The organism is Agrococcus sp. UYP33 (assembly GCF_054060915.1).
The window spans coordinates 836548-947106 of record NZ_JBSSDR010000001.1; the positions used below are offsets into that span (position 1 = coordinate 836548).

A 110559-nucleotide genomic window follows, 5' to 3' on the forward strand; every position below is an offset into this window, starting at 1 on the left:
GTCGACCGGCCGACGGCCGAGACCGCCAGCCGGCACCTGCGCTCGCTCGGGTTCGACGTGACGATCGAGGCATCCGCCGCCGACGCCGTGCGCGACGCCGACATCATCACGACGTGTACGGCGGACAAGACCAATGCCACGGTGCTGCACCTCGACGAGGTGCCCGCCGGCGCGCACATCAACGCGATCGGCGGCGACTGCCCCGGCAAGACCGAGCTCGACATCGAGCTCGTGCGCCGAAACCGCGTCTTCGTCGAGCACACGCCACAGACGCGCAACGAGGGCGAGATCCAGCTGCTGCCCGCCGACTTCCCGGTGACCGAGCTGTGGCGCGTCATCACCGGCGCGGACGCGGGACGCATTTCCGCTGAGGAGGTGACGGTCTTCGACTCGGTCGGCTTCGCCATCGAGGACTTCACGGCGCTCCGCTACGTGCAGAAGGCGACCGCGGCCACGCGCTTCTCCGAGCCGATCGACCTCATCACCGAGCCAGAGGACCCGAAGGACCTCTACGGCATGATCGGCGCCCCGGTCCTCGTCTGACCACCCGCTGGTCGAGTAGCAGCCGGCGAAGCCGGCCGCGTCACTTGCTGGTCGAGTAGCAGCCGGCGCAGCCGGCCGCGTCACTTGCTGGTCGAGTAGCAGCCGGCGGAGCCGGCCGCGTATCGAGACCACTCGCGCGCCACACCGACCCAGCCGAGCGCGCTCAGCCCCTCCGGAAGTGCTTCCGAATCCGCTCCGCCTGCGCCACCGTCAGGTGCCACTCAGTCCCGATCTCATGGTCCTCGAACGGCCCTTCGCCGTCCTGCGGGTTGCGCAGGAACCCGCGGATCTGCTTGCCCTTGCGACCCAGTCCCAGCTCGCGCGACAGCTCAACCGGCGTGATCGTCTGCTCGTTCATGCTTCGAGGCTATCCGCGTCCACGCGCGAGGCTGCCATCGTCACGTGGCGTCAGCTTCTCTGACACCGAGCAGCACGCCGACGGGACAGAGACTTAGTCGGTCACTGCAGGCTGGAAGTAGTCGTAGATCCCAGACTCGATCGGGCGCTCGAACCGGAGTTGCATCCGCACCACACTCAGTGCCTGGCCCTCGCTGCCGGGCATCGTCGTCTCCTCCGGCGCGTGTGCGTCCGCCCGGCCGAGGTAATAAAACGCCGAGCCGTCCGCATCATCCTTCTTGGCAAAGACGTGGAGGTCGATCTCGCCCGAGATGATCGCGGATACGTCGGGGCTGCGCAGCGTGCGCTTGCTCTTCGAGTAGTAGAGCATCGTGGACGGGTCCAGCAGTTCGTCTTCGTACGCCGTGCTGGCGGCGATCTCGTCTGACTTGTGCATCGTGTTGAAGATCGGGCACGAGCGAGTGCCCTGGTCGACCTTGTAGCCGTACACGGTCGATGACGAGTTCTTCGTCCAATGCAGCAGGCGGACCGCATCCTTGCGCGAGTACTGCCGGCCAGGCGTGAACGGCATCCCCCGCCGATAGCGGGCCCTCACCAGCTCGAGGCCCGTCTGGATCAGGTCGTCGACGGCCCGCCGAAACGCGATCGAGTCGCGATAGGAATCGACGAAGGCGGCGGTCGGCGCGACGAGGCCACCCGCGTCCCGTTCCACCACACCGGCCACGTACTTCTTCTGTTCCGGTTCCGTAGCAAACTCCAGCGACAGAACTCGAAGGGCGCTCTCAACGTGACTCGCAGCGGAGGCGTAACTGTCGGCAGCGAGCACCTCGGCCAGTCGCTCTCGGCTTACTGGGCCCTCGGCGAGAAGAGTCTGGAGGCTCAGCAGCTCGTCGACCCGTTTCGCTGCGAGCGCCTCGGCCGAGAGGAACGTCAGCATCCGGAGCTCGCCCGGCCGAAGCCCGGTCGGCGTCTTCGTCAGACGCTCAAGCAATGCGGGGTAGTTGCCCGAGTGGGTAGCCAGAACAACCGGATCGGCGCTCTCGAAGCGAAGGAAGTCGTGCAGCGCCGGTAGGCGCCCCAGCCGATTTCGCAGCGTCTCGACCGCTTGCTTCAGGCGTTGCATGCTGTCGAGCTGCGTCTCGGCCAGCGACTTCAGGACTCGCTGCTGCGCGATGCGATCGAACCGGACGCTCGACAGACCAGCGATGACGCCAACTTCCTCCGCCGAGATCAAGTGCTGCCGGATCGACTCGCGGTTGAGCGAGTCGTCACCGAACAGCGCGACCGGGATCAAGAAGTTGTTCGCGTAATTCCCAATGAAGTCGATGACAACGAGATAGTCCTTGCCCGGGGCCTTGCGCAGCCCTCGTCCCAGCTGCTGTACGAACACGATCGCGGACTGCGTCTGCCGCAGCATGATGACCTGGTTGAGCGTCGGGATGTCGACGCCCTCGTTGAAGATGTCGACCGTGAGGATGTAATCGAGCTCACCCGACTCCAGCCACTCGACGACCTGCTCGCGTCGCTCGATCGAGTCCTGGCCGGTCAACGCGACGGTTCGAAGCATCTTGCCCCGGATTGTCACCCGGTTGAGGGCCTCCGACAGCTCGCGGGCTTCCTCGTTCCGGCTGCAGAACATGAGTCCTCGAGCGGGGACGCCCGCTTGCCCGTAGCGTTCGATTGCAAGAGCGATGTGACGCACTCGCTCCGCGGAGGCCAGCTTGCGCAGTTGCGTTGCGTCGTCAGTTGTGGTGCCGTCCTCGAAGTCGACGTCGGCGACACCGTAGTAGTGGAACGGCGCGAGCATGTCGGCTTCGAGCGCCCGATTCAGTCTGATCTCGTACGGGACATTGAAGTCGAACAGCTCGAACAGGTTGAAACCGTCTGTGCGTTCTGGCGTCGCGGTCATTCCGAGGAGAAACTTCGGCCGCAAGTGCTCCAACACGCGGGCGTAAGACTTGGCGCCAGCACGATGCACCTCGTCGATCAAGACGTAGTCGAACGCCGTCGGGTCGAGCCGGTCGAGCGTCTCTGGCCTCGAGAGAGACTGGATCGTCGCGAAGACGTAGGGCCTATCGAGCTGACGCGACGTGCCGACGAGCTTGCCGAATGCCGCGGGCGGTGCTCCCAACACGCGCTGGAACTCGGTGATCGCGCGATCGACGATCTGCTCGCGGTGCACCACGAACAGCATCCGGTCGGGCCGCGCAGCGCGAACGTCCAATGCGGAGAGAATCGTCTTGCCGGTGCCTGTCGCGGAGATCACGACCGCACGCTGTTTCCCCTCTTCGCGCATCGCTGCAATCGCTCGGAGCGCTTCTTGCTGCATGACGTTGGGGACGATTGGCCCGTGGTCGCGATAGCCGCCGCTCGCGACGGGCGCGTGCTCGAAGCGTGTGGATTGCGATCTTGCCGGTTCGAGCGCACCCGGCTCAGCGTCGGCCATTGTCACCGTGCGTCTCGACGGTCGAGCCGGCCGAGCACCGTGGACGAGGTTCGGCTGCGACTCCGGCGCGACGTAGAACTCCGCATAGTCGTCGATCCATGCTTGCGTCAGCGGCTCGGATTGCGCCAGCTGCTGCTCGATGATGGCGCCGAGCTGACCGGTCAAGTCGCTCTCTCGTGCGGACGACACTCGGAGGTTCCACTCGAGATTGCTCAGCAAGGCGGTCGCCGTCAAGTTCGAGCTGCCGACAATCGCAGTCATACGATCGTCGTGCTCGAACAGGTAGCCCTTTGGATGGAATGCCGTCTCGTTGTGCAGTCGAACGTCGATGCCCATCGACCGAAGGTTGTGAAGCTCAGCGAATGCGCGCGGCGAGTTGAACCCCAGGTAGTCAGACGTCACGATCCGCCCGGCGCCTCCGAAATCAACCAGCTCTTGCTTCAGCAGGGCGATCGCGCGCGGTGACACGAAGGCGACTGAGAACGTGAAGGACGTGCACCGCCGCAGCTCTTCTCGGAGCGTTCGAAGCATGGTGCCGTTGGCGTCGTTCACGATGAGCTGCGGGTTGGCGAGCCGCGGGGCGCGGGAGTCCCGTCTCAGGTAACCGTGGGAGATGTCGATCTCGAGCGACGACTGAGGCTGGAAATCAATCGACATGGACGGCGAAGTCGGCCTGGATCTGGTTCACCGCCGGCACGTCAGCGGGCGCCCACTCCAGGGAAGAGAGGTCGGCGGGTGCAAGCCATCGCACTTCGGCATGCTCCGTCAGCACTGGCTCGCCTGAGAGCAGGTCGCAGTAGTAGGTCGTCAACGTCACGACGCCGAAGTCGTACTCATGCGTGGTCGTGGCGACGTGAGCGCCGACGTGAACCTCACACTCGAGCTCCTCGTCGATCTCCCGCTGTAGGGCCGCCTGCGGTGCTTCACCCAGCTCGACCTTGCCCCCGGGAAACTCCCACATTCCCGCCAGCGTGCCAGGACCGCGTTGCGCGCAGAGGATCTCGCCGTCGCGAACAATGACCGCACCGACGACGTTGATCTGCTTCTTCACGAGCGCCTCCAGGATTTCGTTTCCAGCCTAGGTGCGATGGTCTCGATACGCGGCGCTGCGCACAGCTCTTCGACCGGCGGGGTGGGCGTCACACGGCGTCACATGCCTGCGCCGTCCCTCGATCCACGAGACACTAGAAGGCAGCCCGCCGCCGCAGTCGGGTCACCCTTCCCCCAACACAGGGCGCTGACCGCGCCCCCGCTTGGAGTTCCATGATCTCGATCGAGCACGTCAGCCGCCGCTTCGGCGACGGCCCTGACGCCGTCGTCGCGCTCCACGACGTCTCCATCGAGGTCTCCAAGGGGCAGATCTTCGGCGTCGTGGGGCAGTCCGGCGCTGGCAAGTCGACCCTCCTCCGCACCGTCAACGCACTGGAGCGCCCCGACTCCGGCCGCGTCACCGTCGACGGCGTCGATGTCACCGCCCTCAGCGGCCAGGCGCTCCGCAACGAGCGCCACAAGATCGGCATGGTCTTCCAGCACTTCAACCTCGTCGGCAACCGCACGGTCGCGCAGAACGTCGAGTTCGCGCTCGAGGCGACCGGCGCCGCCAAGAAGGACCGCCGCCCGAAGGCGCTCGACATGCTCGACCTCGTCGGCCTCGCACACCGCGCCGACGACCGCCCCGGCCAGCTCTCCGGCGGCCAGCGCCAGCGCGTCGGGATCGCCCGCGCGCTCGCCTCCGGCCCGGACGTGCTGCTCAGCGACGAGGCGACCAGCGCCCTCGACCCCGAGACGACGCGCTCGATCCTCGAGCTCATCCGCCGCCTGAGCCGCGAGCTCGGCCTCACCGTGCTGCTCATCACGCACGAGATGGAGGTCGTCAAGCGCATCTGCGACGCGGCCGCCCTCATGGAGACCGGCCGCGTGATCGAGCAGGGCGGGCTCGACGAGCTCATCCGCACGCCGGGCAGCCAGGTCGCCGCCGAGCTCTTCCCGGTCGGCGAGCCCCACCGCATCCCGGGACACCGCATCGTCGACGTCACCTACACGGGCCTCAGCGCCGACCGCCCGGTGATCGCGCAGCTCGCCCGCGACTTCGGCCTCGACGTCTCGATCCTCGGCGCCGCGCTCGAGACCATCAACGGCCACCAAGCCGGCCGCACTCGCCTCGCGGTTCCCGGCGACGAGCACACCGCCCGCCAGGTCGTCGACAGCCTCACGGCGCAGGGCGTCACCGCCTGGGAGGTGCTCGCATGATCGACGTCAGCTCCCCCACCTTCTGGCCGCAGCTCATCGCGGTGCTCCTCGAGGGCACGTGGGAGACCATCTACATGACGGCGATCGCGATGGCGATCACCTTCGTCGTCGGCCTGCCGCTCGGCATCATCCTGGTGGGCACCGAGCAGGGCCGCTTCCTCGAGGCGCCCTTCGGCTCGCGCGCGCTCGGCCGAGTCATCAACGCCCTGCTCGGCTTCATCGTCAACCTGGGCCGCTCGGTGCCGTTCATCGTGCTGATGATCGCGCTCATCCCGCTCACCCGCTGGCTGCTCGGCTCGTTCATCGGCACGGGACCTGCGATCGTGCCGCTCACCCTCATCGCGATCCCGTTCTTCGTGCGCGTGGTCGAGATCGCCGTGCGCGAGGTCGACCCGGGCCTGTTCGAGGCCGCGGAGTCGCTCGGCGCCTCCCGCTGGCTGCTCGTGCGCCGCGTGCTGCTGCCGCAGGCGACGCCCTCGATCCTGCTCGGCACCGCCACCACCATCACGTCGATCATCAACTTCTCGGCGATGGTCGGCGTCGTGGGCGGCGGCGGCCTGGGCAACGTCGCCCTGACCTACGGCATGCAGCGCTACAGCAGCATCCACATCATCGGCGTCGTCATCATCCTCTTCGCCCTCGTGCAGCTCATCCAGTGGGCGCTGACCGCGCTCGCCCGGAAGCTCGGCGCACCCAGCACTCGTCGCGGCCCCAAGAAGGACGCGACGGCGGATGCGCAGGCCCACCTCGACGTGGACCTCACGATCCCCGACCCCCGCCGCCCGACGCCTCCGTCGAGCACCTCTTAAGGAACCTCCATGACCAACATCTTCCGCCGTCGCGTCGCGACGACCATCGCCGCCGGCGTCGCCGTCGCCGCGCTCGCCGCCTGCTCGTCGAGCACCCCCGACGTCGCCGCCCCCGCAGCATCCGAGGACGGCTCGCTCGGCACGATCCGCGTGGGCGCCCTGCCCGTGCCGGCCGGCGACATCCTCACCTGGGTCGACGAGAACCTCGCCCCCGAGGCCGGCCTCGACATCGAGTGGGTCGAGTTCACCGACTACAACACGCCCAACCCGGCGCTCTCCGACGGCTCGACCGAGGCGAACCTCTTCCAGAACTCCACGTTCATGGAGACGTACAACTCGCAGGCCGGCGGCACGCTCGTCTCGGTCGGCGAGGTCTACCTGCCGGCCGCCGCGTTCTACTCGGAGTCGCTCACCTCGATCGACGAGCTCGGCGAGGGCGCGACCATCGCCATCCCGAACGACCCGACGAACGAGGGCCGCGCGCTCGGCATCCTCGCGGCCGAGGGCCTCATCAGCATCGAGGAGGGCGCGACCAACCTCGACGGCATCACCGAGAACCCGTCGAACTTCCAGTTCACCGAGGTCGAGAACGCTACGCTGCCGCTCGCGATCCCGGACAACGACGCCGTCTTCGTCACCGCGTCGTTCGCGCTGCCTGCCGGCCTCACGCAAGACCAGGCGATCCTCACCGAGGGCGATGACTCCGACTACTTCAACATCCTCGCGACCACGCCCGAGCTGCAGGACGACCCCCGCGTCGCCGCGCTGTACGAGCTGCTCACGAGTGAGGAGACGGACGCCTACATGCTGGAGACGTGGGGCGGCCTGATCGTCCCCGGCACCGAGTGACGGCACCGCTGGCGGGCTGAACCCCAAGCCGGAATGAGAGTGCGCCGCGTGCCCTGAGCACGCGGCGCACTCGTCTTCCGGCACGGCGTGGCGTGTCAGTGGTCGCATCCACTCTGCTCGCGACGAGGGCGGAGTCGATGTGGGTGGTCGCCTCTACTCTCCTCACAAGGAGGCGGCGATGACGAGCACCGAGCAGGCACGAGCAGCGGTCGTCGCCGCCCGCGCCCTGCTCGCTGCAGCCCCGTCGTTCTCGACGACCTCGAACGCCGAGGTCGCCGAGCTGCTCGGCCGAGTCGCAGAGCTGGCGCGAGTCGCCGAGAGCCTGCAGGTGCGGCTCGCGCACGAGGTGGAGGAGCGCTCGCACGGCGCGGTCGATGAGCCACTGTGCATGCTGCTGGGGGCTCGGCGCTCGCGGGAAGCGGTCTCGAGGGCCTTCGGTCTCGGCTCCCGCCGCGCGCTCGACCTGCTGCTCATGGGGCGAGCGACATCGCCGTCGATCGCCATCACCGGCGCCGCCATCGCCGCCCGGTACCCGGCGGTGGCCGGTGCGCTCGCCGAGGCCGAGATCTCGTTCGCGCAGGCGCACGCCATCGTCTCGACCATCGAACCGGCCGCGCCGCGAGCCGACGTGGAGCAGCTCGAGACCGCCGAGCAGCTGCTGGTCGAGGCCGCGACCGATCCGGCCACGCCGCTCCCGCCCGAACAGCTGGTCGTGCTGGCGCGCCGGTGCGCGGCGCTCCTCGACCCCGACGGGGTGCTCCCGAACGACGAGCAGCAGCGGGCGCTTCGCTCGTTCCGCACCCGTCAGCAGCGCGACGGCTCGTGGCTCACCGTCATGCGCTCCCCCGCCGAAGACGGGTCCGCGCTCAAGTCGCTGGTGGATGCGTACACCGGCCCACGCGTCAAGGTCGCCTTCCACGACGAGCACTGCGACCACGGCGGCTGCTCGGGCGCCGACTGCAGCAGCGCGGAGCCTTCGCTCGACGACCGCTCGCCCGAGCAGAAGGCGCACGACGCCCTCATCGCGATGGTGAAGGCGCACGCCGCCTCCGGCGACGCGCCGCTGGCTGGCGGCGAGTCGCCCTCGCTCGTCCTCACCGGCACGATCGAGGCGTACGGCGCCTACGTGCAGGGCATCCGCCAGGCCGAGCGCACGCTCACGATCGAGCACACGAGCAGCCTCGTGCCGATCGAGCACATCGACCAGCTCGTCTGCTTCGCGGACATCCACCACCTCGTCGTCGACGAGCACGGCCACCCGCTCTGGCTCGGTCGCACCCAGCGGCTCTTCACCCGCGCGCAGAAGCGCGCTCTCGCCAAGCGCGACAAGGGCTGCCGGGTCCCCGGCTGCGGCATGCCCGTCGCCTGGTGCGAGACGCACCACATCGTCCCCTGGCAGGCCGGCGGCGCCACCGACGTCGACAACGGCATCCTCGTCTGCAGCTACCACCACCACGAGATCCACGCCGGCCGGCTGCGGGTCGAGAAGGTCGGACCACGGCCCGGCAGCTGGCGTATCGTGTCGCAGCTCCAGCCGGCCCGGTGGGGCCGCGACGACTCCGCCGAGATGCCGAGCGCCACTGCGCTCGCCGCCGCGACCGGCGCCGCTAGATCGCGCGGCGGATCGCTCGGCGCAGCCGCCGCCGCCTCGCTCGCCATGAAGCTGCCGGAGCCCCTCGATGCTGGCATCGAGCTTCGCACCAGCGCGAGCGTCCAACCGGCTGAGCCCGGCTCCTCCGTGTGCGTCCCACGACAGCGACGGCGCCCACGGACTGCGCTCAATGCATCCGGAGGGAGCGCGGTCGGCTCGACCGAGCGACGCATCCGCACCCTGCTCGACGAGCAGGGCCGAGGTCGCAGGCATCGCGGGCGAGCCGACCGGCTGCCGCGACCCGGCATCGTCCTGCGGCGCTGATCCGAGTCGGGCTCGCACGCGGCGCACACCGCGCGCAGACCGCGCATTCGGCTGCACGGCGAACGGGGCGGCATGCTTGAGGGATGCAATCCCCCCGCGACGCCGATCGGCCTTCGTCTGCGCCCGCGTCGTCGACCGCATCGCTCGTGAACCACGAGGGGAAGGCCGCGGGGATGCGCCAGCTCGCCGCGTCCGTGCCGATCCGAACGGCTGCCAGCGGAGCGCAGATCGGGATCCCGATCCTCGTGGTGTCGATCACGGGCGACATCGCGCTCGGAGCGGCGCTCGCGGCGCTCGCGCTCGTGCCGAGCATCATCGCCGCGCCACTCGTCGGCGCGATCCTCGACCGCGTGCACCGGCCGCGGCCGCTCATGATGGGTGCCGCCGCCGGCACCGCCGCCGCCTATGGGCTGACCGCAGTGCTCGACCCGCTGCCGGTGTGGCTCGTCGCGATCGCGCTCGTCCTCAGCGGCCTCCTGAACCCCTTCGGCTTCGGCGGGCTCTCGAGCTTCGTCGCGCCCACCGGCACGGATGCGCGCCGCGCGTACGCGCTCGACGCGCTCAGCTACAACCTCTCCGGTGTCGCGGGTCCGGCGCTCGTCGCGCTGCTGGCGCCGACGCTCGGGCCGCGCTGGGCGCTCGCCTCGATGGCCGCGATCGCGCTCGTGTCGCTCGCCGCCTACCCGCTGCTGCGCATCGAGCGGCGGGAGGCCGAGCGCAAGGGGCTGTGGCGCTCGATCGGCGCGGGGCTCGTCGCCCTGTCGACGCATCGGCCGCTCGCCACGATCACCGTCTCGGGCACGCTCGTCGAGTTCGGCCGAGGCATCATGCCGATCGCGGCGATCGGCATCGCGCTGCTCGCGACGGGCGACGCAGCCGCGAGCGCCTTCATCGTCACCGCCTTCGCGATCGGCGCGCTCGTCGGCGCCATCGTCGAGCCCATCCGACGCACGAGCATGTCGCCGCAGGCGACGATGCTCGTGGGATTCGGGCTGACGGGGCTCGCGACGCTCGCGGCCGCACTCGACCTGGGGTTCTGGTGGACGATCGTGCTCGTCGGCCTCTCGGGCGTGTTCAGTGCTGCACCCACCGCCGCGATGCTGACGCTCCGGCGGCTCGAGAGCCCTGACGACGTCGTCGCGCAGGTGTTCACCGTCGGCTCCGCGCTGCGCACGACCGCGAGCGCGGGCGGCACGGCCGTCGCGGGTCTGCTCGCGGGCCTCGATCCGCTCCTGCTGCTCGCAGCCTCGGGGGCGGTGTGGGTCGTGGGAGCGCTCGCGATGCTCGCGTTCCCACGACGCCACTGAGCGCAACGGTCCGGCGGCATCGCACGTGCACCGGCTTGTGGACGCGCTCCCCGAGGAGCACCCTGAGTCATGACCGTGATCGAGTTCGAGCTGCACGGGGTCGTCGACGCACCGATCGATGCGGTCTTCGCCCGCCTCGCCGACATCGAGGGCTACAACGACTGGATGCCGCGCAAGGGGAGCATCTTCCACACGACGAAGCAGACGTCGCCCGGCGAGCCGCAGCTGGGCACCACCTACGTCGACCGCACCGCAGCAGGCGCGGCCCCGGGCGAGATCGTCGCGTTCGAGCCTCCGATCCGGCTCGTCTTCCACTGGCGGCAGCTGGCACGGAACGGCCGCATCGGCGCCGAGGGCTGGCCCGGCTACGAGCTGGAAGCCGCCTCCGACCGCACCACCCTCGTGCGCCACGGCGCGCGGGTCGAGGTGCACGGCATCCGCCGTGTCATGACGCCCGCCTTCCGGTGGCTCGCGAAGCGGGAGCGCGCGGCGACGCTCGAGGCACTGCAGGCAGCGTTCCGCCGGGCGGAGTAGCCGGTGCTGCAGGCCCGTCGCCCGACCCAGCGCGGTTGAGGGTTTGCGTCCGAGCGCAGAGCAACTCCGACGCAAACCCTCAACGGGGATCAGAGCTCGGTGAGCAGCTGCTCCATCTCGGCGATCTCGGCCGACTGCGCATCGGCCATCTGCTGGGCGAGCGCGACGACGTCAGGGTGCTGGCCGTCGGCGACCTCCGCCTCGGCCATCTCGACGGCGCCCTCGTGGTGCGCGAGCATCTGCTGCAGGAAGAGCGTGCTCGCCTCGACGCCGTCGGCGTCCTCGAGCGCCTGCATGTCGTCTTCCGACATCATGCCGCCGCCGTCGCCGTGACCGCCGTGGCCGCCGTCGGCCGATGCCTCCACGCCCCAGTCGTCGAGCCAGCTCTGCAGCTGCTCGATCTCGGGCGCCTGCGCGTCGCGGATGCGCTCGGCGAGGTCGGCGACGCGCGGGTCGAGGCCGTCCTTGTCGAGCACCATCTCCGACATCTCGACGGCCTGCTGGTGGTGCGGGATCATCATCGTCACGAACATCTCGTCGGCGGCGTTCGCCTCCGAGGATGCGGGTGCCGACGAGGGTGCAGCAGTGATGCCGGGCGATGCGGCGGGCGTGGTGCCCGTCGATCCGCCCGCGGAGCAGCCGGTGACGACGAAGGCGAGGGCGAGCGCGCTGACTCCGAGCGCGCGGTTGATGGTCTTCATGGTGGTGGTCCTGTTCTCGAGTGGGATGGTCGGTCTGTGACGCCGCGGATGCGACGCCGGCGGCCTGGCCGGTGGCCAGGCAGACCGATCAGGTCCGACTGATCGAGAGCAGGATGAGCGAGGGTGTGGGCGGCTCTGCCCGGGCGGCGGATGCGTCGGCCGACATCGGGATGGTCACGACGGATGCCCAGGGGATGCCGAGACGCGCGGGCGGGACGAGCACGAGCAAGCCGGCGAGCAGCGCGAGCACGCACGCCATGAGCTCGGAGTGACCCGGCGCGACGGGCCCGTCCGCCGCGCACGCATCGGTGCAGCCGCTCGCCTTGGCCGCAACCGCCGTGTCCTGCGCGTGGTGCGTCGGGGCTGCGTGCGCGGCGTGGTCATCGGCAGCGACGACCGCGACATCGGACTGGCCGACGCCGCCATGGCCGGCGATCGCATGGCCCGAGCCGTGCCCGCCCGCAGAACCGCCCAGCGCATGCATGCCGAGCAGACCGGTGATGAGCAGCACGACGGTCGCGCCGAGGAGCAGCAGTGCCCGCGCGGACAGCGCTCGACTCGGGGTCTGTGCCCCGCGTCGCATCGCCGCGCCCATCCGCCACTCCGCCATCGCGCGACACGGTAGCAGGGCGACCTCGCAGCGCCCACAGGGACCGGGCGGTGTTCCGCCCGGCCCCCGGATCTGCGACCGCGGCGCTACCAGGGCATCCGCGTGGCGTCGTCGTGGTGCGTCTCGAGCGATGCGACGGCGGTGAGCATCTGCTCCTCGATCGCGCTGCCGAAGAAGTCCTCGGTGCTCTCGAGCCCGTCGTCGAGCCAGCGCACGTCGAGCGGTACGCCGCTGAAGCTGCGGCAGAGGTTTTCGCTGCAGACGTTGTCAGCCGGACGCACCGCGCCTCCCTGGTCCGAGAGGCTCACGCCGACGTAGCCCGCGTGGTTGGGCACCGAGTCGCCGAGCGTCCAGGAGACCGCCTGCCACCCATCCGTCTGCGTCGGCCGGACCTCGCCCAGCGTCCACTCCCACTCCTCGATGAGGTTGGTGATCCACATGTCGCCGTAGTGCAGCACCATGTTGCCGTTCGGCAGGTAGAGCGCGACGGAGTTGTCCCACACGTCCTGGCCGGCTCGGTTGGTGCCGGGGCGGCTGTGATCCCCGATGCTCCAGTGCTGCGGCACCAGGAAGCTCGCGGTGCCGTTCTGCGTCGTGTACGGGAGGTAGGTCGTGCCGTCGTGCTCGACGCCGACGCCGGCCGGCAGCGCGTCGTCCTCGCCGGTGAACGCGGCCGAGGCCATCACGTCGAGCGCCAGCGCGACCTCGGGGCCGCCGATGTACGCCTCCGCCGCATCGCGGCTGTCGAAGCCGTCCTGTGCGTCGGGGTGGAAGAAGCCCATGCCGTGCAGCCGCTTGCCCTCGCCGACGTGGAACATGTGGAACGGCTCCGACACGTCGCCCACGATGGAGACGCTGACGCTGTAGCGGCCGCCCTCGTGCCGATCCCACCACGCTGCCGCGAAGAGTCCGCGATCGATGGCGATCCGCTCGACGATCCGGGTCTCGATCGTCGCGGGGCCTGTGTCCCCCCAGTAGCCATCCGAGTACTGCAGGCTCCCGCCCGTCGGCGGGGAGAAGACCACCTCGTTGTTCCAACCCTGCCGCCCCGAGCCCTGCATGGCGATCGTGCTCGTGTCCTCGACGGTCCAGTTCGACGGGACCTGCAGCTGCAGCGTGCCGTTCTGCGTCTCGAAGTCGACCATCTCTGCAGGCGCTGCCTCCACGGCAGCGGGCTGCGCGCTCTGCGGCGGCGTGGCGGTGCCGGTCGTGGCCGGCTCGCTCTCGCCAGTGGGCGAGGGCGTCGGCGCGGGTGACGCCGTCTCGCTCGGCGCGGTCTCCGGCAGCAGCGGTGCCGATGCCTCCTCGGCCTGCGCGCACGCGCCCAGGGTGAAGGTCGCGACGACGACGACGGCGGTCGCGGCGAGCAGGCGGCTCTGGATGGGGCGCACGGCGGATTCCTCTCTCGCGGGGCATCTCCCCGCTTGTCCTGAGATGTCCGGATGCGGGAACCGGTCACCCGCTGGAGGTCACGGTTCGGTCACGCTTCTGGGCGATGGAGCAGCAGAGGGCCGGGCGGTGCTCCGTCCGGCCCTCGCGCTGCACCTGCGTCAGGGCATGCGGGCGTCGTCGTGGTGCCGCTCGAGCGACGCGATGACGGTGAGCAGCTGCTCCTCGGTCGCTCCACCGAAGAACGCCTCGCCCTCGGTCAGCGGGGTGCTGACGAAGTATCGGCACATGGTGTCGGCGCACACGGTGCCGGTCGGTCGCGAGGCGTCCCCCTGGTCGGTGAGGCTGACCCCGACGAGCCCCGTGTTGTAGTCGCCGGTGTCGCCGAGCATGTACGAGACGGCGTGCAGACCGTCCGTCGTCGGCCGCACCTCACCGGCGGTCCACGGCCACTCCGGCTCCTCGCCGGCGAACAGCACGTAGTCGACGTACGACACGGCGCTGCCGCCGTTCGGCCGGAACAGCTGGACCCAGTTCTCCCAGACGGGCCCGCCGCCGTGGCCGAAGCCCACTCGGCTGTTGTCATCGATGCGCCACTCGAGCGGGACGAGGAACGTCGACGTGCCGTTCTGCGTCGTGTACGGGAGGTACGTGGTGCCCTCGTGCTCGACGCCGACGCCGGCCGGGACCGCGGTGTCGTCGCCCGAGATCTCGACGGTCGCCATGATGTCGAGCGCGAGCGCGACCTCGTCGCTCCCCAGGTAGGCCTCGACCGCGTCGCGGCTCGAGAACTGCTCCTCGGCGTCCGGGTGCTCGAACTTCAGGAAGTGCAGTCTCGTGGACCCATCGACGCGGAACGAGTCGGAGAGCGGCGCCTCGCCGTCGATCACGGCGACGCTGGCGACGTAGATGTCACTCTCGTAGCGCTCCCACCAGGCAGTAGCCGCGAGGCCCGAGCCGATGTCGATGCGCTCGACGACGTGCTCCTCGAGCGCCGCCGCGCCCACGTCATCGGGCATGCCGTCGTCGAACCAGAGGTGGCCGCCATCGGGACCGGCGACCGCCACGATGTTGTCCCACCGCTGCAGGCCGTCGTAGCCGAGGGCGACACGGCTGCTGTCCTCGACGGTCCAGTCCGCCGGGATCTGCATGCGCATCGTGCCGTTCTGCGTCTCGAACGGGACGAGCTCGACGGCATCGCTCTCGGGCGGTGTCGCGGTGCCCGGTGCACCGGTCGCGCCGGCGGAGGTCGTCGGCGTCGGCGTCGGCGTCGATGTCGGCGTCGCGCTGGCGGTCGGTGTCGAGCGGGGTCGAGCCGGCGCCGAGGTCGATCCGGGCTGGGCCTGCGCGCAGGCGCCCAGCATGGCGGTCAGCGTGACGATCGCGGTGGTGACGAGCACTCGGCTCGGGGAAGGGCGCACGGCGGGGTTCCTCTCTCGCGAGGCTCATCCCCGCACGCTCTGACATGTCCAGCGTCAGGCGGCGGTCACGCCGATCCGGTCACGATTCCATCACGAACGGCGGAGGTCCTCAGGCGCCCTGCTGCGGCACGGCTTCGGGGCAGCTGCGCTCGACCGCGGGCGACCACGGCATCGCGCCGGCGTCGCGGTGCATCCGCTCGAACGCATCGGCACTGACGCCCTGCGCCTCGAAGCGACGGGCGAGCTGCTCCCACCGGCGCAGCTCGGGCAGCGCGCCGCGCTCGTGCCAGTCGTGCCACAGCGCGTGCAGCAGCATGTGTTTCGGCTTCGACGTGAAGCGGTGCCGCTCGAAGGCGAGCAGGGCGTCCGCCCACGCGGCAGCGTCAGCGTGGGGCCACCCGGCCCAGACGCTCGACTCCGGCACCACCCTCGGTGGCTCGGTCAAGGACATCGTCGTGATCTCTCCTCGTGGGGCAGTGCCGAAACACAGAGTTGCCGATCAGGCAACTCTGCACGACTTCGGACCACTGTACGACGCGCCTGTGACATCCGCTCAACTTTCTTCCGGATCACGCGGTGGGCCGCGAGGGGATCACGAAGCCCGGAAGAAGAGCTCACGCGAGTAGCCGAATCCGACGCCCACCTGTGTGAGCGCATCGCTCAGGGTGGCGTCCGGGATGACCGCGAAGCCCCAGGGCTCGGTGCAGTAGGCGTAGCGATCGCCCAGCTCGATCAGCTCGCCGTCGCCCCCGGCGCACGCCAGCTCGATGTCGACCAGCTGCGCACCGGTCTGCGCGGCGACCTCGGCGGCGGTGGCCTCGTCGAAGCCCGCTCCGGTGATGACGCGGAAGGCGGTCGGCGCGCCGATGTCCTGCTCGAAGACCGTCAGGAGCGACATCTCGTGGCCCACGCTCACCGAGATGGCAGCGACGAGCCCGTGGTCGCACGGGATCAGCCGGTCCGTCGAGTCGTACGAGTACCGACCGTCGCCCGCGTCGAACCACATGGGGACGCTCGGCACGCACGGGATCAGGTAGTCGTAGCGCTCGCCCTCGACGAGCTCGGCGCCGACGACGGCCACGGGCGTGCCTGCTGGCGACAGGACGGGCAGCGGAGGCGTCGTGGGCGGCGTGCGCGCCGCCTGGGGGGTCGGCGTCGGGGTCGCGGTCGGGGCGGGGGTCGCGGTGGGGGTCGGCGTGGCGTCCGCTGGTGCCGATGTCGTCGCGGGCGTCGTCGTTGTGGTCGCGCTCGTGCTGGAGGGCTCCGGCTCTGGCGCCGGAGCGAGGCCCCCGGCCGGGCCGCACGCCACGAGCCCGAGCAGCACCGCGATCGCGAGCGGTCCCGCGGCCCACCCGGAAGCTCGGCGCATCATCGCTCCATCACCCACCGCATGTCGGCGCGCGCGACTCCCTCGCGGAACTCCATCCGCGGCGCGAACGACCCGCCCGCGATGGGGACTCCCCAGGCCGCGAGGTCGGGGATGATGCCCGGATCGGCGTCGCAGTCGAACGTGACGCCGCCGATCGCCACCGTCGGCCCGCAGTCGTAGTACACGGTCGCCGTCTCGCCCTCGACCGAGCCGGGCGGCACCTCGCCCGTCTCGACGACCTGCAGCTGCCCGTCGAAGTCGTCGGTCGCCGTGAACTGCGGGTCTCCATCGCCGACGACATCGGATCGATCGACGAGCGCCCACCCGGTGCCCGGCTCGTGATCCGCGCAGTCGATCCACTCGGCGCCGCCGAACAGCACCGAGCCGGATCCCTCGCACAGCACGTAGACGTCGTAGAACCGCTCCAGCACCGGGCCGCCTGCGGCGCCGGTGTCACCGCATCCCTCACGGCAGTCCACGAAGTCGGTGACGATCGGCTCCCCGGCCGCCACGCCCTCGAAGCCCGGCGGCGGTACGGGTGCCGTCTCGGTCGGCTCCGGCTCGGGCGTCGCTGTCGGCGCGGGCTCGGCGCTCGGCTCGGCGCTCGGCTCCATCGTGGTCGTCGGCGCCGGTGCGGCCTCGTCGATGCGAGGGTCGAGCGCGCCGGCGAACTGCCAGACGCCCACCCCGACGACCGCGGCGGCGACCGCGGCGACCGCGCCGCCGGCGATCGCGCGATTGCGGCGCCGTTCTCGCACGCGCTCGCGCACCGCCATCGTCGACAGGCCCTGGCGCATCCGCGCCCGGAAGTCGGGGCTCATGCCCTGCTGCTGCCGATCGCTCATGCCGACACCTCCTCGAGGTCGCCGGCGCCAGCCGCCTGCAGGTGGCCGCGCAGCCGCTGCTTCGCGCGGTGGATGCGCGTCTTGGCCGCGCCGTAGCTCACGCCGATCGCCTTGGCGGCGTCGGCGAGCGGGATCTCCTCGAGCAGCACGAGCGACACGAGCCGAGCATCCGTCTCCGACAGCTCGCGCAGGGCCGCGCCGACCGCGCTCGACGCGTCGACCCGCGCGAAGCGGTCCCCCGCGACGTCGGCGGTGTCGGGCGAGTCCGGGCCGAGCGGGATGTGCGCGATCAGCCGCTCGTTGCGGCGGATGCTGCGGCGGGCGTTGCGCGCGCAGTTCGTCGCCGTGGCGAGCAGCCACGGCAGCACCGAGTCATCGACGATGCGCACGCGCGACCGCTTGCGCCACGCCTCCGCGAACACGGCGGCCGTGACGTCCTCGGTGTCCTGTCGGTGCTGCATCAGCCTCCATGCGTGTCGCCACACGCGGTCTCCGTGGCGGTCGAAGATCGCGGCGAAGGCGACCCCGTCCCCGCGCACGACGGCACGCCACAGCTGCTCGTCGGTCTGCGCGAGGTCCACATCCAGGATTGTCCGGGATGCGCGCCCTGGTTACACGCGGGACGCGATCAGTTGCAGGCGCTACGGTTCCACCCCGGCCGGCATCGTCGACGGATTGACGCCGGTGAGCTCGAGCGTCGTCATGACGTCGAGCGCCTCGAGCACCGGCGCGCTGCCGAGCAGCTGCTCGGCCTCGGCCCGAGAGCCGACCGCCGCCTGGTCGTCGCCGAGCAGCAGCATCGTGCAGGTGTGGGTGCGCTCGACATCCGGCAGCCCGAACAGCGGGATCGGCTCCAGCCCCTCCTGCGAGGGCCGCGCGACCGCGGCATGCACGAACCAGCGGTCGGCGGCGTGCACCCACCACGACATCGCCGCGGTGCCCGCGATGTCCATGGCACGCTCCTCGACGATCCCGAAGTCGGCGTTCAGGAAGCCGGCGGAGTCGCCGAAGCCGTCGTAGTACGTGATCTCGGTGCCGGAGGGCGACGTGAAGCCCACGGTGTTCTCCCACCACGGGTCGCCCTCGAAGTCCATCGTCAGGCGGCTGTTGTCGACCACCGTCCAGCCCTCCGGCAGCTGCAGCCGCATCGTGCCGTTCTGCGTCTCGAAGGTCGAGCTCGCCATCTCGGTGGGCACTGGGGCGCTCGTCGGTGCCGGCGTGACGGTCGGCGCCGGCGTGACGGACCCGGTGGGGGTCGGCTCGGCGGGCGTCGGTCTAGCGGTCTCCACCGCAGGCGACGGTGTGCCCGCCGTCTCGGACGGGGCCGTCGGCGCGTCGGGGCCGCAGCCGACGAGCAGCACAGCCGCCGCGAACGCGGCTGCGACGCCGACCGCGCGAGCGGACGGCCGGGTGGCGATCATCATGGCCTGCTCCTTCTGGTCGCGACTCCCCCGTCGGTCCAGATGGGTCCAGGATGCTCCTGCCTGGCCGATCGTGGGAGTCACGGTTCGGTCACGGTGGCGACCCCGGTCCGGGGGCCGGAAGATGTGCGGCTGAGCGGGGCGTCGGCGGGATGGTGCAGCCCGCGTGCCACTCAGCCGCACATCCTTCGGAGGCTCCCCCGCGAGGCGGAGGCGACCACGGCGGCCCGCCCGCCGGGCGGCGGAGGCGGCCGACGCATCCGCGCGCCTACGCTGGACGCCATGTCCGTCCGCCGCGCCCCCGACGCGAGCTCGCTGCGCGCCGACCTGGTGCTGGCCGTGGCGCTCGCGCTCATCGGCTGCGTCATGGTGGCGCTCAGCGCCATGACCGGCCTGCAGTTCGCCGACGTGCCGATCTGGGCGCCGCTGCTGGCCGCCGTGCTGCTGCCGGCGCCGCTCGTGCTGCGCCGCGTGCATCCGCTGCCGGTGTCGATCGCGCAGATCGCCATCTACATCGTGGCCGGCGAGGCGGCGGTGCTCGAGCTGTACGCCTCGCAGGTGAGCCTCTTCATGGGGTTCTACTCGATCGGCGCGTGGGATGCCGACCGCCGCCGGGCCTTCTGGTCGCGGCTCGTCATCGTGATCGCGATGGCGGTCTGGCTCGCCTCGTCGGCCGTCCGCGGCTTCTTCGACCCGGAGACCGGCGAGCGCGGAGTCTCGGCGTTCTTCGCCTTCTTGATCATCCAGATCGTCATCAACGCCGCCTACTTCGGCGCCGGCTGGGTCTTCGGCGACCGGGCGTGGCGCAGCGCGGTCGAGCGGGAGGCGCTCGACGCCGCACACGCCGAGATCCAGGCGCAGCAGGATCGGCTCGCCGAGCAGGCGGTCTCGCTCGAGCGGCTGCGGATCGCGCGCGAGCTGCACGACGTCGTGGCGCATCACGTCTCGGCCATGGGCGTGCAGGCGGGCGCCGCGCGGCGAGTGCTCGACCGCGACCCCGTGAAGGCCGCGGATGCGCTGCGGCACGTCGAGCAGTCGGCGCGCGACGCGATCGGCGAGCTCCGCTCCCTTGTCGTGACGCTGCGCTCGGAGGACGACGGCACGTCGGCGGCGCCCGAGCTGGATGCGCTGCCCGCGCTCGTCGAGTCGGCGCGCGAGAGCGGGCAGCGGATCGAGCTGCAGTCGATCGGCACCCCTCGACCCGTGACGTCGATGGTGGGCCTCACGGTCTACCGCATCGTGCAGGAGGCGCTCACGAACTCTCGCAAGCACGCCGGTCCGGTCGCGCGGGTCGACGTGCGCCTGCGCTACCTCGACGACGAGATCGAGGTCGAGGTCACCGACGACGGTCGCGGCGGCGCCGCCGGGACGCACGGCGCCGGCGCCGGCCTCATGGGCATGCGCGAGCGCATCGCCGCGCTCGGCGGATCGCTCGAGGTGGGGCCGCGGTCCCGCGGTGGATGGCTCGTGCGGGCGCGCGTGCCGAGCCCTGGCCCGGCGCCGGCCGACGACGCGACGTCGGCCGGAACCGAGCAGTCAGCCGCAGCCGCAGCCGCTGGCGACCAGGCAGCCAGCACCGGTGCCCATGCGCCCGCCAGCGCCGCACCCGCCGACGCGCCCACGAGCGCCGACGCATCCGCCCGGTGAGGGTTTGCGTCCGAGTGCAGCGCAACTCGGACGCAAACGCTCAACAGCCGGATGTCAGGGGCAGCGGGTGTACGCAGCGGTCGCCGCGCTGAGCGTGGGCAGGCCACCCAGGATCAGCACCTCGTCGGCGCCCGAGCCGAGGAGCGCGCTGCGGCTCGCGGCCGGCATGCACTCGCGCCGGGCGAGCAGCATCGGCGCGCCCTCTGCCCCCGCCGCGGCCGCGCCGGCCAGCGCGTCGGGGAAGTCCGTGCCGCTCGCGATGTAGACGGTGCTCACCGCGTCGAAGACGTCGGCGAGCTGCGCCGCGGTCGCGAAGCGGTCGGCCCCGGCGTAGCGGACGACGCTCGGCACGGCCGCCGAGAGCCCGTTCGCGACACCGGTCGACACCGAGGTGCCGTCGCCGACGATCCCCGCCCAGTCGACGCCGAGCCCCTGCAGCGTCGCGCGCGTCGCTGCGTCGAGCGAGCCGCTGCCGCCGTCGACCAGCAGCACCGGCCCGCCGCGGAACGCCGCGGCCGGACCTGCGGCGAGCGCATCCGGGAACTTCAGGCCCGTCGCGACGAACGCCGCATCCGCCGACGCGAAGGCGTGCTCGGCGACGAGCCTGCTCGTGTGGAAGCGGTCGGTGCCGCCGAGCCGCAACACCGTTCGGGCGGGCGCGAGCGCGCGCACCGCATCCTCGACCGCCGCCGACACAGACGGCTCGCCGCCGACGATGACGACCTCCGCAGGGTTGAGCCGCTGGATCTCGGCGAGCACGGCCGGCATGGCCGAGCCCCGCGGCGTCAGCAGCACAGGTCCGCCGGCGTGCGCGGCCGCCGGCCCCGCAGCGAGGCCGTCCGGGAAATTCTCGCCGCTCGCGAGGTAGACCACCGGCGCACCCGTCGGGAACGCGCGGCGCGAGATCTCGACCGACGTCGCATACCGGTCGGCGCCCGCGATCCGCTGCGCGCTCGGCAGCGGCTCGGTCGGGTCGCCGAACCAGTCCGTCCAGATGCGCCAGGTGTTGCGGTTGCCGTAGGCGGAGCACGAGTCTCCCGTGCCGTAGAGGTTCGCGAGCGCCGCCGCGTTGGGCTGGTAGGGCGTGTAGTTGTAGAGCCCCGCCGTGGCGAGGTTGCGGATGAGCACCGGGCTCGAACCGCATGCCACCTCGGTGTCGTAGCGGATCTGGTTCACGACGCCGGCGCGGTGGTTGTAGCGCTCGGGGTGTGCCGCGTAGCGCTGGAACTGCCGTGCGCCGTAGTAGACCTGGTAGAAGAACCCGGCGACGCTCGCATCGCACGGCGCGGTGTCGGGGCAGCCGAATCCGGTCGCCTTCTCGTAGCGCGAGGCGCTCGGCGACGGGTGCGTGACGAGCGTCTGCTCCTTCTGCAGCAGCACGAGCAGGAATCGCTGCGAGATGTCGCAGGCCTGCCCGACGCGAGCGATGATGCTCGCGGCCGACTCGTTCGCCCTCCCCGTCATCGCTCCGCAGTAGGCGTCTGCTGCGATCGACGGGGTCTTCTGGCTGTAGGTGTCGAGGCACGTGTATCCGGCCGCGCAACCCGCGTGCTTCGCGTCGATGAACGCCTGCACCTGCGCAGCGGTCATCGCGCCACCGTCGTAGAACTGCTCGTCCGAGACGAGGTAGCCGGCTTCGAAGTCGGCCGCCACGGCGGCAGTGGCGCTGCCACCGGTGCCTGCGGGCGGGGTGACCGTCAGCAGACCGGCGACGAGCGCAGTGAGGGCCGCGGCAGCGACGAGACGGGGGCGAAGGCGCATCGGCGGGCCGTTCGATCGGGCGCAAGGTTCGGGCGTTCACGCAGGAGGAGGTTGCTTTCAGCATATGTGCGCACTCGGCAGGCGTCGAGGGATTGGTCGGCGGATGGGGCGCCCGATCCGTGGCCGCGGCGCCGGTAGCGTGGGACGCGTGACGCGCATCCTGCTGGTGGACGACCAGGCGCTCGTGCGCGCCGGCTTCGAGACGATCCTCTCGAGCGAGCCCGGGTTCGACGTGGTCGGTCAGGCGAAGGACGGTGCCGAGGGTGTGCGCCTCGCTGCCGAGCTGCAGCCCGACGTGATCTGCATGGACGTGCAGATGCCCGTGATGGACGGCCTCGATGCGACGCGGGCGATCTGCGCTGCCGACGGCCACGCCGCGGTGCTCATGCTGACGACCTTCGACCGCGACGACTTCCTGTTCGACGCGCTCTCGGCCGGTGCCTCCGGCTTCCTCCTCAAGACGGCCGAGCCCGAGCAGCTCATCGATGCCGTGCACGCGCTCGCGCGCGGCGACGCGCTGCTCTCGCCGGAGGTGACCCGCCGCGTCATCGAGCGCTTCGCCGGCGCGTCGGGCTCGACGGACGCCGCGGTCACGACCGGCGAGATGCTCGCCGCTCCCCCGAGCCCGGTGCTCGTCGACCTCACCGACCGCGAGCGCGAGACGCTGCTGCTCCTCGCGCGCGGTCGGTCGAACGCCGAGATCGCCCGCGAGCTCTTCGTCGGCGAGGCGACCGTGAAGACGCACGTCTCGAACGTGCTGCTCAAGCTCGGCATCCGCGACCGCATCCACGCCGTCATCTGGGCGTACGAGCACGGAGTGGTCGCGCCCCGTGCCTGAGCCCGTCCGCGCACCTGCGTCGGAACCACGCGCGCGGCGCATCCCCGCGGTGGCGATCGTGTGGTTCGCGCTCGCTGCGGCCGGCCTCGTCGGCACGTGGTGGTACAACATCGCGTTCTTCGCCGACCCCGGCGGGCTCGGCTACCTCGAGGGATGGTTCGCGAACGCCGCGAGCGCATCGGCGTCGATCGACCTGCTCGTCGTCGCGGTCGCCGCCTCGATCTTCATGATCGTCGAGGGCGTCCGGCTCGGATGGGCGCGCTGGGTGTGGGTGCTCGTCGTGCTGGGCGCCGTCATCGCGATCGCCTTCGCCTTCCCGCTCTTCCTCGGGATGCGCGCGGTCGCGCTGCACCGGCGGGCCTCGCCGGAGCGCTGACCGACCCGGGAGATCAGGTCGGCTCGACGCGCTGCGCCAGCGCCATCGCGTCGTGCGGCGCGTGCCCGTGGATGTCGTTGTCGAAGTAGACGTAGACGTCGCGCGGAGCGCCGTCGGGCGTGGCAGAGCCGCTCACCCACCCGCGGATGCGCTCCGCCCACGCGTCGAGCTCGTCGGGCGTGTAGCCGCTCGCGTAGAGCTCGCGCGAGCCGTGCAGGCGCACGTAGGCGAAATCAGCGGTGACCTCGCCGAACGCCGGCCAGCGATCTGCCGTGTCGGCGACGGTGAGCGCGACCCCGTGGTGCCGCAGCAGCTCGGCCGCGGCCGGATCCTCGAACGAGCGCGCCCTCGGCTCGAGCGCGTGACGCAGCGGCACGTCGGGCCCCTCCTCGAGCCACGTGCGTCCCCGCATCCGGTCGTCGTGGCGCCGCGCGAGCTCGAGTGCCTCGCCCGTCGACCGCGGCAGGCCCGCGAGGAACCGGTCGAGCCCCTCGGCGTCGAACTCCTCGCGCTCGGGCAGCTGCCAGAGGAACGGCCCGAGCTTCGCCCCGAGCGCGAGCACGCCCGACGCGAAGAAGTTCGCCATCGCCACCTCGACGCCCCGCAGCCGCAGCATGTGCGTGATGTACCGCGATCCCTTCACCGCGAAGACGAAGTCGTCGGGCACCGCGTCGCGCCAGCGCTCGTAGCTCGCCGGGCGCTGCAGCGAGTAGAACGAGCCGTTGAGCTCGAGCGTCGACATCCGCTCGCCGACGTGCTCGAGCTCCCGGCGTTGCGGCAGCCCACGCGGGTAGAAGTCGCCGCGCCACTCGGCGTAGCGCCAGCCGGAGATGCCGACCCGCGCGCGGGCGGCCGGGCGGTCTCGCGGCGCTCCTCCTCCATGCGCCCACCTTCGCACCGGCCGCCGAGAGGCCGCTCCGCGTCGACTCGGGGTTGACACCGCCGACCGACCGGCGCACCATGTAAGCAGTTGCTTACGCAAGGAGGTGCGCAGTGCCGATCGCGACCGATTCCCTCAGCCGCATCTTCTTCGCGCTCGCCGACCCGACCCGGCGCGCGATGCTCGAGCGGCTGGCAGCCGGCGCCGCGACCGTCGGCGAGCTCGCCGAGCCGTTCGCGATGAGCCGGCCGGCGGTCTCGCAGCACCTCGGCGTGCTCGAGCAGGCCGGCCTCATCGAGCGCACCCGGCAGGGGCAGTGGCGCAGCTGCGCGCTTCGCCCCGAGGGGCTCGACGACGCCGAGCAGTGGGTCACCGAGCACCGCGCCGCATGGCAGTCGCGCTTCGACCGTCTCGACGAGACGCTCGCCGCGCTCGTCGCCGGGGAGCCCAGCGCGGGCAGCGCGAGCGACGCCCACGACGCAGCATCCGACGCCGGAACCGCCAGCACCAGCACGACCGACCAGGCCGACTCATCCGTCGGCGACCCGAAGGAGCAGTGATGACCGCAACGAAGCAGTTCACGATCACGCGCACGTTCGACGCGCCCAGGGCAGCCGTCTGGCGGGCATGGACCGACCCGGCGATCGCCGCGCAGTGGTGGCATCCGCACGAGGTGGCCGTGCCGCCCGAGTCGGTGCGGATCGACCTGCGGGTCGGGGGCCGCTACGAGTACCTGATGATCGCGCCCGACCGCAGCGAGTACCCGACCGGCGGCGAGTACGTGGAGGTGCGGGAGCCCGAGCGGCTGCGCTTCTCGTGGGCGGACCCCGGTGACGCGGTCGCCGACGCCATGCAGATCACGGTCGACCTGACCGAGCTCGAGGGCGGCCGGTGCGAGATGAGCTTCCACCTGTCGGGCGTCGACGAGGACCGCGTGAGCGAGCAGAGCGTCTTCCACGGCTGGACCGAGGCCTTCGAGGAGCTCGACGACGCCCTCGCGACGACGAGCGAGCGCTCGTCGTGAACGGCCTCATCGTCGAGCAGATCGTCTCGGCCGACGGCTTCGCGGCCGAGCCCGACGGCGGCATGCGCTTCGTCGAGGCGACGACGCCGGACGGCGACATCTCGGACGAGGGCCAGCTGACGATGCTCGAGGGCGTCGACGCGATCCTGCTCGGCCGGCGCACGTACGAGATGTTCGCCGCGTACTGGCCGACCGCCGATCCGGCGGTGGAGCGCGTCGCCGAGCCGATCGCGCGACTGGCGAAGCTCGTGCTCTCGGCCACGCTCGAGCGCGCTCCGTGGGGCGACGGCGAGATCGAGGTCGTGCGGCCCGACCCGACGGCAGCGGATGCCGTGCGGGCGCTCAAGGGCCGGTTCGGCTCGATCATCGTCTGGGGATCGCTGTCGCTCGCCGACGCGCTGCTCGACGCGGGCCTCGTCGACCGGCTCCGGCTGCGCACGACGCCCGCGCTCATCGGCGACGGCCTGCGCTTCACGCCGTCGTCGCTCGGGCTGCGGCTGCTGCGGCTCGAGTCGTCGGTCGCGCATCCGGCAGGGCACCTCGTCACGGAGTACGCGGTCGAGGGAGGCGAGCGATGAAGGACACGGAGCCGCAGACCGCCGGCGGCACGGTGCTCTGGCACTTCACGATGTCGCTCGACGGCTTCGTGGCGGGGCCCGAGCACGCGATGGACTGGATGAGCGGCATCACGAACCGCGACGGGCTCATCGACGAGTACGTCGAGACGACCGGCGCCGTGCTCGGCGGTCGCGTCGGCTGGGACATGTTCCCCGACCCGAGCATGACCTACGGCGGCGCGTGGCAGGGGCCGCTGTTCGTGCTGACGCACCACCCCGAGGACGCGCAGCCGGTCGACGGCGTGACCTTCCTCGACTGCGACGTGGCAGAGGCGGTGCGGATCGGGCTCGAGGCGGCGGCCGGCAAGAACCTCGAGGTGCTCTCGCCCTCGATCGGCAGCCAGCTGCTCGAGCGGGGGCTCATCGACGAGATCGACCTGCACGTCGCGCCGATCCTGCTCGGCGACGGCATCCGGCTGCACCACGCGCCCGGCGGCACGCCGATCCGGCTGTCGCTCGTGAACGGCGACGACCCCACCGCGGAGGTGAATCTGCGGTACCGGCCGGTCGCGTCGGGCTAGGAGCTGGCGGCGCCGGTCGCCGGCCGCGGGCGTCGCGTCAGCTCGAGGCGCACGAGCGGGAGCATATGCCTGGGCCACACGACGAGCGCGACTGCGTCGTCGAGCTCGACGCCGAGACCGCGCACGTGCTCGTCCGGGATCTCGACACAGGCGACCTCCTCGCCATCGACGAGGATCACGCCATCGACGGCATCGACAGCGGCGGGCGGATCGATGAACGAGTCGAGCTCGTGCGGTGCGGGATGCCGCTCGCGGAACGTGTTGGCGATCACGCCCCACATGTGCTGCGCGAGGACGTCGGCGACCGACTCGTCGTCGCACGGCACCACCGTCTGCACGGCCTCGTAGGCCGTCGGGAAGCGCATCCACCGCAGCCACTCTGCCTCGGCCGGCGTCAGCTCGACCGGACGATGCGCGATGGCGACCTCGACCTCGTCCGGCAGCACGACGTGATTGACCGGGTCGTCGAGGTCGTCGGGGTTCCACAGGATCACGTAGGTGATCGCGGCGGCGTCGAGCTGGAACGGGCCGCCGTCGCTGCTCGACGCGATCGTGTTCACGCCGATCTCGCGGATGCCGGGCTGCGCCACGAGCGTCGCGAGCCGCACCGGGAACTCCGCGGAGACCTCGTCGAGGCTCGGCGGGTGGAAGGTGTCGTCGTCGGCTTCGGCGAAGTCCATGCCGTCAGCCTCCCCGATGCGCGCCCTCGACGCCAGTCCGGGCGCCGCTCGGCGGAGCCTCTGTCCCCGCTCCCCCGCACGGCGGAGGCCCAAGTCCAGCCGTCAGGGGGAGGCCGCCGTGATGCCGCCGACGTAGCGTCGGAGCATGCTCTCCATCCGATCGATCTCCCGCTCCTTCAACGGGCACCGGGCGCTCAACGACGTCAGCTTCGACGTGCAGAACGGCCTGATGACCGGCTTCGTCGGCGCCAACGGCGCAGGCAAGACCACGACCATGCGCATCATCCTCGGCGTGCTCACGCCGAGCTCCGGCGAGGTGCTCGTCGACGACCGCCCCATCACCGCCGATGACCGCGCGCAGTTCGGCTACATGCCCGAGGAGCGCGGCCTCTACCCGAAGATGAAGGTCCACGAGCAGCTCGTCTACCTGGGCCGCCTGCACGGCCTCAGCTCGGCGCACGCGTCGACCCGCGCGGCAGACCTGCTCGAGCAGCTGGGCCTCGGTGAGCGCCGGGACGACAAGCTCGAGTCGCTCAGCCTCGGCAACCAGCAGCGGGCGCAGATCGCCGCGGCGCTCGTGCACGAGCCCACTGCGCTCGTGCTCGACGAGCCGTTCTCCGGGCTCGACCCGATGGCCGTCGAGACGACCGTCGAGGTGCTCCGCGACGTCGCCCGCAGCGGCGCCCCGGTGCTCTTCTCGAGCCACCAGCTCGACCTCGTCGAGCGCCTGTGCGACTCGCTCGTCATCCTCGCCGGTGGCGAGGTGCGTGCGGCCGGCACGCGCGACCAGATCCGCTCGGCCCACGCCCGGCCCGAGTGGGTGCTCGAGACCGACGACGCGGGCTTCGTGCGCGGCATCCGCGGCATCGAGGTCATCGAGTTCGACGGCGGTCACGTGCGCTTCACCGCCCCCACCGACGACGACGCCGACCGCGTGCTGCGCGAGGCGATCGAGCGCGGCACCGTCCGCAGCTTCGCCCCCTCCATCCGACCGCTGACCGAGATCTTCCAGGAGGTCATCCGATGAGCACCACCACCACCCGCGCCCCGGGCGCGAACACCCGCGGGCGCACGCGCTTCGCGCAGGCCGTCGGGATCGTCGCGCAGCGGGAGATCATGACGCAGCTGCGCTCGAAGGCGTTCATCATCTCGACGATCATCACGCTCGCGCTGGTCTTCGGCGCGGTGCTCTTCTCGTCGGTCGGCCCCCAGCTGTTCGACGAGGACACCGACGTCGCCACCACCTCCGAGCTCGCGCCGACGCTCGAGCAGCTCGACGGCGTCGCCGTCGTCCCCGCCGACAGCGCGGATGCCGTGCGCGACGCCGTGCGCGACGGCTCGGTCGACGCCGGCGTCGTCGCGGGCGACGGCCCCTCCGGGCTCGTCGTCATCGGCGACCGCGAGGCGCCCTCGAGCCTCCTCCAGCTGCTCAGCATCACGCCCGACCTCGAGCTGCTCGACCCGAACGCGCCCGACCCGATGCTGACCTACTTCATCGGCCTCGCCTTCGGCCTCGTGTTCTTCATGTCGGCGATGACGTTCGGCCAGACGATCGCCAACTCGGTCGTCGAGGAGAAGGCGTCGCGCATCGTCGAGATCATGCTCGCGACGGTGCCGGCCCGCGCCATCCTGGCCGGGAAGGTGATCGGCAACTCGATCCTGGCGTTCGGGCAGATCCTGCTCATCGCGGCGGTGGTGCTGCTGGGCGGCGCCATCACCGGCTCGCAGCTGCTGCTCGACGGGCTCGGCATGCCGATCGTGTGGTTCGTCGTGCTCTTCACCGTCGGCTTCATCATGCTCGCGGCGCTCTACGCGGCGGCGGCGGCGCTCGTCTCGCGCGCCGAGGACCTGGGCTCCGCCACGAGCCCGCTCATCATGCTGATCATGATCCCGTACTTCCTCGTGATCATCTTCAACAACAACCCGCTCGCGCTGCAGATCATGTCGTACGTGCCGTTCTCGTCGCCGGTCGCGGTGCCCATGCGCGTCTACCTCGGCACGATGGAGTGGTGGGAGCCGTTCCTCTCGCTCGCGATCCTGGTGGTCTCGACCATCCTCGTGATCGTCTTCGCCGCGAAGGTCTACGAGCGGTCGCTGCTCAAGACCGGCTCGGCCGTGAAGTGGAAGGACGCGCTGAAGGCGTAGCCCTCGTCTGTCGGGTGGTCGCAGATGGCCCCGTTCCTGCCCGGAACGGGGCCATTCGCGATTCCGGGACGTGATCATGCGGATGGGTTGACACGGTCGAGGTTACGTGGTTCATTGGTCGAGTAATGAACCAACGGAGTAGCGCGGAACGCGTCAGCGACCCGCCTGCTCCCGGATGTGCGCACATCCGACCCACCGACCGAAGGAAGCAGCATGCTCGACGACAGCAAGCCGCTGTTCGTAGCAGTGGCAGAGCAGATCGAGGACGGGATCCTCGACGGCACCTACGCCGAGGACGACCCCGTGCCCTCGACGAACGAGCTCGCAGCATTCCTCCGCATCAACCCCGCGACCGCCGGCAAGGGCTTCAGCCTGCTGGTCGACGCCGGGGTGCTCATCAAGAGGAGAGGGATCGGCATGTTCGTCGCCCCAGGCGCTCGCGAAGCGCTCCGGCAGCGCCGGAGGTTCGCGTTCCAAGACCAGTTCATCGCACCCCTGCTCCGCGAGGCAGCACAGCTCGGCATCTCTGCCGAGGACCTCGCGGACATGATCACGAAGGAAGCCGTCCGATGACCGCCATCGTCACCCGCCAGCTGTCCAAGCACTACCCCGAGGTGCGCGCCCTCGACGGCGTCTCGATCGCGCTCGAGGAGCACCGCATCCACGGCCTCCTCGGCCGCAACGGCGCCGGCAAGACCACGCTCATGCAGCTGCTCACCGGCCAGGTCTTCGCGACCGACGGCACCATGGAGGTGCTCGGCGCGAGCCCGGTCGAGAACGCCGACGTGCTCATGCAGACGTGCTTCATCCAGGAGAGCCAGAAGTACCCCGACACGTTCCGCGCGATCGACGTGCTGCGGGTCGCGGCCGGCGCCTACCCGAACTGGGACCAGTCGTTCGCCGACCGGCTCGTCGACGAGTTCCGCCTGCCGGTCAAGCGCATGATCAAGAAGCTCTCGCGCGGCCAGCTGTCGGCGATCGGCATCGTCGTGGGGCTCGCCTCCCGCGCACCGCTGACGTTCTTCGACGAGCCCTACCTCGGGCTCGACGCAGTCGCCCGGCGGATGTTCTACGACCGCCTGCTCGCCGACTTCAGCGAGCATCCGCGCACCGTCGTGCTCTCGACGCATCACATCGACGAGGTGGCGAACCTCCTCGAGCACGTCATCATCCTCGACGAGGGGCGCGTGCTGCTCGACGCCGACACCGACGAGCTGCACCACGCGGCGATCGCGGTCTCCGGCCGCGCGGCCGACGTGGATGCGTTCCTGTCGGACCGCGACGTGCTCGAGCGCACCGTGCTCGGCACCCTCGCCACCGCCACGTTCGCCGCGCACGCCGGCGACGAGCGCGCCGCTCGCGAGGCCGGCCTCGACGTGAGCCAGGTCTCGCTCCAGGCACTCTTCGTGCACCTCACCACGGCGAACGCCGCAGCCGCCGAGCAGCCCATCGGCACCCGTTCCGCGACCGACGTCGCGACCTCCTGAGAGGCATCGTCATGCGCATCCGCAACGTCGTCCAGCTCCACACCGTCAACAAGCTGCAGGCCTTCGGCTGGCCGCTCGTCATCATGCTGCTGTCCCTCATCGTCGTGCTCATCATCGGCGCGCTCGTCGTGAACGTCGCCGCCGCGGCCGGGGATGGCGCCCAGGCGCGCGCCGGCATGAACATGGGCATGCAGTGGAACGGCGCGATCTTCGCGCTGCTCGGCCCGCTGATCGGCTTCGGCTTCACCGCGATGGGGCAGTACTTCCCGCTCGCGCTCGGCCTCGGCCTCACCCGCCGCGAGTTCGCGACCGGCACCGCGCTCGTCTTCGCCGGCAACGCGGCCTTCTACGCGGTGATCATCACGATCGGCAAGGTGATCGAGGTCGCGACCGCCGGCTTCGGGCTCGGCATCCGCTTCTTCGACACGCACTTCACCGGCACCGGCGAGTGGTGGCAGACGCTCGTGCAGACGTTCCTGCTCATCCTCTCGGTGATGCTCGTCGGCGCCGCGATCACCACCGCCTTCCACCGCTGGGGGCAGTCGTTCCTCTGGGTCTTCTGGATCGCGCTCGCGGTCGTGGTGCTGGCCTTCTCGGCAGGACTCGTGCTCTCGGAGCCGTTCCGCGGCTTCGCGGTCGACGTCGGGACGATGGGCTGGCTGCCGTGGATGGGCGTGGTCGCCCTCCTCGGGGCGGTCGGCGCGGCCGTCTGGCTCGCGCTCGTGCGCCGCGCTCAGGCTCGCTGAGCCGATCGCGCAGCAGGGCCCGCCCGAGTCGTCGACTCGGGCGGGCCCCGCTCGTCTCGCTAGGGCGCCGCGCCCTCGGCGGCGTCGTCGTCGTCAGCGGCGACCGCCTGCTCCGGCTCGCCCGCACCCTCGGTCGGGGCGCCGGAGCCGGCGAGCGGATCGGTCGGCTCGCCGCTGATGGGCCGGTCGGCGCCCCACGGCGACGGGCCGTCGAGCGCCTCGTCGAGCGCGCCCTGCGACTCCGCGGCCACCTGCTGGATCCCGCCGTCGTGCTCGGCGCCGGTGGTCCCGCCGGGCTGCAGCTCGTCGCCGCTCTGCGATGCGTCCGTCATCGGGTCTCCCTCCTGCTGCGCGGACGGCACCGGTCGGTGCCGCTGCTTCCGCGCCGCGAGTCTTCTCCGGCAACCTGGATCACCACTGACAGCGCGGACCGGCACCGCGCGCGAGTGCCGGATCAGGCCTTCACCGCGGCGAGGCGGTCGAGGGCCTCCTGCCGCTCGGCGGCGTGGTCGAGGATGCGCTCCGGGTAGCCGTGTGCGTACCCGTCCGTGACCTTCCACGGCTCGTGCACCGCGGCGCCGGCGATGTGCCGGAGCTCCGGCACCCAGCGCCGCACGTACTCGCCGTCGGGGTCGTAGCGCTGGCCCTGCACGACGGGGTTGAAGACGCGGAAGTAGGGCGCCGCATCCGTGCCCGTCCCCGCCGTCCACTGCCAGCCGTGGCTGTTCGAGGCGAGGTCGCCGTCGGCGAGCTGCTCCTGGAAGAACCGGGCGCCGTGCACCCACCAGACGTGCAGGTCCTTGGTGAGGAAGCTCGCCGTCACCATCCGCACGCGGTTGTGCATCCAGCCCTGCGATTGCAGCTGCCGCATGCCCGCGTCGACGAACGGGAAGCCGGTGCGGCCCTCGCACCACGCCTCGAAGCCCTCGCCCGGCTCGTCGTAGGCCATGCCGCGCAGCTGGTCCCCGAAGTCGCGCCACGCGGACCGCGGGTGGTGCCACAGCACATCCGCGTAGAACTCGCGCCAGGCGATCTCGGCCTGGAACCGCTTGAGCGAGCGCTGCGCGGCCTTGCTCCGCCGCGGCGCGATGCGGTCGAGGTCGGCGAGCAGCGTGCGCGGATGCACGGTGCCGAGCTTCAGCGCGATCGAGAGGCGCGACGTGCCGTCGAGGTCGGGGCGGTCTCGATGCTCGTCGTAGTCGTCGATGGGGCCGTCGAGGAAGGCGGCCCACCGCTCGAGGGCCGTGTCCTCCGCCGCCCACGACAGCTCCGCCTCGGTCTCGGGCACCGCGGGCAGCGGCTCGCCCTCGATCCCCCGCAGCCAGCGCACGGCGTCCGGCAGCTCGGCGGGCGCGCGCCAGCCGTGCGCGAGCCACGCGCGCGAGAAGGGCGTGAAGACGCGGAAGGGCGAGCCGTCGGCCTTCCGCACCCGGCCCGGCGTGACGGCGTAGGGCGTGCCCGTCGCGACGAGCGGCACGTCGAGCGCCTGCTCCACGCGGGCATCGCGCCGGCGACCGCCGGGCGTCGACTCGCCCGAGATGTGCACGGCATCCGCCCCCGACTCGTCGACGAGCTCGCGCAGCACCTGCTCGGGTGCGCCCGCGCGCACGACGAGCGCACCCTCGGTGGCCGTGCTCAGGGCGGCGAGCGCGGTGCGCAGCGCCGCGGCGCGCGCGGTGCCCGCGCCGACGAACGCCGGGTCGACGATGAAGACGGGCAGCACCTCGCCGGCCGTGGCGGCCGCCACGAGCGCGGGATGGTCGCGCACCCGCAGGTCGCGACGGAACCACACGATCTGGGCACCCATGCGGGCAGGCTACTGCCGCCCGCCGGATGCCCGATGTGCGCTCAGCGCAGCGGCTCGGCGAGGTTCGCCGGCGGCTTCCCCTGCTCGACGCTCGAGGGGTCGCTCGGCGTCAGCTCGCCGTCGTCCGTCTCGCGATCCGCCCGCAGGCGCTCGTCCTCCGCGGACGCGGTGCCCGCCACCCGGCCGCCGTCACCGGACTGCACCTCGTGCTGCCCCTGCGGCTCGTCCGCCTCGCCTGCCGGCCACTCGGCCGCGCCCAGGCTGTCGGCCGACGCCGGGATCGCGTCGTCCGGGAGCACGGCGCCCGCACCCTCCGGCACGTGTGCCTGGTCGGTCTCGTCAGACATGTCCACTCCGATCCTCGCGCGGCGCCGGCGGCGCCGCTGGCGCACAGCACTCTCGTCCCCCGACCTGGAACCGCCCTGGACGCCTGCCAGGATGGAACCGTGCAGACGCTCCACGACGCGGACCGCCGCGGCTTCGCATCCGACAACTACTCTGGCGTGCATCCCGAGGTGCTCGCCGCGATCGCCGCCGCGAACGGCGGCCACCAGACCGCCTACGGCGCCGACGAGTACACCGCGCACCTGCAGGAGGTCGTGCGGCGCCACTTCGGCGAGCAGGCCGAGGCGTTCCCGGTCTTCAACGGCACGGGCGCGAACGTGCTCGCGCTGCAGTCGCTGCTCCCCCGCTGGGGCGCCGTCGTGGCCGCGAAGACCGCGCACATCAACGTCGACGAGGGCGGGGCGCCCGAGCGCGTCGGCGGCATGAAGCTGCTCACCGTGCCGACGCCCGACGGCAAGCTGACGCCCGAGCTCATCGACCTCGAGGCGTGGGGCTACGGCGACGAGCACCGCGCGCAGCCGCTCGCCGTGTCGATCACGCAGTCGACCGAGCTCGGCACGCTCTACACGGCCGACGAGATCCGCGCGATCGCCGACCACGCGCACGCGAAGGGCATGCTGCTGCACGTCGACGGTGCCCGCATCGCCAACGCGGCAGTCGCGCTCGACCAGCCGCTGCGGGCGTTCACGACGGATGCCGGGGTCGACATCCTCTCGCTCGGCGGCACGAAGAACGGTGCGATGGGCGCCGAGGCGGTCGTCGTGCTGTCCGAGCGCGCGGGCCACGGGCTCGTCTACCTGCGGAAGCTCAACATGCAGCTCGCATCGAAGATGCGCTTCATCTCGGCGCAGCTCGTCGCGCTCTTCGAGGGCGAGCTGTGGCACGAGAACGCGGTGCACGCCAACGCGATGGCGGCCAGGCTGCGCGCTGCGGTCGAGCAGCTGCCCGGCGTCTCGTTCGCCTACCCGACGCAGTCGAACGGCGTGTTCGCGCGCTTGCCCGAGGGCGTCGCCGACGCGGTGCGCGAGGCGTTCTTCTTCTACGACTGGGATGCCGCCGCCGGCGAGGTGCGCTGGATGTGCACCTGGGACACGACCGAGGCCGACGTGGATGCGCTCGCGGAGGCGGTGCGCGAGGCCGTCGGCGGGGAGCCGGTCGAGGTGGCGACGCCCGAGGAGCCCCTCCCCGCCGCACCCTTCCCGCCCACGAGCTGACCCGGTCAGGGCCCGGACGCCATCGGGGCCCCGGCGGTACTCCGCCGGGGCCCCGTGGCTGTTCGTCCTGCTGGATCAGGAGCCGGACTGCGCCTCGCCCTGCACGCGGTCCTTCGCCTGCTGTGCCTCGCCCTGCACGCGGTCCTTCGCCTGCTGCGCGTCGTCCTTGACCTGGCCGGCGGCGCCCTGCGCCTCGTCCTTGACGTTGGCCGTGGCGTCCTGCGCCGTCTCCTTGACCGACTGCGCGGCGTCCTGCGCGGGCTGCTTCAGGTGCTCGCCCGCCTCCTTGGCGACGTCCTTCGCCTCCTCCACGAGGGGCTGGGCGCTCTCCTTGACCTTGGCGGCGGCCTGCTTCTCGGGCTCGCTCGCCGGGATCAGCGACGCGATGAGCGCGCCGACGCCGAAGGCGATGAGGCCGACGGCGAGCGGGTTGCCCTTCGCCTTGCGGGCGACGGTCTGCGCGGCGTCCTGCGCACCCTCGCCGACACGGCCGACGGCGCCCTGCACGTTGCCGACGGCCCCGTGCACGCTGTCGCCGACGCGGTCGCCCACGCGGCCGACCGCTCCGGAGTCAGCGGGGTGGTCGCTGCCGAACAGGCGCTCCTTGACGTCGCCGATCGCGGCCTTGGCGCGCGTCGCCTGACGGTCGACCATGCTGCTGGGCGAGACCTTCTCGGCGAGCGCGTCCACGTCGCCGCTGACCTCGTTGCGGGTGCGGTCGATCCGCGCGCGGATCTCCTCGGGTGTCTCAGTCATCGGTTCTCCTCCTTGGTGTGCAGTGCATCGGGGATGTGCTTGACGGAGTCGACCGTCTCGGGCATCGGCTCCACCTGCTTGAGCGCCTTGCGGCCCTGCAGGAAGAGCACGAGGGCGACCACGGCCCAGATGATGGCGACGATGAGCGCGCCCCATCCGAGGTGGTCGAGCAGGTCGCCGAGGACGAACATCAGCGTCAGCGACAGGAACAGGACCACGAGGTGACCGGCGTAGCCGGCGCCTCCCAGCATCCCTGCACCCTTGCCGGCGCGCTTCGCCTGCTCGATGCCCTCCGCCTTCGCGAGCGCGATCTCATCGCGCATGAGGGCGGAGACGTCCTGCATCAGGTCGCCGACGATGTCGCCGACCGACTGCTGCGCCGCTCGACGCTCCGCGTCGTTCGTGGCGGCCGCGACGACCGGGTCCTCGTGGGCGGCATGCGCGCCGGGCGCGCCGTACTCGGAGCTGCTCACAGCCCGCGCTCCTCCGTGGGACGGGTCCCGTAGATGGCGTCGTCCGCGGCGGTGCCGGTCAGGGGCTCGTCGACCCAGGTGTCGGTGCCGGCTGCGGAGTGCCGCGGCGTGGTGACGTCACCGGTCGTGCCGGTGGCGTAGTCGGAGCTGTACGCCCAGTCGGAGCCGTACGTCGTGCCGGTGCCATACGCCGAGCCGGTCGTGGTGGTGCCGTACGTCGGGCCGGTCGTGCCGGCCGTGGCGGCCCGCTCCTCCTTGGCGCCCGCGATGAGGCCGCTCGTGAGGCGACCGACCAGCAGGCCTGCGACGCCGGAGATGGCGATGAACGTCACCGGGTGGCGACGCGCGTAGCGCTTGAGCTCCTCGAGGAGGTCCGCGGGCTCGCGCTCGCTGATCCAGCTCGCGGCCGACTCCACGCGGCTGCCGACCTCGCCGATGAGCTGGGACGCGATGCCATCCGTGCCGCCGCTGCCCGACGAGAGCGAGCTGAGGTCGTTCGCGATGGTGCGGAGGCCGTCGGCGGCGCGGTGCTGCTGCGTCGAGGCCTGGCTGCGCGCCTCCTGGAGCGTCGTGTCGAGCAGCTGCCGAGCCTGCTGCTTCGCCTCGGTGGCGACGTTGCGCGCCTCGTCCTTCGCGGTGCCCGCGACGCGGCCTGCGGCGTCCTTGGCGGACTCGCCCACGTTGGCGGCCTCCTCCTTGGCGGTGTCCTTCACGTCCCTGGCGGAGTCCTTGGCGGTGTCCTTCACGCCCGAGGTCTGCCCGCTGCCGGCCGACGGCGTCGTCGTGATGGGCGGCACGGTGGTGCCCGTCGCGGGCGTGGCCGCTACCGGCACGGTCGGGCTGTCGAAGACCGCCTCAGCCTCGGGCGGGAGCCCAGCGGGCCGACGGAGCGGGTCATTGGGCTGGTATGCGTCGGTCATGAGTCATCCAATCCTGTTGACGCGGGAGGTTGTCCCCCTGCTCCTATGGACTCTGTACCCCATTCCTGAACGTTGCATCCGCACTGGCCTGAAGACGTCTGCGGCCTGTGGCACGCTTCCGGCATGGCTTCTACGGGCACGCAGGGCGGCACGGCAGACCGGCCCGCCAGGTTCTTCCGCGACGCGGCGGAGTTCCGCGCGTGGCTCGAGGCGAACCACGAGACGGCCACCGAGCTCTGGATGGGGCTTAACGCGAAGCACGTCGAACCCCGCGGCCTGACGTGGGCCGAGGCGGTGCCCGAGGCGCTCTGCTTCGGCTGGATCGACTCCCTCTCGCAGCGCATCGACGACGATGCTCGCCGCCAGCGCTGGACGCCGCGGAAGGCGACGTCCAACTGGTCGGCCGTCAACGTGGCGCACGTCGAGCGGCTCACGGCGGAGGGGCGGATGCGCCCGGCAGGGATCGCCGCGTTCGAGGCCCGGCGCGACGACCGCACCGCGATCTACGCCTACGAGACGCAGGTGGATGCGCTGCCGCCCGACCTGCAGGCGCACCTCGACGCGTCGCCCGCCGCGCAGGCGTTCCTGGCCGCCGCGACCGCGACCTACCGGCGCGGCGCGATCGCCTGGGTGCTCGGCGCGAAGCGTGCGGAGACGCGCGAGCAGCGGGCGCGGCAGCTGGCCGACGACTGCGCCGCGGGCAGGCTCATCCCACCGCAGCGCTACGGCGAGACCCCGAAGTGGGTCGAGCGCGCGGCGGCTGCGGCGCGCGCCGCCGGCTGAGCGAGCCGCCGCGACGCGGCGGTGGCGACCGCTACCGCTCCAGGTAGCGGGCGAGGTTCGCGAGCGACGAGCCGAGGCCCACCTCGTGGTCCTCCTGCGCGATGCCGGCCGGCACATCTGTCGCCGAGACCGTCACGCGCGTGCCGGCCTGCACCGGCTCGAGCCGCCACGTCATGCGCATGTCGCCGCTGAAGCGCTCCTCGTCGGTCTCGAACGCCACCCGCTGCACGACCAGCCGCCCGGGGACGAGCTCGACGAAGGTGACGACCGACGCATCCGTGTCGTCGGTCGTCTTCGTGTCGTCGGGGTGCTCGAAGCGCAGCACGGCGCGGAATCCGCCGCCCTCGCGAGCGTCCATGTCCTCGATCGTGCCGGTCGTGCCCTCAGGCGGCAGCCATGCGGCGAGCGCGGCCGGGTCGAGCAGCGCCTCGTAGACGCGCTCGGGCGCGACGGCGATCACCGTGCCCGCGCGGTCGATGCGCGTCCCCGCCTCGGCGGCATCCGGCGCGCCGACGCGACCGCTCGCGATCGCGCGCACGGCAGCCGCGAGCCCGAGCGCGAGGTCGTCGAACGTCAGCGCGGATGCGGTGGGCGCCGCGGCCGCGTCGGTCTCGCGCCCGACGCCCGCGGTGCCGCTCGAGCGCACCGCCGGCACGTGCACGAAGCCACCGGGCACGTCGAGGCCGGCGGCGAGGTAGGCGACGTGATTGCACAGGAAGCGGCCGGCATCCTCGCTCGGCTGCGCCGGCAGGCCCACCGCGAGGATCGCGCCGGCGAGCGCGTCGACGTCGAACCCGGATGCGCGCCGTTGCGGGCCGTCCGGATCGATCGGCGTGCCCTGCGGCTGGTCGCCGTCGTTGTCCGGGATGCGGGCGTCGTCCTCGTTCACGCCCCAGCGCTCCGGCGTGATCGCCGCCCGGCCGCCGGCCTCCCCGACCGCGAGCACGGCATCCGGCCGGTGCTGGGCGACGAGCGCCGCGAGCGCCTCCCCCGCTGCAGCGAAGGCGACCGGCAGCGTGCCGGTGACGAGCTCGACGCCCGGCTGCGGGTCGGCCGACCAGGCCCGTTCCAGCCGCCGCACCGCCTCGAGGCTCGCGTTCTCGACGTCGCCGCCGAAGGGCTCGAACCCGGTCACGAGGATGCGCATGCGACCCAGTCTGCCGCGCCTCGACTACTCCTCGAACTCGATCGCGATCGGCATGTGGTCGGAGAGCGCAGGCCGCGCGAGGCGCACCTGCCGCGATGGCGGCAGCGGATCGGCGCTCAGGATGTGGTCGATCTGCACGAGCGGCCGCTGCTGCGGAAAGGTCGCGCCGCGCGCGAGGAGGTCGGCCTGCGCGACCCGCCGCGCGACCGCGGGCAGCAGGTTGAGGTCGCCCATCAGCACCCTCGGCCCCGGCAGCCGGCGCAGCCATCGCATCGTCCGCCGCAGCTGCCGCACGTTCACGCCCTGCAGGAACGACAGGTGCGTGCAGGCCACGGTCCAATCGCCGAGGGGTGTGCGGATCGTGGCCGCGACGACCGCGCGCGGCTCGTCGCGCAGCCAGAGCACGCTGCGCGTCTCGGGCATCAGCACGGGCGCGCGGAAGCGCTCCGACGACTCCAGCCGGAGCACGTGCCAGCGGAGCACCCGATACCTCGAGACGAGCGCGATGCCGTAGCCGTCGGCGACCGCGTCGAGGTCTGCGGCCTCCGCGGCGCGCCACTCGCGCGCCGGGTCGCCGATGATGGCGGGCACGAACCGCGCGACGGCGCTGCCCGTCGCCTCGGCGGCGATCTCGGCGAGGTCGAGCAGCCCAGAGCGCGCCTGCCCGCGATCGACCTCCTGCAGCGCGAGCACATCGGCATCGATCGCCGCGATCGCTCGCGCGAAGCGATCCCCATCGACGGCGGCGTCGGCGCTCGTCCGGCCGTGCAGGACGTTCCACGAGGCGAGCCGCATGCCTGCATCCTGCCTGCGGAGGCCTCTCGACACCGGATGCCGCGCGGCACGGCAGGATGAGACCGTGACGATCGCAGGCCTCGACGTGGGCGGGACGAAGATCGCGGGGGTCGCCCTCCGCGCGCGCGGCGGCGACCGAGGCAGCGATCCTGCCTGGACCGAGGACGACGTGCTGGCCCGCACCCATCGGGCCCACCGCATCCACGGGCCCGAGGCGCTCCTCGACGCGCTCGAGGCCGCGGTGCGCGAGCTCGACGAGCTGCTCGCCGAGGAGGGCCACGCGCCGATCGAGGCGGTCGGCCTCGCCATCGCGGCGTGGCTGACGCGCGACCGCGAGGTCGTCACCTGGGCGGCGCACCTCGCGGTGCGCGACTTCGCCCTGCGCGCGGCGCTCGCCGAACGGCTCGGCGTGCCGGTGACGATCGACAACGACGCGAACGGCTACCTGGTCGGCGAGGCGGCGATGGGCGCGGCGGCGGATGCGTCGTCGTCGATCCTCATCGCGCTCGGCACCGGCGTCGGTGGCGCGTTCGTCGTGGACGGCCGGCCGCTCATCGGTGCGCACGGCCTCGGCGGCGAGCTGGGCCACGTGACCGTCGACGAGCAGGGGCCCGTGTGCTCGTGCACGGCCCGCGGCTGCATCGAGGCCTACGCGGGCGGCAACGCGCTCGCCCGCGACGCGGCCGCGGTGCCGGGCGCCGTCGCGCTCGCACCGGGCGGCCGGGCGACGGCCGTGCACCTCGAGCGGGCGGCGCGCGCCGGCGATGCGACGGCGCTCGCCGTGCTCGAGCGGGCCGGATGGGCGGTGGCCGCGGGGCTGCGCCGCCTGCTGCCGGCCTTCGATCCCGAGGTGGTCGTGCTCGGCGGCCGCGTCATGCTCGAGTGCGCCGACCTGCTGCTGCCGGTCATCGAGCGGGAGCTCGCCGAGCACGCGCCGCTCCAGGGGGTGCCGCAGCCGCGCCGGCTCGAGCTCGCGCGCCTCGGCGGCCACGCCGCCGCGATCGGCGCGGCGGTGCTCGCCGCGCGCTGACGGCCCGCGTTCCGCCGCCCTGCCGCGCTTGGGGCACGGAGTGGCCCCCTCCAGCGGGATCAGAGCGGCAACTCCGTGCCGCGAAGAGTCCGCTCGCGCGCGCTCGGCGCACGACAAGGCCCCTCCCGGCGAGCGGGAGGGGCCTTGTCGTGCCTCAGGTAAGGGGATGCGTCGGGGTCAGCCCTGCGCGCGACGCGAGCCGCGGCGCTGCTGGCCGCCCTCGCTGCCGCCGGACTGCAGCGAGCCGCCGCCGGTCGACGACCACGCGACGGACGAGCCGCCGCGCGCTGCGCCGCCGCCCTGGCCGCCACGGCCGCCGCGGGCCGGCTGGCCCGAGCGGGCGCCGCCCTGGCCACCGCGGCCGCCTGCTGCCGCGGGCTGCTTGACGTCGGGGCGACCCGAGCGGTCCTTGCGGGGACGCTCGGCGCGAGCCGCGCCGCCACCGGCGCCGTGCGCGCTGGAGCCGGCGACACCCTCGCGGGGTCCGCGACGGCCGCGGCCGCCGGCCGAGCGGCCGCCGCCCTGCTGCTGCTGGATCTCGTTGCCCGAGCCGGGGCCGCCGGGGACGGGTGCCACGTGCGGCGCGTACGGTCCGACGAGCTCGTCGACCGCATCCGACGACGCGATGACCATCTGCGGCTTCGCGCCGATGCCGGCCTTGCGCAGCAGCGACATGGTGTCGCCGCGCTGCGAGGGCATCATCACCGTGACGACGTCGCCCGCCGAGCCGGCACGAGCCGTGCGGCCCGAGCGGTGCAGGTAGGCCTTGTGCTCCATGGGCGGGTCGACGTGGACGACGAGCTCGACGTTGTCGACGTGCACGCCGCGAGCGGCGACATCCGTCGCCACGAGCACGCGCACGATGCCCTCGGAGAACTGCGCGAGGTTGCGGTCGCGGGCGTTCTGCGACAGGTTGCCGTGCAGGTCGACGGCCGGGATGCCGGAGGCGGTGAGGTGCTTCGCGAGCTTCTTCGCCTGGTGCTTCGTGCGGGTGAAGAGGATGCGACGACCCTCGCCCGAGGCGAGGCGGCGCACGAGCAGGTTCTTGTCGTCGGCGCCGACCTCGAAGACGTGGTGCGTCATCGCGGCGACGGGCGAGTTCGCCTCGTCGACGGAGTGCATGACCTCGTTGGTGAGGAAGCGCTTCACGAGCTTGTCCACGCCGTTGTCGAGCGTCGCCGAGAACAGCAGGCGCTGGCCCGAGCTGGGCGTCTTGTCGAGGATCTTCGTGACGACCGGCAGGAAGCCGAGGTCGGCCATGTGGTCGGCCTCGTCGATGACGGTCATCTCGATGGCCGAGAGGCTCGCGACGCCCTGGTTCATGAGGTCCTCGAGCCGACCGGGGCAGGCGACGACGATGTCGACGCCGTTGCGGAGCGCGGTCTCCTGCGGGCGCTGCGAGACGCCGCCGAAGATGGTCGTGACGGTGAGGCCGGCGGCCTTGGCGAGCGGCGCGATCTCCGCGGCGATCTGGGTCGCGAGCTCGCGCGTCGGTGCCAGCACGAGGCCGAGCGGCAGGCCCTTGCGGCGACCGCCGCCGGCGAGCTCACCGGAGAGGCGGGCGACGAGCGGGATCGAGAACGCGAGCGTCTTGCCCGAGCCGGTCTTGCCGCGGCCGAGCACGTCGCGGCCCGCGAGGGTGTCGGGCAGCGTGTCGGCCTGGATCGGGAACGGCGTCTCGCGGTCCATGCCCTTGAGGGCGGTGACGAGCTTGGCGGGGACGCCCAGCTCGGCGAAGGTCAGTGTGGTGTCAGTCAATGCGTTGCTCTTTCGTTGAGCGTGCGCGTGCACCCTCGCCCCAGGCACGGGAGGACCGTGCGGGACGAGCAGTGGGTGCATCGACGCAGTTCGGCGAGCGCGACGGTGGTCGCGATCGTTCGCCGTGGAAGTTCGTCGACGCCCGGCTGGACCGGGCGGAGAGAGGAGCGTTCTACGACGCTGGGAAGTGGTTCCCGCTGGCGAGCCGGCTTCGACGCCCTGCTCGCACAGTGCCCCCAGTCTAGCAGGGGAGTCTGACATCGCACCAGACCACCCGGATCAGGCGTCGACATCCCCCTGCCGCCGCGGGCTCGACGGACGTAGGCTGGTTCACCTGAGCAGGCCCGGGGAGGTGCTGTGCTGCGACGCGATGCCATCGGCTTGGGGCTCCTCGTGCCCGGCTTCATCGCCGCCTACGCGGCGTTCGTGCTGCTCGGCACCCGGGTCTTCCCCACCGCCACGATCGCGAGGGACAACGGCATGGAGCATGCCGCGGTCTACTTCCTCGGCGTCGAGGGCGACTCGCCCTCGGTGCTGGGGCTCGTGCTCGGCTGGATCGCGCTCGGCGTGGTCGGCGCCGCCCTCGTCGCCGCCGGCCAGCGGCTCATCGCCACGGCCTCGACCGAGGGGGCGCCGCTGCGCCCCGTCGACGAGCCATCCGTCTGGCATCGCTTCGACGTGTAGTCGCCGGCGCGCGATGCACGTCCGCCTAAACGCCGCGCTCACGTGCGCTCGCTACTGTCCCCCACATGCCCAACCCCCTGAAGGACGATGGCCTCCTGATCCTCACCCGCGGCTACGACGCCGGCGCGGAGATCTGGAAGCGCGTGCGCGCCGGTGCCCGCGCGGCGCCGATGCGCGTGCTCGGCGACGACGCGATCTTCGTCCGCGGCAAGGAGGGCGTGCGCCTCTTCTACGACGACGAGAGTGTGCGCCGGCACGGCGCGATGCCCAGCTTCATCCAGGAGTCGCTCTTCGGACACGGCTCCGTGCACACGCTCGACGCCGCGGAGCACCGGCACCGCAAGGAGACGTTCCTCGGCCTCGCCTACGACGACGCGCAGGTCACCCGGCTCGAGCCGTTCCTGGAGCAGGAGTGGCGGCGCGAGCTCGACGACTGGCAGGCGGGCGGCGAGCGCACGGCCTACGACGCCGCGGTGGGCGCGATCGGCCGGGCGATGCAGGCGTGGGCGGGGCTGCCGGGCACCGCGGATGCGCGCACGCGATGGGCACGCCGGCAGGCGCAGATCGTCGACGGCTTCGGCTCGCCCTACTCCCCCGAGTACCTGCTCACCATGCTGAACCGGGCCTGGTCGGACCGGCACGCACGCGAGCTCATCGAGGCCGTGCGGGCCGGCACGCTCGAGGCGACGGCTGGCACCGCGCTCGACGCATGGGCCTGGCACCGCGATCGAGACGGCGAGCTGCTCGATGCGCGCCTCGCGGGCATCGAGCTGCAGAACTCCTTCCGCCCCGCGATCGCGGTCGCGCGCTTCGTAACGTTCGCCGCGAAGGCGCTGCACGAGCACCCCGACTGGCGGGCGAGGATCGCCGCCGAGGCAGCGGAGCGCGACCGCCTCACCGGAGGACCGCTCGCGACCGCATTCGCCCACGAGCTGCGCCGTACCGTGCCGTTCGTGCCGATGCTGCCCGCCGAGGCGATCCGCGACATCGAGCTCGACGGCCAGCGCGTGGAGGCGGGCGGCAAGGTCTTCCTCGACGTGCTCGGCACCGACCTCGACGACGCGAGCTGGTCGACCGCCTCGACGTTCGACCCCGAGCGCTTCGTCGGCGTGGACGACTTCGAGTCGATCGAGGCCTTCGTGCCGCAGGGCGGTGGACGTCCGAACACCGGACACCGCTGCCCGGGCGAGAAGGTGACACTCTCGACGCTCACGAGCGCGATCGCCGCCCTCAGCGACCCGCGGGTGACGATCTCGGGCGAGGGCCTCGAGGTCAGCCGACGCCGCATGCCGACGAAGCCGGCCTCCGGCGGGCGCGTGCGCAGCGCATCCGCCGAGCGCCCCGCAACGAGCGGGAAGTGCCCGTTCCACTGAGCCGGCTCGATAGCGATCCCGCAAGATTGCGCACGACGGGCCGCCCGCGCGCTATGGTGCGGTGACATCCCACGAGGAGGTCACCATGGCCCGGAAGCCCAGCGAGACCGGCATCCTGCGCACCGCGCCCGAGGCCGCGGCACTCCCCGTCGAGCGCTCGCTCGACAGCTCGCGCCGGCCGGAGGCGACGCCGGCTGACCGGCGCCGCAGGCTCGTCGGCATCGTCATGCTCGCCGCGGGCCTCGTGCTCGCGATCGGCGCGACGATCGCGCTCGGCACGCGCGTCGGCCCCACGGCCGAGGCGGTGCGCGGCACGGAGCTCGACGCCGTCGCGACCTTCTTCCTCGGCACGGAGGGCTCCGCCCTGCAGCTCGTGCTCGCGATCGTGCTGCTCGTGCTCATCCCCGTCGGCATCGTCCTCGCCGTGGTCGGCTATCGCCGGGTCACCGACGACGGCCCCGCGCTCGCCGCGGTGCACATCTCGAACGCTCCGAACGGCGTCATCAACCGGGTGCGGGGCACGGGCGGGCTCTAGCCGGCCGCGTGGCGCTCGCCGCCGTCAGCCGCGGTCGCGGCGACGGAAGAGCGCGCCCGACAGGGTGTCGGCCTCGAGGCCCTCGAGCGTGCGGCCGCGCGTCTCGGGCACCTGCGTCGCGATGAAGGCGAGCGCCACGGCACCGACAGCGGCGAACAGGAAGAACGTGCCGGTGATGCCGACCGCATCGATGAGCGACGGGAAGGTCAGCGCGAGCGCGCCGTTCGCGGTCCAGTGCGCGAAGACGGCCACGCCGATGCCGAGCCCCCGCATCCGGAGCGGGAAGATCTCGGACAGGTAGACCCAGGTGGCGACGTTGAGGAACGTCTGCATCGAGCCGACGAACGCGACGACGAGGGCCAGGATCACGAACGGCCGCAGCGGGTCGCCGCGCTCGAGCACCGTCGAGGCGACGCCGATGAGCACGTGGCAGGCGGTCGTGAGCGAGAAGCCGATGAGCAGCGTCCTGCGTCGGTCGAGCCGGTCCATCATCCACAGCGCGATGACGCCGCCGACCACGGCGATGATGCCCGGGGCGACGTTGGCGACGAGCGCCGCCGACTCCGAGAATCCCGACTCCACGAGCACCGTCTGTCCGTAGTACATGATCGAGTTGATGCCGGTGAGCTGCTGGGCGACGCCGACACCGATGCCCACGAGCAGGATGCGCGTGAGCCAGGGGTTGGCGAGCACCGTCCGCAGCCCGGTCCAGCCGCGCGACTCCCGCTCGACGGAGCGCTCGACCGCCGCGAGCTCGGCGATCGCCCGCTCGGGCGCGCGCACGCTGCGGAGCACGGCGAGCGCGCGCTCGTGCCGGCCGTGCTCGGCGAGCCAGCGGGGCGACTCGGGCATGCGCAGCATGCCGACGAACAGCGCCACCGCGGGCAGCGCGCACACGGCGAACATGACCCGCCACACGCCGTCGAGGTGGCCGAGCGTGCTGCCGATCACGGCGTTGACGAGGAAGGCGGCGAGCTGCCCGGTCACGATCGCGAGCTCGTTGCGGCCGGAGATCGAGCCGCGGATCTCGAAGGGCGCGAGCTCGGCGAGGTAGACCGGCACGACGGTCGAAGCGCCGCCGACCGCGAGGCCCAGCAGGATGCGGCCGACCACCAGCACCGCGAGGCCCGGCGCCGCGACGATGACGACGGTGCCGACGAAGAACAGCACGGCGAGCGCGACGAGCGTCGAGCGGCGGCCGAACCGGTCGGATGCGCGGCCGCCGGCGAGCGCGCCGAGCGCGGCGGCGAAGACGAGCGAGCTCGTGACGATGCCCTCGGCGAGCGCGTCGAGGCCGAGCTCCGCGCTCATCGGGCGCAGCGCGCCGTTGATGACGCCCGTGTCGTAGCCGAACAGCAGGCCGCCGAAGCACGCGACGATCGAGATGACGCCGAGGCGGCGCCGGTGCGGTCCCTGCGTCAGCGGCGGCAGGGCGGGCTCGGCCCCGACGGGCGGCGCGACAGCCACGATCGATCCTCCGGTCCCGTGCGGGTTCGCACCCGATCGATCATGCCGTGCCGCCGATGCCCCGTCGGCACCCGCACGGCGGGCGCCCGCTACACGTCGTCGATCGGCTCGCCTTCGACGACGTCGCTCACGTCGGAAGCGGCGTCGAACGACCACTGCGCCGGCCGGGCCGCGCCCTGCGGGCCGACCCAGAGCCCCGAGCCGCCGGGCTGCACGTCGACCACGACGGTGTCGCCGTCGCGCACCTCGCCCGCGAGCAGCGCCCGCGCCAGTCGGTCGTCGATCTCGCGCTGCATGAGCCTGCGCAGCGGCCGCGCGCCGTACATCGGGTCGTAGCCGCGCTCCCCCAGCCACTGCCTGGCCGCCTCGGTCACCTCGACGACGAGGCGCCGCTCGCGCAGCCGCCGGTCGAGCCCGAGCACCTGGATGTCGACGATCGAGCCGAGCTCCTCCATCGAGAGCGAGTCGAAGATCACGATGTCGTCGAGGCGGTTGACGAACTCCGGCTTGAACGCGGCGCGCACCGCGCCCATCACCTCGTCGCGCGCCGTCTCGGGCGCGACCGTCGGGTCGGTGAGGTAGGCCGAGCCGAGGTTGGAGGTGAGGATGAGGATGGTGTTGCGGAAGTCGACCGTGCGGCCCTGGCCGTCGGTGAGCCTGCCGTCGTCGAGCACCTGCAGGAGCAGGTCGAAGACCTCCGGGTGGGCCTTCTCGACCTCGTCCATGAGGATCACGGAGTATGGGCGACGGCGCACGGCCTCGGTGAGCTGGCCGCCCTGCTCGTACCCGATGTACCCGGGAGGGGCCCCGACGAGGCGCGCGACCGAGTGCTTCTCGCCGTACTCCGACATGTCGATGCGCACGAGCGCCTTCTCGTCGTCGAACAGTAGCTCGGCGAGCGCCTTCGCGAGCTCGGTCTTGCCGACGCCGGTCGGCCCGAGGAAGAGGAACGAGCCGGTGGGCTTGTCGGGGTCGGAGACGCCCGCGCGGGTGCGGCGCACCGCATCCGCCACCGCCGTGACCGCCTCTCGCTGGCCGACCACGCGGTGCGCGAGCTCGCCCTCGAGCGCGAGCAGCTTCTCGGTCTCGCCCTGCAGCAGCCGCCCGACGGGGATGCCGGTCCAGGCCGCGACGACCGCGGCGATGTCGTCGGCCGTCACCTGGTCGCCCACCATGCGTGCGCCCGCCTCGGCGGCACTGGCCTCGGCCTGCTTCAGCTGCGCCTCGATCTGCGGGATCTCGCCGTAGAGCAGGCGCGACGCGCGCTCGAGGTCGCCCTCACGCTGGGCGCGCTCGGCCCGGCTGCGCAGCTCGTCGAGCTGCTCGCGCAGCCCGCCGATGCGGTTGAGGCTGGCGCGCTCGGTCTGCCAGCGCGCGTCGAGCTCCGACAGCTCTGCGCGCAGCCCGGCGAGCGTCTGCTCGAGCGCGGCGAGCCGCTCCTTCGACGCGTCGTCGCGCTCGCGCTTGAGGGCGAGCCGCTCGATCTCCATCCGGTCGACGGTGCGGCGCAGCTGGTCGATCTCGGTGGGGGCCGAGTCGATCTCCATGCGCAGCCGGCTCGCCGCCTCGTCGATGAGGTCGATCGCCTTGTCCGGCAGCTGGCGGGCGGTGATGTAGCGGTTCGAGAGGGATGCCGCGGCGACGAGCGCGCTGTCGGCGATCGTCACCTTGTGGTGCGCCTCGTAGCGCTCCTTGAGGCCGCGCAGGATCGCCACGGTGTCCTCGACGCTCGGCTCGCCGACGTACACCTGCTGGAAGCGGCGCTCCATGGCCGCGTCCTTCTCGATGAACTCGCGGTACTCGTCGAGCGTCGTGGCGCCGATGAGGCGCAGCTCGCCGCGGGCGAGCATGGGCTTGAGCATGTTGCTCGCGCCCTGGCTGCCCTCGGCCGCGCCGGCGCCCATGATGATGTGCAGCTCGTCGATGAACGTGACGATGCGGCCCTCGGCCTTCGCGATCTCGGCGAGCACGTTCTTCATGCGCTCCTCGAAGTCGCCGCGGTACTTGCTGCCGGCGATCATGGCATTGACGTCGAGCGAGACGAGCGACTTGCCCTTGAGGCTCTCGGGCACGTCGCCCGCGACGATGCGCTGGGCGAGGCCCTCGACGACGGCGGTCTTGCCGACGCCGGGCTCGCCGATGAGCACGGGGTTGTTCTTCGTGCGGCGCGACAGCACCTGGCTGATGCGGCGGATCTCGGCGTCGCGGCCGATCACCGGGTCGAGCCTGCCTGCTCGCGCGATCGCCGTCAGGTCGGTGCCGAACTGCTCGAGCGCCGACCGCTGGTCGTCCTGACCGGGCATCATGCCGCCCATCCGTGCCATCGAATCCCCCATCCGATCAAACTTGAGTGCTGTCGGCTCAAGTTTACTCCTGATGCTGAGCGTTGGCTAGACGGCGGACGCGACGCCTGCGGTGGCGGTGGACCGAAGCGCCATGAGCCACTCCGGGTGCGCGGGCTCGCCGAAGCCGTGGCGCCGGTAGAGCGCGTGCGCGTCGTGGGTGGCGAGCATGACGCGGCTGAGCCCCATGGGCTCGAGCGCCTCGAGCACCGCCCGGACGAGCGCAGAGCCCACCCCTCGACCACGCGCGGACGGCGCGACGTAGACGTCGCAGAGCCAGGCGAACGTCGCGCGGTCGGTCACGACGCGCGCGTAGCCCACGAGCTCGTCCCCCTCGTCGGACTGCTCGAGCGCTCCGAAGCTCAGCGAGCCGCGGGCCGCGGCCTCGACCGTCTCGCGGGATCGCCCGAGCGCCCAGTAGGCGTCAGTCGAGAGCCAGCGGTGCACGACGTCGAGGTCGATGCGGGCGAGGTCGTCGGTGACGGTGATCGAGCCCATGCGCGAAGGCTAGCCGTGGTAGACACGCCGCATGGCATCGGGGGCCGCGTCCGGGGGCGACGAGCGCACGCCGCGCCGCCGCCTCGCCGGGCTCCTGCTCGCGGTCGCGAGCGCGCTCGTCGGCATCGCCGCGGCCGCCGCGATCCCCCAGCCGCCCTGGGGCGTCGCGGCCGCGATCCTGCTCGCGCTCGCGTCGGTCGGCGTCGCGGTCGGCCTGTCGCTGCATGCTCGCGAGCCCGCAGGGGCGCCCGACGCCTGGAGCGCGCGGCGCGCCCGCCGGGGCGCTCTCGTCTACGGCGCCTTCCTGCTGGCCGCGAGCGCCACGACCGCCGTCGGCATGCTCGTGCTCGAGCCGATCGCCGCCCTGGAGCCCAGCCGCTCGTGGACCGTGATCGTGCTCTTCGGTATCTGCGGCGCATGGCTCATCGCGGTGGGCACGGCCTCGGTGCCCAGCCCGGTCGCGTCGAGCGACCGGCCCGCCGGGGACCCGTCGGTGGACGCGCGCGGGTGGATCCGCCTGGGATCTCGGCGGGCTCCGACGGACGTGCGGCGCGACTGGGCGTCGGCCATCCCGTTCCAGCTGTTCCAGGTGCCCGTGCTCGTCGTGCTGCTCGTGCCGGTGCTGGTGGACCTGGGCCCGTGGGCGGTGGCGAGCGCCGTCGCGATCGCCGTGGCGGCCGTCACCGTCGCCGCGGTCGTGCTCCGACGGCGCAGCGAGCCGGCGTGGATCGCGCCCGACGGCAGCCGAATGCGCCATGGCTCGCGCGAGGTTGCCGCCTCCGAGATCGTCACGGCGGTCCTGTCGTCCTCGCCGCTCGTGCCGGACGCGACGGAGCGGAACCTCATGCTGACGCTGGCCGCGCGCCGCGGGTTCCGAGCGACCGTGCACCTGCGCCGACGCGGGCGGCTGGTGCTCGGCGAGGCCGAGACGGCGGTGCTGCTCGACCTGGTGGCGGCATCCGCGATCGGGCTCCCGCACGATCAGCACGACGCGACGGGCAGGTTCTCGAAGTCGTTCTACCCGGATCACCTGACGAGGGCCGAGGCGGAGGCGGTCGTCGCCGATCCGCCCGGCGACGGCGAGCCGCTGCCGATCCGCTCGTGGTGAGACGCCGGCGGCTACGATCGCGATGACCGGGCGACCGCCTGCTCGATCGCGGACCCGCGAGCGTCAGGAGCGCGCATGACGACCAGCCCGACCACCGCCTCGCCGATCCGCCGCGTCGTGCTCGTCGGCCGCGCGATCATCGCCGTCGCGATCCTCGCGGCGGTGACCGGCCAGCTCATCACCTCGGTCGGCTTCTGGACCGCCCGCGGTGACGAATCCATCCCGCTCGACCTGCTGAACTTCTTCTCCTTCTTCACGATCGAGTCGAACCTGCTCGCCATGGTCGTGCTCGCGCTGCTGGTCGCGGCCCAGCTCGGCCGACCCAGGATCGGGCGCCGCTTCGACGTGCTGCTGCTCTGCGCCACGACGTACATGGTCGTGACCGGCATCGTCTACAACACGCTGCTGCGCGGCATCGAGCTGCCGCAGGGCGCGACCCTCGGCTGGTCGAACGAGGTGCTGCACCTCATCGCGCCGCTCTGGATGCTCATCGACTGGCTCCTCACCGCCGGCAAGCGCGAGGTGCGCTTCGCCGACCTGCGCATCGTCGCGATCTACCCCGTCCTGTGGCTCGTCTACACGCTGCTGCGCGGACCCGTCACCCTCGACCAGGCCAGCGGCCGGCCGTGGTGGTACCCGTACCCGTTCCTCGACCCGGCGACGCACGCGAACGGCTACGCCGGCGTGGCGGTGATGTGCCTCATCGTGGCCGCGACGGTGCTGCTGGGCGCGGCCGCGCTCGTCGCGTACGCGCGGTGGCGCCGCCGATCGCTGGCGCCGCGCGAGGCGCACGCCGCGCGCGCGTAGCGACCGCCGCTCCGAGGCGCCTCTCCGATGACTCAGGACTGGGTCAGGAGATCGTCAAGTGCGCCCGCTCGCCCCCGAGCCGGACGACCCTAGGGATCCACGGCCCGCTCCCACCGCTGTCGACGGTCCGGGAGGTCGATGATGCACCTGATCCACCCAGCAGACGAGCGCGTGCGCCCGACCCCGCTGGCCGATCGCGTCGCCTCCCTGCGTCGGCTGTCCGGGCGCCGATGGTTCAGGGTCGCGGCCCTCGCCGGTCTCGTGGTCGCGCTCGAGGTGCTGGTGCTCGAGGGCTGGATTCGCGGGGCCCGCGTGCCCCCGTGGGACTTCCTCGGCGCGTACGCGCAGGAGGCGTATTGGTGGTGGGCGCACGGCGGCTTCTTCGACCCCGTGTCGTGGATCCCGGCGGTGCGAGGCGGCTATCCCGCGTCGCTCAGCCTGCAGAACAGCGCCTGGTACCTGCCGTACGGCGCCGTCGCCGCCGTCGTGCCGCTGACGCCGTGGGCGCTCGCGTTCCTCTCGGCCGTCCACGTCGCGTTCGGCAGCGTCGGCGCGTACCTGCTCGTCCGCCGCCACGGCGTCTCGTTCCTCGCCGGCCTCGTCGCCGCAGCCGGGTGGTTCTTCGCCGTCGGCGCCTTCAGCAACGCCGAGCACCCCGACATCGCCCGCGGCTACGCGTGGCTGCCGTGGGTGCTGCTGGTCGCCTCGACGCGGTGGCCGTGGCGGCGCTGGTGGTCGATCCCCGTCGCGACGCTCGTGCTGTGGCAGGCGGCGTCCGGCGTGTACCCGGGGATGCTCGTCGCCTACGCGTGCATCGGCGTCGTCTGGGTGGTGCTGCAGCAGGTACAGAGCCGCGCTCGGCTCACCGACTTCCTGCTGCCGCTCGGGATCGCGATGGTCGCCGCCCTGCTCCTCAGCATGGTGCGCCTGCTGCCCTATGTGCTGGGCAACGACCTCACCGGCGTGCGCGAGCCCGACGCGTCCGAGTGGTCGTGGTCGATGCTCCTCTCGCTGCAGTTCGGCTACGACTACGGCTTCTACCCGAACGACATCTCGATGCGCTCGTTCTTCATCCCTGCCGCGGTGCTGCTCGCCGCCCTCTTCGCGCGCCCCGGGTCACCGCTCACGCGGCTCGGGCTCGGCATCCTCATCCCTGCCGCGCTGCTGGGTCTGCCGCTGTTCCCGTGGTTCGAGGCGCTGCAGCAGCTCCCCGGGCTGTCGCTCAGCCGCTTCACCATGAGCGACTTCAAGGTCTTCATGCTCTTCGGCGTGCTGCTGCTCGCGGCCTCCGCGGTCGACGGCTTCGTGCGGCACCGCACCCCGCTCCCCTGGCAGCGGGCGCGCGTGGCCGTGGCCGTTGCCGTCGTCGTGCTGTTCGCCGTCGGCGGGCTGCTCGCGCGCATCGACCTGCGCGACTACGCCCTCACGCTCGCGGTGCTCGTCGCGTCGGCGGCGCTCGTGCTCGCCGTGAGCAGCGGCCGGCGCGACCTCGCGGCGCTGCTGATCGTCGGCGTCGTCGCTTCCGGCGGGCTGTGGGCCTACTCGAACCGCGAGCCCTGGCGGACCGACCGCGTGGACGCCGAGGTCGGTCGGTTCGACGGCCCCGTGGCGGAGCTCGTCGCCGACGCCGAACCGCTCGCCGGCGACCGGCGACCGGGACGCACGCCGCTGCCCGCGGACGCCGGCCTCGACGACATCCAGAGCAGCGAGTGGAACGTGGCCTACTACACCGGCGAGGCGGCGCTCGGCGGGTACCTCAACCTCAAGGGCAACACCTACTTCGAGACGCTGCGGGCCGCGATCAGCGAGGGCGATCGGGCGGAGCAGCTGCTCGCGTTCCTCTCCCACCCCGGCACCGCGATCACTGCAGCCGCCTTCGACGAGGGCTGCGCGGACGAGGCGTGCGGAGGCGTGCGGGTCACGCCGGTGGCCTACGAGCCGGACCGGCTCGAGTACGACCTGCAGACGACCTCGGCCGGTGCGGTCGTGCTCAACGAGCCGTTCTACCGCGGATGGCAGGCATCCGTCTGCGCCGATGACGTGTGCGTGACCGGGGCGCCGACCGCGACCGACGGCCTCGTCACGATCGACGTGCCCGAGGGCGCGGCGCTCGTCACCCTGACCTACGCCACCCCCGGGCTTGGCGTGGGCTGGCTGCTGTTCTGGGCAGGAGCACTCATCGCGGCGCTCGCACCCGTGGCCCTGTGGTCCTCGCGCCGGCGCCTCGCCGACGCGGACGGTCGAGGAGAGAACGATGCCTGACGCGGTGCGCTTCAACGACCTCCACCGCGGGCTGCAGAGCACCGCACCAGGGGTGCGCGACGCCATCGAGGAGGTGCTCGCCTCTGGGTGGTTCGTGCTCGGCCCGCAGCACGACGCCTTCGAGCGCGAGCTGGCCGCGTCGCTCGGCATCGCGGCTGCGGCGGGCGTCGGCAACGGCACCGACGCCCTGCAGCTCGCGCTGCAAGCGGTGGGCGCGCGGCCGGGGACCGCGGTCGTCACCGTCGCCAACGCCGGCGGCTACACGTCGACCGCCACCCGGGCGATCGGCGCGACCCCCTGGTACGCCGATGTCGACCCGGCGACGCTGCAGGCCACCCCGGCGACGGTGGAGGCGGCGCTCCGGAGCGCGCCGATGCCGGTGAGCGCGATCGTCGTCACCCACCTGTTCGGGCAGATGGCCGACGCCGGGGGCATCGTCGAGATCGCCGGCGGCGTGCCCGTGGTCGAGGACTGCGCGCAGGCGATGGGCGCCCGCCGCGACGGCCGGGCCGCGGGCACGTTCGGCACCGTCGCCACGACGAGCTTCTACCCGACGAAGAACCTCGGCGCGGTCGGTGACGGCGGCGCGGTCTTCAGCGACGACGTCGAGCTCGTCGCGCGCATCCGCCAGCTGCGGCAGTACGGGTGGTCGTCGAAGTACCGCTCGTCTGCGGCCGGGGGCCGGAACTCCCGCCTCGATGAGCTGCAGGCCGCGGTCCTGCGGCGCCTGCTGCCCGCGCTCGACGCCGACGTCGCCCGTCGCCGCGAGATCCACGGCCGCTACGAGGCGGCGGCGACCGGTCGCATCCGCATGGTCAATCGCGCGACGCCCTCCTACGCGGGCCACCTCGCGGTCGTCGTCGTCGACGACCGGTCGCGCGTGACCGCGATCCTCGACGACCACGGCATCGGGCACGACATCCACTACCCGATCCCCGACCATCACCAGCCGATCGCCGAGCCGGATGCACCGCCGCTGCCGGCCACGGAGTGGGCGAGCGAGCACATCATCAGCGTCCCCCTCTACGCCGGGCTCACCGACGACGAGCAGGCGCGCGTCGTCGCCGCGCTCCACGAGATGTCGTGACGCCATGGCCCCGCGGTACTCCATCGTCATCCCCGTCTACAAGAACGAGGAGACGATCCCGAACCTCTTCGCGCGGCTCCGCGACCTCTCGACCCGCTGGCGCGACCTCGAGGTCGTGCTCGTGGTGGACGGATCGCCGGATCGCTCGGCCGACGTCATCCGCGCCGAGCTCACCGACGCCCCGTTCTCGGTGCAGCTCGTCGAGCACTCCAGGAACTTCGGGTCGTTCGAGGCGATCCGCTCAGGGCTCGCGGTCGTCAAGGGCGACTACGTCGGCGTCATGGCTGCCGACCTGCAGGAGCCGACGTCGCTCGTCGAGGAGTTCTTCACCATCCTCGAGGCCGGCGACTGGGACGTCGCGGTGGGCACCAGGCAGTCGCGCGACGACCCGGGCTCGTCGAAGCTGCTCTCCGGCACCTACTGGTCGCTCTACCGCCGCCTGATCCAGCCGGAGATGCCGAAGGGCGGCATCGACATCTTCGGCTGCACGCGCGAGGTCGCCGCCCGGCTCGTCGCCCTCGAGGAGTCGCACTCGAGCCTCGTCGGGCTCCTCCTGTGGGTGGGCTACCGGCGGGTCGAGGTGCCGTACGCGCGCGTGGCGCGCGAACACGGCAAGAGCGGCTGGTCGCTGCGCCGGAAGATCGGCTACTTCCTCGACAGCTCGTTCTCGTTCACGAACGCGCCCATCACGGTCATCACGCTCGTCGGCATCCTCGGCACCGTGACGACGATCGTCATCGCGCTCACGGTCTTCATCTCCTGGGCGCTCGGCCGCATCCCGGTCGAGGGCTTCACCGCGCTCATGCTCGTCAACCTCGGCAGCACCGGCGCGATCCTCATCGCGCTCGGCGTGATCGGCAGCTACGTACGACGCGGGTTCGACAACTCGAAGCGACGCCCGCACGCCATCGTCGCCCGCGCGACGGAGTTCGAGCGATGAGCCGCGAGCTCGGCAGGCAGGCCGTGCGCTTCCTCCTCGTCGGCGGCCTCAACGTCGCCGTGAGCTATGGCATCTTCATCCTGCTGGGCCTCGTGGTCGCGCCCTGGATCGCGTACACGGCGGGCTACCTGGCCGGCCTCGTGCTCGTCACCGCCATGACGCCGCGCTTCGTCTTCGGCACCGGCACGAGCTGGCGACGGATGGGCGCGTTCGTCGGCGTCTACGTCGCCGTCTACCTCGTGGGCCGGCTCATCGTCGCGCTGGTGGATCCCGTCGGGCTGGTCGAGCTGCTGCTCACCAGCGGGATCCTGCTGGCCGTGACCGTACCCCTCAGCTTCCTCGCGGGACGGCTCCTCTTCCTGCGACCGCGGCATCGACTGGGAAAGGTGGACTCGTGAACCACTTCGTGCACGAGCGGGGCATCTGCGAGAGCGAGCGGGTCGGCGACCGCACGACCATCTGGGCGTTCGCGCACGTGCTGCCGGGCGCCGTCATCGGCGCCGACTGCAACCTCAACGACGGCGTCTTCGTCGAGAACGACGTCGTCATCGGCGACCGCGTGACGCTGAAGTGCGGCGTGCAGATCTGGGACGGCATCCGGCTGGAGGACGACGTCTTCGTCGGGCCGAACGCGACCTTCACGAACGACCGCTTCCCGCGCAGCAAGCAGCGGCCCGACGCCTACCCGCAGACGGTCGTCGAGCACGGCGCATCGATCGGCGGCAACGCGACGATCCTGCCGGGCATCCGGATCGGCAGCCACGCGATGGTCGGCGCCGGCAGCGTCGTCACGCGCGACGTGCCGTCGTACGCGATCGTCGCGGGCAACCCGGCCCGCATCATCGGCTACGCCGACACCGAGACGATCGGGCCGATCCACGCGGCACCGGGATCCATCAACCACGCGATCGCCGACGGCGGCTTCGGGCTCATCGAGCTGCAGCACGCGATCGACCTCCGGGGCTCGCTCTCGGCCGTCGAGTTCGCGGCGGGGCTGCCGTTCCCGCCGAAGCGCATGTTCATCGTCTACGACGTGCCCACGCGCTACGCCCGCGGCGCGCACGCCCACCGCGCGTGCCACCAGTTCCTCATCTGCGTCAAGGGCTCGGTGCACGCGATCGCCGACGACGGCACGAAGCGCCGGGAGTACCTGCTCGACGCGCCCGACATCGGGCTCTACATGCAGCCGCTCACGTGGGGCACGCAGTACGCCTACAGCCCCGACGCCGTGCTCGTCGTGCTGGCCTCGCACGAGTACGACAACGCCGACTACATCCGCGAGTACGACGAATTCCTCAGCATCGTGGCCGGTGCGCCGAGTCCGGCAGCGCAGCTGCCCTGACGGCGTGGCTGCCCTGAAGACGCGGGCGCACGCCGACGACCGCCGCGTCGCCATGGGGCGAGCGGCGGTCGTCGTCGTGCGGGATCAGCGCTCGGCGGAGAGCACCGCGAGGTCCTCGGCGAGCTCGACGTCGACGTCGTCACCGTCGACCGCCACCTCCACCTCGTAGCGCACCTGGTCGTCCTCGGTCTCGATCGAGGTCACCGTGCCGCCGCCCGCGGCCGCGACAGCGGCGTCGACGATCGCGGCGATGCGCGAGGGGTCGAGCGGCACGTCGCTCGAGCGGTCGTCGTCGTCGTCCTCGCGGACGACCGCGTCACCCGAGACGGGCACGCGCACGTCGAGCTCGCTGCCGTCGTCGAGCCGCACGTCGACCTTCCAGGCGCCCTGCTCGACCTCGATGCTCGTCGCCGAGCCGCCACCGGCGGCGGCGATCGCCGTGTCGATGGCGGCGACGAGGTCGGATGCCTCGGCCGATGCCGCACCGCCGTCGGGCGCGTCGTCGTCGCCGCCTCGGTCGTCGCCGGGCTCGGCGGACGGGCTGGGGCCGTCCGTCGCGCCCGGGTCGTCGGTCGCGCTCGGGGCGTCGGTCGAGGACGGGTCGCTCGACGCGCTCGGCGCCGGGGCCGATGCGAGCGGCGCCGAGGTGGCGGAGGGCGACGGGTCATCGCCGTCGTCGACCGCATCGGCGATCGTCATGCCGACGCCGGCGACGGCGAGCACGGTGAGGGCGGCCGCCGAGCCGATGAGCACGGGCTTCAGGATGCCGCGACCCCGCTTGGGGGCGCCGGCCGGAGCGGCCTCGTGGATGCGAGTGGTGGCGTCGGCGTCGCGCAGGGCGGCGTCGCCGGTCGCGGGGTCGCGGGGGGCCGGGTCGTTCGCGGCAAGGGCGTCGGGGTGCTGGGCGTCGCCGTCCTGGCCGAGGGGCTGCTGGGGGTCGCGGGGAGTCTCGTTCATGGGCCTCACCTTCCTCGACCACCGCTGACGCGCGTCTGAACGATGCTGAACGCCGCTTCAGGATCGATCGGTCGCGACCGGGAGCTCGAGCACGAAGCGCGCACCGCCCGTGGGCGAGGCGGTGATCCAGGCGTCGCCGCCGTGCGCCCTGGCGACCTCGCGCACGATCGCGAGGCCGAGCCCGGAGCCGCCGTCGTCGCGCGCGCGCCCCTCGTCGAGCCGCACGAAGCGCTCGAACACGCGCTCGCGCTCCGACTCGGGCACGCCGGCCCCGTCGTCGTCGACCCACACCATCGCGCGCCCGTCGCGCACGACCGAGCCGAGCGCGACGGCGTCCCGCGCATGGCGCAGGGCGTTGTCGACGAGGTTGCGGAGCGCCCGGGCGAGCAGCCGGGCGTCGCCCACGACCGGCGCCACGCGCACGGCCGACCCGTCGGCCGTGCGCCCGAGGGCGCGCACCCGCTCCACCTCCGCGAGCGCGAGGTCGTCGAGGTCGACGGGCCGTCGCTGGCCAGCCTCGTGCTCGTCGAGCCGGGCGAGCAGCAGCAGCCCCTCGACGATGGCGTGCATCCGCTCGCCCTCCTCCAGCACGACGTCGGCGAGCTCGCCGGGCGCGGTCGAGTCGGGATGCGCGCGCGAAAGCTCGGCGAACTGCCGCATCGACGCGAGCGGCGAGCGCAGCTCGTGCGAGGCGTCGGCGACGAACCTGCGGCGCGCCCGCGCGCCCTCCTCGACGCGCGCGAGCATCCGGTTCATGGTCGCCCCGAGGCGGTCGACCTCGTCGTCGCGACCGCTCGTCGGCACGCGGCGGTCGAGCGCGGTCGCGTCGATCGCGTCGACCTGCGCGCGCATCCGATCGACCGGTGCGAGTGCGCGGCCCACGACGATCCAGACGACCGTGCCGACGAGCACGATCGCGAGCGGCACGGCGATCATGAGCAGCGAGGTCGCGAGCCGCACGGCGTCGTCGATGTCGGCCGCCGAGCGCGCGACGACGATCGTGCCGGCCGTGACCTCCTGGGCGACGACGACGTACCGCTCGCCCTCGACGGTCGCCTCGAGCGGCTCCGCGCCGGTGGGCACGGGCACCGCGGTCGCCCGGTCGGCGTTCACGACCACGCCGGTGGCGGAGCGCAGCGCGACGAGCACGTCGTCGTCGCGCTGCACGAGCGCCGCGGTCTGGATCGTGCCGGCGTCGACGCCGTCGGCGAGGGCCGCGAGCTCGTCGCCGAGCTGCTCTGCGACGGAGGCGGTGAGCAGCCGGTCGAGCGACCACACGATGCCGACCGCGCCGAGCCCGAGCGCGACCGCGACGACCGCGAGCGCGGCGGCGGTGATCCGGAGGCGGATGGACGCGCCGCGCGGCGCGGCGCGGGCCGCGTCAGCCACCGTCAGCCGCCAGCCGGTAGCCGGCGCCGCGCACCGTCTGGATGGCGTCCCGGCCGAACGGCCGATCGACCTTGCGCCGGATCCTGCCGACGTAGACCTCGACGATGTTGGGGTCGCCCTCGAAGTCCTCCGACCACACGTCGTCGAGCAGCTCTGCCTTCGTCACGGCCTCGCCCCGACGGCGCATGAGCAGCTCGAGCACCGCGAGCTCCCGCGCGGTCAGCTCGACCTCGGTGTCGCCGCGGTGGACGGTGCGCGCGGCCGGGTCGAGCCGCAGGTCGCCCGCCTCGAGCACCACGGGCCGCTCGCGCGCGCCGCGCCGCACGAGCGCGCGGATCCGGGCCACGAGCACCGGGAACGAGAACGGCTTGGTGAGCCAGTCGTCGCCGCCCGTGTCGAGCCCCTCGACCTCGTCCCACTCGCCGTCCTTCGCGGTGAGGAAGAGCACGGGCGTCCAGTTGCCCTCCGCGCGCATCGTCTGGCAGACGCGGTAGCCGCTCATCCCGGGCATCATCACGTCGAGCAGCACGACGTCGTAGGCGAACTCCCGCACGCGCCAGAGGCCGTCGACGCCGTCGTGGGCGACGTCGACCGTCATGCCCTCGGCCCGGAGCCCTCGCTGGATGCCGTCGGCGAGCCGCACCTCGTCGTCGACCAGGAGCACCCGCATGCGTCGAGCATGCCGCCTGGCGACTGACGCGGCGCTGAACGACGCCGGTCGACGCGGGCGAGTCGGCGGATCTGGGATGATGGAGCCCATGCCTGCCGTCGCCGAGCCCCTCGCGCGCGTCGTGCTCATCGGCGGGGCGTCCGGCTCGGGCAAGTCGCGCATCGCCGAGCGCTCCGGGCTGCCGGTGCTGCGGCTCGACGACTTCTACCGCGAGGGCGACGACCCCGCGCTGCCGCGGCTCGAGACCGGCGAGGTCGACTGGGACCACCCCGGCTCGTGGCACCTCGATCGGGCGGCGGACGCCCTCGAGCAGCTCGCGCGCACCGGTCGCACGAGCGCCCCGGTCTACGACATCTCGCGCAGCGCGACCGTCGGCAGCCGCGACGTCACGCTCGACGGCGCCTCGCTGTTCGTCGCCGAGGGCGTCTTCGTCGGCGAGGTCGTGGCCGAGGCGCGCCGCCGCGGCATCCTCGCCGACGCGCTCTGCGTGCATCGCTCCCGCTGGGTGACGATGGGGCTGCGCTTCGCCCGCGACCTCCGCGAGCGCCGCAAGAGCCCCGCGTTCCTCGTGCGCCGCGGCATGCTGCTCGCGCGCCGCGAGCCGGTGATCGTCGCCCGCCTGACCGACGCGGGGTGCCGTCCCGTTCGGGTCCGCGCGGCGAGGCGGATGCTCGCGCGGAGCGCCGGGCGCGCCTGACCCCTCAGCCCTCGACCTGGACCTCCTTGCCGTCGACGATGGCGTAGGTCGCGGTGCGGAACGGCGCCGGGGTGAGCGTCATCGCCACCGCGCCGCTGTCGGCGATGCGCACATCCGTGACGTCGAAGCCCGACGGCTGCGCCACGTCGTCGAAGAGCCGCTTGCCGGGGCCGACGATGGTCGGGAAGACGATGAGCCGCAGCTCGTCGAGGAGGCCCTCGGCGATGAGCGTCTGCAGCAGCTGCCACGAGCCGTGCACCTGCAGCTCGCCGTCCCCGCCCTCCTTGAGCGCGCGGATGCGCTCGACGACGTCGTCGCCGATGACCGACTCCGTGCCGCCCCACGTCGCGTCCTCGGGCCGGAGCGTCGTCGAGACGACGTGCTTCGGCGCGGTGTTGAGGCGCTGCGCGACGGGGTCGTCGGGGTCGGTGACCTGCGGCCAGTAGTCAGCCATCATCCCGTAGGTGACGCGGCCGAAGAGCAGCGCGTCGGTCGTCGCGAACCACCCGGTGACGACCTCGCCGACGGTCTCGTCGAACGCCGGGGCCACCCATCCGCCGTAGCGGAAGCCGCCGGAGGTGTCCTCCTCCGCGCCGCCCGGACCCTGCATCACGCCGTCCAGCGTCATGAACTCGTGCGCGATCAGTCGCATCTGCGCTCCCTCGGCGTCGGTCGCGACGGCATCGGCGCCGTCCGCGATCCCATCGAGCATGCGGGGCGCCCGGACCCTTCGCAAGGGGTCAGATGCCGCCGAGAGGTCGCTGAGAACGGCTGGCACTCTCCTACCGAGAGTGCTAATCTGGCGTCGCTCCGCGGGGCATGCCCCGAGGGGCTGCCACAGACACCGGGGACCGTCGCATGGGGGCGACGGCCCGACGTTGAGGAGGTGGTTGTCAATGGCACTGACCTTCGACCCGTTCCGCGAGATGGACCGGATGGCCGCCCGCCTGCTGACGAGCGGAGGCACCGAGCGCTCGTCGAGCTGGATGCCGATGGACCTCTACCGCGCGGGTGATCACTACATCGTGAACGTCGACCTGCCGGGCGTCGACCCCGGCTCGATCGACCTCGACGTGGACGCGAACACGCTGACGATCCAGGCCGAGCGCACGATCGGCGCGGCGGATGGCGCGCAGTGGCTCGCGCAGGAGCGGCCGGCCGGTCGCTACATGCGCCAGCTGGGCCTCGGCAACGACGTCGACCTCGAGCGCATCGAGGCGACGTACGAGCACGGCGTGCTCATGCTGACGATCCCGGTCGCCGAGCGCGCGAAGCCGCGCAAGATCTCGGTCGAGCAGCGCGACCGCCGGTCGGAGCTGAGCACCGGCGGCTCGGGCGAGACCGCTGACGCGACCCCGTCGTCGGAGTCGGCGAGCACCGGCGCCTGACCTCACGCAGCGGTGCCCCCGTCCTCGCGGCGGGGGCGCCGCTGCGTGAGCGGGGGTGACCGGGACCCCCGGCGGATCCGGCGCCCAGCGACGCCACGACCGCACTATCCGCTCGTGACGCCCCCGACAGCCGGATGCTCCGGGCCGGCCGCGCGCCGCGCCTCACGTCGGGCGATCGCGAGCCACGTGCGAGGCCCGGCGAGCCATCCGATGAGCGTCGAGACGACGATCGAGCCGACGACGTAGATGGCGGCGACGATCCAGAAGCCCACCACCCCGGTCAGCAGCACGAGCAGGCCGAGCAGCCAGCTCGAGAGCGTCGAGAGCACCGCCTGCAGGCCCGTGCCGAGCGCGGCGCCGCGGAAGGTGACGGCCGCGGCCGCGGGCACGCCGGCCCGGTGCATCCGCCGCGTGCTGAGCCAGCACCCGAGCGCCATCGCCCCGACCGCGAGCAGCACGAGCCCGAGCACGACGGGCGCGAGCGGCGTGCCGTCGAGCTGCTCGACCCACGCGACCACCGAGCGCCCCCACGCGACGTCGTCGAAGAGGTCGACGACGACCGAGCGCACGAGCAGCAGCACGATCGCCGCGACGAGCAGCCCCCACACGAGGCTCGCGCCCGCCGCGACGAGCGCCAGGCCGATGCTGCCGGCGGCCCGGACCGCCGCGCGCTGCCCGGCGTCGAGCGGGTCGGGCGCGGTCGCCCGCACGCGGCTCACCGCGTGCTCGGCTCGCCGCGCAGCTCGACGCGCGCCAGCTCGGCCTCGTCGCGAGCGCGCGCCGCGGCCTCCTCCGCCTCGGCGAGCACGGCGAAGTCGACCCGCGGCCGGGCGGTCGACAGGAAGAGCCAGCCGTACAGCAGTCCGACGCCGCCCGTCAGCACGATCGCGATGCCGAGCAGCGCGAACAGGGTCGTCCACATCGTGCCGATCGTGAGCGAGGCGGAGCTCGCGCCGAGGATGAAGAACAGCCCGCCCATGAGCGCCATCGGCCACACCATCACGCCGATGAAGCCGGTCGTCGCCGTCGTGCACAGCCAGGCGAGCCAGGTCGAGCGGTGCGGCTTCGCGAGCCCCGCCGACTTCGACCAGAGCGCCTGCGCCAGCCAGCCGAGTGCGAGGAGCCCGCCGCCGACGAGCAGCCCGATGACGACCGTCGCACCCACGCGCTCCGGCGTCGACCAGAGCGAGACGACCGTCGTGAACGAGTCGGCCTCGAAGTCGGAGACCTCGTCGCCGGAGGCGTGCAGGAGGAACGCGAACCCGACGATCAGAAAGAACGCGGTGAGGAGGTGCGTCGCGAGCGCCATGAGCGTCTGCCCGACCCACGAGCTCAGGAGCGCTGCGCTCCGCTGCCGCTTCGTCCAGCGGATGCGCGGCGGCACCAGCACGAGCTGCGGGTACGGGCCGTACCCGGCCGGTGCGTACGGGCCAGGGGCATGGGCGACCGGGGCGTAGGGAGCTGCGGCGTAGGGGCCAGCACCGTAGGGACCGGCGGCGTACGCAGGCGCGGGGTAGGGATTCGCTCCGTACGGAGCCGCGCCATGCGGGTGGCCGTAGGCCTGCTGCTGCGGGGCGAGCCGCTGCGGCATCGAGTCGGCGACCGCCGGCATGAGCCCGGGCGGCAGCATCGCGCCGGAGGGGGCGAAGCCCGCGGCGGGGTTCACGACGCCCTGCGCGCCCACGGGCGGCTGCAGCAGGAGCCGCTCGCGCCGCAGTCGCGCGCGCTCCTCCGCTCGGGTCTCGATCGCCTTGGCCGGCACGAGCCGGTCGGCCGCGGGCGCTGCCGGCGCCTCGCGCTGGCGCATGCGGCCGGCGGCAGCGGCGCGCTCGGTGGCGTCCGAGGGCACGGGCGTGTCGGTGCCCGGCGGCGGGGGCGCCGCGGGGTCGACGCTCGCGCGAGGCTCCTGGTCCACGCGGACATCATCGCATCCGGCCCTGCGCGGCATCCGGCGCTGCCAGGAAGCCGGCGCTACTAGAAATCCGGCGCTGCGCGGTGGTCAGCGCGCGGAGGGCCGCCAGAGCACGACCGAGCCCGGTCGCGTCGGCCGGGCGCCTGCCCGGATCGTCGTGATGCCCGCGGTGCCGGCCGCGAAGACGCGGCGTCCCTGCTGCTGCATCACCGCATCCGCGAGCGCCGACTCGAGCTCGCGCACGCGCTGCCGCAGGTCGCGGTTCTCGTCGCTCATCTCGAGGATGCGGCGGATGCCCTCGAGCGAGACGCCCTCGCCGGAGAGCAGCTGCACCTGCCGGAGTCGCCCGACGTCGCGCATCGAGTAGCGGCGGGTGTTGCCCGCGGTGCGGCTCGGCTGCACGAGCCCGAGCCGGTCGTACTGGCGCAGCGTCTGCGCGTGCAGGCCGGCCAGCTCGGCGGCCGCCGCGATCGAGAAGATCGGCGACGTCTCGTCGAAGCCGGCCGGCGCGCTCGCCATCAGGCTGCCTTCGCCTTCGCGAGCAGCTCGGCGCGCGGCGACTCGGTCGGGCCCGCCTCGACGAAGCGCTCGAGGTGCTCGACCTGGTCCTTCGTCAGGTGGCTCGGCACCGCGACCTGGATGGTCGCGAGCAGGTCGCCCGTGCCCTTCTTGCCCGCGACGCCGCGGCCCTTCACGCGCAGCACGCGACCGGACGGCGTGCCGGGCGCGACCTTGAGCCGCACCGGGCTGCCGCCGAGCGTGGGCACCTCGATCGTCGCGCCGAGGGTCGCCTCCGCGAAGGTGACCGGCACGTCGACGCGCAGGTTGAGCCCGTCCATCGTGAAGACGGGGTGCGGTCGCACCTGCACGGTGAGGATGAGGTCGCCCGGGTCGCCGCCGGTCGGCGACGGATCGCCCTTGCCGGCCAGCTTGATCTTCTGGCCGTCGTGGACGCCCGCGGGCACCTTGACGGTCATCGTCCTGCCGCCGACGGTCAGCTTGAGGGTGTCGCCCTGCACCGCCGACGTGAAGTCGAGCGCCGCCCGCGCGGTGACGTCGCGGCCCTTGGCCGGACGGCGCGAGCCGAACGGGCTGCTGCCGCCGAACATCCCACCGAGCAGGTCATCGAAATCGCCCTGCGAGTACTGCACCCGCGGGCCGCCGCCGAAGCCGCCGAAGACGTCCTCGAAGCCACCGGAGCCGCCCGGCGCGAACCGCGGACGGCCACCGGCCATCGCGCGGATCGCGTCGTACTCCTGCCGCTGCTTCGCATCCGACAGCACTGCGTGCGCCTCGGAGATCTCCTTGAACCGGGCCTCCGCCTTCGCATCGCCCGGGTTGGAGTCCGGGTGGAACTGGCGCGCGAGCTTGCGGTACTGCTTCTTGAGGTCTGCAGGCGTGACGTCCTTCTGCACGCCGAGCGTGGCGTAGAAGTCCTTGTCGAACCAGTCGTTGCTCGCCATGCCGGACCTCAGCTCACTCGGCCGGCACGAACACCGCGACCTTGGCGGCTCGCAGCGTGCGCTCGCCGACGCGGTAGCCCGACTGCACGACGTCGGCGACGACCATCTCGGTCACCTCCGGGTTCGGCAGCTGCACCACCGCCTCGTGCTTGTCGATGTCGAACGCCTCGCCGACCTCACCGAGCCGCACGACGCCGAGCTGGTCGAACGAGGCGCGCAGCTTCTGCGCCACGAGCGCCAGCGGCCCCTCAGCGAGGTCGCCGTGCTTCTCGGCCAGGTCGAGCCCGTCGAGCGCCGGCAGCATCGCCTTGATGACGGATGCCGTGGTCGCGTCGCGGTCGCCCGCGCGCTCCCGCTCGGTGCGGTTGCGGTAGTTGACGTACTCGGCGCGCAGCCGCTGCAGCTCGTCGAGCTGCGCGGCCGACTTCGCCTCGAACGCGGCGCGCTCGGCCTCGATCGCCGCGGCCTCGCCCTCGAGCAGGGCGCGGTCCTCGTCGCTCAGGTCGTCCGGGCCGGGCGCCGAGGCGGCCGCGCTGGGCGCGGCCTCCTCGGTCTGCTCGGGCTCGGCGCCTGCGGGCTGCGGGGTGCCGGTCGCGTCCTGGCTGCCGCTCCCGTCCTGCTGGGCGGGCTCGTTCGACTCGTCGGGCATGTTCGACTCCTCGCGCTCGCTCACGGCTGCTTCTTCTCGTCCTCGTCGTCCACGACCTCGGCGTCGACGACGTCGTCCTCAGCGGACTGCTCGCCCTGCGGAGCGGCGCCGTCCTCGGGCGCACCGTCGGTGCCCTCGGCACCCTGCTGCGCCTGCGCCTGCTGGTAGATCGCCTCGCCCAGCTTCGACTGCGACTGCTGCAGCGTCTCGACCGCCGTCTTCACGGCCTCGTCATCGTCGCCCGCGAGGGCCGACTTCACCGCGTCCACGTCGGCCTGCACCTCGGTCTTGACGTCGTCGGGCAGCTGCTCGGCGTTGTCGGTCAGCACCTTCTCGACCGAGTAGACGAGCGTCTCACCGGTGTTGCGCAGCTCGGCGGCCTCGCGGCGGGCGTGGTCGGCTGCCGCGTTCTCCTCGGCGTCCTTGACCATCCGCTCGATGTCCTCCTTCGAGAGGCTCGAGCCGCCGGTGATCGTCATCGACTGCTCCTTGCCGGTGCCCTTGTCCTTCGCGGACACGTGCACGATGCCGTTCGCGTCGATGTCGAACGTGACCTCGACCTGCGGGATGCCGCGGGGCGCCGGCGCGATGCCGGTGAGCTCGAACGTGCCGAGCGGCTTGTTGTCGCGGGTGAAGTCGCGCTCGCCCTGGAAGACCTGGATCGCGACCGAGGGCTGGTTGTCCTCGGCGGTCGTGAAGGTCTCGGAGCGCTTCGTCGGGATGGCGGTGTTGCGCTCGATGAGCTTCGTCATCATGCCGCCCTTGGTCTCGATGCCGAGGGACAGCGGGGTGACGTCGATGAGCAGGACGTCCTTGCGCTCGCCCTTCAGGACGCCGGCCTGGAGCGCGGCGCCGACGGCGACGACCTCATCCGGGTTGACGCTCTTGTTGGGCTCCTTGCCGCCGGTGAGCTGCTTGACCAGGTCGGAGACGGCGGGCATGCGGGTCGAGCCGCCGACGAGCACGACGTGGGCGATCTCGGAGACGGTGATGCCGGCCTCGCGGATGACGTCCTCGAACGGCTTGCGGGTGCGCTCGAGCAGGTCCTTCGTCATGTTCTCGAACTGGGCGCGGGTGAGCGTCTCCTCGAGGTTGGCGGGGCCGTTCTCGGTGAGCGAGAAGTAGGGCAGCTGGATGCTCGTGGTCGACGACGACGAGAGCTCCTTCTTCGCCTGCTCGGCGGCCTCCTTCAGGCGGCGCATGGCGATCTTGTCCTTCGAGACGTCGACGCCGGTCTGCTCCTGGAAGCGCTTCTTCAGCCACTCGACGATGCGGTCGTCCCAGTCGTCGCCACCAAGGCGGTTGTCACCGGCGGTCGAGCGCACCTGGATGGTCGAGAAGTCGTCGTCCTTGCCCACCTCGAGCAGCGAGACGTCGAACGTGCCGCCACCGAGGTCGAAGACGAGGATGAGCTCGTCCTCCTTGCCCTTGTCGAGGCCGTAGGCGAGCGCGGCCGCGGTGGGCTCGTTGATGATGCGCAGCACGTTGAGGCCGGAGATCTCGCCGGCCTCCTTCGTGGCCTGGCGCTCGGCGTCGTTGAAGTACGCGGGCACGGTGATGACCGCATCCGTGACCGGCTCGCCGAGGTAGGTCTCGGCGTCGCGCTTGAGCTTGCCGAGGATGCGCGCCGAGATCTCCTGCGGCGTGAACGACTTGCCGTCGATGTCCTGCTTCCAGCCGGTGCCCATGTGGCGCTTGACCGACGAGATGGTGCGGTCGACGTTCGTGACGGCCTGGCGCTTGGCGGGCTCGCCGACGAGCGTCTCGCCCTCCTTCACGAAGGCGACGACCGACGGGGTCGTGCGGAAGCCCTCGGCGTTCGCGATGACGGTGGGCTCGCCGTTGTCGAGGAATGCGACGACGGAGTTGGTGGTGCCGAGGTCGATGCCGACTGCTCGTGCCATGGTGGTGCCTCCTGTTCGCAGCTGTGCTGCGGTCTGCCTGCTGGTTGCCTGCTCTGCCTGGTTCCGGCGGAGGAGCGCACCGACATCCCCCGCAGCGCATCGGATGCGCTGCCTGGCGGTGGGCTCGTCCCCCGGAACCGCAGCCGCGACCTGCGCCCGGCTGGACGCCGACTTGAGTCGCGATGGCTCAACTTTTCCACCTTGAGTCGACCTGTGTCAACTTTCTGGGCTGTGCATCCGCCGTGAAAGAGGGACGTCCGCTCGCGGGGTGATGACCGCCGACACGCGACACCGCCACGACACCCGCCTCGCCCCGCTCGTTCGCCTTCCGGCCCTACGCTCAGGGGCATGAGCGCCCCTCAGGAGCCGCGCGCGGCATCCGTCACCGCCAAGCCCGCACCCGACGACCTGGTGCAGCCGTCGCAGATCGGCGTCGCGCCGATCGCCCGCCGCGAGCTGAGCCGGCGCGCGACGGCGTGGGCGCTCTGGGACTGGGGCTCCGCGTCGTTCAACGCGGTCATCACCACCTTCGTCTTCAGCCGGTACATCGCATCCGACCTCTTCGTCGACCCGGCGATCGTGGACGCGGCGGGTGAGGGCGGCTCACCCGAGCTGACGCGCGCGCTCGCCGAGAACGCCTCGATCGTGGCGTGGGCGATCGCGATCGCCGGCGTGCTCGTCGCGGCGCTCGCGCCGGTCATCGGCCAGCGGTCGGATGGCGGCGGTCGCCGCAAGCTGTGGGTCGCGGTGAACACCGGCGTGACGATCGTCGCGATGATCGGCATGTGCTTCGTCGCGCCGGTGCCCGAGTACATCTGGCTCGGTGCTGCGCTGCTCGCCGCCGGCAACCTGTTCTTCGAGTTCGCGTCGGTCAACTACAACGCGATGCTCCACCAGGTGTCGACCAAGGAGGCGCTCGGCCGCACCTCGGGCTACGGCTGGGGCATGGGCTACGTCGGCGGCATCGTGCTGCTCGGACTGCTGCTCGTGCTCTTCATCTTCCCGCTCGCCGACCCGGACGCCGGCGGCGTACTGCAGATCCCGAACGGCCGCGAGGGCGGGGCGCTCGACGTGCGACTCGCGGTGCTCGCGAGCGCGATCTGGTTCCTGGTCTTCGCGCTGCCGCTGCTGCTCAAGGTGCCGGAGGTGCCGCCGACCGGCGCCGCGCCCAAGCGCGTGGGGATGCTCGAGTCGTACCGCATCCTCTTCCGCACGATCGGGCGCATCCGCCGCACCGCGCCGAAGACGCTGCTCTTCCTCGTGGCGTCCGCCATCTTCCGCGATGGGCTCTCGGGCGTCTTCACCTTCGGCGCGATCATCGCCTCGTCGGTGTTCGGCTTCTCGTCGACCGAGGTCATCCTCTTCGCGATCGCCGCGAACGTGACGGCAGGCGCCGGCACGTTCGTCGGCGGATGGGCGGACGACCGCTTCGGCCCGAAGGTCGTCATCGTCATCTCGCTCATCGTGCTGTCGCTGTCGGGCCTCGCGGTGCTCTTCGTCGAGGGCAAGGGCATGTTCTGGGTCTTCGGCCTCGCGCTGTCGACCTTCGTCGGCCCGGTGCAGTCGGCCTCGCGCTCGTTCATGGCGCGGATCACGCCGGCGGGCCGAGAGGGCGAGATGTTCGGCCTCTACGCCACCACCGGGCGCGCCGTCTCGTTCCTCGCGCCGACCCTCTTCGGCATCTTCGTGACGGTCGCGGGCGACGTGCGCTTCGGCATCCTCGGCATCGTGCTCGTGCTGGTCGCGGGCCTGCTGCTGGTGCTGCCGGTGCACCCGAAGCCGACGGTGATCGAGGGCGAGCCGAGCGCCGCGGCGACGCGCGCCGACTAGCGCGTTTCCGGTACCGATCTGCGGGTGCGCAGCGGATTCACCCGCAGATCGGTACCGGAGACGTCCGGGCGGGGACGCTCCCGTCCACAGGCAGGCGTGGATGCAACCCGCACGCGCTCGATCGCGGTGCACCATGCACCCATGAACCGGCGAGCAGAGCTGCCCGAGCCGTTCACCGACGGCCCGTTCTCCGTCGCGACGGCGCTCGCCCGAGGCGTCTCTCCGAGCAGGCTCCGCAGCCGCGACCTGACGACGCCCTTCACCGGCGTGCGCACGCGGGGAGAGCCGGCGGATGTCGCCGAGCATGCCGCCGCGTTCGCTCAGCACCTGCGACCTGGCCACGTGTTCGCCGGCATGACGTCGGCTCGGCTCTGGGAGCTGCCCGTCGCCGCTCGGTGGACCCGTGCTGAAGCGCTGGTCATCGGTGTCCCGGCCGGAACGACGCGGACGCGAGCCCGCGGCGTGCGCGCACGCGAGTTCGACGCGACCCGGCTCTCCTCAGGCACGCTCGACGGGCTGCCGCTCCTGGGCCCTGCCTCGACCGTCATGTCGATGGCGAGGGAGACGAGTCACGAGGACCTCGTGGTGCTCATCGAAGCGCTCGTCACGCCGTCGACGCACTACCCGGATCTGCGCATGCCCCGGCGGCCGTTCACGGACCTCGAGACCCTGCTCGAGTTCGGTGCGCGCTGCCGCGGCATGCACGGCGCCACGGCATTCCTGGCTGCGGCGGCCGCAGCACGCGCCGGTGCCGAGTCGCCCCAGGAGACGCGCTCGCGGCTCGCGATCGTCGCGGCCGGGCTGCCCGAGCCGGTCGTGCAGCTCGAGGTGTGGATCGACGGGGAGCTGCGCGCCGTGATCGACCTCGCCTACCCGGAGTGGAAGATCGCGATCGAGTACGAGGGCGAGCACCACCTGACCGATCCGGCGCAGTGGGCGAAGGACATCCGTCGTCAGGAGCTGCTCGAGTCGTTCGGGTGGATTGTCATCCGCGTGACGAAGGCCGACCTGCGGAACGGCGGGGCGGGACTCGTCGCGCGCATCCGTGCGGCCTTGGCGCGACGAGGTGTCCCCGGCTGATCTCCGGTACCGATCTGCGGGTCGTGGCATCGTGCACCCGCAAATCGGGGCGGGAAGCAGGCTCGGGCGGGCTGCGTCGGGCAGGGTGAGGGCATGGAGACCCGGATGTCGAGCGTCGAGCTGCTGCTCGACGAGGGCGCGGAGGCGCAGGTGCGGGCGGAGTGGGGCGCGCTCGCCGATGCTGGGCTGTCGAGCCTCGCGCGGCACGACGCCGCGAGCAACCGGCCGCACGTGACCCTGCTCGCTCGGGTCGGGCTGCCGGCGCTGCCGCTCGAGCACGTCGAGCTGCCCGTCCCCCTCGTGCTCGGCCCGCCGATGCTGCTCGGGTCGAGTGACCGCCGCGTGCTCGCTCGGGCCGTGCTGCCGAGCCCGGCCCTCCTCGCACTGCAGGCGACGGTCCGTGCGGCGGCTGGGCCGGCCGACGACGCGCACTTCCTCCCGGGACGCTGGCTGCCGCACGTGACGCTCGCCCGGCGGCTGCGCCTCGTCGACATCCCCACCGCGCTCGCGCTCCTGGGTGACCCCATCGACGCCTCCGCCGTCGCCATCCGGCACTGGGATCCCGCGACCGCCACGCTCACGACGCTCGCGGGCGGCTGACCGGGCGCCTACCGCGACGGCCAGGCGTCGGCCAGCCGCGCGAGCAGGCGCGCGAGCTCGGATCGCTCGGCGGGCGTGAGCGCCTCGGCCGCGATCGCGACCTCCGCGGCCCGCTCCTCCGCGTGCGCAGCGATGTGCGCGCGGCCCGCCTTCGTCGCCTCGATCACGACGCGTCGGCCGTCGCGAGGATCGGGGATGCGTCGCACCAGGCCCGCGTCGGCGAGTGACTGGATGAGCCGGGATGCGCGCGGCTGATCGACGCCGATGGCGTGCCCGAGGTCGGTGATCGACGCCGGCTCCTCAGCGCGCACGACGGCGTGCAGCATCCGCCGAGCGCCCATCGCGCCGCGCATGCCTCGCGCGCCGAACGGTCCCCCACGGCCCGCGCCGTCGCCGTGCTGCGCGTCCGGACGGCCGTCGCCGTGGGGCGGCGCGCCGTGGCCGCGCGGTCCGAAGCCATGCGGCCCGCCGTGCCCGAACGGGTGCCCGCCGGGGCCGAACGGCGGTCCGCCGCGTCCCGGCCGCGGCGGTCGGCGCATGCCGATGCGGTCGAGCGCATCGGCGATCTGCTGGGTCTCGGGGCTGGGATCTGGGATGGGGCCTTGACGTCCGTCCGACATGTATGTCACTCTACATGTACATGCACAATGACATGCAGTTGCACCGCCACCCGGACGGCACGCAGCAGCGGCCCGACGGCCGCCCCCCATCGAGAGGAGATCGCCATGCGATCCGACGACCACGTCACCCACGACGGTCAGCCCACCGACGGGCTCGACCGCACCGCCCCGCAGCACGACGCTGCCGAGCAGCACGACGCTCCGGAGCAGCACGACGCTGCTCCGCTCCCGGACGAGCCCGCCGCCGAGCAGCACCACGCTGACGAGCACGAGCACGCCGAGCACGAGCACGCCGAGCACCCGCACCACGACCCTGACGCACACCGGCACCCCGCCGGACACGGCTGCGGCCACCACGAGCGGCACGGCTTCGGCCGCCTGCACGGCGACCACCGCGACCGGCACGGCTTCGGTCGCGAGCACGGCGACCACCGCGAGCGTGCCGACCACCCGCGAGGGCACGGCTGGGGCCCGGGCGAGCAGCCCCACGGCCGCGGTGAGCAGCCGCACGGCTCCGCTCCGGGCTTCGGCCCGCGGGAGCACGGCTTCGGCCACCGGGAGCACGGCTTCGCCCCGCACCGCCACGGCTTCGGCCACGGCGGTCGAGGACGGCCGACGCTCGCACGCAGCATCGTGAAGTCCGCGCGGCGCATCCGCCACTCCGGCCTCACGCCGGAGCAGCTGCAGCACCGCATCGCGACCACGGTCAGCCACGCCGACTACGTCACCACCATGCGCACGCTGCGGCGCATCGGGATGGATCTGCGCCACCAGCGCTGATCCTGACCGAGCACCAGGGCGCCCTCGCTTCGGCGAGGGCGCCCTGGTGCGTCAGACGAGCGGGTCGGTCGGCAGCACCCGCTCCGCCTCGAACGACGGATGCGCGAGCACCCGGCCGATCAGCCGCGCACTGCCCCCGATGAGCGTCGTGTCGAGGTCCAGGTCGGTCGCGACCATCCACGCGGGAGACGCGTGGGGCTCGGTCGGCCACAGCAGGTTGGGCGTCCGCCCGGGGTGCGGCCAGTCCTCGCGCCAACCGAGGCCGGCGGCGCGCTCCCATGCGGGATCCGTGAACGCCGACAGCCGCCCGTGCAGCAGCACGTGCCCGCGGCCTCCATGTTCACGCGGCAGCCCGAGCACTTCCTGACGCTCCATCGCGAGCCGCACGTCGGGATCGACCGACGCGAGCTGCGCCGCGTATGCCGCCGACTGCAGCTCGGCGAGCCGCAGCTTGCGCTGCGCCGCGGTCATGCCGTCATCAGGGGACCAGGCGAACACGCCGGTGCTCGTCGTGTCGAGCCCGCTCCCCTCCCAGACCGCCGCGAGCACGTCGGCGTCGCCGTGCTCATCGAGCAGCAGCGCTGCGACCTCGGTCAGCAGCGGCAAGGGGACGTCGCCCTGGTGCGGCTCGTTCAGCCAGCCACCATCGGGCATCTCGAACTGCTGCTCGCCGAAGCGAGCGAGCCACGCGGTGTACGGCTGGCTGCGGCCCGCCCTGTCGCCGATCAGCTCGGCGGCCTCCGCCCAGGTGATCTCGCGCGACTCGAAGCGCTGGTTGCCCCACGCATCCGTCTCGCCGGTCGTCACGTCGAGCGTCGCCGGGTGCAGGATGCGCGCGTACGCGTCGAAGATCGGCGGCACGACCGCGCTGACCGAGAAGTCCTCGCGCAGCGCCTCCTGCACCCACCGCGCGACCTCGACGTCGTGCTCGACGCGCAGCGGCCCGGCCATCGCCCGAGCCTCAGTCGATCCGGGTGCGGTGGAAGCTCTGGAACGAGCGGGACGCCGTCGGTCCGCGCTGCCCCTGGTAGCGGTTGAGGTTCGGGCCCTGCCCGTACGGGTGCTCCGACGGCGACGAGAGCTGGAAGTAGCAGACCTGGCCGATCTTCATGCCCGGCCACAGCTTGATGGGCAGCGTCGACACGTTCGAGAGCTCGAGCGTGACGTGGCCCGAGAAGCCCGGGTCGATGAAGCCGGCGGTCGAGTGCGTCAAGAGCCCCAGTCGCCCCAGCGACGACTTGCCCTCGAGGCGCGCGGCGACGTCGTCGGGGAGCGTCACGCGCTCGTAGGTCGCGCCGAGCACGAACTCGCCGGGGTGCAGGATGAACGCCTCATCCGGCCCGACCTCGACGAGCCGCGTGAGCTCCGGCTGGTCCTCCGCGGGATCGATGAACGGGTACTTGTGGTTGTCGAAGAGCCGGAAGCCCTTGTCGAGACGCACGTCGACGCTCGACGGCTGCACCATGCCGAGGTCGAGCGGGTCGAGGGCGAGGTCGCCGGACGCGAGTCGGGCGCGGATGTCGCGGTCGCTGAGCAGCACGCGCCGAGCGTATCGCCCGCCATCTCGCCCATGTCGCGCTCAGCCTGGAGGAGGAAGATGGAGGCACGACGATCGGCGGAGGAGGCGACCATGGCGGTGCATCGCAATCGGCGCCTCGAGGACTGGATCGACCTCGCGGCCGCCGCGATCGAGCGGGCGCGCGCGTCGCTCGGCGACGCCGAGGTCGCGCGCCGCACCGAGGCCTCGGTCTCGGACGCCGACTACGAGACGACCGTGCGCGTGCTGCGCACGCTCGGCCGCGACCTGCAGTCCACCGGCCCCGACCTGAGCGCGCTCGACGCGCGACTGCGCGGTTCGGCCCACGTCGAGCACGCACCGCACGTGCCGTCAGCCCCGGAGGATGCTTCGGATGACGCTGGGAACGCTCCGGCGCGACCCCCGCTGGAGCGCGGCCCGCAGGCGACGCTCGACGAGCTGTCGTCGGACGACCTGGCCGAGCGCGGGGTGCGCCCGGCGGAGCTCGCGAAGCGGCTCGCGCGGCTGCGGAACCCGATCATGCCCCACCCGCGACAGGGCCGCGCCAAGTAGGTCCTGCTCAGCGCGCCCAGACGCCGCGCGCGACGCAGTAGACGCCGTAGACGATGAGTCCGACGGCTATCGCGACGAGCGCGACCACGCCGCCCGGCACTGTGGTGAGCGACTGGAGCGCGCCGTCGAGCCCGCCGGTCTCGCCCGGGTCGTGCCGCACGGCCGCGACGACGAACAGGCCGCCGACGATCGTCACCGCGACGCCCTTCGCGATGAAGCCCGGTGCGCCGAGCGCCTCGACGACGCGTCGGAACCGCCGCGGCGGGGCCACGTCCTCGAAGAACGTGCGCCGCGCGCCGCGGATCACGAAGGCGATGCCGACGCCGGCGATCACCAGCCCCGCGACGCCGAGCAGCCACGGCCCGACCGGATGCTGCAGCAGACCCGTCGAGAACGACTCCGTCGCATCCTCGCCGTCGACCGACCCGCCGAGCGCGAAGACGAGGGCCGTGCCCCCGACGACCGCGTGGCCGATGCCGCGGCCGGCCGCGCGCATCGCGTTGCGGCGCTGGCCGCGCGAGTCCGCGACGGCGATCACGAACGCGTGCAGCGCGAGCGCGACGAGCGCGACGCCGACCACCCACAGCGCCAGTCCGCCGACCGGGGTCTCGCGCAGGGCGCGCATCGCCCCGGACTGGTCGGCCGAGCCGCCGGCACCGAACGCGACGCTCAGCCCGATGCCGCCGATCACCATGTGCACGACGCCATTCGCGGACTGCCCCGCCGCCTCGACCCAGGAGGTCGCGCGATGGTCCTCGACCCCCGCTGCGGCGTCCTGCGCCTTGCGCGCTGGGCTGTGCGAGGCGCCGTCCTCGCCGTCGGCGCGCGGCCGCGCCTCCGGCCGCACGTCGCCCGCCATCGTCCGCCGGTTCAGCGCGACCAGAGGCCGCGGGCGAAGCAGTAGATGCCGTAGAGCATGAGCCCGACCGCGATGGCGATGAGCGCGATCACGCCGCCCGGCACGGTCGTGAGCGACTGGAGCGCGCCATCGAGGCCGCCCGCCTCCTCGGGGTCGTGGCGCACGGCGGCGATCACGAAGAGCCCGCCGACGATGACGATCGCGACGCCCTTCGCGATGTAGCCGGCGGTCCCGAGCACGTCGACGAGGCGGCGCCAGCGAGCGGGCGGCGCGACGTCCTCGCGGAACTTCCGCTTGGCGCCCTTGACGACGAAGTAGACGCCGATCGCGGCGATGCCTGCGCCGATGAGCCCGACGAGCAGCGCACCGAACGGGTTCGACATGAGCTGCGCCGAGAACGACTCGGTCTGCGACTCGCCGTCCGAGGTGCCGCCGGTCGCGACGACGAGCGCCGTGGCGCCGACGACGGCGTACGCCACGCCGCGCCCGGCCTCCTTGAGCGCGTCCTTCCACCCGCGGCGCGACGCGGCCACCGCCGCGACGAACGCGAGCAGCGCGAGCGCGATCAGCGCGAGCCCGACCGCCCACAGCGCGATGGCGCCGAGCGGCGACTCCTTGATCGCCTGCATGGCACCGGACTGATCGGCCGAGCCGCTGCCGCCGAACGCGACGCCGAGCGCGATCGCGCCGATCGCGAAGTGCACGATGCCGTTGGCGATCTGGCCGGCGCCCGTGACCCAGTCGGCCGCGCGATGCCGCTCGGCACCCGCCGCCGCATCCTGCGCCTTGTCGGTCGCCCAGCCAGCCGCGTCCTTGGCCGACGCCGCGGCGCTCGACCGCCCATCTCGGTTCATGACCCCACGCTAACGCTCAAGAGTGTCGATGGTTTCTCATCAAGGATCTGGCGTCCGCGTCGCGGCGGGGCCAAGATGTGGCCATGACCGGCGCCCACCGGCCCGTGATCCGCACCCCAGACCAGCGGCTCCGGGTGTTCGTGAGCTCGACGCTCCGTGAGCTCGCAGAGGAGCGCCGTGCCGCCAGGGCGGCGATCGAGCGCATCCGGCTCGCGCCCGTCATGTTCGAGCTGGGCGCGCGACCGCATCCGCCCCGCGCGCTCTACCGCTCCTACCTGTCGCAGAGCGACGTGTTCGTCGGCATCTACGCCGACAGCTACGGCTGGGTCGCGCCCGACGAGGAGGTCTCGGGGCTCGAGGACGAGTACAACCTCGCGCCGCCGGAGATGCCGAAGCTCATCTACATCCGCGCCTCCGAGCACCGCGAGCCGCGGCTCGAGGAGCTGATCGCGCGCATCCGCGAGGACGACTCCGCCGCCTACCTGCCGTTCGAGTCGGCCGCCGAGCTCGAGGAGAAGGTCTCGAACGACCTCGCGACGCTGCTCGCCGAGCGCTTCGACGAGTCGAAGCTGCAGCCGCAGGGTGGCGCGGAGGAGATCCCGCCGACCCCGGAGTCGCGCATCCCCGTGCCCCCGACCACGACGATCGGCCGCGAGCGCGAGATCGCGGAGGTGCGGGAGCTGTTCGAGCGCGGCACGAAGCTCGTGAGCCTCATCGGCCCTGGCGGGATCGGCAAGAGCCGGCTCGCGATCGAGGTCGCGCAGAGCACCGCCGACCTGTTCCCCGACGGCCGCTACTTCCTGCCGCTCGAGGGGGTGTTCGAGCCAGGGCTGCTCGTGCCCACGATCGCCTACGTGCTCGGCATCCGCGACACCGGCGAGGCGGCGCTCGAGGAGCGCATCGCGCGCGCGCTCGCCGGCCGGCGCGTGCTGCTCGTGCTCGACAACTTCGAGCAGATCGTCGAGGCGGCGCCGCTGCTCGTGCGGCTCTTCGCGGTCGCCCCGACGGTCTCGCTGCTCGTCACGAGCCGCACCGTGCTGCGGATCCGCGGCGAGCGCGTCTACGACGTCAAGGCGCTCGCGGTGCCCGACGCCGTCGCGCGAGCCGGCCCCGAGCGCGTGCGGCGATCCCCCGCCGGCGCGCTGTTCGTCGACCGCGCGCAGGCGGTGAAGCCCGACTTCGAGCTGACCGACGAGAACGCGGCGGCCGTCTCGGACATCTGCCGGCGGCTCGAGGGCCTGCCGCTCGCGATCGAGCTCGCGGCGGCGAAGGTGCGGCTGCTCACCCCGCGCGGCATCGCGCAGCGGCTCGAGCAGAGCCTGCCGCTGCTCACGGCTGCCGCCCGCGACCTGCCCAGCCGGCACCGCACGATGCGCGCCACGATCGACTGGAGCGTGAGCCTGCTGCCGCCCGAGCAGCGGGCGATGCTCGAGGACCTCGGCGTCTTCGCCCGCCAGTTCACGCTCGAGGCGGTCGAGGCGCTCGGCGAGGGCCGCCCGTGGGAGGGCCAGGCGATCGACGGCATCGCAGCGCTCGTCGACGCCTCGCTCGTGAAGCAGGCCGAGATCGGCGGCCGCTCGGTGCTCTCGCTGCTCGCGGTCGTGCGCGAGTACGCGCTCGGGCAGCTCAAGGAGCACGGCGAGGCGGGGCGGATGCGCGCGGCGCACGCCGACTACTACAGCGCCCTGGTCGCGGCGGTCGCCCCGGGCCTGCGCGGTGCGGGGCAGGGCGACGCGGTGGTGCAGCTCGGCCTCGAGCTGCCGAACCTCCGCGCGGCGGTGCGCCACCTCGTGCACATCGACCGGCTCGACGACGCGGGCGACTTCGCGTGGCGGCTGCTCGTCTACTGGTGGATCGCGGGCTTCTTCGGCGAGGTGCGGGTCTGGATGCTCGAGTTGCTCGGCAAGGACACCCCCATCACGCCCCACACCCGGGCGGTCGCCTGGTTCTTCTCGCTCTGGAGCGAGATGTGGCAGCACCCGACCGAGGAGGTCGTCGCCGGTCTCGGCGAGTGCGTGCGCCTGTTCACCGAGAGCGAGGACGGCGACGCCGCGGCGATGGCCGTCGCCGCGCGCGCGACCGCGCGCCTGCAGCTGCCGCTGCCCGACCTCGACACCGCCGAGCGCGAGCTGCGGGAGGCCGTGGAGCGGCTGCGCGAGCTCGGCAACCCCTGGGCGGAGGCGATCACGGAGGTGTCCCGCGGCCGCCTCGCGTGGCTCCGCGGCCTCACCGACGACGCGCAGTCGTGCTTCGACCGGGCGACCGAGGTCGCCGAGTCGGTCGGCGACCTCTTCACCGTCTCCGTCGCGGGCAACCACCAAGCGCGCCTGCAGCTCGTGCGGGGCGAGATCGACGCGGCGGAGGCGGGATGCGTGCGCACGCTGCTCGTCTCGGTGCGCCTGCACTTCGAGGAGGGCGTCGCGTACGCCCTCGAGGGGCTCTGCGCCGTGGCGGCGGCGCGCGGCGAGGCGGAGCGCGCGGGCACGCTGTGGGCGGTCGCCGACGGCATCCGCCAGCGCATCGGCGTCTTCGACGCGGAGGCGTTCACCGTGCACATGCCGCAGCTCGACGCCATCCGGGCGACGGAGCCACAGGGCGTCGCCGCCGGCGAGCGGCACGGCCGCGACCTGAGCGTCGCCGAGGCCATCGCCCTCGCGCTGCCCGAGCAGGAGCGCGAGCAGATCGCTCCCGCGCTGGCGAGCTGGTGACCGACGGCGGCCGGGCGCGCATCCGGACACCCGATCAGCGCCTGCGCGTCTTCGTCTCGTCGACGCTGCGCGAGCTCGAGGCGGAGCGACGAGCGGTGCGCGGCGCGATCGAGCGGCTGCGGCTCGCGCCCGTGATGTTCGAGCTCGGCGCGAGGCCGCACCCGCCCCGAGACCTCTACCGTGCCTACCTCGAGCAGAGCGACGTCTTCGTCGGCATCTACGCCGAGCGCTACGGGTGGGTCGCGCCGGGCGAGGACGTGTCGGGCCTCGAGGACGAGTACCGGCTCGCGCGGCCATCGATGCCCCGGCTCATCTACCTGCGCGAGGGCGCGACGCGGGAGCCGCGGCTCGACGAGCTCATCGAGCGCATCCAGTCGGATGACACGGCCTCCTACAAGACGTACCGGTCCCCCGACGACCTCGCCGAGCTCGTGGAGGCCGACCTCGCCACGCTGCTCGCCGAGCGGTTCGACGCCGCCGTCCGCCCGTCGCCGGCGCCCGATGCCCCGGGTACAGCGGCCCGCGACCTGCTCGCGGCCCGCATCCCCTCGCCGTACACGCGGCTCATCGGCAGGGAGCGCGAGGTCCGGGATGCGCTCGCGCTGCTCGCAGACCGCGGCACCCGGCTCGTCACGCTCCTCGGACCGGGCGGCATCGGCAAGAGCCGGCTCGCGATCGCCGTCGCCGAGGCCGCCGCGCAGGACCGCGACCGGTTCCCCGACGGCGCCGCGTTCGTGCCGCTCGAGAACGTGCTCGAGCCCGCTCTGCTGCTGCCCGCGATCGGCGCAGCCATCGGCGTGCGCGACACCGGCGAGCTGCCGCTCGAGGAGCGGCTCGCGATCGCGCTCCGCGGGCGCCGCATGCTGTTCGTGCTCGACAACTTCGAGCAGCTCGTCGCCGCCGCGCCGATCGTCGCGCGGCTGTTCACGATCGCACCGGATGCGTCGTTCCTGGTGACGAGCCGGGCCGTGCTGCGGGTGCGCGGCGAGCGCGTCGTCGAGGTGCCGCCGCTCGCGACGCACGACCCGGCGTCGCCCGACTCGATCGCGCGAGCGCGCTCCTCCCCTGCCGTCGAGCTGCTCGTCGAGCGGGCGCACGCGGTCAAGCCCGACTTCGAGGTCACCGACGCGAACGTCGAGGCGATCGTGGGCATCTGCCGCGTGCTCGAGGGCATCCCGCTCGCGATCGAGCTCGCGGCGGCGCGGATGCGGGTGCTCACGCCTGCCGGCATCCTGCAGCGGCTCGACCACCAGCTGCCGCTGCTCGTCGACGCGTCGCGGGACCTGCCGCCGCGGCAGCGCACGCTCCGCTCCACGATCGAGTGGTCGACCGGTCTGCTGACCGAACCGGAGCGGCGGGTGCTGCGTGACCTGTCGGTCTTCTCGCCCGGCTTCACGCTCGAGTCGATCGAGGCGCTCGGTGAGGGGCGCGGCTGGGACGCCGACGTCATGGCCGTGCTCGAGACGCTCGTCGACAGCTCGCTGCTGCGACAGGAGGACATGGGCGGCGAGCCGGTGTTCTCGATGCTCGCCACCGTGCGGGAGCACGGCGTCGAGCGACTGCGCGAGGCCGGCGACGAGCGGGCCGCCCGGGACGCGCACGCCGCCGTCTACCTCGAGCTCGCGCGGCGCGAGGGGCGCGGGCTCGGCTTCAGCCAGCAGGTCGGCGCGGTCGCGCGCCTCAACCTCGAGCGCGGCAACCTCCGCACGGCGGTGCGGCACCTCACGAGCGGGGGTGATGTCGAGACCGCCGCCGACATGGCGTGGCGGCTGTTCCTCTACTGGTGGGTGGGCGAGTTCCTCATCGAGGTCGCGATGTGGATGGACGAGGTGGTGGCGAGCCCGCCCGGCTCCGTCTCACCGCGCGCGACCGCGATCGCCACCTTCTACGTGTCGTGGCGCGACATGTGGCTCGCACCCTCGCACGAGATCCCGACGGCCCTGCTCGGCGCCGCGCAGGCCTTCGCCGACAGCGGCGACGAGCTCGGCGCCACCATGGCCGTCGCGACCGCCGGGCTCGCCGAGATCAACACCGCCGACCCCGACATCGCGCAGGCCTCGGCATGGCTGCAGGATGGCGCGCGCCGGTTCCGCGAGCTCGGCGCCGGCTGGGGCGAGTCGCTCGCGCTCGTCGCGCTCGGGCGCATCTCGGTGCTCACCGGCGACCTCGAGGCCGCCACCGCCGACTTCCGGCGAGCGGTGGAGGCCGCGGTCGGCAGCGGCGACCGGTTCACCGCGAGCGTCGCCAGGCATCACCTCGGACGGGCGCTGCTGCTGAGCGGCTCGCCCGACGACGCGGAGCCGCTGTTCCTCGACGCCGTCGCGACCTCCGTGGGACTCCGGCACGAGGAGGGCATCGCCTACGGCATCGAGGGGCTCGCGGCCATCGCCGCGGCGCGCGACGACGTCGACCGCGCAGGCGTGCTCGCCGGTGCGGCCGCCGCCATCCGTGCCCGCACCGCCGTCTTCGACGCGCCCGCCTTCGTCTTCCACACCCGCTACCTCGACGAGCTCGCCAGCCGGGGTGACGCCGAGCGCCTGCGCGCCGCCGAGCAGCGCGGGCGCGACTACGGCGCGTTCGAGGCGGCCGAGTACGCGCTCACCGGAGGCATTGCGACGGGATCCTGATCGGCTCGCCCTGCGGCCTCGGCTAGCGTGGCCGCACCGACCGAGGGAGCAGCATGCGCGAGTCCAGCGACGAGTCCGGCACGACGACCACCTGGCACGGCGAGGAGGGCGAACCGCTCGTCGTGCTCGCGCACGACTGGAACGGCCGACTGCCGTGGATCGACGAGCTCGCCGCTCGGCTGGCGACGGAGGGCTACCGCGTGGCGGTGCCGGACCTCTTCGGCGGTCGCACCACGACCGACGACGACGAGGCCGGCGAGCTGCTTCGGGAGCGCCTCGACGACCTGCCGGGAGCCCTCCACCTCGTGAGCGAGGCGATCGGCGAGGCGCGGGCGCTCGGCAGCACGAGTGCGGCGATCGTCGGCTTCTCGATGGGCGCCACGATCGGGCTCGCCTACGCCGCGCAGGGGTCGCTCGACGCGGTCGTCGCCTACTACGGCACGACCCGCGGCACCGTGACGCCGCGGGTGCCGGTGCTGTTCCAGCTGGCCGAGACCGACGACTGGACCGGGCGGGAGTCGCCCGAGGAGCTGCAGGCCCGGCTCACGGCCGAGGGCTTCGACGGCATCGAGGTGCGCCACTACGAGGGCGCCGTGCACGGCTTCCAGAACGCGCAGATCGAGCGCCGGTTCTCCGCGGACGCATCGGCTGCGGCCTGGTCGTCGACGCTCGCGTTCCTCGACGCCCATCTGCGCCCGGCCGCGTCGTCGTCGACGCCGCCGATCGCGCCGGTCGAGTAGGGCTCGCGCCCCGATCCTGACGGCGCAGCCCGCGGCGGCGCAGCGGGCTATGCGGCGACAGGGGGCGCGAAGCTCGTGCGCAGCAGCCGCTCGAGCGCCGGCACGCCCTCCGCGAGCGCCGCGCGCTGCCGCGCGGCTCCGTTCCCCTCGGCGCGGAGCCGCGCGATGAGCGCCTCGACGCGATCGCGGTCGCCCGATGCGTCGAGCGCGGGACGCACCGCGTCGAGCATGCGCTCGATCACGTGCCGGGCGGGCGCGATCGACGCGGTCACCGGGTCGACGAGCACGTCGTCGAGCCCGTGGCGCGCGGCGTGCCACACCGCGGCGTCGAGGTGCTCGGCGTGGGCGGCCGCCGCGGCGTGCGGCAGGTCGCCGGCGGCCGCCGACTCCACGAGGGCGCGGGCCAGGAGGGCGGCCCCCACCGTCTCGTCGGCGGTCAGCTGCGCGTCGAACACGCGCAGCTCGATCGTCGGGTAGCGCTCGGCCAGCCGCATCATCCAGAAGATCGACGACCGATCGAGCGTCGCGCCGAGGCCGACCAGGGCGCGCACGCGCCGGTCGTAGTCGGCGGCATCCGCGAACGCCGGCGGCACCGACGCCGTCGTGAAGCGGCGTCCCACGATGGTGCGCCAGCTCGCGAACCCGGTGTCGACGCCGCCGAAGCACGGGGAGTTCGCCGTCAGGGCGAGCAGCGGAGCGAGCCACGGCCGCAGCGCGCGCATCACGGCGACGCCCTCCTCGCGCGACGAGACCGCGACGTGCACGTGCAGCCCCTGGATGCGGTGGTCGGGATGGATGGCGCCCAGCTCCTGCGCGAAGCGCGCGTACCGCTCCCCCGCCCCGGTCGCCGACCGGCCGGCGCCGTACGCGGTGCCGGAGCTCGCGGCCAGCAGCCCGCGGCGCGCGACCGCGCCCGCGACCGCGCGCCGGAACTCGCGCACCACCCGGTCGGCCGCATCCGCATCGGCGAGCACCGGCGACGAGAACTCGACCTGCGCGCGCAGGTACTCGTGGGTGATCCAGTGCACGTCGGCATCGGAGTGCTCGAGCTCGGCGATCACCTCGTCGGCGACGTCGACCGGCGCGAGCGAGCCCGGTTCGAGCAGGATCACCTCCTCCTCGACGCCGAACGTGCGAGGGCCGCGCCGCACAGGATGCTGCAGGGTCATGCGCGGATCATCCCCCCGCACCCTGGACGCCGACCGCACGCGCGCGCGATCGACTCCCAGCCGCGGGGACTGGTGGAAGTCCAGGTGGATCGGGGACAGTGAGCACATGCGCGCGATCTGGAAGGGCTCGATCACCTTCGGGCTGGTCAATGTGCCCGTGAAGCTCTACTCGGCGACCGAGGAGCACGACCTGCAGCTGCACCAGGTGCACGACGCCGACGGCGGTCGGATCCGGTACGAGCGCAAGTGCGAGGTGTGCGGCAAGAAGATCGCGTACGAGCACATCGACAAGGCGTACGACGACGGCGAGCAGACCGTCGTGCTGACCGGCGAGGACCTCGAGGCACTGCCCGCCGAGCGCAGCCGCGAGATCGAGGTGCTCGAGTTCGTGCCCAACGAGCAGATCGACCCGATCCTGTTCGAGCGCAGCTACTACCTCGAGCCCGACTCCAAGAGCCCGAAGGCCTACGTGCTGCTGCGCCGCGTGCTCGAGGAGACCGAGCGCACCGCGGTCGTGCGCATCTCGCTGCGGCAGCGCACGCGGCTCGCGACGATGCGGGTGCGCGACGACGTGCTGCTCGTGCAGACCATCCGCTGGTCCGACGAGGTGCGGGCGGCCGAGTTCTCGGCGCTCGACGACGACGTCACGGTCGGCAAGCGCGAGATGGACCTCGCCCGCTCGATCGTGCGCGACCTCGAGGCCGACTTCGAGCCGGAGCAGTACGTCGACGAGTACCAGGAGCAGCTGCGCACCCTCGTCGAGGCGAAGCTCGAGCAGGGCGACGCGCTCAACACCGCCGCGACCTTCGGCGAGACCGAGGAGGACGAGGGCGCCGAGGTGATCGACCTGCTCGAGGCGCTGCAGCGCTCCGTCGAGAAGCGCAAGGGGTCGAGCGCGAAGGCCGACGCGGAGGACGCCGACGATGCGGATGCGGATGCGGCTCCGAAGGAGGCCGCGCCGGCGAAGCGCACGTCGAGGTCGACGGCGGCGACGTCCACGGCCACGAAGACGGCCGCGGCCAAGAAGCCGGCCGCGAAGAAGCCCGCTGCGAAGTCGGCCGCGACGAAGACCGCGGCCTCGAAGGCTGCGGCCTCGAAGCCTGCGGCGAAGACGGCCGCGGCCAAGAAGCCGGCGGCGAAGTCCACGGCGGCGAGCAAGCGGAAGTCCGCCTGAGGTGGCGGCGGCCGATCGCATCGTCGTCGGCGGGCGGAGCCTGCGCTTCTCCAACCCCGACAAGGTGCTGTATCCGTCGACCGGCACGACGAAGCGCGACGTGCTCGAGTACGTGCTCCGCGCATCCGGGCCGCTCATCGCGCACGCCGGCGGCCGCCCCGTCACCCGCAAGCGCTGGGTCGAGGGCGTCGGCACCGAGCAGCAGCCGGGACAGGTCTTCTTCCAGAAGACGCTCGAGCGGGGCGCGCCGGACTGGATCCAGACGGTCGAGCTGCAGCACTCGACCGGGCCGAAGCAGTACCCGGTGCTGTCCGAGCCGGCCGCGCTCGCGTGGATGGCGCAGATGGGCGCGCTCGAGCTGCACGTGCCGCAGTGGCGCATGCTCGACGGCGATCGGCAGAACCCGGACCGGCTCGTGCTCGACCTCGACCCCGGCGAGGGCGCCGACCTCGACGACTGCGCGCAGGTGGCGCTCTGGGTGCGCGAGCTGCTCGAGGACATCGGACTGCATCCCGTGCCGCTCACGAGCGGCTCGAAGGGCATCCACATGTACGCGCGGCTCGACGGCACGGTGACGAGCGAGCAGGCGAGCGAGGTCGCGCACCAGCTCGCCCGCTCGCTCGAGGCGATGCATCCCGAGCTCATCGTCAGCGACATGAAGAAGTCGCTGCGCACCGGCAAGGTGCTGCTCGACTGGAGCCAGAACTCCGGCTCGAAGACGACCGTCGCGCCCTACTCGCTGCGCGGCCGGCTGCTGCCGACCGTCGCCGCCCCGCGCACGTGGGAGGAGATCGAATCCGGCGGCCTGCAGCAGCTGGAGTACACCGAGGTGCTCGAGCGGCTCGAGCGCGACGGCGACCTGATCGCCTCGCTCGACCCGCCGCCCGACCGGCTCGCGAAGTACCGCGGCATGCGGTCGGCGCACCGCACGCCCGAGCCCGTCCCCGCCGAGCCGCCCACCTCGACCGACGGGCGCTCGTGGGTCGTGCAGAAGCATCGGGCGAGCAGGCTGCACTACGACTTCCGGCTCGAGCAGGACGGGGTGCTCGTGTCGTGGGCGGTGCCGAAGGGTCTGCCGTCCACCCCGAAGCAGAACCGCCTGGGGGTGCAGACCGAGGACCACCCGCTCGAGTACGGCTCGTTCGAGGGCACGATCCCCAAGGGTGAGTACGGCGCCGGCACGGTGCAGATCTGGGATGCGGGCACGTACGAGCTCGAGAAGTGGCGCGACGACGAGGTGATCGCGACGCTGCACGGCCGGCCCGACGGCGGTCTCGGCGGCGACCCGTACCGGTTCGCGCTCATCCGCACCGACGCCGACAAGCGGCAGTGGCTCGTGCACCGGATGAAGGAGCAGGACGCCGAGCGCGACGCGCGGCTGAAGGGCTACGCGCCGTCGAAGGCGGCCGCGGCGCGCGAGGCGCAGGGCGAGGCGGGAGACGCCGACGTCGATGCAGAGGCCGACACGGCCGCGGCGGCGGCGCCCCCGAAGCGTCGGCTCGGCAAGAAGCTCGGCTCCGGGCGCCCGAAGGGCGACCGCGTGACCGACCTGCGGCCGATGCTCGCGTCGCTCAGCGACGCATCCGCCATCGACGACGAGCGCGAGTGGTCGTTCGAGGTGAAGTGGGACGGCTGGCGGGTGATCGTCGAGCGCAGCGGCACGACGGTGCGGCTGCTGAGCCGCAACGGCCGCGACCTGTCGGGGGCCTTCCCCGACCTCGTGGAGGCGGTGCCGACCGCGGTCGCCACGGATGCGGTGCTCGACGGCGAGATCGTCATCCTGAAGCGCGGCGCGGCCGACTTCGAGGCGCTGCAGGACCGGGGCGGGCTCAGCGGGCGGCAGGCGGCGCGGGCCGCGAAGGCGCGGCCTGCGACGATCATGCTCTTCGACCTGCTCGAGGAGGAGGGCGAGCGGCTCCTCGACGAGCGGCTCGACGACCGGCAGTCGCGGCTCGACGCCCTCGTGCACGAGAGCGCGCGGGTGAAGATCTCGAAGCCGCTGCGCGGATCGCTCGAGCGGATCCTCGAGGTGACGGCCGAGCGCGGGCTCGAGGGCGTGATGGCGAAGCGGCACGACAGCCGCTACCGGCCGGGCAAGCGGAGCGACGACTGGCGCAAGCTCAAGCACCAGCAGATGGAGGAGGTCGTCGTCATCGGCTGGCTCGAGGGCAACGGGTCGCTCACCGGCACCGTCGGCTCGCTCGTGCTCGCGCGACCGGGCGAGGGCGGACGGCTGCAGTACGCCGGCCGCGTCGGCTCGGGCTTCTCGGGGGCCGACCGCGACCGGCTGCGCGACCAGCTGCGGCCGCGGAGGACGACGCCCGCCGTCGACGGCGTGCCCGCCGACGTCGCGAAGAAGGTGCGCTGGGTGCGGGCGGCGGTCGGCGAGGTGGAGCACGCCGAGCGCACGACCTCCGGCGCGCTCCGGCACCCGGTCTGGCGCGGCCTCCGCGCCGACAAGACGGTCGCCGACCTCGCGGTCTAGCCCCCTCCTCCGCTGGTCCAGCACCGGCCGCCCACCTTGCTGGTCGAGTAGCAGCCGACGCAGTCGGCCGCGTATCGAGACCACCCCACCCCCGCCTGCCAGACTCCCTCCCATGACCACCGACCTCCTCGACATCGCCTCGCTGCTCAGCGACGAGGAGCGCGCCGTGCAGTCGCGCGTCCGCGCGCTCGTCGACCGCGAGGTCAAGCCGCACATCGCCGACTGGTTCGAGCGCGGCCACTTCCCGCGCGAGCTCGTGCCGGCGCTCGCCGCCGAGGGGCTGCTCGGCATGCACCTCACGGGCCACGGATGCGCCGGCCGCAGCGCCGTCGAGTACGGCCTCGCGATGGCGGAGCTCGAGGCCGGCGACAGCGGCATCCGCACGTTCGTCTCGGTGCAGGGATCGCTCGCGATGACGGCGATCGCCAAGCACGGCTCCGACGCGCAGCGCGACGCCTGGCTGCCGCGCATGGCCGATGGCTCGGCGATCGGCTGCTTCGCGCTCACCGAGCCGGATGCCGGCAGCGACCCCGGCGCGATGCGCACGGTCGCGCGCCGCGACGGCGACGACTGGATCCTCGACGGCACGAAGCGCTGGATCGGCCTCGCCTCGATCGCCGACGTCGCCGTCGTCTGGGCGCAGACCGACGAAGGGGTGCGCGGCTTCCTCGTCGAGACATCATCGCCCGGCTTCACCGCGACGCCGATCGCGCCGAAGCTGTCGATGCGGGCGTCGATCCAGTGCGACATCGCGCTCGACGGCGTGCGGGTGCCCGAGTCGATGCGGCTGCCGGACGCCCGCGGCCTGCGAGCGCCGTTCGAGTGCCTGAGCGAGGCGCGCTTCGGGATCGCGTGGGGTGCGCTCGGCGCCGCGCGCGACGCGCTCGAGACGACGCTCGCCTACGTCGGCGAGCGCGAGGTCTTCGGCCGCCCGCTCGCCGGCATGCAGCTCACCCAGGCGAGGCTCGCCGAGATGGTGCTCGCGCTGCAGCAGGCGCAGCTGCTCGCGCTGCACCTCGGGCGGCGCAAGGACGCCGGGCTGCTGCGCCCGCACGAGATCTCGATGGGCAAGCTCGCCTCCTGCCGAGCGGCGATCGACATCTGCCGCGAGGCGCGGGCGCTGCTGGGCGGCAACGGCATCACGCTCGACCTCTCGCCCATGCGGCACGCCGCCAACCTCGAGAGCGTGCGCACCTACGAGGGCACCGACGAGGTGCACACGCTCGTGATCGGGCAGGCGCTGACGGGGCTGAGCGCGTTCCGCGGCTGAGCGCGGCACTGCTGATCGACGAGCGGAGTACCGAGCGGCTACGCGGCGAGCGGCCGCACGTCGTGCACGTGGTGCTCGAGGTCGTGCAGCGCGTAGATGAGCAGCGTCTCGACCGTGAAGACGGATCCGTTCGATCGCCTGCCCGGTCGCTCCCACGCATCCGCAGGCACCGCATCCGCCGCGCTCGCGAAGGCCGCCGCGGCGAGGTCGAGCTCGACCGCCACGTGCTCGGGCTGCTGGCTCGCGTAGTCGCCGTCGATCGCCGCGCGATCCTGGTCCCAGTTGGCGAACTCGGGGTCGTCCTCGGCGAGCAGCTGCTCGAGCCGGCCATGCATGACCACGCAGACGTCGCGCACGTGCGCGCCGTACTCGAGCGGCGACCAGGTGGCGTCGTCGGGTCGCGTCGTCACCGCTGCACCGTGCAGGCGCGCGTGCATCGCCGCGGCCGCCGCCCGGATGCGCGCGCCGAGCGCGTCGCGCTCCACCGCGGCGGGGTCGAACCCGCACTCGTCGCAGCGCTCGCGGAGCACCCACGTCCAGTCCTTCGTGTCGGGCTCGATCGGCATGGGTCGAGCATGGCACGGGCGGCACGGGCGACGGCGGTCATCCCGCAGGATGACCCGTGCGCGACCGCGGGAGGACGCGGCGGGACGGCACCGATCCATAGCGTCGGACGTGACGAAGAGGAGCCCACCATGTCGATGTTCGCCCTGCTCGGGACGCTCGCCCAGATCGCCCTCACGGTGCTCGCGCTCGCTGCCGGCACGATGCTCGTGCTCGGCCTCGCCGTCGCCGCGGTCGTGTGGCTCTCCGGCTCCCGACCGACGCGGCAGCCGCGCCGCAGCTGACGCCGCGCCCGGCGCGGTTGCGAGGGCATCCGACGGGGCCTACGCTATTCCTGAACGATCGGTCACTAATTCGCGGCCGTTGACGACGCAGTCAGGAGTCCCATGCCCGAGGCCTTCCTCATCGGCGGCGCTCGAACGCCGGTCGGACGCTACGGCGGCGCGCTCGCGAGCGTGCGCCCGGACGACCTCGCGGCCCTCGTGCTCGGCGAGGCGGTCAGCCGCGCGGGCATCGACCCCGCGCTGATCGACGAGGTCATCCTGGGCGGGGCCAACCAGGCGGGCGAGGACAACCGCAACGTCGCGCGCATGGCCGTGCTGCTGGCCGACCTGCCCGACTCCGTGCCGGGCATCACCGTGAACCGGCTCTGCGCATCCGGCATGTCGGCGATCATCATGGCGTCGCAGATGATCCGCTCGGGCGACGCCGACATCGTCGTCGCCGGCGGCGTCGAGTCGATGACGCGCGCGCCCTGGGTGCAGGCGAAGCCCGAGAAGCCGTGGGCCAAGCCGGGCGAGGCGTTCGACACGTCGATCGGCTGGCGGTTCGCCAACCCGAAGCTGCTCGCGCGCGACAAGGCGACGTACGCGATGCCGGAGACGGCCGAGGAGGTCGCCCGCGTCGACGGCATCACCCGCGCCGAGGCCGACGCCTTCGCGCTGCGCTCGCACGAGCGGGCGATCGCCGCGATCGACGCCGGACGGTTCGCCGACGAGATCGTCGCGGTGCCCACCAAGCGCGGCGACGTCGCGGTCGACGAGGGGCCTCGTCGCGACACGACGCTCGAGCGGCTCGCAGCGCTGCGCCCCGTCGTCGCGGGCGGCTCGGTCGTCACCGCGGGCAACGCGTCGTCGCTCAACGACGGCGCCTCGGCGATCGTGGTCGCGAGCGAGGATGCCGTGCGTCGCCTCGGGCTGACGCCGCGCGCCCGCATCGTGGGCGGCGCGAGCGCGGGCCTCGCCCCCGAGATCATGGGCCTCGGCCCGGTGCCGGCGACCGAGAAGCTGCTCGCGCGCACGGGGCTCACGATCGACGACATCGCCGCGGTCGAGCTCAACGAGGCCTTCGCGACCCAGTCGCTCGCGGTCATCCGCCGGCTCGGGCTCGACGACACGATCGTCAACGCCGACGGTGGGGCCATCGCGCTCGGGCATCCGCTCGGCTCGTCGGGCGCGCGCCTCGTCGTGACGCTGCTCGGCCGCATGGAGCGCGAGGGCGCGCGCCGCGGCCTCGCGACGATGTGCGTGGGCGTCGGCCAGGGCACCTCGATCATCCTGGAGCGCCCGTGACCCCCCTTCTCAACGGAGCAGTCGGTCGCGCGAGGGCACTACCCCCTCGCATGACCGATCGCTCCGTTGAGAAGAACGGAACGAGGACGTGAGCGGGGGGCTGCGGGTCGAGGAGCGCGAGCGCTTCGTGCTCGCGACGCTCGACCGGCCCGAGAAGCGCAACGCGATCGACCAGGAGCTCATCGACGCCCTGCACCGGCTCTGCGCGCGCCTCGAGGTCGAGCGCCGCACGCTCGTCATCACCGGCTCCGGCGGCACCTTCGCGGCCGGCGCCGACATCGCGCAGCTCCGCGAGCGCCGCGCGACCGACGCCCTCGCCGGCATCAACACCCGCTGCTTCCAGCGCATCCGCGCGCTGCCGATGCCCGTGATCGCCGTGCTCGACGGCTATGCGCTCGGCGGCGGCGCCGAGCTCGCGTACGCCGCCGACATCCGCATCGGCACGCCGTCGCTGAAGATCGGCAACCCGGAGACCGGACTCGGCATCATCGCCGCCGCCGGCGCCACCTGGCGCCTCAAGGAGATCGTCGGCGAGGCGCTCGCGAGCGAGGTGCTGCTCGCCGGCCGCGTGCTCGGCGCCGAGGAGGCGCTCGCCGCCGGGCTCGTCTCGGCCGTGCTCGAGCCGGAGGCGGCGCTCGCCCGCGCCGCCGAGCTCGCCGACCGCATCGCGGCCCTCGACCCCGCGGCCACGCAGGCGACGAAGCGCGCACTGCTCGCCCCCGCGAGCGCGCACCCCGAGATCGACCTCGCCGAGCAGGCGGTGCTCTTCGAGAGCCCCGAGAAGCACCGGCGCATGACCGCGTTCCTCGAGCGGCGCAGTCGCCGAACCGACAGCACCGAGCCGCGCACCGGCACCGACGAGCGGGAGGCCACGCGATGACCGACACGACGGATGCCACGGTCGGCGCTGGCGCGCCCGAGCGCGTCGGCGTGCTCGGCGGCGGCCGCATGGGCGCCGGCATCGCGCACGCGTTCGTGCTCGCCGGCAGCCAGGTCGTCGTGGTCGAGCGCGACGCCGACGCGGCGCACGCCGCCGACGAGCGGGTGCGCGCGAGCCTCGCGAAGAGCGTCGAGCGGGGCTGGGCCGAGCCGCTCGACGACCTGACCGGCCGCATCCGCGTCGCCACCGACGTCAGCGCCTTCGCCGACGCCGACCTCGTCGTCGAGGCGGTGCCTGAGGACGAGGCGCTCAAGGCCGAGGCGCTCGCCCGCGTCGAGGCTGTCCTGCACGACCGCGCAGCACTCGCGAGCAACACCTCGTCGATCTCGATCGGCAGGCTCGCCGCGGCGCTCGAGCGCCCCGCCCGCTTCCTCGGGCTGCACTTCTTCAACCCGGTCCCGGCGTCGACGCTCGTCGAGATCGTGCTCGGCGACGGCACGGATCCGCGCCTCGCGAACGACGCGCGCGCGTGGGTCGAGGCGATCGGCAAGGCGCCGGTGACCGTCCACGACGCGCCCGGCTTCGCGAGCTCGCGGCTCGGCGTCGCGATCGGCCTCGAGGCCATCCGGATGGTCGAGGAGGGCGTCGCGAGCCCCGGCGACATCGACCTCGCGATGGAGCTCGGCTACAAGCACCCGACCGGACCGCTCCGCACGACCGACATCGTCGGGCTCGACGTGCGGCTCGGCATCGCCGAGCAGCTGCACCGCGAGCTCGGCCCGCGCTTCGAGCCGCCCCCGCTGCTGCGCCAGATGGTCGCGGAGGGGCGGCTCGGCAAGAAGAGCGGCCGCGGCTTCTACGACTGGACCTGACCCGCTGGTCGAGGCGCCGCCGCTCGCGGCACCTCGAGACCATCCCCGACGACGACAGATGGAGACGACGATGTCCGACCTCATGACCCGCACCCGCATCCTGCCCAGCTACGTGCAGGACGGCTGGTGGGAGCCGACCGGCGACGCCGCGAGCGACGCCGCGGTCGTGCGCGACGCTTCCACCGGCGAGGAGGTCGTGCGCGTCTCGACGACGGGCCTCGACCTCGCGGCCGCGCTCGAGCACGCCCGCACCGTCGGCCAGCACAGCCTCGCGCCGCTCACCTTCCACCAGCGCGCGATCCTGCTGAAGCGGATGGCGCTCGCGCTCACGGAGCGGAAGGGCGAGCTGTACGAGCTCTCGAGCCGCACGGGCGCGACGAAGAACGACTCGTGGGTCGACATCGACGGCGGCATCGGCGTGCTCTTCACCTACTCGTCGAAGGGCCGCCGCGAGATGCCGCAGTCGACGATCTACCTCGACGGCCCGGTCGAGCAGCTCTCGAAGGACGGCTCGTTCCTCGCCCGCCACATCTGCACGACGCTGCCCGGCGTCGCGGTGCAGATCAACGCCTTCAACTTCCCCGTCTGGGGTGCGCTCGAGAAGCTCGCCCCCGCGTTCCTCGCCGGCATGCCGACGCTCATCAAGCCCGCGACGCCCACGGGCTACGTCGCCGAGCACATGGTGCGCATCCTCGCCGAGTCCGGCCTGCTGCCCGCGGGCGCGATCCAGCTCGTCTCCGGCTCCGCGCGCGACCTGCTCGACCACCTGCGGCTCGGCGACACCGTGAGCTTCACCGGCTCCGCGTCGACCGCCGCGGGCCTCCGCCTCCACGACGCGGTGCAGACCCACGGCGTGCGCTTCACCGTCGAGACCGACTCGATCAACGCATCCGTCCTCGGGCCCGACGCCGAGCCCGGCACGCCCGAGTTCGACGCGTTCGTGCGCGGCGTCGTGACCGAGATGACCGCGAAGGCGGGCCAGAAGTGCACGGCCATCCGCCGCGCGATCGTGCCGACCGGCATGACGGATGCGGTGGCCGACGCCGTGCGCGAGCGCATCGCCGCGAAGGTGGTCGTCGGCGACCCGCGCGCCGAGGGCGTGACGATGGGGCCGCTCGCGTCGACCGAGCAGCGCGACGAGGTGCTCAAGCAGGTCATGAAGCTGCGCGAGGGCGGCGGCCAGATCGTCGTCGGCGGCGACGCCGGCCACGTGACGCTCGCCGACGGCTCGCTCGGCGAGGCGGCGGACGGCGCGTTCGTCGCCCCGACGCTGCTCGCGTTCCGCGACCCGGAGTCGGACGCCCTGCACGAGATCGAGGCGTTCGGCCCCGTCTCGTCGCTCGTCGAGTACGGCAGCCCGGAGCAGGCGGCCGAGATCGTCGCGCGCGGCGGCGGTTCGCTCGTGACGTCGGTCGCATCCCACGACCCGGTGTTCGTCGCCGAGCTCACGCGCCGCATCGCGCCGCACAACGGCCGCATCCTGCTGCTCGACCGCGACGACGCGCGCGCCTCGACCGGGCACGGCTCGCCGCTGCCGATGCTCGTGCACGGCGGCCCCGGCCGCGCCGGCGGCGGCGAGGAGCTGGGCGGCATCCGCTCGGTGCTCCACCACATGCAGCGCACCGCCATCCAGGGCAGCCCGACCATGCTGACCGCCCTCACCGGCGTCTGGCACCAGGGCGCCGCGGCGTCGACGGATGCGCCCCACCCGTTCCGCAAGTCGCTCGCCGAGCTGCGGATCGGCGACCAGGTGGTCTCGGAGCGCCGCGTCATCACGCTCGACGACATCGAGCACTTCGCCGACTTCACCGGCGACCTCTTCTACGCCCACATGGACCAGGAGGCGGCCGAGGCGAACCCCTTCTTCCCGGGACGCGTGGCGCACGGCTACCTGCTGCTGTCGTTCGCGGCCGGGCTCTTCGTCGAGCCGGCGCCGGGCCCCGTGCTCGCGAACACCGGGCTCGACAACCTCCGCTTCATGACGCCCGTCTCCCCGGGGGACTCGCTGCGGGTCACGCTCACGGCGAAGCAGATCACGCCGCGCGAGACCGATCCCTACGGCGAGGTGCGGTGGGATGCGGTGCTCACCAACCAGGACGACGAGACGGTCGCGCAGTACGACCTGCTGACCTACGTCGCGAAGGAGCAGGAGCAGCCCGCGGGCTGAGTCATCCCCGCGAAGCCCGAGAATGATAGCGGGACCTCCGAGCCAAGAAGTAGCGACTCGTGCGCGTTATGGTACGAGCCATGAGTTCAAAGGCACTCAATCGATGGCACAGCGAGAGGGCCGCAGCACTTGAGCGCCTCGAGCGAGTGCATGGAGCTATAACCGGAGGGTTAGCTGGCCGACCGCGTGATGTCACAGAACTCAATCATGCGCTGTTTCTTCGACTAGCTTCGGAGGTGCAGGGCTACTGCCGCGATCTGCACGACGAGGCGATCGACGCCATCTGCACCCCCGCGCAAGTGAGCAGCGGCGACCTGCGAGCGGCGTTTCGTTCGAGGCTTCAGACAGGTCGCAAGCTCGACTCAGGCAACGCCGGCCCCGGGAATATCGGCACCGATTGGACAGCCCTGGGTATGACTGTATGGCCGGACTTGAACGCCGCCTACCCGGGCGCCAAGGGAGCTGGCGACTGGAATGCACGGCTCGAATGGCTGAACATGGCACGGAACGGCATTGCGCACAACGATCCTTCTAAGATTTCCGGAGCGCACGCGGTCCACCCGCTCACCTTGAATACCTTTCGGGTGATGCGGCGTCGTCTCGACAAGTTCGCCACTGGCCTTGATCGTGTCACCCAGGCATACTTGAAGCTAGCCACGGGATCGCATCCGTGGTGATCAAGGAGGAGACGGTGGCAACGAAGCGCGCGTACGCAGCCGGTCGCCTTGGGCGCACAACGCGCGCCGAGCCTAGGACCGGGTCGAGCGTGACGGTAACGTTTGGGCGCCACGACGCCGTCGGGACGGTCGTCGGCAAGACCATCACCGGCCGCTATACGGTGAAGGTCCAAGTTGAGGGCGCCGGTGAGCCAGTCGTGACCAGCTACACCCGCGACGAGCTGCATCTCGCCTGAAGCAGGCTGTTCTGGTGACGGGTCCCTAGACCATCTGCTGCCGTGCAGTCCTTTGCTTGCACGTGACTCGCTGCCGGTCACCCTCACGGCGAAGCAGATCACGCCGCGCGAGACCGATCCCTACGGCGAGGTGAGGTGGGATGCGGTGCTCACGAACCAGGACGACGAGACGGTCGCGCAGTACGACCTGCTGACCTACGTGGCGAAGGAGCAGGAGCAGTCCGCGGGCTGAGTCCTCCTGCTCGCGAAGTCGGGCCTGCCGCCCGGGGTCGAGAGGGAGGACGATGCGCCTTGCCGGAGGTGCACGACGACCGACGGATGTCGCGGCCGTGCCCTCCGTCGCAAGGAGGTGCACCGTGGACGGTGCGAGGCGCAACGCGCAGAACGAGGCCGTGATCGAGCGGCTCATCGCGTGCATCAACGACCGGGACATCGACGTGATGGACGAGCTGTTCGCCGAGGACAGCGTCATGGACTGGCCGCAGTCGGGCGAGCGGGTGATCGGCGGCGACGCGCGCCGTGGGATCTACCGCGCGTTCCCGCAGCTGCCGACCATCACGCCGCGGCGGCTGCTGAGCTCCGGCGACCTCGTGGTCGCCGAGGCGACGCTCGACTACGGCGGCCCGGTCTACAGGACGGTCTTCGTCTTCGAGCTGCGCGGCGGCCGGATCGCCCGGGAGACCGCCTACTGGAGCGAGCCGTTCGACCCGCCCGCGTGGCGCTCGCAATGGGTGCAGCTGGCGTCGGATCCGCCCGGGTGACCTGTGCGGAGCGCCTTCCGGTACCGAATGGTCGATCGCGTCAGCCGCAGACGACCATCCGGTACCGGCAGCGGTCGGCTACTCGGCTGGCAGGACGAGCTGCTGGCCGACCTGGATGACGTCGGGGTCGGCGACCGTCGACTGGTTCACGGCGAAGAGCCCGAGCCAGCCGCTGTCGACGCCCTGCGCGGTGGCGATCGCCGAGAGCGAGTCGCCCGCGACGACGGTGTACGTCACGTCGGAGGGCTGCACGTCGGGCAGCTGCTGCGCGGGGGCGGCAGCGGGGGCGGCCGCCGGTGCGGCGGGCGCGGCAGCGGCCGGCGCAGCGGCCGGAGCCTGCTGCTGGGCCGGTGCGGGCGCGGCCTGCTGCTGCGCGGGCGCCGGCGCGGCTGCGCGCGGCTCCGCGGCGCCGCTCGCGCCGATCTGCGCCGAGCACGAGGGCCAAGCGCCCCAGCCCTGCCCGGCGAGCGTGTTCTCGGCCACGCGGATCTGCTCCTCGCGCGACGCGTCGGCGGGGTTGCCGCTGCCGCCGTAGGCCTGCCAGGTCGAGAGCGAGAACTGCAGGCCGCCGTAGTAGCCGTTGCCGGTGTCGATCGACCAGTTGCCGCTCGACTCGCACTGCGCGAGCGCATCCCAGGTCGAGTCCGATGCCGCGTTCGCGGCGGTCGGCACGAGCACGGCGCCCGCGACGGTCGCGACGCCGGTGGCGACGAGCCCCGCGATCGCGCGCTTGGATCGGCGGGCGCGGGTGCCGGCGGTGATGCCGGACGTGGTGTGGTTGCTCACGATGAACTCCAGGGCCCCGTCTCACGCACGCAGAGCGCGCGACCGCCCGACCGGAAGATTGGATTCGATGGCACGAAGGACTCTCGGGGCGGATGCGACGGCCGTCCTTCGCGGTTCAGGTCGTCCACGCTACACGATTGTCACGATTCGGTAACGATCACGTCATCCTCGGCGCGGCCTCCAGCGATCTGAGCGGCTGCGGCCATACGGGTCGACCCCTCGGGTCGCAGCCGTCATCGAGCGCGAAGAGCCAACCGACCATCCGCGACCTCCGGGCCCCATGCGCCTAGAGCGAGGACGGCTCGCGCAGTCCGGTGCGCACGAGCTCGAGCACCGAGTCGGCGAGCTGCTCCGGCGTGATCGAGCCGCCCGGCCGGTACCACTCGGCGATCGAGTTCACCATGCCGAACGTCAGCCGCTCGGCGATGCGCGGATCCATGTCGGGCCGTAGCGTGCCCTCGTCGCGCGACGCCTCGAAGAGCAGCCGCAGCTTCCGGTCGATCTCGCGCCGGCGGCGCATCGCCTCGAGCTCGATCGGGGTATTGCCGCGCAGGCGCAGCAGCAGCGTCACGAAGGGCTTCCGCTCGCACAGCACGAGCACGGCGCCGCGCACGACGTAGCGGATGCGGTCGACCACCGGACCCGACGTCGCCTCCGGCGCGTCGAAGACCGCCTCGAGCGCGTCGAGCGCCTGCGCGAGCGCCACCTCGAGCATCTGCTCCTTGGAGGCGAAGTGGTGGTAGATCGCCGACTTCGACAGCCCGAGCCGCTCGGCGATCACGCCGAGCGACGTCGCGTCGTAGCCGCGCTCGTTGAACGCCGCGACGACCACCTCGAGCATCGAGTCGCGGTCGTAGCCCGGTCGGCCGCGGCGGGCGGGCTCGGCGGTGGCGGTCATCGATCCATCCTCCAGCATCGGGCGTGGTCTCGATGCGCGGCCGGGCTCAGCCCGGCTGCTACTCGACCACCGCAGCGGACTCCCGCAGGTCGTAGACGCGCTTGTACTTGCCCTCCGAGCGCGGCAGCGACCCGGCAGGCACGACCTCGACGTCGACGGTCGTGCCGATCCGCTCCTTCACGCGCAGCTTGAGCACCTCGGCGGCCGCGGTGGAGACGACCGGCTTGAGCCCCGGCGTGCACTCGATCTTCACGACCAGGCCGTCCATGCGCCCGCGCTTGACGAGCTCGAGCACGAAGTGCGGCGTCAGGTGCTCGATCTCGAGCGCGATCTCCTCGATCTGCGTCGGGAAGAGGTTCACGCCGCGCAGGATGATCATGTCGTCGTTGCGGCCGGTGATCTTCTCGATGCGTCGCATGGTCGACTGCGCCGAGCCGGGCAGCAGCCGCGTCAGGTCGCGCGTGCGGTAGCGCAGCACGGGGAACGCCTGCTTCGTGAGCGACGTGAAGACGAGCTCGCCCATCTCGCCGTCGGGCAGCTGCCGACCGGTCTCGCCGTCGATCACCTCGGGCAGGAAGTGGTCCTCCCAGATCGTCGGGCCGTCCTTCGTCGTCGCGAACTCGCTGCCGACGCCCGGTCCCATGACCTCCGACAGCCCATAGATGTCGACCGCGTCGATGCCCATCCGCCGCTCGAGCTCGTGCCGCATCTCGTTCGTCCACGGCTCGGCGCCGCAGATCGCGACCTTGAGCGACGTCTCGCGCGGGTCGAGCCCCGCGTCCTCGAACGCATCCGCGATCGTCAGCAGGTACGAGGGCGTGCACATGATCGCGTCGGGCTCGAAGTCGCGGATGAGCTGCACCTGTCGCGCCGTCTGCCCGCCCGAGACGGGGATGACGGTCGCGCCGAGCCGCTCGATGCCGGCGTGCGCGCCCTGGCCGCCGGTGAAGAGGCCGTAGCCGTAGGCGTTGTGCACCTTCATGCCCGGTCGCACGCCCGCCGCGCGCAGCGAGCGCGCGACGACCTCGGCCCAGACCTCGAGGTCGGCCTTCGTGTAGCCGACGACGGTCGGGCGGCCGGTCGTGCCCGACGACGCGTGGATGCGCGCGACCTCGGCCATCGGCACCGCGAACATGCCGAACGGGTACGACGCCCGCAGGTCCTCCTTCGTGGTGAAGGGCAGCAGCTGCAGGTCGTCGAGCGAGCGGATGTCGTCGGGCGTCACCCCGGCCTCGTCGAGCTTCCGCGTGTAGGTCGGCACGTTGGCGTAGGCGTGGCGCACCGTCTGCTTGAGCCGCTCGAGCTGCAGGCTGCGCAGCTCGTCGAGCGAGAGCCGCTCGCCGGTGTCTCGCAGATCCGGGTCGCGGAGGCCATCGGATGCGGTGGTCTGGTCGAGCATCGTCGCTCTCTTTCCTCGTGCTTCGTGGTGCCGAGCTTCCCTCTACTGCGGGTTTCCGGGGCGGAAACCCGCGGTAGAGGGAAGCTCGGCGTCTCGCGGGTGGGTCAGGCGGGGCCGCCGGCGCCGGTCGGCGTCGCGGGGGCTGGGCGGTTGGTGGCGAACGAGCGGCCGCGGAACTCCGCGACGGTGTCGCCGGTCTCGTCGACCACCGAGACGTCGTAGATGCCGTTGCGGCCCGAGCGCCAGCGGCGCTCGGCGGTCGCGGTGAGCGTCTGCCCGACGTGCGTGGCCTTGGCGAACGTGATGTCGGCACCGGAGGCGACCGTCACCGTGGCGTCCTCGTTGCACGCGTAGGCGAAGGCCGTGTCGGCGAGCGTGAAGACGAGCCCGCCGTGGGTGATGCCGAAGCCGTTCACCATCGCATCGGTGATGGGCATCGTGAGCACGGCGCGGCCGCGCTCGAGCTCGGCGATCTCGATGCCGAACGCCTCCTTGGCCCGGTCCGTCTCGGCCATGATCGTGGCCAGCCAGCTCTCGTCTCGCATCCGTGCTCCATCGCCCGTGTGATCTGTCGTGCTCGAGCGGCCGTTGCGGGTCCGCTCGGGGTGAGTCTATACTTACTGAACGTTCGGTAACTAATTCCGAATCCCAGGAAGGGGAGTCGACGATGACGCTCACCGCACCCGACGCATCCGCCACGGGCGACCTCGACGAGGCCGAGCTGCAGGCCCGCTTCGATGCGCTCATTGAGGCCGACCAGCGCATCGAACCGCGCGACTGGATGCCCGACGCGTACCGCAAGACGCTCATCCGCCAGATCTCCCAGCACGCGCACTCCGAGATCATCGGCATGCAGCCCGAGGGCAACTGGATCTCGCGCGCGCCGAGCCTGAAGCGCAAGGCGATCCTCATGGCCAAGGTGCAGGACGAGGCCGGCCACGGGCTCTACCTCTACTCCGCCGCGCAGACGCTCGGCATCAGCCGCGACGAGATGACCGAGCAGCTCATCGAGTCGCGCGCCCGCTACTCCTCGATCTTCAACTACCCGACGCCGACGTGGGCCGACATGGGCGCGATCGGCTGGCTCGTCGACGGCGCCGCGATCTGCAACCAGGTGCCGCTGTGCCGCGCCTCCTACGGCCCCTACGGGCGCGCGATGGTGCGCATCTGCAAGGAGGAGTCGTTCCACCAGCGCCAGGGCTTCGAGATCCTGCTCGAGCTGAGCCAGGGCACCGAGGCGCAGCACCGGATGGCCCAGGAGGCCGTGGACCGCTGGTACTGGCCGTCGCTCATGATGTTCGGCCCGCCCGACGACGAGTCGCCGAACTCGGCGCAGTCGATGGCCTGGAAGATCAAGCGCTTCTCGAACGACGAGCTGCGCCAGCGCTTCGTCAGCATGCTCGTGCCGCAGGCCGAGGTGCTGGGGCTCACGCTGCCCGACCCGAACCTCCGCTGGAACGAGGAGCGGGGCGAGTGGGACATGTCGGAGATCGACTGGACCGAGTTCAACGAGGTGCTCGCCGGTCGCGGGCCCGCGAACGCCCAGCGCATCCAGCACCGCCGCGACGCGCACGAGGACGGCGCGTGGGTGCGCGAGGCCGCCGCCGCCTACGCCGAGAAGCAGGCCGCGCGCACCCGCCAGGCCGCCTGACCCACACCGACACGACCGTCGAGCTTCCCCGAACTGCGGGATTCGACGCAGCAATCCCGGACTTCAGGGAAGTTCGACGGAGCAGGACGAGGAGACGAAGATGTCGACACCCGGAGACGTCGCCGGCGAGGGGTGGCCGCTGTACGAGGTGTTCGTGCGCGCCAACCGCGGCCTGAGCCACGTGCACGTCGGGTCGCTCCACGCGCCCGACGACGACATGGCGCTCCGCAACGCGCGCGACCTCTACACGCGCCGCAACGAGGGCGTCTCGGTGTGGGTCGTGCGCTCGAGCGCGATCACGACGAGCGACCCCGACCAGAAGGGCGCCTTCTTCGAGAGCCCCGCGGGCAAGAACTACCGCCACGCCAAGTACTACGAGAAGAGCGCGGAGGTCCCCCACCTGTGACTCCCCAGCCCCCGGCCCGCGACGCCGCATCCGTCGCCGCCGCCCACCAGGCCGATGCCGACGCCGTGCACGGCGACGTCTCCGTCGACGAGCTCGAGCTGCAGTCCGAGCTGTCGGGCGCGGATGCGTCGGCGACGGCGACGCCCGACGTCGCGGAGTACGCACTCCGGCTCGGCGACGACGCGCTCATCCTGTCCCAGCGGCTCGGCTGGTGGATCTCCCGCGCCCCAGAGCTCGAGGAGGACATGGCGCTCGGCAACATCGCGCTCGACCTGCTCGGGCACGCGCGCTCGCTGCTGCACTACGCCGGCACCGCATCCGGCAGGACCGAGGACGACCTCGCCTACTGGCGCGACGAGCACGAGTTCCGCTGCGCGTGGCTGTTCCAGCAGCCGAACGGCGACTTCGCGCACACGATCGCGCGCGGCCTGATCGCGGCCATCTGGATGCAGGAGCTCTACACGGCGCTGGCGCGGTCGACGGATGCGTCGCTCGCCGCGATCGCGGCCAAGTCGGTGAAGGAGGTCGCGTACCACCGCGACCACGCCGTGCAGTGGACGCTCCGGCTCGCGGGCGGCACCGAGGAGTCGCGCCGCCGCCTGCTCGTCGCGCTCACCGACACCTGGCCGTACACCGACGAGCTCTTCCGCGACGACGAGCTGCACGACCGGCTCGGCGACATCGCGCCGCGGCCGTCGAACCTGCGCGCGCAGTTTGACGAGATCTGGTCGGCGGTGCTCGCCGAGGCGGAGATCGCCGAGGCCGACTTCACGAACTCGAGGATCGGCCAGTCGTCGGGCGGCGGCCGCCACGGCCACCACTCCACGCACCTCGGCCCGCTGCTCGCCGAGATGCAGGTGCTCGCGCGCCGCCATCCGGGGGCGACGTGGTGATGGCGACCGCATCCGCTCCCACCCGCGAGGAGGCGTGGCGCATCGCCGCCGCCGTCACCGACCCCGAGGTGCCGGTGCTCACGATCGAGGACCTCGGTGTGCTCCGCGACGTGCGGATCGAGGGGCAGACCACGGTCGTCACCCTCACGCCCACCTACTCCGGCTGCCCGGCGATCGACCAGATGCGCGACGACGTGCTGCTCGCGCTCACCGTCGAGGGCTTCCGCGACGTGCGGGTCGACTTCACCCTCTCCCCCGCCTGGACGACCGACTGGATGAGCGACGCCGGCAAGGCGAAGCTCGAGCAGTACGGCATCGCGCCGCCCACGCACCGCGCGGGCGAGCGGCACGGCCCGATCCCGCTCTCGCTGGGCGTGAAGTGCCCGCGCTGCGGATCGCTGCGCACGCGCGAGGTCTCGCGCTTCGGCTCCACCGCCTGCAAGTCGCACTTCGAGTGCCTCGCGTGCCTCGAGCCGTTCGACCACTTCAAGGTGCACTGAGCGTGGCCGCCATCAACCTGGGCTCGAGCACGTCCCGCAAGCGCGCTCGCTTCCACGAGCTCGAGGTCGCCGCGGTGCGACCGCTCACCGAGAGCGCCGTCGAGGTGACGTTCGCCGTGCCGGAGGCGCTGCACGACGACTTCGGCTACGTCGCCGGCCAGCACCTCGCGCTCCGCGCGACGATCGACGGCCACGAGGTGCGCCGCTCCTACTCGATCTGCCGCCCGCCGACCCCCGGCTCGATCTCGGTCGCGATCAAGCGTGACCTCGGCGGCCGCTTCTCGACCTGGGCGAACGCCGAGCTGCAGCCCGGCGCGCGCATCGACGTGATGGTGCCGCAGGGCACGTTCACCTCGGCGCTCGACGAGGTCGACGGCGCGCACGTCGTCGGCATCGCGGCCGGCAGCGGCATCACGCCGATGATGGCGCTCGCGCACGAGGTGCTCTCGCGCTCGGCGACGTCGACGTTCTCGCTGCTGTTCTCGAACCGGTCGACCCTCGACGTCATGTTCATCGAGGAGCTCGCCGACCTCAAGGACCGCTACCCCTCGCGGCTCGCGCTGCACCACGTGCTCTCGCGCGAGCAGCGCGCCGCGCCGCTGATGTCGGGCCGCATCGACGAGGAGCGGCTCGAGCGCATCCTGACCGACCTCATCCGCCCCGATACCGTCGACGAGTGGTTCCTCTGCGGGCCGTTCGAGCTCGTGCAGCTCTGCCGCGACGTGCTCGCGGCGAAGGGCGTCGACCCGTCGCACGTGCGCTTCGAGCTGTTCACGACGGGCAAGCCGGATGCGGCGGGCGGCGACCGCGGACGCCCCGTGCAGGTCGATGCCGGCGAGGACACCTGGACGCTCGACTTCACGCTCGACGGGCAGTCGACGCAGGTCGAGTCGCCGCTCTCGGCGCGCGAGTCGATCCTCAACGCCGCGCTGCGCGTGCGCCCGGACGTGCCGTTCGCGTGCGCCGGCGGCGTGTGCGGCACGTGCCGCGCGAAGGTCGTCTCGGGCAGCGTGACGATGACCGAGAACTACGCGCTCGAGCCCGACGAGATCGCGCGAGGCTACGTGCTCACCTGCCAGTCGCACCCGAAGGCCGACACGGCCAAGGTCGTCGTCGACTACGACGTGTAGCGGCATGGAGCAGGAGATCGATACGCCCGTCGGCGTGCCCGGCGGTGTGCCCGGCGTCGTGCCCGGCGTCGACATCCCCGACCGCCGCGGCCGCACCGGCCTCGACCGCGCCGGCCGCGACCTCGACCGCAACCCGCGCGTCGTCGTCACGGACGTGCGCCTCCTGACCTCGAACTGGTTCGTCACGCGGGCGACGACGCTCGAGCTGCAGCACTCGGACGGCAGCTGGTCGACGCAGGAGCGCGAGACCTACGACCGCGGCGACGGGGCCTGCATCCTGCTCTACGACGAGGGTGCGCGGACCGTGCTGCTCACGCGCCAGTTCCGCTACCCCGCCTACGTGAACGAACACGCCGACGGCATGCTCATCGAGGCCGCCGCGGGGCTCCTCGACGCCGACGAGCCCGAGGCGGCGATCCGGCGCGAGACCGAGGAGGAGCTCGGGCACCGCGTCGGCCCCGTCGAGCACGTGTTCGACGTCTACATGAGCCCCGGCTCCGTCACCGAGCGGCTCCACTGCTTCGCGGCGCCGTACGACCGCGCATCCGTGACCGCCGGCTCGCGGCACGGCGTCGCGGCGGAGGGCGAGGACACCGAGGTGGTCGAGCTCGACATCGACGACGCGCTCGCGCGGATCGGGGTCGACATCGTCGACGCGAAGACGATCATGCTGCTGCAGTGGGCCGCGCTCCGCGGTCCCTTCTCGGCCGGTGCGCGCGCCGAGGCGGCCGAGTGACGACGGGCCCGGCAGCCGATCGCGACCGTAGGCTTCCGACGACGAAGGAGTCCCGATGATCGACCTCACCATCACCGACGACATCGCCGAGGTCGTGCTGGACGCACCCGATCGGCGCAACGCGCTCGACGCCGCGGGGCTGCAGGAGCTGTCGGATGCGTACGCGGCCGCCGAGCGCGCCGGCGTGCGCGCGCTCGTGCTGCGCGGCGAGGGCAGGGCGTTCTGCGCGGGGCGCGACATCTCGCAGGTCGACCCGCGCACCGACGACGCGATCGGCTTCCTGCGCGGCTCCCTGCAGCCGCTGCTGCAGCGGATGGCGGCGTTCCCCGCCCCGACGTTCGCCGTCGCGCACGGCGCATGCCTCGGCATCGGGCTCGGGCTGCTCATCGCGACCGACGTCGTCTACGTCGCGGAGTCCGCGAAGGTCGGCAGCCCGTTCGCGGCGCTCGGCGCGACGCTCGACTCGGGCGGCCACGCCCTCTTCTACGAGCGGCTCGGCGCCCACCGCACGCTCGACCTCATCTACTCCGGCCGGCTCATGAGCGGCGCCGAGGCGGTCGCGCTCGGGCTCTTCTCGCAGTCGTTCCCCGACGACGAGGTGCTGGCGGCGACGCGCGCCGCCGCCGCGCACGCCGCCGCCGGACCGACGCTCGCCTACCTCGCCTCGAAGGAGATCATCCGCGGGCTCCGCGACGAGCGGATGGGCCTGTGGCAGGCCGTCGACGCCGAGAACATCGCGCAGGCGGCGCTCGCCCAGACGCCCGACTTCCGCGAGGGCTTCGCCGCCTTCCAGCAGAAGCGCACCCCCGCCTTCACCGGCCGGACCTAGTCGCTTGCTCGCAGGGCTCACGACCTTCACCCTAAGATTGAGTTATGACTCAACGCGAAGGCGCTCGCACGGGGAACCAATACCTCTTGCTGGAGCACCGCAATCGCTTCATTCGCGAAACGTCGTTCGGGCAATCGCTCGTTGACTATCTCGTGCAGAACGAGATTGAAATGACTAAGTTCGAGTCGACGGATGTCTACTTGGAATGGCTCATCTACCTCAGGCTGCCGCAGCACGCAAGAGACATGTTCGAACTGCACAACGAGCTCTTGCTCGTCTACACCGAGTTTGAAAGCGTCGAGCCTCGCTTGCTCGAGAGAGCCAGGAAGGTCATCGACTCTCGTTCTGACCGACTGGAACCCGGGATTGCGGTGATCTTCTCGCGAGATCCCTCCGCTAATCTGCTGTCGAGGCGCCAGAAACTGCTTACCGGCGTGCACCTGAATACATCGACCATCGGTCAAGGGTCTGATCAGTTCAGGCAAGTCCTCGCCCGGGACCTGACCGTGGTCGACAACTATGACCAAACCAATCCGATCCAGATGGCCGGCCAGTTCTTTGGACGCCACGAAGATATCGACTCCATCGATCACTCACTGAACCAGGGCCAGTCTGTCGGCATCTTCGGACTCCGCAAGACGGGCAAGACCTCCCTTCTGCTGCGACTCAAGGACCTGCGGCTCGAACGCAAAGCGCTCGTGCAGTTCATCGATCTCTCCGCGGTCTCCAATGCCACCAATCTGCGCCACCGGCTGCTCCAGGCAGCAGCGCGCGCTCTGCATGGCTCTCAGCCGGACCTTGCTCGTAAGCTCCGCTTCGCATGCGTCGAAGGCTTCGAGGACGATGGCGAGCCGATTCTGACATTCGACGAAGCCCGACTAGCGTCGTTCTGGCTCGAGGACTTCCTCGGCATCATCGGCCGACTGCATCGGCGCCTAGAGCTGTTCATAGATGAAGTAGACCAAGCGACACCAGACTCACGCTCAAAGTTCGGGCCGGACGCAAACGAGGTCTACCAAACGATGGTCCAGCTGCGCGGACCCGCCCAAGCCGGCCGCCATCTCGCCCTCGCCGTCGCGGGCGTCGATCCAGTCTTGTTCGAATCGCCACTTGTCGGAAGGCAGGACAACCTCCTCTACAAGCTGGTCCGATTGCACTGGCTCGGACCGCTCGAGAAAGACGAGATGAAGTCTCTAGTCCGCGACGTCGGCAGGACGATGGGCGTCCGCGTAGAATCGGGCGAAGGTGGCGTGCGCGCGTTGGAGCTTCTCTACGCCGCCTATGGCGGGCACGCTCTGCTCACTCGGAAGGCCTGCTCGAAAGCCGTGTCGGACAGGTCGCCCGACGAGATCCCATTCGTCCTCACGCCCGAGAGGGTGGCTGCCGCCATCGAGGGCCGCGGCGTCGGTTCTCCGCGAACGCAAGCGCACGGCGTCCGCGATTCTTTCAAAGAGTGGTTTCCGGACGAGGCAGCACTTCTTGAATTCTTGACAGGCGAAGATCCCGAGGAGCGCAAGTACGCGAGGGAGTCGCTCGACACTGACCCTGACCTGTTGCAACACGCTGTCGCCTATGGCTTGCTCTTTCCCGACTACGCAGTTCGTATTCGCGAGGCGTTTACCCGGTGATTTTGCCAGCAAGCTTGCTTGGGGAGTTAGACAGCGCGCTTCAAACGTCGGTCAGCGAATTTGCGGAGCAACTGCTAGCGGGAAAGCGCCTCTTCGTCCGATCTCTTCCAAACCTGGGTGGATCGATGTTGCTCCAGAGGCTCGCGGTTGAGCTGGGAGGCCTCGAACTGCAGAGCCAGGGCAAGACTTGGCCGAGCAACGAGGATGGGTCCGCGAGCGACGGACTGCTCGAACGGCTCAGGGAGAAGGCCGTATCAGACAGCTTCGTTGCACTGCTTTTCGACGACTACGACCGGGCGCTGCAACAAGAAGGAGGCGCAAAGCTCGACCATGCGCTCCAGGCAGCGCTCACTAACAGCCCGACCGGTACCGCGGTCGGGGCGTTATTCACCGCAAAGGCAACTTCTAGAGTCACGCCCAGAAGCCGCGGCAGCACGCTGATGCTTGAGTTTCAGGAAGTGATGTCCCCTCGGGTTCCGGCTCATATCGCTGCGGAACACCCATCGCTTCGCACCTTGCTCGGCGACTCGCTGCTCGTGTGGATTCGCGCGACGCGATCGGCCGCCGCTGGTGCCGGCAACTTCCACAGTTGGGCGCTTGCCGAGCTTGGCGGGTGGCAACGCGATATTCCTGAAGCGGCGCTCGCACTACTTGAGTCCGGCGACCTGACGCAGGACTTGGTTGATAGAAACAACTGGCATGTATGCCTCGACCCGCTGTGGGCTGACGGAGCGCCTACCGGGCTCTACGCCTTCCTCGCGACGGAAGGATTGACGTCCAAGGCCTCGATCTACTGGCCCTCGGACAGCGCCAACAGCGTGGCCCGCTTCAGCCACCTGGCGGGCAGCGCGGGCCACGCGTGCTGGATCGATCGCTACCTGGGGGAGAGGCCTATGGAACTCCGCAAGTTCCTGCGCGCTTTCAGGAAGCAGTCGCAGGTTCATCTGCAGGTGATCACGTCCGTCCGTCGAACGCTGCCCGCTTCGGAGCGGCGCGTCCTGGAAGGCATGTCGAACGAGATCACGGGGATCACGCTGCGCTTCATGGACTACCGGATGTACCGGGAGCTACATGACCGGCAACTCATCCTCGATGATGGGACCGGATGGACGCTTCCCACGGGGTCTGTGATTCTCGGGTCCGAGGATCCGGGTTCGGCTCTCCCGGGCCGCATCGCTCATGTCCCTCGCGGTCATTCGAATTATTGGAGCAACGCAACTCCAGCCCCCGTCTGGGAGCGCAACGACTAGGGGCGACCGGGAGTAGCGTTCGCGGCATGGACCACCTCGCCGTGCTCGCCGACCTGCAGGCGCGCTTCCTCGAGACCACGCGCCGCGCAGACCCGGCCGTGCGCATCCCGTGGCTCGGTCGGTGGACGGTGCAGTCGCTCGTCGTGCACCTCGCGCGCATCCACCACTGGGCCGCAGGGCAGGCACGGCGGCAGCAGGAGTCGCCGCTCGGCCGCGGCCCCTTCGACCTGCCGGTGCTCTACGAGTCGTGCGCGCGCGAGCTGCGCGAGGCGCTCGCCGAGCTCGACCCCGCCGCCCGCGCGTGGGCGCTCATCGACGACAGCGTGCCGCGCGCCCACCAGACCGGCACCGTCGCGTTCTGGCACCGGCGGCAGGTGCACGAGACGCTCGTACACCTCTGGGATCTGCGCACGGCCGTCGGCGAGGACCTCGACGTCGACGACCGCATCTGGCTCGACTGCCTCGACGAGGTGGTGACGGTCATGCATCCGCGGCAGGTGCGGCTCGACCGCATCGCCCCGCCGCGCGTGCGCGTCGTGTTCGCCCCCGTCGGTGCGGATGCGCGGCTCGAGCTCGCCGGCGCACCCGCCGACGCGCCGATGGCGGTCGTGCGCGGGTCCGCGCGCTCGCTCGCGCTGCTGGTGTGGGGTCGTGGCGTGCCCGACGACCGGCTGGCAGCCGACGGGGTCGAGGTGGAGGGCGAACGTGGGCTCGCCGAGGCGACGGTGCGCGCGGGGCTCACGCCCTGATCCCCAGGGCAGGTCCGAGCGTCGCCATGCGCTTCCGACGTACCCCACACTGGAGGGGTGAGCATCTCCTCCGTCGTCCCCGTCGGCCAGCCGCTGCCAGGGGCGTCGTTCCGGCAGGCGATCGGCCGCTTCTTCCGCGGCTACGTCGCCTTCTCCGGGCGGGCGAGCCGCAGCGAGTTCTGGTGGGCGATGCTCTTCACGTTCCTCGTCTCGCTCGTCGTGCAGATCCCGTTCTGGGCGGTGTGGGCGGCGTTCATGACACGGGTCATCGCGGCCGCCACCAGCAGCGGCACCGGGATGGGGACCTCGATCGATCCCCTCACGTTCGCGCTGTCCGGTGGGATGCTCGGGACCATCGGGATCATGCTGGTCGTCTCACTCGCGCTGGCGCTCCCCACCTACGCGGTGATGTGGCGACGCCTCCAGGACGCGAGCTTCCACGGCGCATTCGCGCTGCTCTCCCTCATCGGCGCGAGCATCGTGCCGCTCGTCATGTGCGTGTTCCCGTCGAACCCCGCCGGCATCCGCTTCGATCCCGCCTACCGCGCGCAGATGGCGGCCTACAGCTACGGTCAGCACGCCGCGTACAGCTCGCCGGCGTACGGCCCGCCCGCATACAGCTCGCCGGCGTACGGCCCGCCCACGTACGGCCCGCCCGCGTACGGCCCGCCGACCGACGGCCCGCCGACCAACGGCCCTGTCAGCGGCACCTGAGACCCTCGGACCCGTGACGAGCACGCACGACGACGCCCTCGCGATCCTGCGCACCCTCGTCGGGTCGCCCGACGCCGTCTTCCACGAAGGGCAGTTCGAGGCGATCGAGACGCTCGTCGAGGGCCGGCAGCGCGCGCTCGTCGTGCAGCGCACCGGCTGGGGAAAGTCGGCGGTGTACTTCGTGGCGACGCTGCTGCTGCGCGCGCGAGGCGCGGGCCCGACGCTGCTCGTCTCGCCGCTCCTCGCGCTCATGCGCGACCAGGTCGAGGCCGCCGCCCGCGCCGGCGTTCGCGCCGTCGCGATCAACTCCGCCAATCCGCACGAGTGGGGCGACGTGCTGCAGCGGCTCGACGCCGACGAGGTCGACGTGCTGCTCGTCTCCCCCGA

The 110559-nt window shown here is 72.2% G+C and carries 114 protein-coding genes (2 of these 114 cut by a window edge); 66 read left to right on the forward strand and 48 right to left on the reverse strand.

What is annotated here, in order from left to right; translation table 11 throughout:
* Window positions 1-543: the 3' portion of an ornithine cyclodeaminase gene (locus ACVWW9_RS04055; RefSeq protein ID WP_456514481.1), read on the forward strand. It extends 483 nt beyond the left edge of the window; the window shows 543 of its 1026 coding nt (coding positions 484-1026); the start codon falls outside the window, past its left edge; it ends in the stop codon at window positions 541-543.
* A gap of 163 nt (window positions 544-706) precedes the next feature.
* On the opposite strand, the gene ACVWW9_RS04060 is transcribed toward ACVWW9_RS04055, so the two are convergent.
* The 3 genes from ACVWW9_RS04060 to ACVWW9_RS04070 form a co-directional block, all read right to left on the reverse strand.
* Window positions 707-901, reverse strand: a complete 195-nt coding sequence (locus ACVWW9_RS04060; protein WP_456514482.1) for a hypothetical protein — start codon at window positions 899-901, stop codon at window positions 707-709.
* Between the two features lie 93 nt (window positions 902-994).
* On the reverse strand, window positions 995-4003 hold the full coding sequence (locus ACVWW9_RS04065) for a DEAD/DEAH box helicase (protein ID WP_456514483.1): 3009 nt from the start codon (window positions 4001-4003) through the stop codon (window positions 995-997).
* Window positions 3993-4397 (reverse strand): (deoxy)nucleoside triphosphate pyrophosphohydrolase, encoded by a 405-nt coding sequence (locus ACVWW9_RS04070; RefSeq protein WP_456514484.1) that lies wholly within the window; start codon window positions 4395-4397, stop codon window positions 3993-3995. The genes ACVWW9_RS04065 and ACVWW9_RS04070 overlap by 11 nt, the downstream gene beginning before the upstream one ends.
* A 212-nt stretch (window positions 4398-4609) precedes the next feature.
* Between ACVWW9_RS04070 and ACVWW9_RS04075 the strand changes: the two genes are divergently transcribed.
* The 6 genes from ACVWW9_RS04075 (at window position 4610) to ACVWW9_RS04100 (ending at window position 11010) form a co-directional block, all read left to right on the forward strand.
* Window positions 4610-5596, forward strand: a complete 987-nt coding sequence (locus ACVWW9_RS04075) for a methionine ABC transporter ATP-binding protein (protein WP_456514485.1) — start codon at window positions 4610-4612, stop codon at window positions 5594-5596.
* Complete coding sequence (locus tag ACVWW9_RS04080) at window positions 5593-6405, forward strand: methionine ABC transporter permease (protein WP_456514486.1); 813 nt, start codon at window positions 5593-5595, stop codon at window positions 6403-6405. Before ACVWW9_RS04075 ends, ACVWW9_RS04080 begins: the two co-directional genes overlap by 4 nt.
* A 9-nt stretch (window positions 6406-6414) precedes the next feature.
* Window positions 6415-7254 (forward strand): MetQ/NlpA family ABC transporter substrate-binding protein, encoded by an 840-nt coding sequence (locus ACVWW9_RS04085; protein WP_456514487.1) that lies wholly within the window; start codon window positions 6415-6417, stop codon window positions 7252-7254.
* A gap of 178 nt (window positions 7255-7432) precedes the next feature.
* Window positions 7433-9169: a DUF222 domain-containing protein gene (locus tag ACVWW9_RS04090; RefSeq protein ID WP_456514488.1), complete on the forward strand. Its 1737-nt coding sequence runs from the start codon at window positions 7433-7435 to the stop codon at window positions 9167-9169.
* A gap of 83 nt (window positions 9170-9252) precedes the next feature.
* Window positions 9253-10476 carry an MFS transporter gene (locus tag ACVWW9_RS04095; protein WP_456514489.1) on the forward strand — a complete coding sequence of 408 codons (1224 nt, stop codon included), beginning with the start codon at window positions 9253-9255 and terminating at the stop codon, window positions 10474-10476.
* Window positions 10477-10545: 69 nt separating this feature from the next.
* Window positions 10546-11010 (forward strand): SRPBCC family protein, encoded by a 465-nt coding sequence (locus tag ACVWW9_RS04100; RefSeq protein WP_456514490.1) that lies wholly within the window; start codon window positions 10546-10548, stop codon window positions 11008-11010.
* Between the two features lie 89 nt (window positions 11011-11099).
* On the opposite strand, the gene ACVWW9_RS04105 is transcribed toward ACVWW9_RS04100, so the two are convergent.
* The 9 genes from ACVWW9_RS04105 to ACVWW9_RS04145 form a co-directional block, all read right to left on the reverse strand.
* A complete protein-coding gene (locus tag ACVWW9_RS04105; protein ID WP_456514491.1) occupies window positions 11100-11711 on the reverse strand; it encodes a DUF305 domain-containing protein in 612 nt (203 codons plus the stop codon).
* An 88-nt stretch (window positions 11712-11799) separates the two neighbouring features.
* Window positions 11800-12294, reverse strand: a complete 495-nt coding sequence (locus tag ACVWW9_RS04110; RefSeq protein ID WP_456514492.1) for a hypothetical protein — start codon at window positions 12292-12294, stop codon at window positions 11800-11802.
* A 113-nt stretch (window positions 12295-12407) separates the two neighbouring features.
* Window positions 12408-13712: a hypothetical protein gene (locus tag ACVWW9_RS04115; protein ID WP_456514493.1), complete on the reverse strand. Its 1305-nt coding sequence runs from the start codon at window positions 13710-13712 to the stop codon at window positions 12408-12410.
* Window positions 13713-13871: 159 nt separating this feature from the next.
* Window positions 13872-15131: a hypothetical protein gene (locus ACVWW9_RS04120; RefSeq protein WP_456514494.1), complete on the reverse strand. Its 1260-nt coding sequence runs from the start codon at window positions 15129-15131 to the stop codon at window positions 13872-13874.
* Window positions 15132-15240: 109 nt separating this feature from the next.
* Window positions 15241-15576, reverse strand: coding sequence for a hypothetical protein (locus ACVWW9_RS04125; RefSeq protein WP_354258073.1), 336 nt, complete (start codon window positions 15574-15576; stop codon window positions 15241-15243).
* Between the two features lie 147 nt (window positions 15577-15723).
* Complete coding sequence (locus ACVWW9_RS04130; protein ID WP_456514495.1) at window positions 15724-16503, reverse strand: hypothetical protein; 780 nt, start codon at window positions 16501-16503, stop codon at window positions 15724-15726.
* Window positions 16500-17345, reverse strand: coding sequence for a hypothetical protein (locus ACVWW9_RS04135; protein WP_456514496.1), 846 nt, complete (start codon window positions 17343-17345; stop codon window positions 16500-16502). Before ACVWW9_RS04135 ends, ACVWW9_RS04130 begins: the two co-directional genes overlap by 4 nt.
* Window positions 17342-17926 carry an RNA polymerase sigma factor gene (locus tag ACVWW9_RS04140; protein WP_245989735.1) on the reverse strand — a complete coding sequence of 195 codons (585 nt, stop codon included), beginning with the start codon at window positions 17924-17926 and terminating at the stop codon, window positions 17342-17344. Before ACVWW9_RS04140 ends, ACVWW9_RS04135 begins: the two co-directional genes overlap by 4 nt.
* Before the next feature lie 60 nt (window positions 17927-17986).
* Entirely contained in the window at window positions 17987-18769 is a 783-nt protein-coding gene (locus ACVWW9_RS04145) for a hypothetical protein (RefSeq protein ID WP_456514497.1), read from the reverse strand.
* 279 nt (window positions 18770-19048) lie between these two features.
* Here ACVWW9_RS04145 and ACVWW9_RS04150 point away from each other — a divergent pair, with 279 nt between their 5' ends.
* Complete coding sequence (locus ACVWW9_RS04150; RefSeq protein ID WP_456514498.1) at window positions 19049-20413, forward strand: sensor histidine kinase; 1365 nt, start codon at window positions 19049-19051, stop codon at window positions 20411-20413.
* 54 nt (window positions 20414-20467) lie between these two features.
* Here ACVWW9_RS04150 and ACVWW9_RS04155 read toward each other — a convergent pair whose 3' ends face one another.
* Window positions 20468-22174: a cell wall-binding repeat-containing protein gene (locus tag ACVWW9_RS04155; RefSeq protein ID WP_456514499.1), complete on the reverse strand. Its 1707-nt coding sequence runs from the start codon at window positions 22172-22174 to the stop codon at window positions 20468-20470.
* A 148-nt stretch (window positions 22175-22322) separates the two neighbouring features.
* Between ACVWW9_RS04155 and ACVWW9_RS04160 the strand changes: the two genes are divergently transcribed.
* Window positions 22323-23012 carry a response regulator transcription factor gene (locus tag ACVWW9_RS04160; protein WP_354258056.1) on the forward strand — a complete coding sequence of 230 codons (690 nt, stop codon included), beginning with the start codon at window positions 22323-22325 and terminating at the stop codon, window positions 23010-23012.
* A gap of 49 nt (window positions 23013-23061) precedes the next feature.
* A complete protein-coding gene (locus ACVWW9_RS04165; protein WP_456514500.1) occupies window positions 23062-23388 on the forward strand; it encodes a DUF2834 domain-containing protein in 327 nt (108 codons plus the stop codon).
* Between the two features lie 13 nt (window positions 23389-23401).
* Here the strand turns inward: ACVWW9_RS04165 and ACVWW9_RS04170 are convergent, their stop codons facing one another.
* Entirely contained in the window at window positions 23402-24286 is an 885-nt protein-coding gene (locus tag ACVWW9_RS04170; RefSeq protein ID WP_456514501.1) for a DUF72 domain-containing protein, read from the reverse strand.
* Window positions 24287-24381: 95 nt separating this feature from the next.
* Between ACVWW9_RS04170 and ACVWW9_RS04175 the strand changes: the two genes are divergently transcribed.
* From ACVWW9_RS04175 to ACVWW9_RS04190, 4 genes are read left to right on the forward strand one after another with little or no spacing between them, the layout of a single operon-like run.
* Window positions 24382-24828 carry an ArsR/SmtB family transcription factor gene (locus tag ACVWW9_RS04175; RefSeq protein ID WP_456514502.1) on the forward strand — a complete coding sequence of 149 codons (447 nt, stop codon included), beginning with the start codon at window positions 24382-24384 and terminating at the stop codon, window positions 24826-24828.
* The gene (locus tag ACVWW9_RS04180) at window positions 24828-25292 is read left to right on the forward strand and encodes an SRPBCC family protein (RefSeq protein ID WP_456514503.1); all 465 of its coding nucleotides are present in this window, start codon (window positions 24828-24830) and stop codon (window positions 25290-25292) included. The genes ACVWW9_RS04175 and ACVWW9_RS04180 overlap by 1 nt, the downstream gene beginning before the upstream one ends.
* Window positions 25289-25870, forward strand: coding sequence for a dihydrofolate reductase family protein (locus tag ACVWW9_RS04185; RefSeq protein WP_456514504.1), 582 nt, complete (start codon window positions 25289-25291; stop codon window positions 25868-25870). The genes ACVWW9_RS04180 and ACVWW9_RS04185 overlap by 4 nt, the downstream gene beginning before the upstream one ends.
* Window positions 25867-26430 (forward strand): dihydrofolate reductase family protein, encoded by a 564-nt coding sequence (locus ACVWW9_RS04190; protein ID WP_456514505.1) that lies wholly within the window; start codon window positions 25867-25869, stop codon window positions 26428-26430. Before ACVWW9_RS04185 ends, ACVWW9_RS04190 begins: the two co-directional genes overlap by 4 nt.
* Here ACVWW9_RS04190 and ACVWW9_RS04195 read toward each other — a convergent pair.
* Complete coding sequence (locus tag ACVWW9_RS04195) at window positions 26427-27110, reverse strand: hypothetical protein (protein WP_456514506.1); 684 nt, start codon at window positions 27108-27110, stop codon at window positions 26427-26429. The genes ACVWW9_RS04190 and ACVWW9_RS04195 overlap by 4 nt on opposite strands.
* 145 nt (window positions 27111-27255) lie before the next feature.
* Between ACVWW9_RS04195 and ACVWW9_RS04200 the strand changes: the two genes are divergently transcribed.
* From ACVWW9_RS04200 to ACVWW9_RS04220, 5 genes are all read left to right on the forward strand, one after another.
* Complete coding sequence (locus ACVWW9_RS04200) at window positions 27256-28137, forward strand: ABC transporter ATP-binding protein (protein WP_456514507.1); 882 nt, start codon at window positions 27256-27258, stop codon at window positions 28135-28137.
* Window positions 28134-29255, forward strand: a complete 1122-nt coding sequence (locus ACVWW9_RS04205; protein ID WP_456514508.1) for an ABC transporter permease — start codon at window positions 28134-28136, stop codon at window positions 29253-29255. The genes ACVWW9_RS04200 and ACVWW9_RS04205 overlap by 4 nt, the downstream gene beginning before the upstream one ends.
* A 213-nt stretch (window positions 29256-29468) precedes the next feature.
* Window positions 29469-29828 (forward strand): GntR family transcriptional regulator, encoded by a 360-nt coding sequence (locus ACVWW9_RS04210; protein WP_123696470.1) that lies wholly within the window; start codon window positions 29469-29471, stop codon window positions 29826-29828.
* Window positions 29825-30742, forward strand: coding sequence for an ABC transporter ATP-binding protein (locus ACVWW9_RS04215; protein ID WP_456514509.1), 918 nt, complete (start codon window positions 29825-29827; stop codon window positions 30740-30742). Before ACVWW9_RS04210 ends, ACVWW9_RS04215 begins: the two co-directional genes overlap by 4 nt.
* A gap of 11 nt (window positions 30743-30753) precedes the next feature.
* A complete protein-coding gene (locus ACVWW9_RS04220) occupies window positions 30754-31488 on the forward strand; it encodes a hypothetical protein (protein ID WP_456514510.1) in 735 nt (244 codons plus the stop codon).
* Window positions 31489-31547: 59 nt separating this feature from the next.
* On the opposite strand, the gene ACVWW9_RS04225 is transcribed toward ACVWW9_RS04220, so the two are convergent.
* From ACVWW9_RS04225 to ACVWW9_RS04235, 3 genes are all read right to left on the reverse strand, one after another.
* Complete coding sequence (locus ACVWW9_RS04225; protein WP_456514511.1) at window positions 31548-31820, reverse strand: hypothetical protein; 273 nt, start codon at window positions 31818-31820, stop codon at window positions 31548-31550.
* Between the two features lie 122 nt (window positions 31821-31942).
* Window positions 31943-33295 (reverse strand): cryptochrome/photolyase family protein, encoded by a 1353-nt coding sequence (locus ACVWW9_RS04230; protein ID WP_456514512.1) that lies wholly within the window; start codon window positions 33293-33295, stop codon window positions 31943-31945.
* A gap of 41 nt (window positions 33296-33336) precedes the next feature.
* Entirely contained in the window at window positions 33337-33642 is a 306-nt protein-coding gene (locus tag ACVWW9_RS04235) for a hypothetical protein (protein WP_456514513.1), read from the reverse strand.
* A gap of 99 nt (window positions 33643-33741) precedes the next feature.
* On the opposite strand from ACVWW9_RS04235, the gene ACVWW9_RS04240 reads away from it, so the two are divergent.
* Window positions 33742-34854, forward strand: a complete 1113-nt coding sequence (locus ACVWW9_RS04240) for a threonine aldolase family protein (RefSeq protein ID WP_456514514.1) — start codon at window positions 33742-33744, stop codon at window positions 34852-34854.
* 75 nt (window positions 34855-34929) lie between these two features.
* Here the strand turns inward: ACVWW9_RS04240 and ACVWW9_RS04245 are convergent, their stop codons facing one another.
* From ACVWW9_RS04245 to ACVWW9_RS04255, 3 genes are read right to left on the reverse strand one after another with little or no spacing between them, the layout of a single operon-like run.
* The gene (locus tag ACVWW9_RS04245) at window positions 34930-35610 is read right to left on the reverse strand and encodes a DUF3618 domain-containing protein (RefSeq protein ID WP_456514515.1); all 681 of its coding nucleotides are present in this window, start codon (window positions 35608-35610) and stop codon (window positions 34930-34932) included.
* Entirely contained in the window at window positions 35607-36083 is a 477-nt protein-coding gene (locus tag ACVWW9_RS04250; RefSeq protein ID WP_456514516.1) for a phage holin family protein, read from the reverse strand. Before ACVWW9_RS04250 ends, ACVWW9_RS04245 begins: the two co-directional genes overlap by 4 nt.
* A complete protein-coding gene (locus ACVWW9_RS04255; RefSeq protein ID WP_456514517.1) occupies window positions 36080-37003 on the reverse strand; it encodes a hypothetical protein in 924 nt (307 codons plus the stop codon). The genes ACVWW9_RS04250 and ACVWW9_RS04255 overlap by 4 nt, the downstream gene beginning before the upstream one ends.
* 123 nt (window positions 37004-37126) lie before the next feature.
* Between ACVWW9_RS04255 and ACVWW9_RS04260 the strand changes: the two genes are divergently transcribed.
* Window positions 37127-37786, forward strand: coding sequence for a YdeI/OmpD-associated family protein (locus ACVWW9_RS04260; RefSeq protein WP_456514518.1), 660 nt, complete (start codon window positions 37127-37129; stop codon window positions 37784-37786).
* A 31-nt stretch (window positions 37787-37817) separates the two neighbouring features.
* Here the strand turns inward: ACVWW9_RS04260 and ACVWW9_RS04265 are convergent, their stop codons facing one another.
* Together ACVWW9_RS04265 and ACVWW9_RS04270 are read right to left on the reverse strand one after the other, a co-directional pair.
* Window positions 37818-38933 carry a pyroglutamyl-peptidase I family protein gene (locus ACVWW9_RS04265; RefSeq protein WP_456514519.1) on the reverse strand — a complete coding sequence of 372 codons (1116 nt, stop codon included), beginning with the start codon at window positions 38931-38933 and terminating at the stop codon, window positions 37818-37820.
* A gap of 24 nt (window positions 38934-38957) precedes the next feature.
* Entirely contained in the window at window positions 38958-39728 is a 771-nt protein-coding gene (locus ACVWW9_RS04270; RefSeq protein ID WP_456514520.1) for an endonuclease/exonuclease/phosphatase family protein, read from the reverse strand.
* Between the two features lie 64 nt (window positions 39729-39792).
* Here ACVWW9_RS04270 and ACVWW9_RS04275 point away from each other — a divergent pair, with 64 nt between their 5' ends.
* Window positions 39793-40758 carry an ROK family protein gene (locus ACVWW9_RS04275; protein ID WP_456514521.1) on the forward strand — a complete coding sequence of 322 codons (966 nt, stop codon included), beginning with the start codon at window positions 39793-39795 and terminating at the stop codon, window positions 40756-40758.
* Between the two features lie 177 nt (window positions 40759-40935).
* Here the strand turns inward: ACVWW9_RS04275 and ACVWW9_RS04280 are convergent, their stop codons facing one another.
* On the reverse strand, window positions 40936-42447 hold the full coding sequence (locus ACVWW9_RS04280; protein ID WP_456515403.1) for a DEAD/DEAH box helicase: 1512 nt from the start codon (window positions 42445-42447) through the stop codon (window positions 40936-40938).
* Between the two features lie 426 nt (window positions 42448-42873).
* Between ACVWW9_RS04280 and ACVWW9_RS04285 the strand changes: the two genes are divergently transcribed.
* From ACVWW9_RS04285 to ACVWW9_RS04295, 3 genes are all read left to right on the forward strand, one after another.
* Complete coding sequence (locus tag ACVWW9_RS04285) at window positions 42874-43200, forward strand: hypothetical protein (RefSeq protein WP_456514522.1); 327 nt, start codon at window positions 42874-42876, stop codon at window positions 43198-43200.
* Window positions 43201-43265: 65 nt separating this feature from the next.
* Window positions 43266-44573, forward strand: coding sequence for a cytochrome P450 (locus ACVWW9_RS04290; protein ID WP_456514523.1), 1308 nt, complete (start codon window positions 43266-43268; stop codon window positions 44571-44573).
* 85 nt (window positions 44574-44658) lie between these two features.
* Window positions 44659-45108 carry a hypothetical protein gene (locus ACVWW9_RS04295; RefSeq protein ID WP_456514524.1) on the forward strand — a complete coding sequence of 150 codons (450 nt, stop codon included), beginning with the start codon at window positions 44659-44661 and terminating at the stop codon, window positions 45106-45108.
* Window positions 45109-45132: 24 nt separating this feature from the next.
* Here ACVWW9_RS04295 and ACVWW9_RS04300 read toward each other — a convergent pair whose 3' ends face one another.
* From ACVWW9_RS04300 to ACVWW9_RS04310, 3 genes are all read right to left on the reverse strand, one after another.
* Complete coding sequence (locus ACVWW9_RS04300; RefSeq protein ID WP_456514525.1) at window positions 45133-46575, reverse strand: sugar porter family MFS transporter; 1443 nt, start codon at window positions 46573-46575, stop codon at window positions 45133-45135.
* An 89-nt stretch (window positions 46576-46664) separates the two neighbouring features.
* Window positions 46665-48899, reverse strand: a complete 2235-nt coding sequence (locus ACVWW9_RS04305; RefSeq protein WP_456514526.1) for an ATP-dependent Clp protease ATP-binding subunit — start codon at window positions 48897-48899, stop codon at window positions 46665-46667.
* A gap of 66 nt (window positions 48900-48965) precedes the next feature.
* The gene (locus ACVWW9_RS04310) at window positions 48966-49415 is read right to left on the reverse strand and encodes a GNAT family N-acetyltransferase (RefSeq protein WP_456514527.1); all 450 of its coding nucleotides are present in this window, start codon (window positions 49413-49415) and stop codon (window positions 48966-48968) included.
* A 31-nt stretch (window positions 49416-49446) separates the two neighbouring features.
* Here ACVWW9_RS04310 and ACVWW9_RS04315 point away from each other — a divergent pair, with 31 nt between their 5' ends.
* From ACVWW9_RS04315 to ACVWW9_RS04345, 7 genes are all read left to right on the forward strand, one after another.
* Complete coding sequence (locus ACVWW9_RS04315; protein WP_456514528.1) at window positions 49447-50523, forward strand: hypothetical protein; 1077 nt, start codon at window positions 49447-49449, stop codon at window positions 50521-50523.
* Between the two features lie 75 nt (window positions 50524-50598).
* A complete protein-coding gene (locus ACVWW9_RS04320; RefSeq protein ID WP_456514529.1) occupies window positions 50599-51330 on the forward strand; it encodes a Pr6Pr family membrane protein in 732 nt (243 codons plus the stop codon).
* 138 nt (window positions 51331-51468) lie between these two features.
* The gene (locus ACVWW9_RS04325; RefSeq protein WP_456514530.1) at window positions 51469-53592 is read left to right on the forward strand and encodes a hypothetical protein; all 2124 of its coding nucleotides are present in this window, start codon (window positions 51469-51471) and stop codon (window positions 53590-53592) included.
* Window positions 53585-54679, forward strand: a complete 1095-nt coding sequence (locus ACVWW9_RS04330; RefSeq protein ID WP_456514531.1) for a DegT/DnrJ/EryC1/StrS family aminotransferase — start codon at window positions 53585-53587, stop codon at window positions 54677-54679. Before ACVWW9_RS04325 ends, ACVWW9_RS04330 begins: the two co-directional genes overlap by 8 nt.
* Before the next feature lie 4 nt (window positions 54680-54683).
* Window positions 54684-55619 (forward strand): glycosyltransferase family 2 protein, encoded by a 936-nt coding sequence (locus ACVWW9_RS04335; RefSeq protein ID WP_456514532.1) that lies wholly within the window; start codon window positions 54684-54686, stop codon window positions 55617-55619.
* Complete coding sequence (locus tag ACVWW9_RS04340) at window positions 55616-56017, forward strand: GtrA family protein (RefSeq protein WP_456514533.1); 402 nt, start codon at window positions 55616-55618, stop codon at window positions 56015-56017. The genes ACVWW9_RS04335 and ACVWW9_RS04340 overlap by 4 nt, the downstream gene beginning before the upstream one ends.
* Window positions 56014-56961, forward strand: a complete 948-nt coding sequence (locus tag ACVWW9_RS04345; RefSeq protein WP_456514534.1) for a WxcM-like domain-containing protein — start codon at window positions 56014-56016, stop codon at window positions 56959-56961. The genes ACVWW9_RS04340 and ACVWW9_RS04345 overlap by 4 nt, the downstream gene beginning before the upstream one ends.
* Before the next feature lie 84 nt (window positions 56962-57045).
* Here ACVWW9_RS04345 and ACVWW9_RS04350 read toward each other — a convergent pair whose 3' ends face one another.
* Genes ACVWW9_RS04350 through ACVWW9_RS04360 form a run of 3 tightly spaced genes read right to left on the reverse strand, consistent with a single transcriptional unit; the run spans window position 57046 to window position 59977 of the window.
* Window positions 57046-57918 carry a hypothetical protein gene (locus ACVWW9_RS04350; protein ID WP_456514535.1) on the reverse strand — a complete coding sequence of 291 codons (873 nt, stop codon included), beginning with the start codon at window positions 57916-57918 and terminating at the stop codon, window positions 57046-57048.
* Between the two features lie 57 nt (window positions 57919-57975).
* Window positions 57976-59307, reverse strand: coding sequence for a sensor histidine kinase (locus ACVWW9_RS04355; RefSeq protein WP_456514536.1), 1332 nt, complete (start codon window positions 59305-59307; stop codon window positions 57976-57978).
* Complete coding sequence (locus tag ACVWW9_RS04360; protein ID WP_123696504.1) at window positions 59300-59977, reverse strand: response regulator transcription factor; 678 nt, start codon at window positions 59975-59977, stop codon at window positions 59300-59302. Before ACVWW9_RS04360 ends, ACVWW9_RS04355 begins: the two co-directional genes overlap by 8 nt.
* An 88-nt stretch (window positions 59978-60065) precedes the next feature.
* Here ACVWW9_RS04360 and ACVWW9_RS04365 point away from each other — a divergent pair, with 88 nt between their 5' ends.
* On the forward strand, window positions 60066-60674 hold the full coding sequence (locus ACVWW9_RS04365; protein ID WP_456514537.1) for a uridine kinase family protein: 609 nt from the start codon (window positions 60066-60068) through the stop codon (window positions 60672-60674).
* Window positions 60675-60678: 4 nt separating this feature from the next.
* Here the strand turns inward: ACVWW9_RS04365 and ACVWW9_RS04370 are convergent, their stop codons facing one another.
* Window positions 60679-61386: a dihydrofolate reductase family protein gene (locus ACVWW9_RS04370; protein ID WP_456514538.1), complete on the reverse strand. Its 708-nt coding sequence runs from the start codon at window positions 61384-61386 to the stop codon at window positions 60679-60681.
* A 184-nt stretch (window positions 61387-61570) separates the two neighbouring features.
* On the opposite strand from ACVWW9_RS04370, the gene ACVWW9_RS04375 reads away from it, so the two are divergent.
* Window positions 61571-62062 (forward strand): Hsp20/alpha crystallin family protein, encoded by a 492-nt coding sequence (locus ACVWW9_RS04375; RefSeq protein ID WP_456514539.1) that lies wholly within the window; start codon window positions 61571-61573, stop codon window positions 62060-62062.
* A gap of 104 nt (window positions 62063-62166) precedes the next feature.
* Here ACVWW9_RS04375 and ACVWW9_RS04380 read toward each other — a convergent pair whose 3' ends face one another.
* The 6 genes from ACVWW9_RS04380 to dnaK all read right to left on the reverse strand — a co-directional run bounded on the left by ACVWW9_RS04380 (window position 62167) and on the right by dnaK (window position 67990).
* On the reverse strand, window positions 62167-62781 hold the full coding sequence (locus ACVWW9_RS04380) for a hypothetical protein (protein ID WP_456514540.1): 615 nt from the start codon (window positions 62779-62781) through the stop codon (window positions 62167-62169).
* Window positions 62778-63977 carry a hypothetical protein gene (locus ACVWW9_RS04385; RefSeq protein WP_456514541.1) on the reverse strand — a complete coding sequence of 400 codons (1200 nt, stop codon included), beginning with the start codon at window positions 63975-63977 and terminating at the stop codon, window positions 62778-62780. Before ACVWW9_RS04385 ends, ACVWW9_RS04380 begins: the two co-directional genes overlap by 4 nt.
* An 84-nt stretch (window positions 63978-64061) precedes the next feature.
* Window positions 64062-64493 carry a heat shock protein transcriptional repressor HspR gene (locus ACVWW9_RS04390; protein WP_123696509.1) on the reverse strand — a complete coding sequence of 144 codons (432 nt, stop codon included), beginning with the start codon at window positions 64491-64493 and terminating at the stop codon, window positions 64062-64064.
* Complete coding sequence (locus ACVWW9_RS04395; protein WP_456514542.1) at window positions 64493-65437, reverse strand: DnaJ C-terminal domain-containing protein; 945 nt, start codon at window positions 65435-65437, stop codon at window positions 64493-64495. The genes ACVWW9_RS04390 and ACVWW9_RS04395 overlap by 1 nt, the downstream gene beginning before the upstream one ends.
* Window positions 65438-65450: 13 nt before the next feature.
* The gene (locus tag ACVWW9_RS04400; protein WP_456514543.1) at window positions 65451-66110 is read right to left on the reverse strand and encodes a nucleotide exchange factor GrpE; all 660 of its coding nucleotides are present in this window, start codon (window positions 66108-66110) and stop codon (window positions 65451-65453) included.
* Complete coding sequence (gene dnaK / locus ACVWW9_RS04405) at window positions 66107-67990, reverse strand: molecular chaperone DnaK (protein ID WP_123696511.1); 1884 nt, start codon at window positions 67988-67990, stop codon at window positions 66107-66109. The genes ACVWW9_RS04400 and dnaK overlap by 4 nt, the downstream gene beginning before the upstream one ends.
* A 348-nt stretch (window positions 67991-68338) precedes the next feature.
* Between dnaK and ACVWW9_RS04410 the strand changes: the two genes are divergently transcribed.
* The 3 genes from ACVWW9_RS04410 (at window position 68339) to ACVWW9_RS04420 (ending at window position 71500) form a co-directional block, all read left to right on the forward strand.
* A complete protein-coding gene (locus ACVWW9_RS04410; RefSeq protein ID WP_456514544.1) occupies window positions 68339-69820 on the forward strand; it encodes an MFS transporter in 1482 nt (493 codons plus the stop codon).
* A 141-nt stretch (window positions 69821-69961) separates the two neighbouring features.
* On the forward strand, window positions 69962-70900 hold the full coding sequence (locus ACVWW9_RS04415) for an endonuclease domain-containing protein (RefSeq protein WP_456514545.1): 939 nt from the start codon (window positions 69962-69964) through the stop codon (window positions 70898-70900).
* 93 nt (window positions 70901-70993) lie between these two features.
* Complete coding sequence (locus ACVWW9_RS04420) at window positions 70994-71500, forward strand: 2'-5' RNA ligase family protein (protein ID WP_456514546.1); 507 nt, start codon at window positions 70994-70996, stop codon at window positions 71498-71500.
* An 8-nt stretch (window positions 71501-71508) separates the two neighbouring features.
* Here ACVWW9_RS04420 and ACVWW9_RS04425 read toward each other — a convergent pair whose 3' ends face one another.
* Entirely contained in the window at window positions 71509-72120 is a 612-nt protein-coding gene (locus ACVWW9_RS04425) for a MarR family winged helix-turn-helix transcriptional regulator (RefSeq protein ID WP_456514547.1), read from the reverse strand.
* A gap of 105 nt (window positions 72121-72225) precedes the next feature.
* Between ACVWW9_RS04425 and ACVWW9_RS04430 the strand changes: the two genes are divergently transcribed.
* A complete protein-coding gene (locus ACVWW9_RS04430; RefSeq protein ID WP_456514548.1) occupies window positions 72226-72900 on the forward strand; it encodes a hypothetical protein in 675 nt (224 codons plus the stop codon).
* Between the two features lie 51 nt (window positions 72901-72951).
* Here the strand turns inward: ACVWW9_RS04430 and ACVWW9_RS04435 are convergent, their stop codons facing one another.
* Complete coding sequence (locus ACVWW9_RS04435; protein WP_456514549.1) at window positions 72952-73851, reverse strand: hypothetical protein; 900 nt, start codon at window positions 73849-73851, stop codon at window positions 72952-72954.
* Window positions 73852-73861: 10 nt separating this feature from the next.
* Window positions 73862-74440: a dCTP deaminase gene (dcd, locus tag ACVWW9_RS04440; RefSeq protein WP_123696517.1), complete on the reverse strand. Its 579-nt coding sequence runs from the start codon at window positions 74438-74440 to the stop codon at window positions 73862-73864.
* Between the two features lie 57 nt (window positions 74441-74497).
* Between dcd and ACVWW9_RS04445 the strand changes: the two genes are divergently transcribed.
* Window positions 74498-74989, forward strand: coding sequence for a hypothetical protein (locus ACVWW9_RS04445; protein ID WP_456514550.1), 492 nt, complete (start codon window positions 74498-74500; stop codon window positions 74987-74989).
* 7 nt (window positions 74990-74996) lie between these two features.
* On the opposite strand, the gene ACVWW9_RS04450 is transcribed toward ACVWW9_RS04445, so the two are convergent.
* Both ACVWW9_RS04450 and ACVWW9_RS04455 read right to left on the reverse strand, forming a co-directional pair.
* Window positions 74997-75848 (reverse strand): DUF1206 domain-containing protein, encoded by an 852-nt coding sequence (locus tag ACVWW9_RS04450; RefSeq protein WP_456514551.1) that lies wholly within the window; start codon window positions 75846-75848, stop codon window positions 74997-74999.
* An 11-nt stretch (window positions 75849-75859) separates the two neighbouring features.
* Window positions 75860-76702 (reverse strand): DUF1206 domain-containing protein, encoded by an 843-nt coding sequence (locus tag ACVWW9_RS04455; protein ID WP_456514552.1) that lies wholly within the window; start codon window positions 76700-76702, stop codon window positions 75860-75862.
* An 83-nt stretch (window positions 76703-76785) separates the two neighbouring features.
* On the opposite strand from ACVWW9_RS04455, the gene ACVWW9_RS04460 reads away from it, so the two are divergent.
* The 3 genes from ACVWW9_RS04460 to ACVWW9_RS04470 are packed head-to-tail and all read left to right on the forward strand — an operon-like array spanning window position 76786 to window position 82777.
* Entirely contained in the window at window positions 76786-79410 is a 2625-nt protein-coding gene (locus tag ACVWW9_RS04460) for a DUF4062 domain-containing protein (protein ID WP_456514553.1), read from the forward strand.
* Complete coding sequence (locus ACVWW9_RS04465) at window positions 79407-82037, forward strand: ATP-binding protein (protein WP_456514554.1); 2631 nt, start codon at window positions 79407-79409, stop codon at window positions 82035-82037. The genes ACVWW9_RS04460 and ACVWW9_RS04465 overlap by 4 nt, the downstream gene beginning before the upstream one ends.
* 53 nt (window positions 82038-82090) lie before the next feature.
* Window positions 82091-82777, forward strand: coding sequence for a dienelactone hydrolase family protein (locus tag ACVWW9_RS04470; protein WP_456514555.1), 687 nt, complete (start codon window positions 82091-82093; stop codon window positions 82775-82777).
* 47 nt (window positions 82778-82824) lie between these two features.
* On the opposite strand, the gene ACVWW9_RS04475 is transcribed toward ACVWW9_RS04470, so the two are convergent.
* Window positions 82825-83946 (reverse strand): carboxylate-amine ligase, encoded by a 1122-nt coding sequence (locus ACVWW9_RS04475; protein WP_456514556.1) that lies wholly within the window; start codon window positions 83944-83946, stop codon window positions 82825-82827.
* A 106-nt stretch (window positions 83947-84052) separates the two neighbouring features.
* On the opposite strand from ACVWW9_RS04475, the gene ku reads away from it, so the two are divergent.
* The 3 genes from ku to ACVWW9_RS04490 all read left to right on the forward strand — a co-directional run bounded on the left by ku (window position 84053) and on the right by ACVWW9_RS04490 (window position 88875).
* Window positions 84053-85120: a non-homologous end joining protein Ku gene (ku, locus tag ACVWW9_RS04480; RefSeq protein ID WP_456514557.1), complete on the forward strand. Its 1068-nt coding sequence runs from the start codon at window positions 84053-84055 to the stop codon at window positions 85118-85120.
* A 1-nt stretch (window position 85121) separates the two neighbouring features.
* A complete protein-coding gene (locus tag ACVWW9_RS04485; RefSeq protein WP_456514558.1) occupies window positions 85122-87605 on the forward strand; it encodes an ATP-dependent DNA ligase in 2484 nt (827 codons plus the stop codon).
* Between the two features lie 112 nt (window positions 87606-87717).
* Complete coding sequence (locus ACVWW9_RS04490) at window positions 87718-88875, forward strand: acyl-CoA dehydrogenase family protein (protein WP_456514559.1); 1158 nt, start codon at window positions 87718-87720, stop codon at window positions 88873-88875.
* A gap of 38 nt (window positions 88876-88913) precedes the next feature.
* On the opposite strand, the gene ACVWW9_RS04495 is transcribed toward ACVWW9_RS04490, so the two are convergent.
* Window positions 88914-89441 carry a DinB family protein gene (locus ACVWW9_RS04495; RefSeq protein ID WP_456514560.1) on the reverse strand — a complete coding sequence of 176 codons (528 nt, stop codon included), beginning with the start codon at window positions 89439-89441 and terminating at the stop codon, window positions 88914-88916.
* Window positions 89442-89570: 129 nt separating this feature from the next.
* Here ACVWW9_RS04495 and ACVWW9_RS04500 point away from each other — a divergent pair, with 129 nt between their 5' ends.
* The 9 genes from ACVWW9_RS04500 (at window position 89571) to ACVWW9_RS04540 (ending at window position 96603) form a co-directional block, all read left to right on the forward strand.
* Window positions 89571-89723, forward strand: a complete 153-nt coding sequence (locus ACVWW9_RS04500) for a hypothetical protein (protein ID WP_456514561.1) — start codon at window positions 89571-89573, stop codon at window positions 89721-89723.
* 102 nt (window positions 89724-89825) lie between these two features.
* Window positions 89826-91010 carry a thiolase family protein gene (locus ACVWW9_RS04505; RefSeq protein WP_456514562.1) on the forward strand — a complete coding sequence of 395 codons (1185 nt, stop codon included), beginning with the start codon at window positions 89826-89828 and terminating at the stop codon, window positions 91008-91010.
* A gap of 88 nt (window positions 91011-91098) precedes the next feature.
* Window positions 91099-91890: an enoyl-CoA hydratase/isomerase family protein gene (locus ACVWW9_RS04510; protein WP_456514563.1), complete on the forward strand. Its 792-nt coding sequence runs from the start codon at window positions 91099-91101 to the stop codon at window positions 91888-91890.
* Complete coding sequence (locus tag ACVWW9_RS04515; RefSeq protein WP_456514564.1) at window positions 91887-92762, forward strand: 3-hydroxyacyl-CoA dehydrogenase family protein; 876 nt, start codon at window positions 91887-91889, stop codon at window positions 92760-92762. Before ACVWW9_RS04510 ends, ACVWW9_RS04515 begins: the two co-directional genes overlap by 4 nt.
* A gap of 58 nt (window positions 92763-92820) precedes the next feature.
* On the forward strand, window positions 92821-94929 hold the full coding sequence (gene paaZ / locus ACVWW9_RS04520) for a phenylacetic acid degradation bifunctional protein PaaZ (RefSeq protein ID WP_456514565.1): 2109 nt from the start codon (window positions 92821-92823) through the stop codon (window positions 94927-94929).
* A gap of 80 nt (window positions 94930-95009) precedes the next feature.
* Window positions 95010-95606: a hypothetical protein gene (locus tag ACVWW9_RS04525; protein ID WP_456514566.1), complete on the forward strand. Its 597-nt coding sequence runs from the start codon at window positions 95010-95012 to the stop codon at window positions 95604-95606.
* Window positions 95600-95842 carry a hypothetical protein gene (locus ACVWW9_RS04530; protein WP_456514567.1) on the forward strand — a complete coding sequence of 81 codons (243 nt, stop codon included), beginning with the start codon at window positions 95600-95602 and terminating at the stop codon, window positions 95840-95842. The genes ACVWW9_RS04525 and ACVWW9_RS04530 overlap by 7 nt, the downstream gene beginning before the upstream one ends.
* Before the next feature lie 52 nt (window positions 95843-95894).
* Window positions 95895-96074 (forward strand): hypothetical protein, encoded by a 180-nt coding sequence (locus ACVWW9_RS04535; protein ID WP_456515423.1) that lies wholly within the window; start codon window positions 95895-95897, stop codon window positions 96072-96074.
* A 124-nt stretch (window positions 96075-96198) separates the two neighbouring features.
* Complete coding sequence (locus tag ACVWW9_RS04540) at window positions 96199-96603, forward strand: nuclear transport factor 2 family protein (protein WP_456514568.1); 405 nt, start codon at window positions 96199-96201, stop codon at window positions 96601-96603.
* A 78-nt stretch (window positions 96604-96681) separates the two neighbouring features.
* Here ACVWW9_RS04540 and ACVWW9_RS04545 read toward each other — a convergent pair whose 3' ends face one another.
* The 4 genes from ACVWW9_RS04545 to paaI form a co-directional block, all read right to left on the reverse strand.
* Window positions 96682-97389, reverse strand: a complete 708-nt coding sequence (locus ACVWW9_RS04545) for a transglycosylase family protein (RefSeq protein ID WP_456514569.1) — start codon at window positions 97387-97389, stop codon at window positions 96682-96684.
* A gap of 286 nt (window positions 97390-97675) precedes the next feature.
* Window positions 97676-98287, reverse strand: coding sequence for a TetR/AcrR family transcriptional regulator (locus tag ACVWW9_RS04550; protein WP_354257841.1), 612 nt, complete (start codon window positions 98285-98287; stop codon window positions 97676-97678).
* A gap of 58 nt (window positions 98288-98345) precedes the next feature.
* Window positions 98346-99686 (reverse strand): phenylacetate--CoA ligase PaaK, encoded by a 1341-nt coding sequence (gene paaK, locus ACVWW9_RS04555; RefSeq protein ID WP_456514570.1) that lies wholly within the window; start codon window positions 99684-99686, stop codon window positions 98346-98348.
* Between the two features lie 104 nt (window positions 99687-99790).
* Complete coding sequence (gene paaI, locus ACVWW9_RS04560; RefSeq protein ID WP_123696536.1) at window positions 99791-100231, reverse strand: hydroxyphenylacetyl-CoA thioesterase PaaI; 441 nt, start codon at window positions 100229-100231, stop codon at window positions 99791-99793.
* Window positions 100232-100353: 122 nt separating this feature from the next.
* On the opposite strand from paaI, the gene paaA reads away from it, so the two are divergent.
* The 12 genes from paaA to ACVWW9_RS04620 all read left to right on the forward strand — a co-directional run.
* Window positions 100354-101337 carry a 1,2-phenylacetyl-CoA epoxidase subunit PaaA gene (gene paaA, locus ACVWW9_RS04565; protein WP_456514571.1) on the forward strand — a complete coding sequence of 328 codons (984 nt, stop codon included), beginning with the start codon at window positions 100354-100356 and terminating at the stop codon, window positions 101335-101337.
* A gap of 100 nt (window positions 101338-101437) precedes the next feature.
* Window positions 101438-101743, forward strand: a complete 306-nt coding sequence (paaB, locus tag ACVWW9_RS04570; protein ID WP_123696538.1) for a 1,2-phenylacetyl-CoA epoxidase subunit PaaB — start codon at window positions 101438-101440, stop codon at window positions 101741-101743.
* Entirely contained in the window at window positions 101740-102636 is an 897-nt protein-coding gene (gene paaC / locus ACVWW9_RS04575; protein WP_456514572.1) for a 1,2-phenylacetyl-CoA epoxidase subunit PaaC, read from the forward strand. The genes paaB and paaC overlap by 4 nt, the downstream gene beginning before the upstream one ends.
* A complete protein-coding gene (paaD, locus tag ACVWW9_RS04580) occupies window positions 102636-103136 on the forward strand; it encodes a 1,2-phenylacetyl-CoA epoxidase subunit PaaD (RefSeq protein ID WP_456514573.1) in 501 nt (166 codons plus the stop codon). Before paaC ends, paaD begins: the two co-directional genes overlap by 1 nt.
* Before the next feature lie 2 nt (window positions 103137-103138).
* A complete protein-coding gene (gene paaE, locus ACVWW9_RS04585; RefSeq protein WP_456514574.1) occupies window positions 103139-104266 on the forward strand; it encodes a 1,2-phenylacetyl-CoA epoxidase subunit PaaE in 1128 nt (375 codons plus the stop codon).
* 4 nt (window positions 104267-104270) lie between these two features.
* Complete coding sequence (locus ACVWW9_RS04590; RefSeq protein ID WP_456514575.1) at window positions 104271-105002, forward strand: NUDIX domain-containing protein; 732 nt, start codon at window positions 104271-104273, stop codon at window positions 105000-105002.
* Between the two features lie 55 nt (window positions 105003-105057).
* Entirely contained in the window at window positions 105058-105831 is a 774-nt protein-coding gene (locus tag ACVWW9_RS04595; RefSeq protein ID WP_456514576.1) for an enoyl-CoA hydratase/isomerase family protein, read from the forward strand.
* A 44-nt stretch (window positions 105832-105875) separates the two neighbouring features.
* On the forward strand, window positions 105876-107459 hold the full coding sequence (locus tag ACVWW9_RS04600) for a hypothetical protein (RefSeq protein ID WP_456514577.1): 1584 nt from the start codon (window positions 105876-105878) through the stop codon (window positions 107457-107459).
* Window positions 107456-108709, forward strand: coding sequence for a hypothetical protein (locus ACVWW9_RS04605; protein WP_456514578.1), 1254 nt, complete (start codon window positions 107456-107458; stop codon window positions 108707-108709). The genes ACVWW9_RS04600 and ACVWW9_RS04605 overlap by 4 nt, the downstream gene beginning before the upstream one ends.
* Window positions 108710-108735: 26 nt before the next feature.
* A complete protein-coding gene (locus tag ACVWW9_RS04610) occupies window positions 108736-109458 on the forward strand; it encodes a maleylpyruvate isomerase family mycothiol-dependent enzyme (protein WP_456514579.1) in 723 nt (240 codons plus the stop codon).
* A 57-nt stretch (window positions 109459-109515) separates the two neighbouring features.
* Window positions 109516-110172 (forward strand): DUF805 domain-containing protein, encoded by a 657-nt coding sequence (locus ACVWW9_RS04615; RefSeq protein ID WP_456514580.1) that lies wholly within the window; start codon window positions 109516-109518, stop codon window positions 110170-110172.
* A 13-nt stretch (window positions 110173-110185) separates the two neighbouring features.
* Window positions 110186-110559, forward strand: the 5' portion of a protein-coding gene (locus ACVWW9_RS04620) for a DEAD/DEAH box helicase (protein ID WP_456514581.1). The gene runs 1774 nt beyond the window's last position; only the first 374 of its 2148 coding nucleotides appear in the window; the start codon lies at window positions 110186-110188; the stop codon falls past the right edge of the window.

Coding starts and splice junctions, on each gene's coding strand:
- ACVWW9_RS04130 (WP_456514495.1), bottom strand. CDS start 16,503: ATGATGCGCCGAGCTTCCGGGTGGGCCGCGGGACCGCTCGCGATCGCG.
- dnaK (WP_123696511.1), bottom strand. CDS start 67,990: ATGGCACGAGCAGTCGGCATCGACCTCGGCACCACCAACTCCGTCGTC.
- ACVWW9_RS04155 (WP_456514499.1), bottom strand. CDS start 22,174: ATGCGCCTTCGCCCCCGTCTCGTCGCTGCCGCGGCCCTCACTGCGCTC.
- ACVWW9_RS04410 (WP_456514544.1), top strand. CDS start 68,339: ATGAGCGCCCCTCAGGAGCCGCGCGCGGCATCCGTCACCGCCAAGCCC.
- ACVWW9_RS04415 (WP_456514545.1), top strand. CDS start 69,962: ATGAACCGGCGAGCAGAGCTGCCCGAGCCGTTCACCGACGGCCCGTTC.
- ACVWW9_RS04305 (WP_456514526.1), bottom strand. CDS start 48,899: ATGGCACGGATGGGCGGCATGATGCCCGGTCAGGACGACCAGCGGTCG.
- ACVWW9_RS04230 (WP_456514512.1), bottom strand. CDS start 33,295: ATGGGTGCCCAGATCGTGTGGTTCCGTCGCGACCTGCGGGTGCGCGAC.
- ACVWW9_RS04425 (WP_456514547.1), bottom strand. CDS start 72,120: ATGTCGGACGGACGTCAAGGCCCCATCCCAGATCCCAGCCCCGAGACC.
- ACVWW9_RS04600 (WP_456514577.1), top strand. CDS start 105,876: ATGACTCAACGCGAAGGCGCTCGCACGGGGAACCAATACCTCTTGCTG.
- ACVWW9_RS04550 (WP_354257841.1), bottom strand. CDS start 98,287: ATGACCGCCACCGCCGAGCCCGCCCGCCGCGGCCGACCGGGCTACGAC.
- ACVWW9_RS04145 (WP_456514497.1), bottom strand. CDS start 18,769: ATGATGATCGCCACCCGGCCGTCCGCTCGCGCGGTCGGCGTCGCAGCC.
- ACVWW9_RS04265 (WP_456514519.1), bottom strand. CDS start 38,933: ATGCGCATCCTCGTGACCGGGTTCGAGCCCTTCGGCGGCGACGTCGAG.
- ACVWW9_RS04220 (WP_456514510.1), top strand. CDS start 30,754: ATGCGCATCCGCAACGTCGTCCAGCTCCACACCGTCAACAAGCTGCAG.
- ACVWW9_RS04280 (WP_456515403.1), bottom strand. CDS start 42,447: ATGGACCGCGAGACGCCGTTCCCGATCCAGGCCGACACGCTGCCCGAC.
- ACVWW9_RS04430 (WP_456514548.1), top strand. CDS start 72,226: ATGCGATCCGACGACCACGTCACCCACGACGGTCAGCCCACCGACGGG.
- ACVWW9_RS04200 (WP_456514507.1), top strand. CDS start 27,256: ATGCTCTCCATCCGATCGATCTCCCGCTCCTTCAACGGGCACCGGGCG.
- ACVWW9_RS04525 (WP_456514566.1), top strand. CDS start 95,010: ATGAGTTCAAAGGCACTCAATCGATGGCACAGCGAGAGGGCCGCAGCA.
- ACVWW9_RS04095 (WP_456514489.1), top strand. CDS start 9,253: ATGCAATCCCCCCGCGACGCCGATCGGCCTTCGTCTGCGCCCGCGTCG.
- ACVWW9_RS04335 (WP_456514532.1), top strand. CDS start 54,684: ATGGCCCCGCGGTACTCCATCGTCATCCCCGTCTACAAGAACGAGGAG.
- ACVWW9_RS04205 (WP_456514508.1), top strand. CDS start 28,134: ATGAGCACCACCACCACCCGCGCCCCGGGCGCGAACACCCGCGGGCGC.
- ACVWW9_RS04135 (WP_456514496.1), bottom strand. CDS start 17,345: ATGAGCGATCGGCAGCAGCAGGGCATGAGCCCCGACTTCCGGGCGCGG.
- ACVWW9_RS04610 (WP_456514579.1), top strand. CDS start 108,736: ATGGACCACCTCGCCGTGCTCGCCGACCTGCAGGCGCGCTTCCTCGAG.
- ACVWW9_RS04060 (WP_456514482.1), bottom strand. CDS start 901: ATGAACGAGCAGACGATCACGCCGGTTGAGCTGTCGCGCGAGCTGGGA.
- ACVWW9_RS04505 (WP_456514562.1), top strand. CDS start 89,826: ATGCCCGAGGCCTTCCTCATCGGCGGCGCTCGAACGCCGGTCGGACGC.
- ACVWW9_RS04340 (WP_456514533.1), top strand. CDS start 55,616: ATGAGCCGCGAGCTCGGCAGGCAGGCCGTGCGCTTCCTCCTCGTCGGC.
- ACVWW9_RS04490 (WP_456514559.1), top strand. CDS start 87,718: ATGACCACCGACCTCCTCGACATCGCCTCGCTGCTCAGCGACGAGGAG.
- ACVWW9_RS04210 (WP_123696470.1), top strand. CDS start 29,469: ATGCTCGACGACAGCAAGCCGCTGTTCGTAGCAGTGGCAGAGCAGATC.
- ACVWW9_RS04390 (WP_123696509.1), bottom strand. CDS start 64,493: ATGGCGAGCGCGCCGGCCGGCTTCGACGAGACGTCGCCGATCTTCTCG.
- ACVWW9_RS04365 (WP_456514537.1), top strand. CDS start 60,066: ATGCCTGCCGTCGCCGAGCCCCTCGCGCGCGTCGTGCTCATCGGCGGG.
- ACVWW9_RS04360 (WP_123696504.1), bottom strand. CDS start 59,977: ATGCGGGTGCTCCTGGTCGACGACGAGGTGCGGCTCGCCGACGGCATC.
- ACVWW9_RS04320 (WP_456514529.1), top strand. CDS start 50,599: ATGACGACCAGCCCGACCACCGCCTCGCCGATCCGCCGCGTCGTGCTC.
- ACVWW9_RS04455 (WP_456514552.1), bottom strand. CDS start 76,702: ATGAACCGAGATGGGCGGTCGAGCGCCGCGGCGTCGGCCAAGGACGCG.
- ACVWW9_RS04495 (WP_456514560.1), bottom strand. CDS start 89,441: ATGCCGATCGAGCCCGACACGAAGGACTGGACGTGGGTGCTCCGCGAG.
- ACVWW9_RS04080 (WP_456514486.1), top strand. CDS start 5,593: ATGATCGACGTCAGCTCCCCCACCTTCTGGCCGCAGCTCATCGCGGTG.
- ACVWW9_RS04190 (WP_456514505.1), top strand. CDS start 25,867: ATGAAGGACACGGAGCCGCAGACCGCCGGCGGCACGGTGCTCTGGCAC.
- ACVWW9_RS04475 (WP_456514556.1), bottom strand. CDS start 83,946: ATGACCCTGCAGCATCCTGTGCGGCGCGGCCCTCGCACGTTCGGCGTC.
- ACVWW9_RS04290 (WP_456514523.1), top strand. CDS start 43,266: ATGCCCAACCCCCTGAAGGACGATGGCCTCCTGATCCTCACCCGCGGC.
- ACVWW9_RS04085 (WP_456514487.1), top strand. CDS start 6,415: ATGACCAACATCTTCCGCCGTCGCGTCGCGACGACCATCGCCGCCGGC.
- ACVWW9_RS04110 (WP_456514492.1), bottom strand. CDS start 12,294: ATGCGACGCGGGGCACAGACCCCGAGTCGAGCGCTGTCCGCGCGGGCA.
- ACVWW9_RS04420 (WP_456514546.1), top strand. CDS start 70,994: ATGGAGACCCGGATGTCGAGCGTCGAGCTGCTGCTCGACGAGGGCGCG.
- ACVWW9_RS04065 (WP_456514483.1), bottom strand. CDS start 4,003: ATGTCGATTGATTTCCAGCCTCAGTCGTCGCTCGAGATCGACATCTCC.
- paaZ (WP_456514565.1), top strand. CDS start 92,821: ATGGAGACGACGATGTCCGACCTCATGACCCGCACCCGCATCCTGCCC.
- ACVWW9_RS04090 (WP_456514488.1), top strand. CDS start 7,433: ATGACGAGCACCGAGCAGGCACGAGCAGCGGTCGTCGCCGCCCGCGCC.
- ACVWW9_RS04180 (WP_456514503.1), top strand. CDS start 24,828: ATGACCGCAACGAAGCAGTTCACGATCACGCGCACGTTCGACGCGCCC.
- ACVWW9_RS04470 (WP_456514555.1), top strand. CDS start 82,091: ATGCGCGAGTCCAGCGACGAGTCCGGCACGACGACCACCTGGCACGGC.
- paaD (WP_456514573.1), top strand. CDS start 102,636: ATGGCGACCGCATCCGCTCCCACCCGCGAGGAGGCGTGGCGCATCGCC.
- ACVWW9_RS04215 (WP_456514509.1), top strand. CDS start 29,825: ATGACCGCCATCGTCACCCGCCAGCTGTCCAAGCACTACCCCGAGGTG.
- ACVWW9_RS04500 (WP_456514561.1), top strand. CDS start 89,571: ATGTCGATGTTCGCCCTGCTCGGGACGCTCGCCCAGATCGCCCTCACG.
- paaI (WP_123696536.1), bottom strand. CDS start 100,231: ATGCGAGACGAGAGCTGGCTGGCCACGATCATGGCCGAGACGGACCGG.
- ACVWW9_RS04260 (WP_456514518.1), top strand. CDS start 37,127: ATGGCTTCTACGGGCACGCAGGGCGGCACGGCAGACCGGCCCGCCAGG.
- ACVWW9_RS04435 (WP_456514549.1), bottom strand. CDS start 73,851: ATGGCCGGGCCGCTGCGCGTCGAGCACGACGTCGAGGTCGCGCGGTGG.
- ACVWW9_RS04225 (WP_456514511.1), bottom strand. CDS start 31,820: ATGACGGACGCATCGCAGAGCGGCGACGAGCTGCAGCCCGGCGGGACC.
- ACVWW9_RS04590 (WP_456514575.1), top strand. CDS start 104,271: ATGGAGCAGGAGATCGATACGCCCGTCGGCGTGCCCGGCGGTGTGCCC.
- ku (WP_456514557.1), top strand. CDS start 84,053: ATGCGCGCGATCTGGAAGGGCTCGATCACCTTCGGGCTGGTCAATGTG.
- ACVWW9_RS04075 (WP_456514485.1), top strand. CDS start 4,610: ATGATCTCGATCGAGCACGTCAGCCGCCGCTTCGGCGACGGCCCTGAC.
- ACVWW9_RS04105 (WP_456514491.1), bottom strand. CDS start 11,711: ATGAAGACCATCAACCGCGCGCTCGGAGTCAGCGCGCTCGCCCTCGCC.
- ACVWW9_RS04515 (WP_456514564.1), top strand. CDS start 91,887: ATGACCGACACGACGGATGCCACGGTCGGCGCTGGCGCGCCCGAGCGC.
- ACVWW9_RS04460 (WP_456514553.1), top strand. CDS start 76,786: ATGACCGGCGCCCACCGGCCCGTGATCCGCACCCCAGACCAGCGGCTC.
- ACVWW9_RS04195 (WP_456514506.1), bottom strand. CDS start 27,110: ATGGACTTCGCCGAAGCCGACGACGACACCTTCCACCCGCCGAGCCTC.
- ACVWW9_RS04295 (WP_456514524.1), top strand. CDS start 44,659: ATGGCCCGGAAGCCCAGCGAGACCGGCATCCTGCGCACCGCGCCCGAG.
- ACVWW9_RS04150 (WP_456514498.1), top strand. CDS start 19,049: ATGTCCGTCCGCCGCGCCCCCGACGCGAGCTCGCTGCGCGCCGACCTG.
- ACVWW9_RS04235 (WP_456514513.1), bottom strand. CDS start 33,642: ATGTCTGACGAGACCGACCAGGCACACGTGCCGGAGGGTGCGGGCGCC.
- ACVWW9_RS04445 (WP_456514550.1), top strand. CDS start 74,498: ATGGAGGCACGACGATCGGCGGAGGAGGCGACCATGGCGGTGCATCGC.
- ACVWW9_RS04315 (WP_456514528.1), top strand. CDS start 49,447: ATGGCATCGGGGGCCGCGTCCGGGGGCGACGAGCGCACGCCGCGCCGC.
- paaB (WP_123696538.1), top strand. CDS start 101,438: ATGTCGACACCCGGAGACGTCGCCGGCGAGGGGTGGCCGCTGTACGAG.
- ACVWW9_RS04325 (WP_456514530.1), top strand. CDS start 51,469: ATGATGCACCTGATCCACCCAGCAGACGAGCGCGTGCGCCCGACCCCG.
- ACVWW9_RS04370 (WP_456514538.1), bottom strand. CDS start 61,386: ATGCTCGATGGGATCGCGGACGGCGCCGATGCCGTCGCGACCGACGCC.
- ACVWW9_RS04595 (WP_456514576.1), top strand. CDS start 105,058: ATGATCGACCTCACCATCACCGACGACATCGCCGAGGTCGTGCTGGAC.
- ACVWW9_RS04310 (WP_456514527.1), bottom strand. CDS start 49,415: ATGGGCTCGATCACCGTCACCGACGACCTCGCCCGCATCGACCTCGAC.
- ACVWW9_RS04350 (WP_456514535.1), bottom strand. CDS start 57,918: ATGAACGAGACTCCCCGCGACCCCCAGCAGCCCCTCGGCCAGGACGGC.
- paaA (WP_456514571.1), top strand. CDS start 100,354: ATGACGCTCACCGCACCCGACGCATCCGCCACGGGCGACCTCGACGAG.
- ACVWW9_RS04270 (WP_456514520.1), bottom strand. CDS start 39,728: ATGCGGCTCGCCTCGTGGAACGTCCTGCACGGCCGGACGAGCGCCGAC.
- paaK (WP_456514570.1), bottom strand. CDS start 99,686: ATGCTCGACCAGACCACCGCATCCGATGGCCTCCGCGACCCGGATCTG.
- ACVWW9_RS04450 (WP_456514551.1), bottom strand. CDS start 75,848: ATGGCGGGCGACGTGCGGCCGGAGGCGCGGCCGCGCGCCGACGGCGAG.
- ACVWW9_RS04395 (WP_456514542.1), bottom strand. CDS start 65,437: ATGGCGAGCAACGACTGGTTCGACAAGGACTTCTACGCCACGCTCGGC.
- ACVWW9_RS04100 (WP_456514490.1), top strand. CDS start 10,546: ATGACCGTGATCGAGTTCGAGCTGCACGGGGTCGTCGACGCACCGATC.
- ACVWW9_RS04245 (WP_456514515.1), bottom strand. CDS start 35,610: ATGACTGAGACACCCGAGGAGATCCGCGCGCGGATCGACCGCACCCGC.
- ACVWW9_RS04375 (WP_456514539.1), top strand. CDS start 61,571: ATGGCACTGACCTTCGACCCGTTCCGCGAGATGGACCGGATGGCCGCC.
- ACVWW9_RS04330 (WP_456514531.1), top strand. CDS start 53,585: ATGCCTGACGCGGTGCGCTTCAACGACCTCCACCGCGGGCTGCAGAGC.
- ACVWW9_RS04255 (WP_456514517.1), bottom strand. CDS start 37,003: ATGACCGACGCATACCAGCCCAATGACCCGCTCCGTCGGCCCGCTGGG.